This is a genomic window from Microbacterium sp. ARD31 (assembly GCF_031844425.1).
Map to the genome: position 1 here is coordinate 1 of NZ_JAUZVE010000011.1, position 114,518 is coordinate 114,518.

The window sequence follows — 114,518 nt, forward strand, 5'->3', positions numbered from 1 at the left end:
CGCGAACCTAAGGGTGCGCGCCCTTCTCAACGGATGACCGTCACGGGCACGAGAACGTCGTCCCGTTGTCGAGGGTGTGGACGCCCGAGCCGAGCTCGGAGCACAGCCGCGCGATCTCCTCGTTCGCGGCCGGAACCACGATCGAGAGCACGACGATGGCGACGATGATGCCGATGACCATCAGAACCGAGCTGATGATGATGGCGGCCACCGCCCAGCCGTTCTTGACGCCGGCCTTCTTGCTCTGCACGAGCGCCACGATGCCGAGGATCAGCGCGATCAGCTGCGCGAAGAACGACAGCACGAATGCGACGATGCCGAGGGTCTTGCCGGGAACGGGGCCTCCGGCGGGCGCGTCGTAGGCGGCCGGCGGGGCGGGGTTGTAGGCGGGCGGCGGCGTCGGCGGCCCGGCGGGGGTGTTGGGGTCTGTCATGTCGGCCTCTCCTGTGGTCGATCGTGGGACGGCTCGAACCTATCGAGCGCCGCCCGTCGCCACCCGCAGCGACGCGCAGGCAACTGAGCCGTCCGCCCGGTCAGTCGCGGGTCGCCGCGACGACGTCTTCCGCCGCCTGGACGATCGGGATCGCCGCGGTCGCCGTCTCGAGCCCCGACAGCCGCGCCGGCGAGAGCTGCTTGGTCACCTCTTCGCGCGACATCAGCCCGGCCTCGACCACGAGGTCGGCCACGTTCTTATTCGTCAGCAGCGCGGTCTTGGCCAGCGCGGCCGACGCGGCATAGCCGATGAAGGGGGTCAGGGCGGTGACGACGCCCACCGACGAACCCACCATCGCGCCGAGCCGCTCACGATTGGCGGTGATCCCCTCGACGCAGTTCACTCGCAGCGTGTGCATTCCGCGGCGCATCCACGTGATGGACTGGAAGATCGAGTGCGCGATCACGGGTTCGAAGGCGTTCAGCTGCAATTGACCGCCTTCGACCGCCATCGTGACGGTCGTGTCGGCTCCCGCCACGGCGAACGCGATCTGGTTCACGACCTCGGGGATCACCGGGTTCACCTTGCCCGGCATGATGCTCGAGCCGGCCTGCCGTGCGGGCAGGTTGATCTCGCCGAATCCCGCCTGCGGACCAGATGACAGCAGACGCAGATCGTTGCAGATCTTCGACAGCTTGACGGCGTTGCGCTTGAGCGACGACGAGAACGACATGAACGATCCGGTGTCGCTCGTGGACTCCACCAGGTCGCTGGCCAGCGCCAGGTCGAGGCCGGTGATCTCGCGAAGGTGCCGGACGACGGCTTCGGAGTAGGCGGGATGGGTGGTGATCCCGGTGCCGATCGCGGTGGCGCCCATGTTGACCTCGAACAGGAGGTAGGCGTTCTCGGTCAGGCGCTCGTGGTCGTAGCCGAGGGTCGAGGCGAACCCGTGGAACTCCTGCCCGAGGGTCATCGGCACGGCGTCCTGAAGCTGGGTGCGCCCCACCTTCAGGATGTCGTGGAACTCGACGGCCTTGGCGAGGAACGCCTGGCGCAGCAGATCCAGCTCTTCGAGGAGCGTCTGCAGGTCGAGGCTCAGCCCCACCTTGATGGCGGTCGGATACACGTCGTTGGTGGACTGGCTGCGGTTGGTGTGGTCGATCGGCGAGAGGAAGGCGTAGTCGCCTTTCTCACGGCCGGCGAGCTCGAGTGCGACGTTGGTGATGACCTCGTTCGCGTTCATGTTGGTGGACGTCCCCGCACCGCCCTGGATCACGCCGACGACGAACTGATCGTGGAAGCGTCCGTCGATCACCAGCTGCGACGCGCGATCGATCAGGTCGGCGCGCTCGGCGTCCAGCACCCCGATCTCGGCGTTGGCCCGTGCGGCGGCCTGTTTGACCATCGCGAGCGCCCGCACGAGATCGCGGTACACCGAGATCGGTCGTTTGGAGATGGGGAAGTTCTCCAGCGCGCGGGCGGTGTGGATGCCCCAATAGGCATCTGCGGGGATCTCGAGCGAGCCGAGGGAGTCGGTCTCGGTGCGGGTGCGCTTCGTTGCGTCCGGAGCCATGGTGGTGTGTCCTCGTGGGTCGTTCACGGCGGTGGGGGTGTGTCCTGAGCCTATCCCCGGCGGACGCGGCTTCCACGTGTACGACGCGTACGGTCGACGGTCGGGGTTGTACCCGCTGTCGATGGGATGCCGCGCGTCAGCGCTTGCGGGAGAACTCCTCCAGCCGCTCCTGCGGCGTGAGGGCAGCCATGCGGGCCACCCACTCCGCCGAGAAGTAATCCCCCGTCGCGGCGTCGACGACCGGCACCGTGGAGTGGGTGATCGTGTCGTCGTACACGTGCACCAACTGGAACGCCTGCCCGGCATCCATCCCGTTGACCTCCTGCGCCGGACGCGCGAGGTTCATCGCATAGCAGGTCGCGGACGCGACGCTCACCGGCACCCCCGCGAAGCTGCCCGAGGTCGAGTAATGCAGGTGCCCGGCGAGGATCGCACGCACATCGGTGCCGGCGATGACGGCGGCGAAACGGTGCTGGTCGCGCAGTTCGAGGATGTCGAAGAGCGGGATGTGGCTCGGCAGCGGCGGGTGGTGCATCGCCAGGATCGTCCCGAGCGGCGCGGGCTCGGCGAGGATCTGCCGCAGCCAGTCCAGCTGAGCCTCGTCGAGTTCGCCGTGGTGCCACCCCGGCACCGTCGTGTCGAGCGCGATGAGACGCAGACCCGCGAGGTCCCACACGCCGGTGACCGGCGCGAGGGTGGCGTCGCCGTCCAGGAGCGCCGACCGCAGGGCGGGCCGCTCGTCGTGATTCCCCGCCACCCACGCCACCGGCGCGCCCATGCGCTCGGCGAGGGGTTCGACGGCGCGCCGCAGCGCGCGATAGGCCTCGGGTTCGCCGAGATCCGTCAGGTCGCCCGTCACCACGAGGGCATCCGCCCGCAGCTCCAGCGCGTCGACCGCCTCCAGCGTGCGTCGGAGGTTCTCCGTCGTGTCGTACCGTCCACCCAGACGGCGACCGCCTGCCAGCAGATGGGTGTCGCTCAGATGGACGAGGGTGCGACGAGCGGGCTCGTACTGCCCGAAACGCGGGGATGCGGCATCCATACCGCCCAGCCTAGGACGCACCCGCGACCGCACTCGCGCGGGAAGGAGCGGCTCAGTGGTTGAAGACGATGAGCAGGATGCCGCCCACCACGGCCGCCGCGCACACCGCGAAGCACGCATACGCCGCGGCGAGCGCGAGACGCTTCTGCCCGGGCGTGAGCGGGTTCTTCCGCGCCGCCTTCGCCGCGGCCTTCTCGGCCCGGCGCGCCTGCTTCTCGGTGATGACGGTGATGGCATCGGTGAACTCCGCCGGGGCCACCACGGGGGCGCGCCCCGACGCGACGAGCAGGCGGAGTCCGAGCGCATAGAAGACGACCACCACACCCGCGCCGATCAGCGCGGCGAGGAAGACCTGCAGGAAGGCGAGCCAGTCGATCGACATCACTTCTGCTCCTCGTTACGCGCCATCGCACGCTGCCGTCGGGTCGGAGGCGGGTTGTCCTCGACGTGCACGGCGGCTCCCGAGTCGGCGACCTCGCTCATGGCGTTGGCCGCGTTCACGGCGTTGCGGCGCGAACGGAGGAAGATCGCCAGGATGATGATGACCGCCAGCACGGCGTCGATCAGGACACCCCACGAGCCGAGCCACACCACGACCAGCGCGGCGAGCCCGCCCACCGCACCCGCGGCGGGAAGGGTGAGCACCCAGCCCACCACGATGCGCCCCGCGGTGCGCCACCGCACCTGCGAGCCGCGGCGCCCCAGCCCCGAGCCGATCACCGATCCCGAGGCGACCTGCGTCGTCGACAGCGCGAACCCGAGTGCGCTGGAGGCGAGGATCGTCGCCGCCGTCGACGACTCCGCCGAGAAGCCCTGCGCGGGCTTGACGTCGGTGAGGCCCTTGCCCAGAGTCCGGATGATGCGCCACCCGCCCATGTAGGTGCCGAGCGCGATCGTCACCGCGCACGCGACGATGACCCACAGCTGCGGGTCGGGATTCGCCGAGGACTGCCAGCCGACCGTGATGAGGGCGAGGGTGATGACACCCATCGTCTTCTGTGCGTCGTTGGTGCCGTGAGCCAGCGCCACCAGCGACGAGGTGAAGATCTGCCCCCACCGGAAGCCGTCTCGCCCGTCGGGCTTGCCGTCGTAGCGACGGGTGATCGCATACGCGAGCTTGGTGGCGGCGAAGGCGATGAGCCCCGCGGTGAGCGGAGCCATGAGGGCGGGGAGGACCACCTTGCTCATCACGATTCCGCCGTCGATCGCCGTCGCGCCGACACCCACGAGCGTGGCGCCGATCAGGCCGCCGAAGAGCGCGTGCGACGACGAGGACGGCAGCCCCAGGAGCCAGGTCAGCATGTTCCACGTGATCGCGCCGATGAGCCCGGCGAAGATGATCGAGGGGAAGACCGTCGCCGAGATCTCGTCCTCGCGGATCATCCCCCCGGAGATGGTCTTGGCGACCTCGGTCGACAGGAACGCCCCCACGAGGTTCAGGATCGCGGCGAGGAGAACGGCCGTCCGCGGCTTCAGCGCGCCTGTGGCGATGGGCGTGGCCATCGCGTTCGCGGTGTCGTGGAAGCCGTTGGTGAAGTCGAAGAAGAGTGCCAGCGCGATGACGAGCACGATGATGAGGGCTGCGGTTTCCACCGTTCGCTTTCCAGGAGTGAGGGAAGGGAAGGTGCCGACGGGATCGGCGCGACGAACGAAGAGTTCACCTGGGGTTCATGAACCGGCAACCGGCCAGAGAGAATCCTGTCACCGCCCGGCCACCTGGTCAACCTGGCCGCGGCCCAATCCGATCGGGGCTCGGGGCCGAATGCCCCCTGTACGCAGACAGCGGCAGGAGGTCGCCCCGATGGCTCGACAGCGCAGTGTGCGCTTCATCGCACTCGCCGCCCTCGCGGGGGCCGTGGCCGCGGCATCCGTCCTGGCGGTCGCCGAGCTCGTGGCGCTCGTCGTGGCACGCGGCGCGGGCCCGCTCGAAGCCGTGGGGGCGTTCGTCATCGACATCGTGCCGCAGCCGGTGAAGGAGTTCGCGATCGCGACATTCGGCGAGTACGACAAGATCGTGCTCCTGGCCAGTGTCGCGCTCGGCGCCGTCGTCGCGGCGGCCGCCGCGGGCATCCTGCAGCTGTGGCGCGCTCCCGCCGGGGTCGTCGTGCTCGCCGTCGGCGCAGCCGCCGGGACGGCGGCGGCGCTCACGCGTGCCGGATCGACCCCGTTGTGGGCGCTGCCGTCCGTGCTCGGCGGCATCGCCGGCTGCGTGCTGCTGGCTCTGCTGATCCGGCGCCTTCGCCTCTGGCGCGACGCCGCCCGGGGCCGCACCCCCCCCGCCGGTCCCGACGAGGCCTCGGAGCCCCCGCAGGCGGCTCCCAGCCGACGCGCGTTCCTCACGATGACGCTGGTGTCCGCCGCCGCTGCGGTCGTCGTCGGCGCGGGCTCGCGCGCGCTGTCGGCCGTCACCAACTCGATCGACGCGATCCGCGAGGCGCTGCGCATCCCGGCACCGCGATCACGCGTGCAGATCCCCGCGGACGCGGAGTTCGACGTTCCGGGTCTCAGCCCCCTCATCACCCCCAACGAGGACTTCTACCGGGTGGACACCGCGCTCACCGTGCCCTCGATCGACCCGGCGACGTGGCGGCTGACCATCGACGGCATGGTGGATCAGCCGGTCGACATCGGCTTCGACCAGTTGATGGAGATGGGACTCGACGAATACGCGATCACCCTGACCTGCGTGTCGAACGAGGTCGGCGGCGGACTGGTCGGCAACGCGGTCTGGACCGGCGTACCGGTGCGCGACCTGCTGAAGCTCGCCGTGCCGAGCGCCGACGCCGACATGGTCCTCTCCCGGAGCGTCGACGGGTACACCGCCAGCACTCCCCTGGACGCTCTCGTCGACCCCGAGCGGGACGCCATCCTCGCCGTGACGATGAACGGCGAGCCCCTCCCCCTCGAGCACGGGTTCCCGGTGCGCATGGTCGTGCCGGGGCTGTACGGCTATGTCTCCGCGACCAAGTGGCTCACTCAGCTCACCGTGACCCGCTTCGATCGGGACGAGGCGTACTGGACCCCGCGCGGATACAGCGCGCGCGCCCCGATCAAGATGTCGTCGCGGCTGGACACTCCGCGTGCCGGCACACCCGTCGACGCCGGCGAGGTCATGCTGGCCGGTGTGGCGTGGGCCCAGACCGTCGGGATCGAGCGCGTCGAGGTGTCGATCGACAACGGCCCGTGGGAGGCCGCGGAGCTGTCCGCACCCATCAACGACGACACGTGGGTGCAGTGGCGGATGCCGTGGCAGGCCGAATCGGGGACCCACTACATCGGGGTGCGGGCCGTCGACCGCGACGGCGACCTGCAGATCGAGGAGCGCGCCCCCATCGCGCCGGACGGCTCCAGCGGCTGGCAGCGCGTTCTGCTGACCGTCCGCTGAGCCGGCCGCCGCCGGCCTGGGCTAGCGTGGCTGGCGTGACCGCCGACTTCGCAGAGGACACCGTCGCCTCGCCCGCCCCCACCGTCCCCGCCCCGCCCGTGGCCGTCCCGCCCGTCGCCGCAGCCCGTCCGCACGTGCGACGGCACCACGGCCACGACGTCGAGGACCGCTACGAGTGGCTGCGCGCGAAGGAGGACGCGGACGTCGTGGCTCACCTCGAGGCCGAGAACGCCTACACCGAAGGGCGGACCGCGCATCTCGAGGCACTCCGCTCGCGGATCTTCGACGAGATCAAGGGGCGCACGCTCGAGACCGATCTGTCGGTGCCCGTCCGGCGCGGCGACTGGTGGTATTACGGCCGCACCGTCGAGGGCAAGCAGTACGGCATCCAGTGCCGGGCTCCCCTGGCCTCGCCCGACGACTGGACCCCGCCGGAGCTGTCCGCCGACGTCGAGGTGCCCGGAGAGCAGATCCTGCTGGACGGCAACGTCGAAGCCGAAGGGCACGAGTTCTTCTCGCTGGGCAGCTTCGAGGTCAGCCTCGACGGCACGCGGATGCTCTACGGAGTCGACGTCGCCGGCGACGAGAGGTACACGATCCGCGTCCGCGACCTCACGACCGGCGCACCGCTCCCCGACGAGATCCCCGACACGTTCGCCGGTGCGAGCTTCTCGCCCGACGGACGCTTCATCGTCTACACCACCGTCGACGACGCGTGGCGACCCGACACCGTGTGGCTGCACGAGCTGGGTACCGCGGTCTCCGACGACGCGAAGCTCTTCCACGAGCCCGACGAGCGGTACTGGGTCGGCGCGGGCTTCACCCGCAGCGACCGGTACCTGGTCATCGGGCTCGGCTCGTCCATCACCTCGGAGGAGTGGATCCTCGACGCCGACGACCTCCGCGCGCAGCCGCGGGTGGTCTGGCCGCGGCGCGAGGGCGTGGAGTACGAGTCGGAGCACGCCGTCATCGACGGGCAGGACGTCCTCCTGATCCTCCACAACGACGGCGCCCTCGACTTCGAACTGGTGCAGGTGGCCGCGGACGACCCGCAGGGCGAGCGTCGCGTCGTGATCCCCCACCGCGCCGGTGAGCGGCTGCTCGGGGTCTCGACGTTCCGCGACTGGGGCGTCGTCGGCTACCGGCGCGGCGGCCTCCCCCGCCTCGGGATGCTGGACTACGCCTCCGGACGCGTCGACGAGATCTCGTTCGACGAACCGCTGTACACCGTGGGCAGCGGAGGAAACGCCGAGTGGGCGCCCCCGGTGCTCCGACTGTCGTACGGCTCCTTCATCACGCCCGGCACCGTCTACGACTACGAGGTCGCCACCGGCGAACTCCACCTGCGCAAGCGCCAGCCCGTGCTCGGCGGCTACGACCCCGAGGAGTACGCGCAGGCGCGGGTGTGGGCGCCCGCGGCGGACGGCACCGGCATCCCGGTCTCTCTGGTCTGGAAGCGCTCGTTCGGCGAGGCCGGCTCGGCACCGCGCCCGGTGCACCTGTACGGCTACGGGTCGTACGAGCACTCGATCGAGCCGGGATTCTCGGTCGCACGGCTGTCCGAGCTCGACCGCGGCGTGATCTTCGCCGTCGCCCACGTCCGCGGCGGGGGCGAGATGGGCCGGCAGTGGTACGAGGAGGGCAAGCTGCTGCGCAAGCGCAACACCTTCACGGACTTCGTCGACTGCGCGCGGCACCTGGTCGCCGAGGGGTACACGACCCCCGACCGTCTCGTCGCCGAGGGCGGCTCGGCCGGTGGTCTGCTCATGGGCGCGGTGGCCAACCTCGCCCCCGAGCTGTTCGCCGGCATCCTCGCCGACGTGCCGTTCGTCGACGCGCTCACCACGATCCTCGACCCCTCGCTGCCGCTGACGGTGATCGAGTGGGACGAGTGGGGCGATCCGCTCCACAACCCCGAGGTGTACGAGTACATGCGCTCCTACACGCCGTACGAGAACGTGCGGGACGGCGTGGCCTACCCCCGCATCCTGGCCGTGACGTCGCTCAACGACACCCGGGTGCTGTACGTCGAGCCCGCGAAGTGGGTGGCGCGCCTGCGTGAAGCGGGAGTCGACGCGCTCCTGAAGTGCGAGATGGTCGCCGGGCACGGCGGCGTGAGCGGGCGCTACAACGCGTGGCGCGAGCGCGCGTTCGAGCTCGCCTGGCTGCTGGATGTCCTGGGTCTCGCCGACGCCTGATCCGGCCGCCAGCCCAGCCCCCGCTCGGCGAGACCGGGACCCGGTGCCAGTCGGCGAGACCGGGGATCTGCACTGAGACACAGGGCTTCGCCCCCGGTTTGGCCGTGGACCCCCGGTTTGGCCGTGGACCCCCGGTTTGGCCGTGGGCCCGCGGTTTCCCGGCGGCGCCGTACCCGCCGGCGGTGCGCGGCTCCTCCCCAGGGGGCCGGCATCGGTCGGTTGTCCACCGTCCGGCGCGGGCGGCCGCTCACAGAAACCCGAGGGGATGAGGCTGGCGGGCATGAGCATGTCCGTCCTGCCTCCGCTGCTGCTGTCGAGGGATCGTCCGTCGGATGTCGCGAGACTCGATCGCAACGGAGCGCTGCATCGCGTGCGTGCCGGCGTCTACGTGCAGGCCGCGGCGTGGTCCGCTCTCGCACCCTGGCAGCGCTACCGCGTTCGCGTGCAGGCGGTGACGGCCACGTGGAGCGACCCCGTGCTCTGCCTGGAGTCGGCAGCGGCCGAGATCGGGCTGCCGGTCTTCGGCGAGCCGCGTGAGATCCACCTGCTCAGCAGCAACGGACGGTCGTGGCGTGAGGGCGACGTCGTCGTCCACGGCACGCGCGACGAGCGCTCCGTCCTCGCCCGGGACGGTATCCGCATGACCTCGGTCGCCGACACCGCCGTGGACCTGTGCCGCGTGCTGCCGCCCGCGTTCGCGCTGGCGGTCGCCGACGCCGCCTTGCGCATGCCCGCCGGCGAGGACGCTCCCGCGGGCTCGCTGGATGTGGCCGCGCTCGGACGAGGACGCTCCGATCGGCGCGGCCGGCGGCAGCTCGATTGGGTGGGGCGTCGTGCAACGGCCGCCGCCGAGTCGACCGGCGAGTCGGTCAGTCGCGCCGTGATCGAGTGGCTCGGATTCGAGGAGCCGGAGCTGCAGCGCGAGCACCGCCATGAGGGCGCGCTCGACCGCACCGACTTCTTCTGGGCACGGACGCGCACCATCGGCGAGTCCGACGGATACGGCAAGTACGACGCCGCCGACGCCGACGCCAGCAAGGCGCACTTCATCGAGGAGAAGAAGCGCGAAGACCGTCTTCGCAGGCACGAGGGCGGCTTCGCCCGCTGGGATTGGGCCGACGCCATGCGAGCGGAGCCGCTCGGGGGCAAGCTCAACGCGGCCGGACTGAGTCCGGTGCACCGGCGCCGATCGGCCTTCCTCGCCACGCTCGCAGCCAACCCGCGGTCGTTCGCTCCCCGAACCCGCGGATCTCGCGCGAGACCGGGGGCGGGGCCTCGTGTCTCGGCGTGAACCCCCGGGCTCGGCGTGAATCCCCGGCCCGGGCCCGCGCGCGGGCGGCGGCGGTCAGCCGAAGAGGGCGGCGGCCTCTTCGTAGCGGTAGTGCGGCACGGTGTTGAGCTCTCCCAGAGCGTCGGCGAACGGCACGCGCACGATGTCGGTGCCGCGCAGGGCGACCATCTGACCCCACGCGCCTTCGACGATGGCGTCGGCGGTGTGCAGCCCCAGACGTGTGGCGAGGACGCGGTCGAAGCCGGACGGCGACCCGCCGCGCTGAATGTGCCCGAGCACGGTGGCGCGGGTCTCGATGCCCGTGATCCGCTCGATCTCGGGCGCGAGCACCTCGCTGATCCCGCCGAGGCGCGGCCGGTTGAAGGCGTCGAGGCCCTTGTCGCTGTAGGCCTCATCCATCCCGGTGAGCGTGAAGCCCTCGGAGACCACGATGAGCGGAGCGCGCCCGCGATCGTGCGCCTTGGTCACCTGTGCGCACACCTCGTCGATCGACATCGGCACCTCGGGGATGCAGATCACGTGCGCACCCGCGGCGATCCCCGCGTGCAGGGCGATCCATCCCACGTGACGGCCCATGACCTCAGCCACCATGCAGCGCTGGTGGGAGTCGCCCGTGGTGCGAAGGCGGTCCATCGCGTCGGTGGCGATGTTGACGGCGGTGTCGAAACCGAACGAGTAGTCGGTCGCACGCAGGTCGTTGTCGATCGTCTTGGGCACGCCGATGACGTTGATCCCGTCGCCGGCGAGGCGGTTGGCAGCGGCCAGCGTGCCCTCGCCGCCGATGGCGATGATGCCGTCGATGCGGTGCCCGTACATCGTCTTGGCGATGTTCTCCGCGCCGCCCCGGGGTCCCTCGTAGGGGTTGGTGCGGCTCGTGCCGAGGATGGTGCCGCCGACCTTCGACAGGCCCTTCACCTCGTGTCGCGTCAACGGGAAGAAGTCACCGTCGACGACGCCGCGCCAGCCGTCGCGGATGCCGACGAACTCGAGGTCGTACGTCGTCGTGCCCTTGAGCACGACGCCGCGGATGACCGCGTTCAGGCCGGGGCAGTCGCCCCCGCTGGTGAGGATGCCGATCTTCATGGGGGTCCTTGCTTCGGGTGGTGCGGGCTGTGGAACGAATCGGCGACGCTGCCTCACCCGAGATTAGCGTCGGATGCCGCCCCCTGCCACACGGCCGGTTGCGGCATCCGATCGCCTACTGCTCGGCGCCCAGAGCCCGTCGGAGCAGGTGCATGAGTGCCGACAGCTGCACCGAGTCGCTCGAAAGCGGATCCACGGCCTCACCGTCGAGCGCGCGCTGCGCGAGACCCTGCTTGGAGTCGATCAGCTCGGCGATCTTCGTGTCGATGGTGTGGGCGGCGATGATCCGCCACGCCGTCACCGGCTCGTCCTGCCCGATGCGGTGCACCCGGTCGATCGCCTGGGTCTGCTCCGCGGCCGTCCACGACAGTTCGGCGAGCACGACGTTGGACGACGCCTGCATGTTCACGCCGACCCCCGCCGCCGTGAGCGAGCAGACGGCGATGCCGACATCGGGATCGCTGTTGAAGGCGTCGATCGCCTGCTGGCGGACGGGCGTCGTCTGATCGCCGCGGATCGACACCGTGCGCAGGCCCGCCGATGCGAAGTGCGCCTCGGCCGCGTCCATGACGTCGATGTGCTTGGCGAAGAACACCACCTTGCCCACCGAGCGCTGCAGCTGGACGGCGTAGTCGGCCGCGAGGAGCGCCTTCGCCTGGCCGATGCGCCGCACCATGGTGAAGACGTTCTCGGATCCGCTGCCGGCGGCCTTGGACTCGTCGAGCTCGTGCTGCGAGACGAGGCGGACGATGTCGGCGTCGACCTCGCCGGGAGCGAGCCCGCGGTCGCCGCGCGCGTCGATGATCCGGCGGTACCGGGCGGCGAGCCGATCGGCCAGATCCCGCTCGGCCTGGCGGATCGAGCGACCGAACTCGTCGTCGAGCTCGACCGGCAGGTCGGCGATGAGCTTGTCGGGCAGATCGGCGGCGACGTCCTTCTTCTTGCGGCGGACGATGCCCATCGAGATCACCGCGTCGCGCGCAGCCGGATAGAACGCCTTGTCGGCGGGGGTGAACCCGGTCTCGTCCAGCTTCTCCATGAGCGCCGGACCGGGCTTCTCGCCGTTGGTCCACCCGAGGAAGCGCCAGATGGCGTCGAAGTCCTCGACGTCGTTGATGAGCGGCGTCCCGGTCAGCGCGAGCATGAGCGGATCCCGGACCTGCTCGCGGATGCGACCGGCGAGCGCCAGGACGTTGCGCGAGCGCTGCGACGTGAGGTTCTTGATGAAGTGCGCCTCGTCGACCACCATGCCCCGCAGGCCGATCGAGCCGAGCCAGGACAGGTGACGGTCGAGGATCTCGTAGTTGACGATGAAGACATCCGCGAACGCGTCGATGTCTTCGCCGTCGCCCTGCACGACCGTCGCGCGCCGGTGCGGCGTCCAGCGCTGGACCTCGCGTGCCCAGTTCATCTTCACCACGTTGGGAACCACGGCCAGCAGCGGGTAGGCGCCGGCCACGGATGCCGCGAGCACGGATTCCGCGGTCTTGCCGAGTCCGGGCTCGTCTGCCAGGAGGAACGAGCGGTGGCCGTCGCGGACGGCCTCGACGAACCGCGACTGGTGCGGCATGATCTCGAGCCCCTTGGGCGAGACGTGGTCGAACTCCGGCACCTGCGGAAGGTCCATCGTCGCCGCGCCGCCGCCGGCGCCGGTCTCGAACGCCTTGTACAGGGGCCCCATGAGCTCCCAGCCGTCCAGCCGTCGGCGCGGAGTGTCCTTCGGGGCGCGCAGCGACAGGTCGGGGGCGAGGAACGGGTTCGCCAGCTGCCGCGACTCGATGGCGGCGGGCACGACCTGACGCTCGGCCAGGGCGGGCGGAACCACGGTGGCGGGCGCGGGAGCGACGTCGGTGATGATGAGCTCGTCCGGCGGCAGGTCGGCTCCGGACTCGAGCAGCCAGTCGCGTCGCATGCGCCGCGCCACCGGCGACGCGGCCTGGTCGACCTCGAGAAGCTGGATCAGCGACGTGTCGCGGGCAGCGGTCTTGGCGAGGATGGTCGCGACTCCGTCCAGCCGCTTGAGCAGCTCGGGCCGCGCGGAGTCGGGGATCGCCGTGTCGACCTTGACGCGGGCGCGCTCCTCGCGGACGAGGAAGGCGATCACCTGGAACTTCACGCGGTTGGTGGGCCCGAGCTTGCCGCGCTGGGCCTTGGCCTCGACCTCGCGCACCTTGCGGGCGAGGATCGGGATGATGGGGGCCTCGTCGTCGCGGCGAGCCGATGAGGGCTTGCGGCGCTGACGGGTGTTGCCGTTCTGAGCGGCAGGTGCCGTGGTCGGCATGCTCCTCCTGAGCGTATGTGCCGGATCGTCCGTCAGGACGGCCGATCGGTGCGTGCAGCGTGCTCCCGCGGGCGGCGCGTGCGCCGTCACGAACGCGGGGTTCGGATGCCGCCGACTCCTGCCGCTGGCACTCGCTTCTGCGAGCCGCGACGTCGGGGAGGGCGTCTCCGCGGGCCAGTCTAGCGCGAAAGGGCGCTCGTCACGGCCAGAGCTGTGCGGCGATGTCGGTCGAGTAGCCGTCGGGATGGAAATTGATCCACGCCGTCGCCACCCATGCGCCGTCGCCGACGACGTGGGTCTCGCCGCGGACGTACTCGACGTCGTCGAACGTCACGCCGCGCTGCTCGATCTCGCACGACTCTCCCGCCGCGACATCCTCGCAGCCGAAACCGGCGGCACGCAGCGACTCCAGCACGCCGGCCCCCTGCTCCTCGTCGACGAGGGTGACGTTGGTGGCGAGGCCGAACTCGCTCGGCTGCCCCCACGTGCAGCGCAGCGTCGGAGCGCCCGACTCGAGGATCTCGAGCAGGTCGGCGTTCTCGGTCGGCAGCATCGTCACACCCGGGTCGTTCAGGGGCGGGTTCTGCTCCTGGAGCGCCGCGAGCATCTGATCGGAGTAGATGTCCTCGCAGCTGCTCGGCAGCTCGATCGACTGCGGGAGGTTCGTCTCGATCGGAGACGGCGACGGTCCCGTCGTCGGCTGCGTGATGCTCGGGGTGGGTTCGGGCGTCCCGGGGGATGCCGTCGGCGCCGGTTCGGCGCGGCATCCGGTCATGGCGACGCAGACCAGAGCGGCCGCCGTCGACAGCAGGACGAGTCGTGGTGCGGCGCGCATGGATCCCCCCGGTCGGTGTCGCTGTCGACGCTATCGGACGATGCCGCACGAGTCGCGCGCGTCGAGGCGGCGTGTCAGCGACCCTCTGCGTTCGCCTGCTGCCAATCGGCCAGCGTTCCGGGATCGTCGGTGACGATGCCGTCCACACCGAGGTCGGTCACCTCGCCCCACTGCGCGTCGTCGTTGAGCGTGTACACGACGATCCGGATGCCGGCCGCGTGCAGCTCGTCGACGACGGATGGACGGTCGAGGACGGCACGACGCTCGGCGATCAGCCCGCGCACTCCCGCCTCCTGCGCGGCGCGGACGACGTCGTCGGGCAGGTGTCGCAGGATGAGCAGGCGGGCCACCACGTCTGACTCGGCGGCAGCCAGAGCGAGTACGGCGGCGTCGAAGCTCCCCAGGGTGATGCGACGTTCGAGGCCGCGATCGGCGATGAGCTCGACGAGCGCGGCGATCGACGATTCGTCCCACGCCCTCTTCAGCTCGATGATGGCGCGACCGTCCTCGGCCGCGAGGAGATCGAGGAACTCGCCGGCCGTGGGCACGAGCGTGCCGGCGAACTCGGGCGCGAACCAGCCTCCGGCGTCGAGGCCTCGCACCTCATCGAGTGTGAGGTCCGACAGCGGCCCGCTCCCATCGGTGGTGCGGTCGACCCGCGCATCGTGCATGAGCACGGGGTGGCCGTCGGCGGTGAGCGCGACGTCGACCTCGACGTAGTCGAAGCCGTGCGAGAGCGCGTACGACACGGCGGCGAGCGTGTTCTCGGGCGCCGCCGTCGCGCCGCCGCGATGACCGGCGATGAACGCGGCGTCCCCGGGTGTGCGCTCGTCTCCCAGCGCCTCGGTCGCGCTCACTCGCGCCGGGCTCACGCCCAGCACGGCGATCACGGCACTGGCGACGGCGAGGACGCACACGACGGCGAGCGCGTGGATCCTCTGTCGGGTGCGGGCGGTGTCCGGGGCGTCGGGCATCGGGCGTGTCCTCCGGGTGGGCGCGTCCTCGTCGACGCGTGGCCACCCACCCTACACACGTCGTTACCTTTCCGTTACTTTCGCGTGCGGTGTCGTTCTCCGTGTCGTCGGAAGCGTGTCGTCGGCTTGGTGCGGGGGCTACGGTGGAGCCATGGCGCAGATGACGCGCGACCAGCGGCTCGTGCTGGCGATCGCGATCCTGGCGTCCTTCGTCGCCTTCCTCGACGGCACGGTGGTGAACGTCGCCCTCCCCGCCATCCGGGACGAGCTCGGCGGCGGGCTCGCCACCCAGCAGTGGGTCGTCGACGCGTACCTGATCACGCTCGGAGCCCTCATCCTGGTCGCGGGCTCGCTCAGCGACGTGTTCGGCCGCATCCGCATCCTGCGCATCGGCCTGCTGGGTTTCGGCGCGGCGTCCCTGGCGATCGCCGCGGCGCCGACCCCCGAGATCCTCATCGTCGCCCGAGGGGTCCAGGGTTTCGCCGGCGCCCTCCTGGTGCCGAGCTCGCTCGCCCTCATAACCTCGACCTTCCGCGACGCCGCGCAGGCGCGCGCGATCGGCATCTGGACGGCGATGACGACGGCGGCGATGCTGATCGGCCCGGTGCTCGGCGGGGCGTTCGTCGACCTCGCCTCGTGGCGCCTGGCATTCCTCATCAACGTGCTGCCCATCGCCGCGACGCTGTGGCTGCTCGCGGCGCTGGGCCGAACCGACGTGCGGCGTCCCGGTGCGCGCATCGACTGGGCCGGGGCGGCGCTGTGCACGGTGGGTCTCGGCGGCATGGTGTTCGCCCTGATCGAGGAGCCCGATCTCGGCTGGTCCTCCCCCGTCATCTGGGCGCCGTTCGTCGGGGGGATGCTGGCCTTCGCGGGATTCCTGGTGCGGCAGCACCTGGCGTCGGACCCGATGATGCCCCTGTCGCTGTTCCGCGCCCGGAACTTCTGGACGGGCAACGTCGCCACCGCCTTCATCTACGCGGCGCTGGCGCTGAACGGCTTCGTCCTCGGGGTGTACCTGCAGCAGGGGGCGGGGCTGTCGGCGACACTGGCGGGGCTGGCGTCGCTGCCGGCGACGGTCCTCCTGGTGCTTCTGAGCGAACGGGTCGGCACACTCGCCGGTCGTCGCGGCCCGCGACTGTTCATGACCGTCGGGCCTCTCGTGATGGCGGTCGGCGCGCTGATGCTCCTGGCGGTGTCGCCGGACTTCTCGTACTGGACGCAGGTCCTGCCCGGCACGGTGGTGTTCGGGCTGGGTCTGAGCCTGACCGTCTCGCCGCTGACGTCCGCCATCCTGGGCGCGATCGAGCCGGAGCGCTCGGGGATCGCCTCGGCCGTCAACAACGCCGTCAGCCGGATCGCCGGGCTCATCGTGATCGCCGCCCTCGCGACCATCGTCGGGGGCGAGCTCGACCTCGAGGGCTTCCACCGTGCCGCGATCGCGACCGCGGTCCTCATGGCGCTCGGCGGCATCGCCTCCTTCCTCGGGATCCGGGGCGCGACGTCGACGGCGCCGGCCCGCTGACCGCAGACCGGCGACCGCGACCGGTCAGACGAGGCTCTTGGGGTGCCACACCGTCTTGGTCTCGGTGAAGGCGGTGATGCGATCGAGTCGCGGCGCCGCGGCATCCTTCCCGTTCTCGGGCGGGAGCACCCGGGTGAGGGTCTGGGCGGCGGCGATCTGCAGGTCGACCCAGTCGAGGTCGCCGGCTCCGACGAGGTCCAGCCCGTGCACGTCGGGATGAGAGGCCAGCCACGGAGCGATCTCTGCGGGCGATCCGGTGAGGACGTTGACGACACCGGCCGGAACATCGCTGGTCGCCAGCACCTCGGCGAGACTGACCGCCGAGAGCGGGTAGCGCTCCGATGCGATGACCACGACGGTGTTGCCTGCCACGAGCGCGGGTGCCACGGCCGAGACGAGGCCGAGCAGTGCCGTGTCCTGCGGTGCGATGACGCCGACCACGCCGGTCGGCTCGGGCACCGAGATGTTGAAGTACGGGCCCGCCACCGGGTTGCCGTTGCCGGCGACCTGCGCGAACTTGTCGCACCAGCCGGCGTACCAGACCCATCGGTCGATCGCCTCGTCGACCTCGGCTGAGGCGGCACCGGCGCCGGCTCCGGTCAGCACGCGGATCTCGTCGACGAACTGCGCGCGTCGACCCTCGAGCAGCTCGGCCACCCGGTACAGCACCTGCCCGCGGTTGTAGGCGGTGGCCGCCGACCACCCCTTCACCGCGCCCGCCGCCGCCGCGACGGCATCCCTGGCGTCCTTCCGGGACGCGCGCGAGGCGTTCGCCAGGAAATCGCCCTTCGCGGCGGTCACCGGGTAGGTCCGGCCGGATTCACTGCGCGGAAAGGCACCGCCGATGAACAGCTTGTACGTCTTGGGGACGCTCAATCGGGCGCTCATGCCGCCCCTCCCTTCAGGTAGGCCGCGAGACCGTGCCGGCCGCCTTCGCGCCCGTAGCCGGACTCCTTGTAGCCGCCGAACGGGCTCGACGGATCGAAGCGGTTGAAGGTGTTGGCCCACACCACTCCCGCCCGCAGACGGTCGGCGACCGCCAGGATGCGGGACCCCTTCTCGGTCCAGATCCCCGCTGAGAGTCCATAGGGGGTGTTGTTCGCCTTCTCGATGGCTTCGGCGGGGGTCCGGAAGGTGAGCACCGACAGAACCGGACCGAAGATCTCGTCCCGCGCGATCCGATGACTGGTCTGCACGTTGGTGAACACCGTGGGCGCGAACCAGAAGCCGCGGTCGGGGATCGCGCAGTCCGCAGTCCACCGTTCGGCTCCCTCCTCGTCGCCGATGCGGCTGAGCTCGCGCACGCGCGCCAGCTGCTCGGCGGAGTTGATCGCGCCGATATCGGTGTTCTTGTCCAGCGGGTCACCCAGCCGGAGCGTCGACAGGCGTGCCTTCAGGCGGTCGACCACCTCGTCGTGGATGGCCTCCTGCACGAGCAGACGGCTGCCGGCGCAGCACACCTGACCCTGGTTGAAGAAGATGCCCGTGACGATGCCGTCGACCGCCTGCTCGATCGGGGCGTCCTCGAAGATGATGTTGGCGGCCTTGCCGCCGAGCTCGAGCGTCACCTTCTTCTCGGTGCCCGCGACCGCCTTGGCGATCTCGCGTCCCACAGCGGTCGACCCGGTGAAGGCCACCTTGTCGATGTCGGGGTGGCGCACCAGCGCCGCGCCCGTGGCGCCCGCTCCGGTGATGATGTTGACCACGCCGGGGGGCAGGTCGGCCTGCTGCAGGATCTCTGCGAACAGCAGCGCCGTCAGCGGCGTCGTCTCGGCGGGCTTGATGACCACGGTGTTGCCCGCCGCCAGCGCCGGCGCGATCTTCCAGGCCAGCATCAGCAGCGGGAAGTTCCACGGGATGACCTGTCCGGCCACGCCCAGCGCTTGCGGCGCCGGCCCGAGCCCGGCGTGGTCGAGCTTGTCGGCCCATCCCGCGTAGTAGAAGAACCACGCCGCCACGAGCGGGACATCCACGTCTCGGCTCTCTTTGATCGGCTTGCCGTTGTCGAGGCTCTCGGCGACCGCGAGCTCGCGGGCGCGCTCCTGCACCAGCCGCGCGATGCGGAAGAGATACTTGCCCCGATCGCGGCCGCTCATCCTCGACCAGACCTTGGCGTAGGCGCGACGAGCGGCGGCGACGGCGGTGTCGACGTCGGCTTCGGACGCCGAGGCGATGGTCGCGATGCGCGATTCGTCGGCGGGCGAGATCGTGTCGAACGTCGCGCCGGTGCCCGGGTGGAACTCGCCGTCGATGAACAGCCCGTACTCGTCGCGGAGGTTCAGGATCGCGCGGGACTCGGGCGCGGGGGCGTACTCGAGAAAACTCATCGGTGGCTCCTTGGTCGGTGTCGGTGCGACGGTGGGGCCGACATCAGTCGACGGTGACGTAGTCGGTTCCGGTGTAGTGGCCCGACCCGATCTTCTGACGCTGGCGGAGGACGTCGTTGAGCAGGCTCGAGGCGCCGAAGCGGAACAGATGCGGCTGCAGCCACTCCTCCCCCGCGATCTCGGCGACCGTCACGACGTACTTGATCGCGTCCTTCGCCGTGCGGATGCCCCCCGCGGGTTTGACCCCGACACGTTCACCCGTGGCCCGGTACCAGTCGCGCACCACCTCGAGCATCAGGAGGGTCGTGGGGAGGGTCGCGGCGGGCTGCACCTTGCCCGTGGAGGTCTTGATGAAGTCCGCGCCGGCGAGGATCGCCAGCCACGAGGCGCGCTTGATGTTGTCGTGGGTGGCGAGCTCACCGGTCTCGAGGATCACCTTCAGCGACGCCGAGGACCCGTCCTCGCGGCGGCATGCCCGCTTGACCCGCGCGATCTGATCGAAGACCGTCCCGTATCGCCCCGAGAGGAAGGCACCGCGGTCGATGACCATGTCGATCTCGTCGGCGCCCGCAGCCACCGCCTCGGCGGTGTCGGCGAGCTTGATCGCCAAGGACGCCCGACCGCTGGGGAAGGCTGTGGCGACGGCGGCGACGCTCACGAGGCCGTCGTCAGGGTCGCCGTGCGCCTCGCCGAGCGCGTCCACGGCGTACGGCACCATGTCTCCGTACACGCACACCGCCGCCACGCGCGGGCATGTGGGGTCTGCGGCATCCGGCGTCAGCGCCTTGGCGACGAGGGAGCGAACCTTCCCGGGCGTATCGGCCCCCTCGAGTGTCGTGAGGTCGATGAGGCGGATGACGGTGTCGAGCGCCCACGCCTTGGACGTGGTCTTGATCGAGCGGGTGCCGAGGTCCCCGGCACGCTGTTCGAGCCCGACCGCGTCCACCCCGGGAAGTCCGTGCAGGTAGCGGCGCAGCGTCGTGTCGTCGGGCTCGCCGCCCAGCAGCTGGACGGCGCGCTCGGGAAGCGTCTGCAGATCGGTGCGCGTCATGAACTCCCTCGTTCCACAGCCGTCGGATGCCGCCGGCCGCACGCTCGATCGTAAGCCGACCGGTGGCCGGGGTCTACGCCGACACGGCCTCGCTCAGCCCAGGGCGGCGCGCACGCGAACGACGTCGTCGGTCATCTGCGCGATGAGCGGGTCGATGCCCTCGAACGCCACCATGCCGCGGATACGCGCGGCGAACTGGACTTCGACGCGGTGCCCGTAGAGGTCGAGGTCGGTTTCGTCGAGCACGTAGGCCTCGACCTGCCGCGCGGCGACGTCGCCGAAGGTGGGATTGTTCCCGATGCTGATCGCGGCCGGGTAGCGGATGCTGCGACGCGCGGTCGCGGCCGGATCGGGAGCGCCGTGACCCTCGTCCACCAGCCAGCCCGCGTAGACACCCTCGGCGGGCACGAAGCCCTCGAGATCGGTCGAGAGGTTGGCCGTCGGAAAGCCCAGCTCCCGTCCGCGCTTGAGACCGTGGACGACCTCCCCCCACACCGACGGCAGCCGGCCGAGGAGCTTGGACGCGGTCTCCACGTCGCCGGCCGACAGCAGCTCGCGTATCCAGGTCGACGACACGCGTCTGTCGCCGTCGATGGCCCGCACGTCGCCGACCACCTGCACGTCGAAGCCGAACTCGGCACCCAGCTCCGCCAGCGTGGCGGGGGTGCCGGCCCCACCCCGGCCGAAGCGGAAGTCGGCACCCACGAGCACGACCTGCGCGCCGAGGCGATCGGCGAGCACGTGCTCGACGAATGCGCGCGGGGACAGCGCCGCGAGCTCTTCGTCGAACCGCAGGACGAGTGCGGCGTCGACGCCGGCGTCGGCCAGCAGGGCGATCTTCTGGTGGACGCCGATGAGGCTGTCGGGACAGATCTCCGGGCGCAGCAGGGCCAGCGGGTTGCGATCGAAGGTGACGGCGACGACCGCGGCCCCGCCGGTGGCGGCATCCACCCTCGCCCGGTCGATGACCGCGCGGTGGCCGGCGTGGACACCGTCGAACTTGCCGATCGCGACGACCGATGGACCGAACCCGTCGGGGATCGCGGCCGGATCGTGGAAGACGATCATGCGGCCACCGTCGCCGGAACCGCCTGGGCGGGCGCGGGGCGGTGGACGATGAGCCACCACAGCCCGAAGAACGGCAGCACGAGCGGAACGAACAGGTAGCCCAGCCCGAACCACGACCACACCGTGGGGTGGGCGAACAGGTCGGGCAGCACGAACGACAGCGTGCCGATCACCAGGACGCCTACGAGCTCGAAGCCGACGGCCACCCACGCCACGGCGTACCACGCCGGCCGACCGGCCAGGATGAGCGCGAGGGTGGCCAGCAGGTAGACCACCGCGGACACCGCAGACAGCGAGTACGCCAGCGGCGCCTCGTCGAAGCGCTCGGCGATCTGGACGAACGAACGGCCGCTGGCGGCGAGCGCCATGATCGCGTAGACGATCACGAGAACGCGGCCGATTCCGGTCATGCGACGGCGAGGGCGATCGGGGGGTGTCATGGCGTTTCCATCCTAGTTCCGCGTTCGCGGGGCAACAGAAGCGCCAGTCACATAGATCACATGCACCCCAGGAGTAGACAGACACACCGCGAAGTGCCAATATTCACAGACGGCTCCCGACCGCATCCCTGTCCGTTCCTCTCCGCGAAGTGCTCCTCATGCGATCGATCCGCTCCCTGCTCATCTCCGGCGCCACCGCCGCAGCCCTCATCGCGGGCGGGCTCTCTCCGGCCGCCGCTCTGGCGGCCTCCACGCCCACGACCGTCGCGGGAGCCGCGCCGTCCGCCGTCGCGCCGATGGCCACCCCTCCGCTGGCGACGTCGTTCCGCCACCCCGTGAGCGCCAAGACGTACACGATCAGCTCGCACTTCGGGCCACGGTGCATTCCGCTGCCCGGCGCATCCACCTACCACCTCGGCACCGATCTGGCGGCGAAGGGCGGCGCGCCGATCTACGCCATCGCCGACGGCATCGTCACCGCCACCGTCAGCGGCACGACGTCCCGGGTCGGCTACATCGCGGTCCGGCACAACATCGCCGGAGCCGAGTACACGTCGATGTACATGCACGTATGGTCGGCCACCACCCAGGTGAAGGTCGGGCAGACGGTCAAAGCGGGTCAGCGGATCAGCGAGGTCGGCACCAGCGGCGGCTCGACGGGCAACCACCTGCATCTGGAGCTGTGGAAGGCCGTCGCCGGGGGCGGGGCCGTGGCACAGAACCCGGCGAGCTTCCTCTCGGCTCGCGGCGTCGACGTGTACGCCTCGGCATCGTCGATCACGGCGCGCCCGACCCCGTCGACGTGCACGTACTACGCGACCGCGAACGTCAACTTCCGCACCGCCCCGTCTCTGTCGTCGACGGTGAAGCGACTGCTTCCCAAGGCGACGGCCATGGTGCACGTTCCCGGCCAGATCACCTCGGGGTTCATCCCGGTGAAGATCGGTGCGGAGTCGGGCTGGGTCTCTTCGGGCTACGTCTCGCCGAACAAGCCGTATGTGCCGCCGACTCCGGCGCCCACTCCGACACCCACGCCGACCCCGACGCCCACTCCGACCCCGACGCCCACTCCGACCCCGACGCCGGTGCCTGCGGGATCCGCGACGTACAAGACGACCGCCGGCCTCAACCTCCGCGCCACGGCGTCGATGACAGGCACCGTCCTGACCCTCATCCCCCAGCACGCGAACGTCGGCAGCATCCAGGCCACCAGCGGCGAGTGGCGAAAGGTCGCCTACCAGGACAAGACCGGCTGGGTCCACTCCGCCTATCTCGCACCGACGGACGGCGGGGCGATCACCCCCACGCCGACACCCACTCCGACCCCGACACCCACTCCGACTCCGACGCCGACGCCGACGCCCAAGCCGACACCCACCCCGACGCCCAAGCCCACGCCGACACCGACGCCCGCTCCGGCACCCGCGCCCGCGCCGACCACGTACCAGACGACCGCCGGCCTCAACCTGCGCGCCACGGCATCCATGACCGGCAGGATCGTCGCGCTCATCCCGAGGAGCGCAAGCGTCGGCAGCGTCCTGGCGACGAACGGCCTCTGGCGGAAGATCACCTACCAGGGCAAGACCGGCTGGGTCCACTCCGCCTACCTGGCACCCGCAGGCACCACGCCGCCCGCGTCGGCTCCGGCCCCGAAGCCGACATACAAGACGACCGCAGGCCTGAACCTCCGCGCCACGGCATCGTCGACCGGCAGAATCGTCGCTCTGATCCCCAGGAGCGCAAGTGTCGGCAGCGTCCTGGCCAGCAGCGGCGTCTGGCGGAAGGTCTCCTACCAGGGCAAGACCGGCTGGGTCCACTCCGCCTACCTCACGCCCTCATCCACCTCATCCGCTGCGCCGGTGGCGAGCCCGACCACGTACAAGACGTCCGCCGGCCTCAACCTGCGAGCGACGGCATCCATGACCGGCAGGATCGTCACGCTGATCCCCAGGGGCGCCAACGTCGGCGGGATCCAGGCCAGCAACGGCGTCTGGCGGAAGATCACCTACCAGGGCAAGACCGGCTGGGTCCACTCCGCCTATCTCGTGAAGCGCTGATCCCTAGGCGATCTGCACGGTCCAGATGACGTGCATGCGCCACACCATGACCGCCACCGCGAGCGCGGCGATCCCCATGATCACCGTGCTCCAGCGGCTGCGTTCGAGGAGCGCCCACAGGACCGCGCCCGGAGGCAGGAGCGCTGCAGAGACCAGGTAGACCCAGAACTCCAGCGCACTGCCCGACGGCGGGTTCCCCACGAGCGGTGCGATGATCGCCACCACGATCTGGACGACCAGCAGCACCTCGACGAGTGCCAGACCGCCCACGCTCAGGTCGCTCGGGCGGCGTCCGGCCAGTCCCGCGACGATCGCGAACAGGCCCGCGGCGACGGCGACCGCGACCTGCGCCAGGCTGAACCACAGGATCATCGGGCCTCCTCGGGCATGTTCATCGCACTCTTGACGTCGTCCCCCCGGCGCTCGACGACGCCGACGAGCGAGCCGTCGGGCGCGACGGCGGCGCTGGGGCTCGCCACCAGCCGTGCCGCGGCGCCGACGAGGCGCTTGCCGTGCCGCAGGTCACGGGCCTCGGAGGCGGTCACCTCCAACCGTCCGAGCACGGCGGCCGCGACCTCGGCGGGGCTCAGCCGCTCCGCTGCGTCGAGCTCATCGACGGCCGCTGCCGCGGCGACCGAGAACGGGCCGATTCGCGTACGCCGCAGGGCCGTCAGGTGCCCGCCCACGCCGAGCGAGGCCCCCAGGTCCCGCGCCAGCGACCGGATGTACGTGCCGCTCGTGCAGTCGATGACGACGTCCAGGTCGACATGCCGATCGCCACGCCGCTCGTCGCGCACGTCGAACCGCGAGACCGTCACCTCGCGTGCCTTCAGTTCGACCTGCTCCCCCGCTCGGGCCAGGTCGTAGGCGCGCCGCCCATCGACCTTGATGGCCGAGTAGGAGCTGGGCACCTGCGAGATGCGGCCGGTCAGTGCCGCGATGCCCGTCCCGATGGCTGCGGAGGGCACCGTCTCGGCGTCCGCGGAGCTCACGACCTGCCCGTCCGCATCGTCGGTGTCGGTGGCGACACCCAGCCGGATGGTCGCCTCGTACGTCTTGTCGAGCCCGACGATGTAGGTCAGCAGCCTCGTGGCGCCCTCGACGCCCAGCACGAGCAGACCGGTCGCCATCGGATCGAGGGTTCCCGCATGGCCGATCTTGCGCGTCCCCAGCGCCCGGCGCGCCCGCGCCACGACGTCGTGGGAGGTGACGCCTCCGGGCTTGTCTACGAGGAGGATGCCGGACAACACCGAACCAGCCTACGGCTCCTCCCGGGCCGATCTCCGCCTGCCCGGCCGTACGCTGGACGGATGCCCGACCTCGCCGCGCCGATCGCCGAGTGGTACCGCGCGAACGCCCGCGACCTGCCGTGGCGGCATCCGGATTTCGGGGCGTGGGGCGTCCTGGTGAGCGAGTTCATGCTGCAGCAGACCCCGGTCGCCCGGGTGATCCCCCATCTCGAGTCGTGGCTCCGAGAATGGCCCACTCCGACGGCGTTGGCCGGCGCCTCGCCCGCCGACGCGGTCCGCCGGTGGGCCAACCTCGGCTACCCCCGTCGTGCCCTGTGGCTCCATCGCGCAGCGGGAGAGATCCGAGACCGGCACGCCGGGATCGTCCCCCGCGACATCGACGACCTGCTGGCGCTCACGGGCATCGGCGACTACACCGCGCGCGCCGTGGCCGTCTTCGCGTACGGCGAGCGGCACCCGGTGGTCGACACCAACACCCGGCGGGTGCTGGCCCGCGCCGTCGAGGGTCGCAGCCAGCCCGGTCCCCCGGCCAAGCGCGACCTCTCGGCCATGGCGGCGATCCTCCCCCACAGCGTGGCCGAGTCCGCCGTCGTCAATGCCGGCGCCATGGAGCTCGGGGCGGTGGTGTGCGTCTCGCGGGCACCCAGATGCGGCGCCTGCCCGATCGCCGACGCATGTGCGTGGCGAACCGCGGGGTACCCCGACACCGGGGATGAGCGGCGCCGGCAGGCGCGCTACGAGGGGAGCGACCGGCAGGCGCGGGGTGCGGTACTCCGGCAGCTTCGCGACGCCCCGGGCCACACGGTCCCGATCGCCGACGTGGCCCGTCCCTGGCCGGACCCGCTGCAGCGCGATCGGGCGATCGACTCGCTCATCGCCGACGGACTCGCGGAGACGTTCGAGGGGATGCTGCGACTCCCCGTGTGACCTTGGACCCTGCCCCTCGTCACCGCACCGCCGTACTCTCGGGCCATGAGAGCTCTCGTGGTCTTCGAGTCGATGTTCGGGAACACCCGCGCAGTCGCCGACGCGATCGCGTCAGGGCTGGCCGAAACGATGGAGGTCGACGTCCGCAGCGTCGACGACGCGCCGGACGGCATCGCGGCCGACCTCGGACTGGTCGTGGCGGGAGGCCCCACGCACGCGTTCTCGATGTCGCGCGAGACCACCCGACGTGACGCGGTCGCGCGGGGCGCCGATCACCCGACGACGAGCGGTCTGCGGGACTGGCTCGAACGCCTCCCCGAGTCGCGGTCGAGCGCCGCCGTCGCCACGTTCGACACCCACGCCGCCCAGAAGTGGATCCCCGGGTCGGCCGCGAAGGCCGCCGCACACGAAGCGCGTCGTCACCACCTGCGCGTGCTGTCGAGCCGCAGCTTCTACGTCGCCGACATGGAGGGTCCGCTCGTCGACGGCGAGACCGACCGTGCGCGGGCGTGGGGACGAGACCTCGCCCGGCGCGTGCAGGAGGAGTGACCGGAGGTCAGTCCTGCTCGTCGTCCTTCGGCTTGATGTACGGGTCGGCGTCCCCGGCGTACGCCGCCGACGCGGCGAGACCCGCCACCTCGGCATCGCGCTCTCGCGCCTCGCGCAGGAGATCGGCGATGTGCCCCGCGTTCTCGGGGATACCGTCGGGGATGAACTCCAGAGTCGGGGTGAGCCGCACGTTGAGATGACGACCGACTTCGGAGCGCAGCATCCCGGTCGCCGATCTCAGCGCCTCGCCCGAGGCGATGCGCTCCTCCTCGGAGCCGAGCACGGTGTAGAAGACGGAGGCGTGCTGGAGGTCGCCCGTCACGCGCACATCCGTGATCGTGACGAAGCCCAGACGGGGGTCGCGAAGACCCTTCTCGAGCCGCTCGGCGAGGATGACGCGGATGCGGTCACCCAGACGGGCCTGACGTTCGCTGGCCATGACAGTTCCTTTCGACAGGTGAGGGACGCCCGCAGGCGTCCCTCACCGTGGGCGATCAGCCGCGAGGCTTCTCGATCATCTCGGTCGTCTCGATCTCGTCACCGATCTGGATGTCGTTGAACTTGCCCAGACCGATACCGCACTCGAAGTCCGTCCGGACCTCGGTGACGTCGTCCTTGAAGCGACGCAGCGATTCGATGGCCAGGCCGTCGGCGAGCACGACACCGTCGCGGATGACCCGCGCCTTGGCGTTGCGCGTGATCGTGCCCGAGCGGACGATGACACCGGCGATGTTGCCGAACTTCGAGGAGCGGAACACCTCGCGGATCTCGGCGACACCCGACTGGACCTCTTCGAACTCCGGCTTGAGCAGACCCTTCAGGGACTGCTCGACGTCGTCGATCGCGTTGTAGATGACCGAATAGAACCGGACGTCCACGCCCTCGCGGGAGGCGCGTTCGCGCGCCTTCGTGTCGGGCCGGACGTTGAATCCGATCACGATCGCGTTGTCGATCGTCGCCAGGTTGATGTCGGACTCCGTCACCGCACCCACACCGCGATGGATGATGCGCAGCTGCACCGAATCGTCCACCTCGATCTTGAGCAGCGACTCCTCGAGCGCCTCGACGGCACCCGACACGTCACCCTTGATGATGAGGTTGAGCGACTCGACCTTGCCCTCTTCGAGAGCCCGGGTGAAGTCTTCGAGCGAGATGCGCTTGCGGGCCTTGGCCAGCTGGGCGTTGCGCTCGGCGGCCTCGCGCTTCTCGGCGATCTGACGGGCGGTGCGATCCTCTTCGGTGACGATGAAGACGTCACCGGCGCGGGGCACCGAGTTCAGACCCTGAACCTGGACCGGACGCGAGGGGTAGGCCTCGTCGACGGCATCGCCGTTCTCGTCGACCATCGCACGGACGCGGCCGTAGGCCGTTCCCGCCACGATCGCGTCGCCGACGCGGAGCGTGCCGGACTGGATGAGGACCGTCGCCACCGAGCCGCGGCCCTTGTCGAGCTTCGCCTCGATCGCGACACCGCGAGCCGCCTTGTTGGGGTTGGCCGTCAGGTCGAGTCCCGCGTCGGCGGTGAGCAGCACGGCGTCCAGGAGCTCCTGGATGCCGGTTCCCTGCCGGGCCGACACATCCACGAACATCACGTCGCCGCCGTACTCCTCGGCGACCAGTCCGTACTCGGTGAGCTGCTGGCGCACCTTGCCGGGGTTGGCGTCGGGCTTGTCGACCTTGTTCACCGCGACCACGATCGGCACGTTGGCCGCCTGGGCGTGGTTGAGCGCCTCCACCGTCTGGGGCATGATGCCGTCGTCGGCGGCGACCACGAGGATCGCCAGGTCGGTGACCTGCGCACCACGGGCACGCATGGCGGTGAACGCCTCGTGACCGGGGGTGTCGATGAAGGTGATGGCGCGCTCGATCTCCTCGTGCTCGGTCCACACCTGGTAGGCACCGATGTGCTGGGTGATCCCGCCGGCCTCGCCCGCGACCACGTTGGTCTGACGGATCGCATCCAGCAGTCGCGTCTTACCGTGGTCGACGTGACCCATGACGGTGACCACGGGAGGACGGATCTCGAGGTCGTCTTCGCTCTCGGCCTCCAGCTCGGCCTCGAGGTCGAGTCCGAAGCCCTCGAGGAGCTCCTTGTCCTCGTCCTCGGGCGAGACCATCTGGATCTTGTAGCCGAGCTCGGCGCCGAGGACCTCGAAGGTGGCCTCGTCCAGCGACTCGGTCGCCGTCGCCATCTCGCCCAGGTTGAACAGGATGGTCACGAGCGTGCCCGGCTGGACCGTGTAGCCGCGGATCGCCTCGAGCTTGTCGGCGAAGTCCGAGATCGACGCGCCGCGGCGAAGGCGGATGATCTCGCCGTTGCCCTTCTGGACGCTGACGCCACCGACCTGCGGGGCATCCCGCATCTCGAATTCCTGCCGCTTCGCCCTGCGCGACTTGCGCTGCTTGGACTTGCCGCCACCCTTGCCGAAGGCGCCTGCGGTGCCACCGCCGGGACCGCGGCCACGGCCGCCGCCACCACCGGGGCGACCGGCGAAGCCGCCGCCCGGACGCTGGAAGCCGCCGGGCGCGCCTGCGCCGCCACCGGCACCGCCGGGACGACCGGGACCGCCGGGACGCTGCTGGAACGGCGCGCCGGGACGACCGCCGCCACCGGGACGACCGGCACCGCCGGGACGCGGGGCGCCCGGGCGCGGAGCGCCGGGGCGCGGGGCCTGCGGACGGGGGATGTTGCCGGGGTTGGGGCGCTGCCCCATGCCCTGGGCGGAGGCGAACGGGTTGTTGCCCGGTCGCGGGCCGGCGGGGCGCTGGCCCATGCCCTGAGCCGAGGCGAAGGGGTTGTTGCCGGGACGCGGTGCGCCGCCGGGACGGGGCGGCTGGGGTCCGGGAGCGGCCGGTCCGGGCTTGGGCGCGCCTTCTGCCGGCGCATCGCCGGAGGCTGCCTGAGCGGCCGGAGCAGCCGGCTCGGCCGGAGCGGCCGGCTCGGGCGCAGCGGGGGTCGCCGCGGGCTCAGCGGCCGGCGCCGGCTTGGGAGCTGCGGGGCCGGGCTTGGCCGCGGGGCGAGCGGGGCCGGGGCGCGCGCCGGAGCGTGCGGGGGCCGCGGCCTTCTTCTCGGCCGGTGCCGCGGCACCAGCCGTGCCATCGGCTTCGAGGGCCGCGCGAAGCTTGCGGGCCACCGGGGGCTCGATGGTCGATGACGGGCTCTTGACGAACTCGCCGAGTTCCTTCAGCTTGGCCAGAGCGACCTTGCTGTCGACGCCGAGCTCGGAAGCGATCTCGTGTACGCGTGGTTTTGCCACAATTCTCCTGTCTTGGGGGCCTACCCCGGACAGGGCAGACCGTCAGTCGCGGACGGGTCTCATTTCGAGCCGTTCACTTCTTGTCCATAGCCGTTCAGCCGTTTCTCGATGGTCTGCGTGTTCAGCGGGCCCGATACACGCAATGCCCGCACGAACGCGCGGCGCCGCACAGCGGCGTTCACGCATTCGGACGTCTCGTGCACCCACGCGCCCCGCCCCGGCATCGATGCCCGCTCGTCGGGAATGACGGCGGAATCCACGCAGACCACCCTGAGGAGGGCGGATCGGGGGGCACGCGTGCGGCAACCGACGCACGTTCGTACGGGCTCCATGTTACACCCCGGACCCGCGTGGCCGGTCAGCCCTCGTCGAGGATGCTGTCGGGCTGGATGTCGATCTTCGCGCCCGTGAGCTTCGCCGCCAGGCGGGCGTTCTGCCCCTCCTTGCCGATCGCGAGCGAGAGCTGGTAGTCCGGCACGAGCGCGCGGACGGCCTTGGTGCCGGCATCCAGGACGAAGCTGGACGTCACCTTCGCCGGGGAGAGCGCGTTCGCGACGAACTTGGGCAGTTCGGGGTCGTAGTCGACGATGTCGATCTTCTCGCCGCCGAGCTCCTCGGTGACCGCGCGGACGCGTCGTCCCAGCTCGCCGATGCACGCGCCCTTGGCGTTGATGGCGGGATCGTTGGCCTTGACGGCGATCTTGGTGCGGTGGCCGGCCTCCCGCGCGAGCGAGACGATCTCGACCAGGCCCGCCGGGATCTCGGGCACCTCGAGGGCGAAGAGCTTGCGGACGAGTCCGGGGTGGGTGCGCGACACGGTGATCTGCGGGCCCTTGGTCCCCTTGGAGACACTCGTGACGTAGACACGCAGGCGCGAGCCGTGCGCGTAGTCCTCGCCGGGCACCTGCTCTTCGGGCGGCAGGATCGCCTCGACGGAGCCGAGGTCGACGTGGACCATGCGCGGGTTCGGGCCCTGCTGCACGACCCCCGCGACGATGTCGCCCTCCTTGCCGCGGAACTCGCCCAGCACCGCGTCGTCGGCGATGTCTCGCAGCCGCTGGCTGATGACCTGCTTGGCGGCGAATGCGGCGATCCGCCCGAAGTCGTCGGGAGTGGTCTCCTCTTCGCCGATGACCGCACCGGTGTCGTCGACCAGGGGGACGAAGATCGCGACGTGCCCGGTCTTGCGATCGACGGAGGCACGGGCGCCGTCGGCGAGTTCTCCGTCGGCGGAGCTGTGCTTCGCGTAGGCGGTCAGGATCGCCTGCTCGATGATCCGCACCAGTTCGTCGAGGGGAATCTCCTTCTCGCGCTCGATGGTCCTGAGAAGTCCGAGATCGATGTCCACGCTTGCCTCCGTATTCAGCTCTCACCGGCACGCCGAGCGCACCGGAACCCTACAACGTTACCCGATGCACGAGCGCCTCACGGCGTGATCCCGTAGCGCCCGCAGTCGTCGATCGGGGCTCCGCCGCCCTCGAGCCGGTCCTCGGTCCAGCGCACCAGGAAGGGCAGGAAGCGCGAGCCCGGCAGCAGGATCCCCTGATGATCGGTGTCGCGGTAGATGCCCCATGACACCTCCGCGCCGTCCGTGCACGCCCGGTCGACGAAGTCCTGCTGGAGCTGGGGAGGGATGACCTCGTCAGCGGCCCCCCACGCCACCAGGAGCGGTTCGTCGAACGGGCCCGTCACGGCGTTCTGCGCGAGCCGCGCTCCCAGCGGCCCTCCCGTCAGATCGCCGACGTAGAGCGGCCGATCCTCGGACACGCCGAGCGCGGCCAGCACCGACACGATGACGCCGGGCTCGCTCGGGCAACGCGTGGTCATCTCGCGGACGATGGATCGCGCCCCGGGAGCGACGTAGTCCGTCAGTTCGACGTCGGGATACGTGTCGGCGTAGGGGACGAGCACCCACGATATGAGCACGGTCAGCAGCGGCGAGGCATCGCCGTCGGTGAGCTCGCCGGCCAGGGCGAGGGGGTCGGTCACCGGGGCCAGCGCCGCGGTGCCGACGATGTCGAGCTCCGGGGTGTACTCGGCGGCGAGCTGCGCCGACCACAGCGCGGCATGGCCGCCCTGCGAATGACCCCACAGCGCGACCCGATCGCTGAGCCAGACCCCGAAGGCCTCGTCTGCCGCCCTCACGGCATCCAGTGCCGACTGCGCCTCCCCCACCCCGATCAGGTACGGGAAGACGCCCGGTGCCCCCTGGCCTGTGTAGTCCGGGGCCACCACCACCCAGCCGCGCTCGATCGCCTCGTCGAGCGCCGGGATGGCCCAGCGCGTCGCCGAGGCCTCACGCAGACTCGGCGCGCAGCCGCGCGCGACACCCGTCGTGCCGTGGTTCCACAGCACCACGTCCCGCGGCTGCCACGAGACACCGTCGGGGATGATCACCAGCGCACTGCCGACAGCCGGCTGACTGCGTGCGTCGATCGTCGTGTACAGGATGCGGGTCACCGTCGCCCCCGGAGGCTGTCGCCCGTCGAAGCCGTCCTCTCGGATGAGCGCTCCGTGCTCTCTGGGGACCTCGGCCGGCGGATCGTAGAAGGAGCCCACGACGGGCGCGCCGTCGGAGAGCCACTCGTTGACCCACCATGCGCCCGACGCGGTCAGGACCAGCACCAGCGAGAGAGCGAAGCGCCCGGCATCCGCCCATCCGGTCGCGGCGCGCGTCGGACGCCGTGGTCGTCCCGCGCTGTCGCGCCGGGCGACCAGGCGCCGGCCACCGCGCACGGCGAGCGAGACGCCGAAGACGAACGTGCGGACACCGAAGACGGCGGCGACGACGAGGACCGTCACATCGGGCCAGGTGAGGGCCAGAACACCGAAGACCAGCTGGGCCGCCCCCCACGTGGCGGCCAGCACGCGCACGCTCGCACGACCGCGCGTGGTCGCGTCGCCGAGCGATGCCAGACCGCCCAGCACCAGGAGCACCGCCAGCGCGGCGGGTGCCAGATCCAGGCTGCGGCCGAACCAGACGATGACGGCGAGACCGACCAGCACCCAGGCCGAGGCGAGGGCTCGGTGCCACCATGCTCGACCGGTGGGTGCGGCGAACTCCCAGATGCCCGAGACGATGGCGCTGACCCCGACGTACAGCGCGAGCACGAAGAGGGACGTCAGGGGGCGCAGGGCGATGAGCGCCCCGAGTGTGGCGAGGGCGATGCCCACGAGCAGCACCACGCGGGGATGCGCGCCTTCGACCAGGCGCGGCAGCACGCTCCACCGCATCGGGCGCGAGCGTGGGCTGCGATGTGCCATCCCGCCCATGGTATGTCTCCGACGACGGTGGCCCGCCGACGCGGCCGCCGCCATACTGGGGCGATGGACGCGGCTAACGACTGGCTTCTGCTGTGGGGCGACAACCTGTGGACCTGGGCGGTGCTGCCGGTGGTGGTGCTGCTGGGGCTCTACTTCACGATCCGATCCGGAGTGGTGCAGTTCCGGCTGCTGCCCGAGATGTTCCGGACGCTCACAGACAAGACCCCGCGGACGACCGACGGCAAACCGCAATCGGTGTCGTCGTTCCAGGCCTTCACGATCTCCGCCGCCTCGCGGGTGGGCGTCGGCAACATCGCGGGCGTGGGCACCGCCATCGCCATCGGCGGACCCGGAGCGGTGTTCTGGATGTGGCTCATGGCCTTCATCGGCGGCGCGTCCGCCTTCATCGAGTCCACGCTCGCGCAGCTCTACAAGACCCGAGACAAGGACGGCTTCCGCGGCGGTCCGGCGTACTACATGCAGCGAGGGCTGGGTGCTCGGTGGATGGGCATCCTCTTCGCGATCATCCTCATCATCTGCTTCCCGATCGCGTTCAGCTCGCTGCAGGCCAACACCATCCAGGCGACGATCTCGGGAAGCTTCGGCGATGACGCCGTCGGCTGGCTCCCGTGGGTCATCGGCATCTCGCTCGCGGTGCTCATGGCGCTGGTCATATTCGGCGGCGTCCGCCGCATCGCCTCGGTCACCCAGACGCTCGTCCCGGCGATGGCGCTGCTCTACCTGCTCCTCGGCCTGGTCATCGTGGCGATCCACATCGAGCGGCTCCCGGAGGTCTTCGCGACGATCTTCACGCAGGCCTTCGGCCCCAACGAGGTGGTCGGCGCGACCCTCGGATACATCATCCTGACCGGCGTCAAGCGGGGCATGTTCTCGAACGAGGCCGGCCTCGGCTCCGCGCCGAACGCCGGAGCCACCGCCGCGGTCACCCACCCGGTGAAGCAGGGGCTCGTCCAGACGCTCGGCGTGTACTTCGACACGTTCCTGGTGTGCTCGATCACCGCGTTCATCGTGCTGGTGTCGGTGCCCGACCTCGCCGGGGCCGAACGGGGCATCTCGCTGACCCAGGGGGCGATCGTCGGCGCGCTCGGCGAATGGTCGAACGTGCTGCTGAGCATCATCATCTTCCTGCTGGCCTTCAGCTCGATCCTCGGCAACTACTACTACGGCGAGTCGAACGTCGAGTTCATCACCCCGCGACCGGGCGTGCTGCTGGGATACCGGATCCTCGCCGTGGTGGCGGTGCTCGTGGGCTCGATCGTCTCGGCCGACCTGGTGTGGAACTTCGCGGACGGGGCGATGGGCTTCATGGCGCTCGTCAACCTGGTCGCGATCGCCCTGCTTTCGGGTGTCGCCTTCCGCCTGCTGAAGGACTACACCCAGCAGCGCCGCGAGGGCCGCGACCCCGTGTTCACGCGCGACCGGCTGTCCGATGTCCGCAACATCGAGGTGTGGGAGGACGAGCTTTCGGTCACCGGCCCCATCGACCTGCCGGTCAAGCGCCGTCAGTCGGAGAAGCACCGCGACCACCTGCACCACGCGCCCCACCAGGAGTGACGGCGCGCACATCGAGCCGGCACCCGACCCCGGCTAAGCATGCGGCGCGACTCGCGGTCAAGCCCTGTTCCTGTGAACGCCCTGTGCTTCTATCCTGAGCCCATGAACCAGACACACAAGCAGGTGGCCAGATCGGCCTCCTCCTCCCCCGCCCTGCGTGTCCTCGCCCGAACCGGCTACGCCGCCAACGGCGTCGTCCACATCCTGATCGGCGCGATCGCGCTCACCATCGCCCTCGGCGGCGGCGGGTCGAGCGATCAGTCCGGCGCGATGAAGGCGATCGCCGGCGCACCCGCCGGCTTCGTCCTGCTGTGGATCCTGGCTCTCGGCCTCTTCGCCCTGGCGCTCTGGTACATCATCGAAGGCATCCTCGAGCCCGGCCAGGGCAAGGACAAGTGGACCGACCGTCTCGCCAGCTTCGGACGCGCGGCCGCGTACCTGTTCCTCGGCGTGATCGCCGTCACCTTCGCCCTCGGCGGCAGCGCCAACAGCGAGCAGAGCACCGAGGACGCCACCGCCGGCATCCTCCGCATGCCCGGGGGTGCGTTCATCGTGGGCCTCGGTGGACTCATCGTCCTCGGCATCGGCGGATACTTCGTCTACAAGGGCGTGAAGAAGAAGTTCCTCGAGAACCTCTCGCTCCCCGGCGGCCAGGTCTCGAACGGCATCACCAAGCTCGGCGTGGTCGGCTACATCGCCAAGGGGATCGCGCTCGGCATCATCGGCATCCTGCTCATCGCCGCGGGGGTGACCTCCGACCCCGAGAAGGCGGCCGGCTTCGACGGTGCGCTCAAGAGCCTCCTCGACCTGCCGTACGGACCGTGGCTGCTCGGCGCGGTCGGAGTCGGACTCATCGCCTACGGCGTCTTCCAGTTCGCCCGGGCACGCTACACCCGGCTCTGATCGATCCCGACCTGCGGCGAACGGGGGCCTGCGGCGCGATGCCGCAGGCCCCCGTTCGGTCACACCCGGTGAACCTGCACGACCGAAGGCCGGGGCGCGTTGGGCGCGTCCCCCGGTCCGTTCGCGCCGTAGTCGGGGAACCGCGACCGCGGCTCGGCGAAGGTGCCGTCCTCACCGGGATGCTGGACCGCCACGAGCACAATCCCCTCGGCGTCGTGGATGACCGGACCGCACGTCTCGGCATCCCGGGGAACGGCGAGGAACTGCTGGACGCGTCCCCGCTCGGGGCCCTCGAGCGGGACCTTGAACAGCCCGTCGTTGCGGCCGATGGTGCTCGGCGCGCCGTCGGTCGAGATCCACAGGTTGCCCTCGGAGTCGAATGCGACGTTGTCGGGGCACGAGATCGGTGACACCTGGTCCTTCGGGAAGCCCGCGAAGTAGGCGTTGTCGAACGTGGCCGGGTCGCCGCACAGCAGCAGGATGCTCCAGCCGAACGTGTCGCCGGACTGTCCCGCCGTCTCGGTGAGTTCGATCACGTGGCCGTAGCGGTTGCCGGTGACGGGATTCGCCTCGTCCAGCGGCGCCGCGGAACCGCGCTGGGTGTTGTTCGTGAGGGCGACGTACACCTTGCCGGTGAGGGGGTTCGGCTCGACGTCCTCGGGTCGATCCATCTTCGTCGCGCCGACGCGGTCGGCGGCCAGGCGGGTGAAGACCAGCACCTCCTCGATCGTCATCCCCGGCACGGCGCTCGCCCCGTCGCGGGTGAGCGGGATCCACTGGCCGCTGCCGTCGAACGCACCGTCTGAGGGCAGAGCTCCCGAGCCGGTGATCTCGGCTGCGGGCGAGTCGCCGAAGAACTTCGCGACGTACAGGTCCCCCTCGGCGAGGAGATCGAGGTTCTTCTTCCGCGAGCCCGAGATGCGGTTCTTCGAGACGAACTTGTAGAGGTAGTCGTTGCGCTCGTCATCGCCCATGTAGGCGACGACGCGCTTGTCCTCGGCGACGATGACGTTTGCGCCCTCGTGCTTCATCCGGCCCATCGCGGTGTGCTTGCGCGGCGTGGACGTCGGGTCCTCGGGGTCGACCTCGACGATCCAGCCGAAACGGTTGGGCTCGTTGACGTACCCGGGGTCGTGGCTGTTGAAGCGCGGGTCCCACGACTCCCACCGGGTCGAGGTCGAGAAGCTCGACGACCCCTGGTAGCGCCGCTGGCCCTCGGTGGCGGCGTTCCAGGCGAAGTAGCCGTTGAAGTTCTCCTCACCCGAGAGAACGGTGCCCCACGGCGTCGTGCCTCCCGCGCAGTTGCCGAGGGTGCCCTTGACCCGGCGGCCGGTGGGGTCGCCCGCCGTCGTCATGAGGGCGCTCCCGGCAGCGGGTCCGGTGATCTCGAAGGGCGTCTCGACGGTGATGCGCCGATTGCGGCGTCCGTCGATCTCGTACGTCCACGGGTCGCCCACGCGCGTGCGCCTGACCTCGACCACCGACAGGCCCTGCGCAGCCTTGAAGATCTCGCTGCGGCGGCGGATCTCCGCGGGGTCGGACGCGGGAGGGAACATGATGCCGGGGTTGACGTACTCGTGGTTGACCACCAGCGTCCCGCGCTTGCCGCTCGGGTCGGCGACGATGTCGAGGTAGTCGCAGTTGTAGCCGAACTGCCCGGCCTGGGCCTCGGGGCTCTGGGCGTCGATGTCGAACAGCGGCGCCGACGAGAAGAGCGGGTCGCCCCATCGGATGATCGGACGCCAGGTGTAGCCCTGGGGGACGGTGAACGCATCCACCGAGCTCGCGACCGACTCGATCGGGTCGAAGGCGAGCGAGCCGGTGCCCGGCCGCGCGAACGCGACGCCGGCGCCGCCGGCTCCCGCCGCCACCGGACTCGACGCGGGCGCACCGGCGCGGAGGCCCGACACGGCGACGGCGACGGCGGCCGCGGCACCCATGCCCAGCAGCGCCCGACGGGACAGGGCCGCCGAGGCGACGTCGCGGAAGTGCTCGTTGGCGGAGGTGTTGCACTCGGGGCCGAGGCACGCGTTCGCGCACTTGTACTGGCACGTGACGGCGGATCGCTTGCCGCGGACGTGGTCGAGCATGGGAAGCGATCGACGACGGTTCTCGATGGAAGACACCGGTCATCCTCTCTCTAGGGGTCGGCTCGACCCTTTCGAGAGAGGGCGACGACGACCCCACGCGCAGATGAACGGCGTCCGTCAGCCAGCCGAACGGGTGGCGACGGCGTCAGCGCACGGCGAGCGCCGCCACAGCCGCGTCCACCGACAGGACCTCGCGCTCGCCCGTGCGACGGTTCCACAGCTCCACCTGGCCGTCGGCGGCGCCGCGACCGACGATCAGGATCCGTGGGACGCCGATCAGCTCGGCGTCGCCGAACTTCACCCCGGGCGACACCTTGGGCCGGTCGTCGTAGAGCACGTCCAGGCCCGCCGTCTGGAGGGCGTCGGACACCTCGGCGGCGAGCTCGAACGCCACCGTGTCGCGTCCGGTCGCCACCACGTGCACATCGAACGGCGCGACCGATTCCGGCCATACGAGCCCGCGCTCGTCGTTGTTGAGCTCGGCGAGGATCGCCAGGATGCGGGTGACGCCGATCCCGTACGACCCCATGGTGACGGTCACCAGCTTGCCGTTCTCATCAAGGACCTTCAGCCCGAGCCTCTCGGCGAAGAACCGGCCGAGCTGGAAGACGTGACCGATCTCCATTCCGCGCGCGAGCTCGACGGGTCCGGACCCGTCGGGCGCCGGGTCTCCGGCGATCACATCGGCGACCTCGACCACGCCGTCGGCGACGAAGTCACGTCCGGCGACGAGGCCGTGCACGTGCTTCTGGTCGATGTTCGCTCCGGTCACCCAGGCCGTCCCGTCCACGACCCGAGGGTCGACGAGGTAACGGATGCCGGTGGCCGACTCCTCGCCGAGGACAGCACCGTCGGGCGCCCACGGGCCGATGTAGCCCTTCACCAGCGCCGGGTGGCGCGCGAAGTCGGCTTCGGTGGCGGGTTCGACGGCCGCCGGCGCGAAGGCCACCTCGGCCCGCTTGTCGTCGACGTCGCGGTCCCCGGGCAGGCCCACCACCACCAGCTCGCGCGTGGCGTCGGGGTGGGTCAGGGCGAGGACGACGTTCTTGAGGGTGTGCGCGGCGCTCCATGTGGTCGCGTCGGCCGTCGCCGGACCGGCCACACCGGGCTCCGGCGCGGGAAGGTGGGCCGCGCAGTGGGCCACGAGAGTCTGGATGGTCGGGGTGTCGGGCGAATCGAAGACCACGGGTGCCGGAAGCCCGTCGAACGGGATGGGAGCGGGAGCGATCGTGGTGAAGGCCTCGACATTGGCGGCGTAGCCTCCCGCCGAGCGGACGAAGGTGTCTTCGCCGACCGTGGTCGGGTGCAGGAACTCCTCGCTGCGGGCGCCTCCCATGAGCCCGTTGTCGGCGGCGACGATCACGTACTCGAGTCCGAGGCGGGTGAAGATGCGCTCGTAGGCGTCGCGCTGGGCCTGGTACGAGGCTTCGAGTCCGGCGTCGGTGTAGTCGAAGGAGTAGGCGTCCTTCATCGTGAACTCGCGCCCGCGCAGGAGCCCCGCGCGGGGACGCGCTTCATCACGGTACTTGTCCTGGATCTGGTAGATCGCCAGCGGCAGATCCTTGTACGAGCCGTAGAGGTCCTTCACCAGGAGCGTGAAAAGCTCCTCGTGGGTCGGCGCGAGCAGATAGTCGGCCTCCTTGCGGTCCTTGAGCCGGAAGATGCCGTTGCCGTAGGCCTCCCAGCGCCCCGACTCGCGGTACGGCTCGGCCGGAACCAGGGCCGGGAAGTGCACCTCATAGGCTCCGGCGTCGGCCATCTCGTCGCGGATGATCGCCTCGATGCGCGCCTTCACCCGCAACCCGAGCGGGAGCCACGTGAAGATTCCGGGCGCGGTGCGGCGGATGTAGCCGGCGCGCACGAGCAGCCGATGACTGGTGACTTCCGCGTCGGCGGGGTCTTCGCGGAGCGTGCGGACGAAGTAATGCGAGAGACGTGTGACCACGAGGCACAAGTCTAGGGCGGGCGGATGCCGCGTCCGGCCGTAGCCTGAACCGATGACGACTGCGCTTCTGACCGGGTTCGAGCCCTTCGGGGGCGACTCCTTCAATCCGTCGGGCGCGGCCGTGCGGCAGGTGGCGTCGTCGTGGACGGGATCCGCCGAGCTGGTCGTGGACGTGCTGCCGGTCGCGTTCGCGGGGGCGGCGAACCGGATGCGCGAGCTCATCGCCCGCCACTCCCCCGACGTCGTCCTCGCCACCGGCCTGGCCGGAGGCCGCACCGCGGTCGGCGTGGAACGCATCGCGGTGAACCTTATCGACGCCCGCATTCCCGACAACGAAGGCGAGCAGCCGGTGGACGAGCCGAGCATCCCGGGCGCCCCTGCTGCCCGGTTCGCGTCCCTCCCGGTCAAGCGCATCGTGCGGGAACTCGGTGGTGCGGGAATCCCCGCGGAGCTGTCCCACTCGGCCGGCACCTACGTGTGCAACCACGTCTTCTTCACGGCGCTGGACGCCGCACCGGCCCCTTCCCGGTCAGGGTTCGTGCACGTGCCCTGGTCCCGGGAGCACGCCCCGACCGCTGACGCGGCATCCCTGCCCTTCGCGGACATCGTCCAGGCGATCGCGATCGTCATCGATGCCAGCCTCGCGGACGAGGACGATCTGCGTCTGCCGGGCGGTGCGGCGCACTGAGGTCAGCGCGGCGCCGCGCCCAGACGGAGCACTCCGCGGACGAGAAGTCCCGCCGCGAGCGCCCAGAACGCCGCCCCGATGCCGGCGGCCTGCACTCCGGACGCCGCGACGACCAGCGTCACCACCGCCGGAAGACGTTCACCGGGCTCGTCGACGGCCTGCTGCACCGCCGAGCCGAAGGCGGCCAGGAGCGCCACGCCTGCGACCGCCGGAACGACGCCGGCGGGGGCCACGAGGACGAGCGCCGTGAGAACGGCGGACAGGCCGCCGAGGGCGATCGCCGTGACCCCGGTCGATACGCCCGCCACCCACCGTCGACGTGGGTCGGGGTCGGCGTCGGGCGCGGCGGCGAGGGCGGCGCTGATCGCCGCCAGGTTGATCGCGTGCCCACCGGCGGGCGCCCCCAGGGCGGTTCCGAGGCCGGTGACGAGCATCGCCGGCCGCCACGGCACGTGGTAGCCGTAGCTGCGCATGATGGCCACGCCCGGCACGTTCTGGGACGCCATCGTGACGAGGAAGAGCGGCAACGCCAGTCCGAGCACCGAGCCGACCGTCAGAGACGGCGCGATGAACTCGACGCGGGGCACCAGCGAGGACGACGCCACCGCCGCATCGGAGAGGGCTATGTCGATGCCGATGACCGATGCCGCAGCGACGAAGGCGAGCGGCACCGCCCACCGCGGGGCGAAGCGGACCGCGAGAAGCCAAGTCGCCAGCACCGGCGCGACCGCCCACGGTGTCTGCATGAGCCCGCCGATCGGCGCAAGGCACAGCGGCAGCAGGACTCCCGCGAGCATCGCCTGCGCGATCGATGGCGGGATGCGGGCGATGAGCCGGCCCAGCTGCGGCCACAGGGCGGTGAGCAGGATGAGGGCCGCCGTCACGAGGAAAGCCCCGACCGCCGCCGACCATCCGCCGTCGACGCCGCCGCTCGCCGCGAGGACCGCCGCTCCCGGTGTCGACCACGCGACGGTGACCGGCATCCGGGTCCGCCACGCCAGGATGATCGAGGCGACCCCCATCGTGACGCACAGCACGAGCAGCCCGCTCGCAGCCTGGGCGGACGACGCTCCCACCGCCGCCAGCCCGGTCAGGACCACGGCGAAGGAGCTGGTCACCCCGACGAGCGCTGTGACGATGCCGGCGATGATGGGCCGGGAGAGGGGGGCATTCGCCGGCGCGGGATCGGGCAGGGTCACCCGGTCACGGTAGCGCGTCGCCGCCGGGGCGGTGGACCGTCAGCTGGTGACGACCTGGGCCGTTCCGATGCCGGCTTCAGGACCCATCTCGGCGGCGAGGCGGTTCGCCTCTTCGATGAGCGTCTGGACGATGTCGGCCTCGGGCACGGTCTTGATGACCTGCCCCTTGACGAAGATCTGGCCCTTGCCGTTGCCCGATGCCACGCCGAGGTCGGCTTCCCGCGCCTCCCCGGGACCGTTCACGACGCAGCCCATGACGGCGACCCGCAGCGGGACGGTCATGTCCTTCAGACCCTCGGTCACATCATCGGCCAGCGTGTACACATCGACCTGCGCGCGCCCGCACGAGGGGCACGAGACGATCTCGAGCTTGCGCTCGCGCAGGTTGAGAGACTGCAGGATCTGGTGCCCGACCTTGACCTCCTCGGCCGGGGGCGCCGACAGCGATACCCGGATCGTGTCGCCGATCCCCTCGCCGAGCAGGATCCCGAAGGCGGTCGCGCTCTTGATCGTGCCCTGGAACGCGGGGCCGGCCTCGGTCACACCGAGATGCAGCGGCCAATCGCCCATCGCCGCGAGCAGACGGTAGGCCTGCACCATGATCACCGGGTCGTTGTGCTTGACCGAGATCTTGAAGTCGTGGAAGTCGTGCTCCTCGAACAGCGACGCCTCCCAGCGAGCGCTCTCGGCGAGCGCCTCGGGGGTCGCCTTGCCGTACTTCTGCAGCAGCCTCGGGTCGAGCGACCCTGCGTTCACGCCGATGCGCAGCGACACACCGGCATCCGATGCGGCCTTGGCGATCGCGCCGACCTGATCGTCGAACTTCCGGATGTTCCCCGGGTTGACCCGGACAGCGGCGCATCCGGCGTCGATGGCCTGGAAAACGTACTTGGGCTGGAAGTGGATGTCGGCGATGACCGGGATCTGGCTCTTCTTGGCGATGATGTGGAGCACATCGGCGTCGTCCTGCGACGGCACGGCGACGCGCACGATCTCGCAGCCGGAGGCGGTGAGCTCGGCGATCTGCTGCAGCGTCGCGTTGATGTTGGTCGTCGGAGTGGTCGTCATCGACTGGACGCTGACCGGGGCGTCTCCGCCCACCAGGACCTTGCCGACCTTGATCTGTCGACTCTTGCGGCGCGGAGCGAGGGTGTGAGGGACGTTCGGCATTCCGAGGTTCACGGCGGGCACGTCTCCCAGCCTACGCCGCGGCCCGGCGGACGGCGCCGTCATCCGTCGCCAGCGCGCCCCGGCCCCCGACGGGGGCTTCCCCGCGCTGTGGTAGTTTCGGCGCGACATGACCCGGCCCGATCCCCCTTCCTCCGCCGACCGCGCCGACCTCGCCGCGCTGATCGCCGACGGAGCTCCGTTCGCGCTCATCGCGCGCACCCCCGACACCGTCGAGCTTCTGACCGGCGACGTCGTCGACGTGGAGCTGTTGGCCGACATCCCCCTCCATGACGCGACCGGGCGTGCGCGCGAGGTGCTCGCCCTCGTTCCCTACCGCCAGGTGCGCGAACGCGGTTTCGCGTGCCACGACGACGGTGCGCCGCTGCGATGCCTCGTCGTGGCCGATCACCGCGAGCTCCCGCGCGCGGAGGTGATGGCGAGACTCCCCGCGCATCCGGTGCCGCTCATCGAGCCCGGGTTCGACATCTCGGACGAGGACTACGCGCAGATCGTGCGGACCGTCATCGCGGACGAGATCGGCCGCGGCGAAGGGGCGAACTTCGTCATCCGACGCGACTTCACCGCCGGGGTCGACGGCGACCCCGTCACGACGGCCCTCACCTGGTTCCGTGCGCTGCTCGAGCACGAACGGGGCGCCTATTGGACCTTCGCCGTGGTGACCGACGGGCACATCGCCGTCGGCGCGAGCCCGGAGGCGCACGTCAGCGCCCAGGACGGTGTGGTGACGATGAACCCCATCTCCGGGACCTTCCGCCACCCGGCCGGCGGCGCGACGGTCGAGACGCTCACCGAGTTCCTCGAGTCGACCAAGGAGACCGAGGAGCTCTTCATGGTCGTCGACGAAGAGCTCAAGATGATGAGCGCGGTGTGCTCGGACGGGGGGCGCATCACCGGGCCGCACCTGAAGGAGATGTCACGGCTCACGCACACCGAGTACGTGCTCCGGGGTCGCAGCCGGCTCGATCCGCGCGACATCCTCCGAGAGACCATGTTCGCCCCGACCGTGACGGGGTCCCCGATGCAGAACGCCTGCACCGTCATCGCCCGACACGAGGCGACACCGCGCGGCTACTATTCGGGCGTCGCCGCGCTGTTCACGCCGCGGCCGGGGGCCACCGACACCGACGGCGGCGCGTCTCACGACCTCGACGCCCCCATCCTCATCCGAACGGCCTATCTGCAGGACGGTCGTCTGAGGGTCCCCGTCGGCGCCACGCTCGTGCGGCACTCCGACCCCTACGGCGAGGTCGGCGAGACCCACGGCAAGGCGGCGGGAGTCCTCGGCGCGATCGGCGCGATCCCGCGCGAGCTGGTCGCGACCACCGCGTCCGATGCCATCGACGAGGATGCCCCGGCGCCGGAGCCCCGTGCCCTCGCGGACGACGCCGGTATCGCCGCACTGCTGGCCTCTCGCAACGGGCGCCTGGCGGCCTTCTGGCTGAATCCGCAGGACCCCGGCGAGGTCGGACCCTTCGCCGGCCGGTCGGCGATCGTGATCGACGCCGAGGACCGCTTCACCACGATGCTCGCCCATCAGCTCCGTCACCTCGGCCTGGACGTCGAGATCCTGCCCTGGCAGGACGTCGACGACCGGCGCGTGGACACCGCAGAGCTCGTGGTGGCCGGCCCCGGCCCGGGCGATCCGCGTGACGTCTCCAGCGAACGGATTCGCCGCATGCGCGACATCGTCCGGCGCCGCACCGCGTCCGGGCGGCCGCTTCTGGCGGTCTGCCTCAGCCACCAGATCCTGGCCGACGCGGTGGGGGTCGGGCTCGCGCCGCTGGCGGCCCCCCATCAGGGCCTGCAGAAGACCGTCGACCTGTTCGGCGTCGATGCGTCGATCGGGTTCTACAACACCTTCACCGCGCGGGTTGCGCCCGGTGTCACCCGGATCGGCGACACCGAGATCGCGGCGGGGCCCGACGGCGACGTCTTCGCTCTGCGCGGCCCCTCGTACGCGTCGGTCCAGGGACACCTCGAGTCGATCCTGTCGCGCGACGGCATGACGACGCTCGAACGCCTCGTCGGCCACGCGCTGGGATACAGCGCAGCCTGAGCCGCCCCGAAAGATCAGCCGAAGATCGAGATCGGGTTGATCACGTCCGAGACGATCAGCACCGCACCCATCGCGATCAGGGCGATGACGACCACGAAGGTCACGGGGACGAGCTTGGTGGCGTCGACGGGTGCCGGAGCGTCCCTGCCGCGGAGCTTGGCCCACGCACGCTTGATGCCGTCCCACAGCGCGACGGCGACGTGCCCGCCGTCCAAGGGCAGCAGCGGCACGAGGTTGAACACGAAGAGCGCGATGTTCAGCGACGCCAGAAGCGAGAGGAAGCCGGCGACGCGGTTGAGCACGGGCGCATCCGCCGCGGCGACCTCACCGGCGATGACGCCCGCGCCGACCACGCTGAGCGGGCCGTCAGGGTCGCGCTCCTGACCCGTGACGGTGGCGACCGCGGTCTCCCACACCAGCACCGGGAGCCGCCAGATCACCTGGGTCACCGCGCCGACGTTCTCGATGGCTGCCGCGGGTCCGGCCCAGAGAGGCTCACGGAGATAGTCGACTTCCTGACGGATGCCGGCGAAGCCCACCTCGACGATCTGCGGCTCCCCGTCTGCGCCCACGACGGGCCGGCCGCGGTCGTCGACCTCGGTCTGACTCACCGCCACCGGGGTCAGCTCCACGGTCTGCGCGGCTCCATCGCGCTCGAGGACGATCGCCAACTCCCGTCCGGGTGAGCTGCGGATGATCTCGGATGCTTCGGCGAAGGTCTCGACACGCTCGCCGTCGACGCTCACCAGCACGTCCCCGGGCTGCATCCCGGCGGCCGCGGCCGGGGCGACCGGGTCGTCCGCGGTGCACTCGGTGCGGTCGGCATCCGCCGCGATCACGCACTCGCTGACGCTCTGCACCGTGGTGGTGGCGGTCTGGACGCCGATGCCACTGAGGAGGACGGCGAAGAGGACCATCGCGAAGAGCAGGTTCATGATGGGACCGCCCAGCATCACCACGACCCGCTTCCACACCGGAAGCCGGTAGAACACGCGGCGATCCTCGACGCCGTCGACGGTCTCGTCGTTGGCGGAACGGGCGTCCTGGACCATCGTGGCGAAGAATCCGCCTCCCGCCCGACCGCCGCGGTGGGCGTCTCGGTCGGCGGGACTTGGCGGGTACATTCCCGCCATCGAGATGTAGCCACCCAGGGGGACGGCCTTCACGCCGTACTCGGTCTCGCCGTAGCGCCGAGACCAGAGGGTCGGGCCGAAGCCGATCATGTACTGCCCCACCCGGACGCCGAAACGCTTGGCGGGGACGAGGTGGCCGATCTCGTGGAGCGCGATCGACAGGGCGAGCCCCACGACCATGAGGGCGATGCCGATGATGAACGCGATCACTTCCACACGCCCACGCTACCCGCGCGTCGCTTCGAGTTGGCCGCGAAGCGCGTCACCGCCCGGCGACGTCCCACGCACGGTCCTCGTGCGCCGGGTGAGAGGATGGACACGCTATGCCGACTGACGCCGCCTCGAATCTGCCTCCCGTGCTCCGCCCGGAGGCGCCCCCCGTCCATTCGCTCGGGGATCTCGCCGCCCGCTTCGGCGGTGAGGTGCGCGGTGACGCCGCCGATGTCCGGCTGACCGGCCTGACCCTCGCCACGGCGGACCTGCGCGCCGGCGAAGCGTTCGTGGCCATCCGCGGTGTGAACCGCCACGGCGCCGAGTTCGCGGCGGCTGCAGCAGAGAAGGGCGCCGTCGCCGTCATCACGGATGCCGCCGGAGCGGACATCGCGGCCCGCGCCGGACTGCCGATCGTCGTCGTGGACGACCCTCGCGCCGCGCTCGGCGATCTGTCGGCCTGGGTGTACGGCACCGGACCGGGCGACGACATCCCGCTGCTGTTCGGCACCACGGGCACGAACGGCAAGACGAGCGTGTCGCACCTGCTCGAGGGCATCCTGAATCAGCTCGGCGTCGTGACCGGACTGTCGTCGACGGCGGAGCGCCACATCGCCGGTGAGGTCATCGTCTCGCGACTCACGACCCCCGAAGCCTCCGAGTTCCACGCCCTGCTGGCGCTGATGCGGGAACGGGGGGTCGAGGCGGTCGCGGTCGAGGTCAGTGCACAGGCACTCAGCCGTCACCGCGTGGACGGACTGCTGTTCGATGTCGCCGGATTCACCAACCTGTCGCACGACCACCTCGACGACTACGCCGACATGGACGAGTACTTCGAGGCGAAGCTGGCCCTGTTCCGCCCCGATCGCGCCCGCCGTGCCGTCATCTCACTGGACTCCGCCCCCGGCGCCGACGTCGCCGCGCGCAGCGAGATCCCGTTCGTGACCGTCGTGACCCCGGCCATCGCCGCGGATCCGGATGCGGACGCGGACTGGACCGTGGTGATCGACGACGAACGACAGGACGGCACCGCCTTCACCCTCACCGCCCGCGACGGGCGCTCCCTCACCACCGTCGTCCCCGTCATCGGACGGCACATGGCCGCCAATGCGGGATTGGCCATCGTCATGCTCCTCGAGGGCGGATACGCGTGGGACGACCTGTCTGCGGCGCTGGGCGGCGGCCGAATCGACGCGTACCTTCCGGGGCGCACGCAGCGCGTCTCCGGCGACCGCGGGCCGGCCGTGTACGTCGACTTCGGGCACTCCCCCGACGCGTTCGAGAAGACCCTCGCCGCCGTCCGCCATGTCACCCCCGGTCGTGTCCTCATGCTCGTCGGCGCTGACGGCGACCGTGACGCCACCAAGCGTCATGACATGGGCAGGACCGCTGTCGAGGGCAGCGACGTGCTCGTGATCACGGACCACCACCCTCGCTTCGAGGACCCGGACAGCATCCGCGCGACTCTCATCGACGGGGCTCGACGCGCACGCCCCGACGCCGAGATCCACGAGTACTCCCCTCCGGAGCGCGCCATCGTCGAGGCGGTGAAGCTCGTCGGCGACGGCGACGCGATCCTGTGGGCCGGCCCCGGACATCAGGACTATCGCGACGTCCGCGGGACCCGCGCCCCCTACTCCGCGCGAGAGCTGGCACGCCGCGCCCTGGCCGAAGCCGGATGGCCGGTGCCGGAGCCGACGTGGCCGGTGCCCTACCCGCCGGACCGCATCATCGCGTCCGACCCCCTGCGCCCGGTCGACTGATCAGGCGGATGCCGCGATCGCGCGGTCCGCGGATTCCCGAGCCCAGCGCTCAGCCTCGATGAGGCTGTCGCGCGTGAGCGCGGCCGGCGCTTCGTGCGCGTCGACGACCCTCTCCACGGTCTCGAGGATCGAGAGGAAGCCGATGCGCCCCTCGTGGAAGGCGTCCACGGCCTGCTCGTTGGCGGCGTTGAACACGGCGGGGTAGGTGGCTCCGGCCCGCCCGACGCGCTTGGCCAGTCGTACGGCAGGGAAGGCCGCCTCATCGAGTGGCTCGAACGTCCACGACGCCGCAGCGGTCCAGTCCAGCGGCCGGCCGACGCCGGCGACGCGGTGCGGCCAGTCCAGACCCAGCGAGATGGGCAGGCGCATGTCGGGTGGGGACGCCTGCGCGATGGTGGAGCCGTCGACGAACTCCACCATGGAGTGCACGATCGACTGCGGGTGCACGACGACGTCGATGTCGGCATAGGCGACCCCGAAGAGCAGGTGCGCCTCGATGACCTCGAGACCCTTGTTCACCAGAGTGGCGGAGTTCGTCGTGACCACGCGACCCATGTCCCACGTGGGATGGGCGAGCGCTTCGGCGGGCGTGACCCCGGCGAGCGACGCCCGGCTCCGGCCGCGGAACGGGCCGCCGGACGCCGTCAGCACGAGCCGCCGCACTTCGGACCGGTCACCGGAGCGCAGCGCCTGAGCGATGGCGGAGTGCTCGGAGTCCACGGGAACGATCTGGCCCGGCGCCGCGATAGCCGTCACCAGTTCCCCGCCCACGATGAGCGATTCCTTGTTGGCCAGCGCGAGGGTGCGACCCGACTCCAGCGCCGCGAGCGTCGGGCCGAGCCCCACGGAACCGGTGATGCCGTTGAGCACCACGTCGGCCTCGACGTCGCGCACGAGCTGCTCGGCCTCGGCGGCGCCGAGGGCGGTGTGCTCCACCCCGAACTCCGCCGCCTGGGCGTCGAGACCCGAACGGTCGCTGCCCGCCGCGAGCCCGACCACCTCGAACCGGCGCGGATTGGCGCGGATGACGTCGAGCGCCTGCGTGCCGATCGAGCCGGTCGAGCCGAGGACGAGGATGCGGCGCATCCCGTCAGCCTAGTCCGCGCTATGCGGCGGGCTGGGTGCCGAGGATGTCGATGACGAACACCAGCGTCTGCCCGGTGAGGTCGCTGTCGTTGATCTCGCCCTCACCGTACGCGACATCCGGGGGGAGGACGGCGATGACCTGCGAGCCGACGGTCTCTCCGATCACTGCGTCAGAGAAGCCCTGCACGACGCCGCCGCCGGTCGAGAAGGTGAAGGGGGTCTTGCCCCAGCTCTCGTCGAAGACCTCGCCGGTGTCCCACGAGACGCCGTGGTACTGCACCATCACGCCGTCGCCTGCTTCGACGACCTCGCCGTCGCCCTTCTTCAGGGTGGCCTTGTCGAACTCGGTCGGCGCGTCCCCGTCGGGGAGCGTCACCGTGGGCGCGCCGTCTTCGGCCAGATCGACGGCGGGAAGCCCTTCCGCGGGATCCTGCGGCTCACCCCAGGCGGCGTTGGGAACGATGTCGAGCATGTCGACGACGTAGACCTCGCCCGGGGCGTCGGCCGTCGCAGGGAAGGCCCCGACGACGCGCGTGCCGGGTGCGGCGCAGCCGAGCAGCTGACCCAGAGGGTTGTCGGCCGAGATCTGCTGCGGAAGCACCGTGTTCTCGCCGTAGCCGAACGAACCGAGCAGCTCGCCGGTCTCGGCACTGTAGGCGCTCAGCGCGTAGGTCACCAGGTCGCCGGCCTCGGCGGCCTCGCCGGACCCCTCGGTGAGCACCGTGCTCTGCAGGTCTTCGATCTCGAGGGGCGCCTCGAAGGTGGCGGTGGATTCCTCCCCCACCTCGCCGTCCACCGTGACGGCCTCGGTCGCGGCGCCTGATTCGGCCCCCGCGGCGCACAGGTCGACCGTGGCCGAGCTCGACGGCGTGGGAGCGGCTTCGGTCCCGGAGCCTGCACAGCCGGCGAGAAGGAACGCCGACACGGCGACGGTGGACAGGGCGACGAGCGGTCGAGAGCGCAAGAGGAATCCTCAGATCGACGAACGGGAGTCTCCCATCCTCCCCCATGTTTGCTCCACCCTCGCTGGGAACCGGCTATGCCATGAGTGGTATGGAAACGGGGGTAGCCTCGACGGGTGACTTCCGAGGAGACGACCGAACCCCGCGAAGATGACTCCGCCGTCCCCGCCGTCGACACGCAGGAGCAGGTCACGCGCATGGGCGCGACGTACGTCCTGGGTCGCATGGTCATCACGGCGCTGGCCCGGGTGGTGTACCGACCGCACGTCGAAGGCCGCCACCTCGTCCCCCGGACCGGCCCGGTGATCTTCGCGAGCAACCATCTGTCGTTCATCGACTCGATCGCGATCCCGGTTGCGGCGCCCCGTCCCGTGCACTTCCTTGCCAAGTCGAGCTACTTCGAGGGCGCAGGCGCGTCGGGATGGATCTCACGGGAGTTCTTCACCGCCATCGGAGCGATCCCGGTCAAGCGCGGCGCCGGGCAGGCGGCTCTCGACGCCCTGGAGCAGCAGCGGATGCTCCTGGACCAGGACCGCGCAGTGGCGCTGTATCCGGAGGGCACGCGCTCTCTGGACGGGCGGCTCTACAAGGGACGCACCGGGGTCGCCTTCCTCGCGCTGCAGACGGGGGCGCCGGTCGTGCCGGTGGGATTGATCGGCACGGACAAGGTCATGCCGGTCGGTGCCCGGATGCCGTCCACCAAGCACCGCATCACCGTGAAGTTCGGCGAGCCGCTCGAGCTGTCGCACCACGGACCGGCCACCTCGGGCCGTGCGCGGCGACTGGCGACCGACGACATCATGGCCGCCATCCACGCCCTCTCGGGCCAGGAGCTGGCGCACGCCTACAACGAGGCCCCCGCACACAACCCCCTCGATCGCATCAAGCAGGTCCTCCCTCACGAGCGCCGCTGATGACGATCACCGGTTCGTGGCGGACCGGGAAGTTGACGGAATTGGCGATGAAGCACCAGGCGTGAGCCTGCTCGTGCGCCGCGATCGCGGCATCCCGCATCGACTCCTCGGCGACGGTGACACGCGGGCGCAGCACGACCTCGCGGAAGGCGCCGGCGCCCCGGCCGTCCTCGACCATGAGCCCGCTCGCATCGTCCTCATAGCCGGTGACGACGATGCCCGCCTGCACGCACGCGTGGAGGTACGACAGCAGGTGGCACTCGCTCAGCGCCGCGACCAGCAGATCTTCGGGGTTCCACCGCGCCGCGTCGCCACGGAAGGGCTTGTCGGCCGACGCGAGCAGATCGGGCTTGCCGTCGATCTGGATCAGGACGGCCCGGTCGTAGTCCCGGTATCCGGTCGTTCCCGAGCCTCGGTTGCCGGTCCAGACCGACCGGACGGAGTATCGATGCTCGCCGAACATGAGCACAGTCTGTCATGGGGGTCGGCGGCGGCCTCCCCGGTAGGCTGACGTGGTGCCCCACACCTTCTCGGTCTCGGACGCCGTCGAACTCGCGGTCGTCGAGCGCAGCGGGTTCGTCGAATCCCGGCACGCGGGCGCGGCGATCGTGCTCGCCCCGGACGGCGCGGTCTCCGCCTCGCTGGGCGACACGTCGGCGCTCATCCTTCCGCGCTCGACGCTGAAGCCGCTGCAGGCACTGGCGATGCTGTCGGCGGGCGCACCTCTGGAGGGCGAGCGTCTGGGGCTCGCGACCGCCAGCCACTCGGGCACCGACAGACACGTCGAGGTGGTCCGGCAGATCCTGCACTCCGCGGGCGTGACCGAGGACGCCCTCGGCTGTCCGCCCGCCTGGCCGGGCGACGCGGCGACTCGCGACGCCCTCATCCGCGAGCACGGCGCGCCGGCGCGCGTGCGAATGAACTGCTCCGGCAAGCACGCCGCGATGCTCCTGACGTGCGTCGTCAACGGGTGGCCTACGGACGGCTACCTGGATCCCGCACACCCCCTCCAGGTGCACATCCGCGACGTGGTGGAGCGACTCGTCGGCGAGAAGTCCCCCACCGTCGCGGTCGACGGGTGCGGAGCCCCGGTCCTCGCGGTGACCCTCTTCGGCCTGGCCAAGGCGATCCACCGCATCGGAACCGCATCGTCGACGTCCCCGTTCGCGCTCCACCGCAGCGCCGGCGCTCTCGTTCAGGCGGTGCGCGCTCACCCGTGGACCATCGACGGACCCGGCCGTCCCGACACAGTCGCGATCGAGCATCTCGGCGTCTTCGCCAAGACCGGCGCCGAGGGCGTGCTGGTGATGGTCGCGCCCGACGGCACCACGGTGGTGCTGAAGATGCTCGACGGCAGCACTCGCGCCACCACCGCCGTCGCGTTGCGGCTGCTCGAACGCGCAGGCGCGCTCGATGCCGCGGGCGTCGGCGAGGTGATGACATGTCTTCCGCTGACCGTCACCGGCGGCGGACGGGACGTCGGGGCCATCCGCCCCGCCTTCTGAGGCGCTCCCACGAGGAGCACGAACGCTCCAACGGCGGAGCGGAAAGGATCTGACGATGAGGATCAGCGTCCCCACCGAGGTCAAGAACAACGAGTACCGGGTGGCTCTCACACCCGCCGGCGTGCATGATCTCGTCGCCGCAGGTCACGAGGTGTTCGTGCAGCGCGGTGCCGGCATCGGTTCCTCGATGCCCGACAGCGAGTACGACGACGCAGGGGCCGTCCTGTTGGACGATGCCGGCGACGTGTGGTCCCGGGCCGAGCTGCTCTTGAAGGTCAAAGAGCCGATCGCCGGCGAGTACGCGAACTTCCGCGACGACCTGGTGGTCTTCACCTACCTCCACCTGGCGGCCGACCGCGCGCTCACCGAACAGCTGGTGTCGGATCGGGTCACCGCGATCGCGTACGAGACGGTTCAGCTCGCCGGCGGCGGCCTGCCCCTTCTCGCGCCCATGAGCGAAGTGGCCGGCCGCCTGGCCCCGATGGTCGGCGCCTCCACGCTGATGAGGTCGGCGGGAGGCCTCGGGCTTCTGATGTCGGGCGTGCCGGGCACCAGGCCGGCGAAGGTCACGGTGATCGGCGGCGGCGTGGCCGGCGCGAATGCGGCGGTGATCGCCGTCGGCATGGGTGCCGACGTCACCGTCTTCGACACGAACGTGCAGCGCCTTCGGTACCTCGACGACCACTTCCAGGGGCGGGTGAAGACCGCCGCATCCAACCCCTTCGACCTCGATCGCGCGGTCGTCGACTCGGATCTCGTGATCGGTTCGGTGCTCATCCCCGGAGCGAAGGCACCCAAACTCGTCACCAACGAGATGGTCGGGCGAATGCGCCCGGGCTCCGTCCTGGTCGACATCGCCGTGGATCAGGGCGGCTGCTTCGAGGACACGCACCCGACCACCCACGCCGAACCCACCTTCCCCGTGCACGGGAGCGTGTTCTACTGCGTCGCCAACATGCCCGGCGCGGTGCCGCACACGTCCACCTCCGCTCTGACGAACGCGACGCTGCCCTACATCCGGCAGATCGCACGTCGGGGATGGAAGGACGCGCTGCGGGCCGACGCCGCTCTGGCTGCGGGCCTCAACACGGTTGCGGGCTCCGTGGTGAACCCCGGGGTCGCCACCGCCCACGGACTCGAGGAGACACCGCTCGCGGACGCGCTGGCCTGACGGGACGCTTTCGCCGAGGGGCGGCGGTCAGGACAGCGCCTTCTCCTGGATCCCCCAGGGACTGCCGTAACCGGCCGGTGCGGGGGCGGCGAGCAGGTCGAGGAACGGGCGCGCGTGGAACGCCTCGGGCCCGAGCACGCCGCTCCCCTGCCAGGTGCCGCCGGCGAGGAGCTCGAGGGCGATGACGGGATTGATCGCCGTCTGCCACACCACGGCCTGCGAGTTGTACTCGGCCATCGTGTGCTCGTTGTCGGCGACGTGGTAGAGGTATGTCGAACGGGGGGCACCGTCCTTGCCGCGACCTCTCACCCACACCCCCGCGCAGGTCTTCCCCGACATGCGGTCGCCGAGGGTCGCCGGATCGGGCAGGCACGCGGCGACGACATCGCGGGGCGAGACCTGGACCCCCTTGACCGAGACCTTGTCGGTGCGGTCGAGGCCCAGCTTGTGCAGCACCTTGAGCACCTCGATGAACTCGTCACCGAGTCCGTACTTGAAGGTGACCCGGTCGGCGCCGGTCCATCGCGGCATGAGGACGACCTCCTCATGCTCGACGTTGACGCACTCGACCGGTCCGATCCCCTCCGGGAAGTCGAAGATCTCGGGCTCGCTGAAGGGAGCCGTGGTGAACCAGCCCCGGTCCCGCTCGAAGATCACGGGTGGGTTGAGGCACTCCTCGATCGTGGTCCAGATCGAGAACGACGGTGCGAAGTCGTATCCGGCGACGACGAGGTTCGCCCCGTCCCTCACACCCAGTTCGTCGATCTCGCTGAACAGCTCGTCCTCGGCATACCGCGCGAACACATCCGACAGACCGGGTTCGACGCCGATTCCCACGAGTGCCAGGCGTCCGGCCCGGCGCCAGGCTTCGTCCTGGGCGAACTGCTCGTCGCCGAGCTTCACTCCGGGGAGCTCGAAGGGACGCTCCGGGTGCGGTCGCGACAGGCTCATCGCCATATCGAGATAGGTGGCGTCGGCTGCGGCGCAGCCGTCGAAGATCGGCATCACGAAACGCGGATCGACGGCATTCAGCACATGCGTGACCCCGTGCTCACGGATGAGCGCAGCGACCGACTCCGCATCGGACGCGTCGATGCGGGCAGCCGAGAACCGGGCGTCGGCGAGTTCGGCGACGAGCCCCTCGGGCCGAGACGGGTCGTAATCGGCGATCACCACGTGCTCGAAGAAGTCGCGACGCGCGGCGATGCGCGCGGCGGCCGAGCCGACACCGCCGGCTCCGACGATGAGGATGCGCATGGGTTCTCCTGCCGATCGGGTGTTCCTGCGACGGTATGAGGACCACCCGGGCGGGTCAAGAACCGGTGCCGGTACGGATCGACCTGAACTGCACCGCCGGAAGGACTATGCGGACGGGGTCATCGCCGCTCGAGAAGAGCCACGCTCTCCCCCGCCCGGGCTCGGCGTAGGGCGGCAGGATGCGGCTTCCGGTGAGCAGGCGAAGGTCGGCGGCGCACGAGGCGTCGATCACGAGGTCGTGCTCGGAGCGCACCTGCGAGAGCACCCGCCAGTGCCGCTGCCATTCCTCCGGGTCGCCGACCACCACCGTCGGGGTCCCCGGATGCACGCCCTCGGCGTACTCGGCGACGGACCACACGTGCATCCCGCACTGCTGCCAGGTGCGCTGCGCCTCCCGCGCTGCCGGCGACCGCCGGGCGACGAACCCCGTGAGCATCGTGCTCGGCATCCATGCCGCCTCGTCCTCGCGCGGCAGGCGGCGGACCTCCGGTACGCGCGCGATCTGGATCGGCACGCCGTCCAGGGTGCCGCGTCCCGGGGGCGCGTCGCCACGGAAGGCGACCGGGTCCCCGCCCAAGGCGATGTGCTCGAGGCGCGTGGTCGTGCGGAGAACGAGGCGGCGCGGGAGCAGATCCGCGATACGGACGACGGGACCGCTGAGGCGCTGCACGGACGCAGCCACGAGGTAGCCCTGCTGGCCCGCACCCCGGCAGAGTGCATCGAGCAGCTCGAAGAACTCCTGCGCGTACTCGGGCGGGAACCTGCCCACCAGAACGTCGAGATCGTCCGCGACGACGAGGCTGCCTGCTTCCGGCAGCGTCCGCTGCAGCTCCATCGCGGCATCCCATGCGCCCTCGGCGTCGTCGGGGATGCGGACGACGTGGCGGGCCTGGGTGGCGAGGGTGTCCAGCGCCGTCGTGCGCCCCGACCCCGGCCCGCCGGCCACGAGCAGCCCGCGTTCGGCGACGGCGATGCACGCGGGCGCCTGGCGCTGCCACTCGGGCTCGTCGAGAAGTCCGAGCACCAGGGCACCGGGTGCCGCTTCGACCGCGGGGAGCTCTGCCAGATCGATGCACGCGGGAAGCTCGGGAAGCCAGGGCCGCCGCGGCTGGGGGCCGGTCGACGCCTCGATGACCGCGGCGACATCGGCAGCAGCGGACAACGCCACGCGGACGCGCAGCGGGAGGGCGTCGGCCGCGCGGCGCACCATGGCGATCCCCCGTCCGTCGTCGCCGCCGGGGATGTCGGCGGCGTCCTCGCTGCCGATGACCGCTCGGCTGTCCGCGCGATCGGTCACCCGCAGGCTCAGCCGGAGCGGACAGTTGGCCAGCAGGGCCTCGCGGACGACCCCGGCGATGCGCTGTGTGCCGAGGATGAGGTGCATCCCCAGTGCACGCCCACGGGCGGCGACGTCGGCGAAGACCGCATGCAGCTCGGGCTGCTCCGAGAGCAGGGCGGCGAACTCGTCGACGACGATGACCAGTCGCGGCAGCTGCACCCGCGGATCCGCAACGTCTCGGGCTCCCGCCGCGGCCAGGGCGCCCTCGCGCCACCTCATCTCGGCGCGCAGGCTCTCGATGGCGCGCCGGGCGCCCGATCCGTCGAGATCGGTGAGCACGCCTGTCACGTGCGCGAGTCCGGTGAGGGCGTCGAAGGCGGTGCCGCCCTTGAAGTCGGCGAGCAGAAAGCTGAGCTCCCGCGTGGAGTGCGTGGCGCACAGGGAGACAATCCAGGTGATGAGCAGTTCGCTCTTGCCGGCACCGGTGACCCCGGCCACGACGGCGTGCGGACCGTCGGCGACGAGATCGACTGTGAGAGGACCGGTGTCGGCCACACCGATGACGGCCGGCAGCCGTCCGGGAGCGCGGACCGGTCGGTGATCGGCCAGCAGCCGTCCCAGGGGAAGCGGTTCGATACCCTCGCTGCGTCCGAAGGCGGTTCCCGCGCGGCGATCGAGCTGCGCGGCCAGCTCGAGCGCCTGGGCCTCGCCGACGGCCTCGAGCCGAAGGTCACGCTCGTCCGCGTCCGAGGGCTCGTCCAGCCGTCCGGCGGTCAGTCCTCGCACGTGGATCGTGACGCCGCAGCGCGGCGAGGCGGGCAGGCCCGGCTGCCCGAGTGCCAGCACGAACTCCGCGTCGGCGGGAACCGGATCTCCGGCGTCGATGAGCGCCAGCGCCCGACCGGAGGCGGCGCGGCGATGCGGGAGCTCCTCGGCCCACGCGTGCACGCCGCGCAGCGGGCCGGTGATCCGCAGCTCGCCCGGAGGAAGAGCGAGGCACAGTTGGAGCGCGAGTCCTCGCAACACGGCGGCGCACGCCACCTCTCCGGAGCCGACGACCGTGACGCCCAGCGCGGCGGACACCACCACCGGCGCATCGGCGAGGTGGGCGGCGGTGCGGCGGAGGCGGGCGGCCGCGGGATCGCCGTGGCCGCCGTTCACCCGCACCTCGCTGACCACATCGCCCGAGCCCACGACGATCACTCCGGCACGGCCCGGAACGCTGCGCCACACCTCGGCGTCGGCCTGGATGAAACCCGCGACGTCCGGATGCCGCCCCCGGCGCTCTGCTCGCTCGATACCGTGCCTGCGGACGATCTCGTCGTACGCCGCCTCGTGGGCCTCGCGCGCAGCCCGCTCTGCGCGTCGACGATCCCGTCGCGTCGTGCGCCCCGCGTCGAGGATGGACGCGCCGGCTAGCAGCGGGCCGAGCACCGCGAGCCACAGCGCGAGGACCGAACCGGTGACCAGCCATATGGCGACGGCGCCGACGACGGGCACGATCGCGGCGAGGACGGGGACGGGCGGCCGCGGCGGCGGCACCCACGCATCCGGCAGGTTCAGCGGCTCGTCATGGTGGAGTCGATGCGCTGAAGGAGCGCGAAGGGCTGCGGCGACGGAATCGGACACCCCGCCACTGAACCGCACCTCGCCGAGACCCTCCTTCGCGCGCGGCCACCTGTGGAGGGATCGAGCTCAGTTCGCCGCTGGGGAGGAGTCGGCGTCGGCGTCCGGCGCGTGGGATGCCCCGGCGTCGACGGGGCCGACGTTGAGCACGATGATCGAGATGTTGTCGCGCCCGCCGTTCTCGAGGGCGGCATCCAGCATCGCGTCCACGGCGGCGGCGGGATCGGCGTGCTCGGCCAGGAAGTGCTTGATGCCGTAGTCGGTCAATTCCTTGGTGAGACCGTCGGAGCAGATCACGAAACGGTCGCCGGCCGCCAGCTCGATGCGCACGTAGTCCGGTGTCACGCTCTCGCTCGGTCCGACCGCCCGGGTGATCACGTTTCCGTAGGGGTGGCTCTCGGCCTCCTCCGGGCTCAGCCGCCCGGCGGCTACGAGCTCCTGCACGACGGAGTGATCCGTCGTGATCTGGACGATGGTGCTCTCGCGCAGCAGGTACACCCGCGAGTCGCCGATGTTGAGGGTGACCCAGTGAGGCTCGTCGCCCGCGGTCTCGAGGTACACACCGGTGAGCGTCGTCCCGGTGCCCTCGTCGGTCGCCTCGGGGTGGGAGGCGATGTCCTTGACCGCTCGGCCGAGCGCCTTCTCGATGGTCTCCGGGGTGACGGATCCGGCATCCACCACCTCGCGCAGCCGTGTGATCGTGCTCGCACTGGCGATCTCGCCGCCGATGTGCCCGCCCATGCCGTCGGCGACGACGAAGAGCGGGTAGCCCGCGAACACCGCGTCCTGATTGACATCGCGTCGTCTGCCGGTGTGCGTGACAGCGGCCCATTCCAGCGACAGCGCGCCGTCGGGCATCTCGACGTCGCGCGCCTGCGTGGTTACCTCGGGCACGCCCTGTCCTCCTGTGAGCCGGCGATCGGGGCCGTCCGGCTCGGACCGGTCGGCGTCATCACATCCTAGTGCGTCAAGACCGACCGCCTTCGGACATCGGCGGTGCGCCTGGCACCGCGGCCTCGGCGGTCTCATCCATCGGAGCCTCGAACTGGGCGTTGTACAGCCTCTCGTAGGCGCCGCCCGTCGCGAGGAGCTCTTCATGGCGGCCCTGTTCGACGATCGCGCCGTCCGCCATGACGAGGATGAGATCGGCATCCCGGATGGTCGACAGCCGATGCGCGATGACGAAAGCGGTCCTGTCGCGACGGAGCTTCGACATGGCGCGCTGGATCAGGAGCTCGGTGCGCGTGTCCACCGAGCTCGTGGCCTCGTCGAGGATGAGGATGCGCGGATCTGCGAGGAACGCCCGCGCGATCGTGATCAGCTGACGCTCCCCGACACTGAGGTTGGTGGCGTCGTCGTCGAGGAGCGTCTCGTACCCGTCGGGGAGGGCGTGGACGAAGCGGTCGACGTAGGCGGCGGTGGCGGCGGCGATGATCTCCTCCTCGGATGCCGCGGGTCGGCCGTACGCGATGTTCTCGCGGATCGTCCCCGCGAACAGCCAGGTGTCCTGCAGCACCATCCCGGTGCGGCTGCGCAGATCGTCCCGTGTGATGCGGCGGGTGTCGACGCCGTCGAGGGTGATGGACCCGTCGTCGACGTCGTGAAACCGCATCACGAGGTTGACCAGCGTGGTCTTCCCCGCACCGGTGGGCCCGACGATGGCGACGGTGCTGCCCGGTGCCGCGGCCAAGGACAGTCCCTCGATGAGCGGGACATCCGGCGCGTAGCGGAAGGAGACGTCGTGGAACTCGAGGTGACCGGCGTCCGCCGGCGGCGACTGCGCGGGGTCCTCATCGGGTTCCTGCTCGGATTCGTCGAGCAGCTCGAACACCCGCTCCGCGCTGGCGACCCCCGACTGCAGCAGAGCGGCCATGGAACCCAGCTGGCTGAGCGGCTGGGTGAACTGTCGCGAGTACTGGATGAACGCCTGCACATCGCCGATCGACATCGCCATCGCCGCGACCTGCAGACCGCCGACCACGGCGATGGCGACGTAGACGAGGTTGCCGATGAACATCATCGCCGGCATGATCAGGCCGGAGACGAACTGTGCCCCGAAGCTCGCCCGATACAGTTCCTCATTCTCGGACCGGAAGTCGGCCTCGACCTCGGCCTGGTGCCCGAAGGTCTTCACGAGCGCGTGTCCCGAGAACGTCTCCTCGACCCTCGCGTTGAGGACGCCCGTGGCCTTCCACTGCGCTGCGAAGAGCGTCTGGGACCGCCGAGCGACGAGCACGGTGATGGCGACCGTGAGCGGGATCGTCACCAGCGCAATGACGGCCAGCAGCGGGGAGAGGACGAACATCATCGCCAGCACGCCGATGACCGTCAGCAGCGAGACGACGACCTGCGACAGCGTCTGCTGCATCGTCTGGCCGATGTTGTCGACGTCGTTCGTCACCCGGCTGAGCAGCTCTCCTCGCTGCACACGGTCGAAGTAGGCCAGCGGCAGGCGGTGGATCTTGTCCTCGACCTGCATGCGCAGACGATGCACGGCCCGTTGGACGACGCCGTTCAGGATGCGCCCCTGCAACCAGCCGAAAGCGCTCGCCAGGACGTAGACCGTGAGGACGACAAGCAGAATGCCGCCCAGTCGGGGGAAGTCGATACCGACCTCGGGCGCGAGGAACCCGGCGAAGACGACGTTGGTGCCTTCGCCGAGCAGCTTCGGTCCTGCGACGCTGAGGGCGACCGAGAGGATCCCGAAGAGGAGCACCGCGACGAGTCTCCCCCGCTCGCTGCGGAGAGTCCCCAGCAGACGTCGGGCGCTCGGGCCGAACGAGCGGGCCTTCTCCGCGGGCGCCTGGCCCGGTCCCCGACCCATCGGCCCCCGCCCCATCGGTCCTCCGAGCGGGCGTCCACCGCTCATGCCGCCTCCTCCGCCGCCAGCTGCGACTCGACGATCTCGCGGTAGGTTCCGCAGGATTGAAGCAACGTCTCGTGCGTGCCGAGTCCCACGATGCGGCCGTGCTCGAGTACGACTATCTGATCCGCCCCGCGGATGGTCGACACGCGCTGGGCGACGACCAGCCGCGTCGTGTTCGGGAGTTCGCGGTCGAGAGCACGCCGCAGCGCGGCATCCGTGGCCAGATCCAGGGCGGAGAACGAATCGTCGAAGATGTGGATGGCCGGACGCTTGACCAGGGCGCGAGCGATGGCGAGCCGCTGGCGCTGACCGCCCGAGACGTTGGTGCCGCCCTGCGCGATCGGCATCTCGAGTCCTTCGGCGGACGCGTCGACGAAGTCCCGGCCCTGGGCGATGGCGAGGGCGTGCCAGAGCTGCTCGTCGGTGGCCTCGGCGTCGCCGTAGCGCAGGTTGGTGGCGATGGTCCCCGAGAACAGGAAGGCGCGCTGGGGAACGAGCCCGATCCGCCGCCACAGTTCGTCGGGGTCGTATTCGCGCACGTCGATCCCGTCGACCCGGACGACACCCGCGGTCGCGTCGAAGAGCCGCGGGACCAGGCCCACGAGGGTGGTCTTGCCCGACCCTGTCGAACCGATGATCGCGGTGGTGGTGCCGGGCTCGATCGCGAAGGTGATGTCGCGCAGCACCGGCTCATCCGCACCGGGGTAGGAGAATTCGACGCCGTCGAACTCGATGCGACCTGCCGCCCCGGGCGCGGCGACGGGGACGGCCGGAGGGACGACCGATGGCGCGATGTCGAGGACCTCGCCGATGCGGTCGGCGCACACGGCGGCGCGCGGGATCACGACGAACATGAACGTGGCCATCATGACGCCCATGAGGATCTGCATGAGGTAGGTGAGGAAGGCGAAGAGGGTACCGATCTGGACATCGCCCGACTGCACCTGGAAAGCTCCGAACCAGATGACCGCGACGCTCGACAGATTGAGCACCAGCATGACCGCCGGGAACATGAGTGCCATGAGGTTCCCGGCACGCAGTGCCGTCGCCATGACGTCCTGGCTGGCTCGGCCGAACCTCTCGCGCTCCTCGCGCTCCCGGACGAACGCCCGCACCACCCGGATCCCCGTGAGCTGCTCGCGGAGGATCTGGTTGACGCGGTCGATGCTCTTCTGCATGAGGGTGAACGCCGGCACCATGCGCCACACGATGAGACCCACCACGACGAGCAGCACGGGGATCGCGACGCCCATGAGCCACGACAGCCCCGCGTCCTGGCGAATCGCCATGACGACACCGCCGATGGCGAGCATCGGCGCCGAGACCATGAGGGTCGCCGACACCTGCACGAGCATCTGCACCTGCTGGACGTCGTTCGTGTTGCGGGTGATCAGGGATGCCGGACCGAACACCCCCACCTCGCGCTGCGAGAAGGCGACGACACGGTGGAAGAGGTCGGCGCGGAGATCGCGTCCCAGGCCCATCGCGAGGCGCGAGCCGAAGTAGACCGCGATGATCGCGCAGACGATCTGCACCAGACTGATCCCCAGCATCACCGCGCCGGTGGACCAGATGAACGGGATGTCGCCGGTCACCACCCCGCGGTCGATGATGTCGGCGTTGAGCGTGGGCAGCAGCAGCGCCGCGACGGACTGCGCCAGCTGGAACACCACGACTGCCGCGACCAGCGGCCATGCGGGGCGCAGGTAGCGTGCGAGAAGCGTGCCCAGCACCGGGTCAGACCTGCGCGCCGGGGTCCGCCGGGAGCGGGAAGATCTCGTCGATACGCGCGAGGTCGGCGGTGCTCGGCACCCACGCCGTCGCCGCGGCTGCGTTCGCGCGCACCTGGTCGGCGCTGGTGGCGCCGGCGATGACGCTCGACAGAGCCGGCTGGGCGAGAAGCCAGCCGAACGTCGCTTCGAGCATCGTGAGGCCGCGCTCGTCGCAGAAGGCACGGTACTCCTCCAGTGCGTCCCACGGAGCATCCCGCCACACGTGCTGCCGCTGCCGCATGATGCGGGTGTCGGCGGGCGCGTTGTCGCGGCTGAACTTGCCGGTCAGGAGGCCGTTGTGCAGCGGGAAGTACGGCAGGAAGCCGAGGCCGAATCGCCGCACCGCGGGCAGGACCTCCCGTTCGGCCGAACGGGCCAGCAGGCTGTAATGATTCTGCGCCGAGATGAACGGGATGCCCGCCCGGGCCGCTGCCACGAAATGGGCCTCGGCGATCTGCCATCCCGCGAGGTTCGAGTGACCCACATAGCGGACCTTGCCCTCGCGGACGAGGTCGCCGAGCACGTCGAGGGTCTCCTCTATCGGGGTGCCGGGATCGGGGGTGTGCAGCTGGTAGAGGTCGATCCAGTCGGTTCGCAGGCGCTGGAGGGAGCCTTCCACCGCCCGCCGGACGTACGAGCGCGATGCCTTCGCGCCCACCGCGCCGTAGCCGATGTCGCGTCCCGAGTGCCCGAACTTGGTGGCCAGCACGACGCGGTCCCGCCGCCCCTCGAGGGCCTGACCCATGAGCGTCTCGGACTGACCCGGATCGGCGCCGTACATGTCCGCGGTGTCGAGGAAGGTGACCCCGGCGTCGAGGGCGGCATCGAGGACCTCCCGGGTCCCCTCGAGCGATTCGCTGCGCGTGCCGGCCCGGCCGAAATTGTTGCAGCCGAGGCCGACGGCGGATACGAGGAGGCCGGAGTCGCCGAGTCGGCGGAGCGGAACAGTCGTCGTCGTCATGGGACAACGCTAGCCCCCGCGACGTGCTCCCGGACGCACGACGACCCCCTCCGAGGAGGGGGTCGTCGTGGTCGGGCTCAGGGCCGCGGCGGCTCGGGCGAGGCCGGCGGTTCGGTCGGCGGCTGCGTGGCCGCAGGCGGAGTCGTCGGCGGTGTCGCAGGCGGGGTGGCCGGAGGCGCCGCGGGCGGCGTCACCGGGGGCGCCGGCTGCGCGGCCGGCTGCGTCGTCCCGGCGGGCGGCGCGGGCGGCGGGGCGTACCCGGCCGGAGCCTGGTAGCCGGCGGGCGGGTACGCGGCGGGGGCCGCGCCGGCCGCACCGACGGATCCCGCGGCTTCCGGCTGCACCGGGATGCCCTGCCACACCGTGGTGTCCTTCAGGAAGGTGTTCCGCCAGGGGGACGGCGCGATCGCGGGGTTCCACGTCGTGTTGCCGAAGGCGAGGACGCCGAGCCAGATGAGACCGCCGACGCCGGGGATCAGCCACAGCAGCAGCAGCGGCCAGTCGCGCCCGAGCTTCAGCCCGACACGCCAGCCGGCCATGACGGCAGCGGCGATCGATACGAGCGACAGCAGCCAGCCGATGACGGGGATCTGTCCGAGGAAGGCCGACACCGCGATGGCGCCGAGCATCACCCACGGCGACAGATCACCGAGCTTCGCGAACACGAGCATGTTGTAGACGGGCACCCAGGCGCGCCACTTGCCCTCCACACCTGCCTTCTCGAAGATCTTCATCAGCAGGAAGGAGCCGATGATGTAGCCCGCCAGCGCGAGGATGAGCAGAATCGGCAGGAGCACCAGCCAGAAGGCCAGCAGAGCTCCGTAGCCGTCGTAGTCGTTGTTCATGAAGCGACCTCCAGAGTGGTGGACGCGGGGACCGCGCCCGCGAGGACCACCCCCCGCTGCGATCATGCTAGCGATGCCGCGTGCGGCATGTCAGTATCCGCGCCGCCGCATCGTCGTCTGGTCCGCGTCGGCGTCAGGCGAAGAGGATGACCTCGCGACCGTTCTCCTCGGCGCGCAGTCCCGCCGTCGCCGCCCACGCGACGAAGCCCCGGGCGGAGGCGATACGGGGCCGGGTGACGGCGAGGCGTCGCACGAGGTCGCCCTTGGCGTGCTTGTTGAAGTGGTTGAGCGCGCGCACTGCTCCGCCGGGCCCTTCGGTCACCACGCGCACGTAGGCCGACGCCACTCCCCCGTCGAGCGGGCCCAGCGCGACATACGCCTCCGAGCGCAGATCCAGGACGAAGCGCTCATCGGCGGCGGCGAGGGCGGCGGCGACCGGTGCCGCCCACACCCGGCGCAGCGGCGCGAGCCCCGGGAGCGAGGCGGTGGCGCCGAGCCGGTAGGCGGGGATCGCATCCAGCGCCCCGACGGGACCGAACGGCGCGGAGTGGATGAGGACGTGCCGACCGAGCCAGCGCCGGGCGGCACTGTCGAGGGATGCCGCGTCCACAGCGTCATACAGCACACCCGTGTACCGGTCGACAGCCGGAAGCGTCGGCGCCGTGCGGACGGCGGCGTTCACCGCGATCTCGCCCAGCTGCGTGGCCCCGAGCTTGAGCACGCGGGCAGCCGTCGCGGGATCGACGGAGAGCGACACGAGCGCGGCTACCACCGCTTCGCGCTGTGGTCGCAGTTCCGGCAGTGCCAGCTCGTCCAGTCGGACCGCCGCGCCGAGGCCACCGGGACGCTTGCTCTCGGACGGGGGCAGCAGGATGAGCATCGCGAGGACTTTCCAGGGGTGGGGAACGCGAATGCGCCGCCCGGCGGACCGGACGGCGCATGTCGCGACGGGGTGTCAGGAGATGAGCGCGGCGTTTCCGGCCACGATCGTCAGGTCGTCGCCCTCCATCGAGAGGAACCCGTCCTGCGCGTTGGCGATGATCTTCGATCCCGAGGTCTGCGTGATCCGCACCTGCCCCTCGGCGAGGATCGCCAGCACGGGTTCGTGACCCGTCATGAAGCCGATCTCGCCCTCGACGGTCTTCGCGACGACGAGCGATGCTTCACCCGACCACACCTCGGCGTCGGCAGAGACCAGACTCACCTTCAGCGGCACTTCGACTCCCTACGGTCGCTCAGTACGAGCATGATCAGCCGTTCTCCTTCTGGATCTGCGCCCAGCGCTCTTCGACGTCCGAGATGCCGCCGACGTTGAAGAACGCCTGCTCGGCGACGTGGTCGTAGTCGCCCTTGACGATCGCGTCGAACGACTCGATGGTCTCCTTGATCGGAACGGTCGAGCCCTCGACACCGGTGAACTTCTTCGCCATGTAGGTGTTCTGCGACAGGAACTGCTGGATGCGGCGCGCACGCGACACGACGACCTTGTCCTCTTCGGAGAGCTCGTCGACGCCGAGGATCGCGATGATCTCCTGCAGCTCCTTGTTCTTCTGCAGGATCTGCTTCACGGCCGTGGCCACGCGGTAGTGGTCCTCACCGATGTAGCGCGGGTCGAGGATGCGGCTCGTCGAAGCGAGCGGGTCGACGGCCGGGTACAGGCCCTTCGACGCGATCTCCCGGGAGAGCTCGGTGGTGGCGTCGAGGTGGGCGAAGGTGGTCGCCGGCGCCGGGTCGGTGTAGTCGTCGGCGGGCACGTAGATCGCCTGCAGGGAGGTGATCGAGTGGCCACGGGTCGAGGTGATGCGCTCCTGGAGGACACCCATCTCGTCGGCGAGGTTCGGCTGGTAGCCGACGGCCGAAGGCATGCGGCCCAGCAGCGTCGAGACCTCGGAACCGGCCTGCGTGAAGCGGAAGATGTTGTCGATGAACAGCAGCACGTCCTGCTTCTGAACGTCGCGGAAGTACTCCGCCATCGTCAGCGCCGACAGCGCCACGCGCAGACGGGTCCCCGGCGGCTCGTCCATCTGGCCGAACACCAGCGCCGTCTTGTCGAAGACTCCGGCCTCCTCCATCTCGTGGATGAGGTCGTTGCCCTCACGGGTGCGCTCTCCGACACCGGCGAACACCGACACACCGCCGTGGTCCTGCGCGACGCGCTGGATCATCTCCTGGATGAGGACGGTCTTGCCGACGCCGGCGCCGCCGAACAGGCCGATCTTCCCACCCTGGACGTACGGGGTCAGCAGGTCGATGACCTTGATGCCGGTCTCGAACATCTGGGTCTTGGACTCCAGCTGATCGAAGTTCGGCGCCTTGCGGTGGATGGGCCAGCGCTCGGTGATCTCGATCTGCTCGCCGGGCTCGGCGTTGAGGATCTCGCCCGTGACGTTGAACACCTTGCCCTTGGTGACATCGCCCACCGGCACGGTGATCTGAGCACCGGTGTCGCGGACTTCCTGACCGCGCACGACGCCGTCCGTCGGCTTGAGCGCAATGGCCCGGACGAGATCGTCACCGAGGTGCTGTGCGACCTCAAGGGTGATCTCGGTCGACTCGCCGTCGATCGTGATCGTCGTCTTGAGCGCGTTGTAGATGTCGGGGATCGAGTCGTGCGGGAACTCGATGTCGACGACCGGGCCCGTGACGCGGGCGACGCGCCCGACGGTCGCGGCTTCCGTCTTCTCAGCGGTGAGGCTCATGGCTTCTTCTCTTTCGTGTGGTCTATTTGCCCGACGCGAGAGCGTCGGCGCCGCCGACGATCTCGGCGATCTGCTGCGTGATCTCGGCCTGGCGCGCGTTGTTGCGCAAGCGGGTGTAGTCGGTGATGAGCTTGTCTGCGTTGTCGCTGGCCGACTTCATCGCCTTCTGGGTCGCGGCGTGCTTGGCCGCCGACGACTGCAGAAGAGCGTTGAAGACACGGCTCTGGATGTACACCGGAAGGAGCGCATCCAGCACGGTCTCGGCGTCCGGCTCGAATTCGTACAGGGGGTAGACCTGCGCGCTCGAGGACTCCTCGGCCTCGACGACCTCGAGCGGAAGCAGGCGGACCCGCTCCGGCGACTGGGTCATCATGCTGACGAAGCGGTTGTAGACGAGGTGGATCTCGTCGACGCCACCGTCCTCGCCGCCGCGGTCGTACGCATCGAGCAGCGCCGCCGCGATCTCCTCGGCCGTGTGGAAGTGCGGCGTGTCGGTGTCACCCGTCCACTCCGCCGCGCTCTGCATGCGGCGGAACTGGAAGTACCCGACGGCCTTGCGACCGACGAGGTAGTACACCGGCTCCTTGCCCTGACGTCGCAGCAGTTCGCCCACCTCGAGGCCCTCGCGGAGGATCTGCGAGTTGAACGCGCCGGCGAGGCCGCGGTCCGACGAGAAGATCACGACGGCGGAGCGGCGGATCGTCTCTCGTTCGACGGTCAGCGGGTGATCCACGTTGGAGTGCGTCGCCACAGCGGAGACGGCCCGCGTCACGGCACGCGCGAAGGGAGACGACGCGCGCACGCGCGCCATCGCCTTCTGGATGCGCGAAGCCGCGATGAGCTCCATCGCCTTCGTGATCTTCTTGGTCGTCTGAGCAGAAGAGATCTTCTGCTTGTAGACCCGCAGTTGTGCGCCCATGGTCCCTGTCCGACCGCGCCGTTAGCGGCGGCCCTTGACGATCTTCTCCTGGTTGACGTCCTCGGCCTCGGCCGCGGCGACCTCCTCGTGCCCGGGCTTGCCGATGGCCTGCCCCTTTCCGGCACGGAATTCCAGGATGAAGTCATCCGTCTTCTTGCTGAGCTCGGCCGCCGTGTCGTCGTCCAGCACGTTGGTCTCGCGCAGCGTGTCGAGGATCGAGGTGTTGCGACGCAGGTAGTCGATGAGCTCGCGCTCGAACGACAGGACGTCCTCCACCTCGATGCTGTCGAGCTTGCCGTTGGTGCCCGCCCAGATCGACACGACCTGCTCCTCCACCGGGTACGGCGAGTACTGCGGCTGCTTGAGCAGCTCGGTCAGCCGCGCTCCACGAGCCAGCTGGCGGCGGGATGCGGCATCCAGGTCGCTGGCGAACATCGCGAACGCCTCGAGCGAGCGGTACTGGGCCAGCTCGAGCTTGAGCGTTCCCGACACCTTCTTGATGGACTTCACCTGGGCGTCACCACCCACGCGCGACACCGAGATGCCGACGTCGACGGCGGGGCGCTGGTTGGCGTTGAACAGATCGGACTGCAGGAAGATCTGGCCGTCCGTGATCGAGATCACGTTCGTGGGGATGTAGGCCGAGACGTCGTTGGCCTTCGTCTCGATGATCGGCAGACCCGTCATCGACCCTGCGCCCAGCTCGTCCGACAGCTTCGCGCAACGCTCGAGCAGACGCGAGTGCAGGTAGAAGACGTCACCCGGGTAGGCCTCGCGGCCCGGCGGGCGGCGCAGCAGGAGCGACACGGCGCGGTAGGCCTCAGCCTGCTTCGACAGGTCGTCGAAGATGATGAGGACGTGCTTGCCGCCGTACATCCAGTGCTGGCCGATGGCCGAACCGGTGTACGGGGCGAGGTACTTGAAGCCCGCGGGGTCGGATGCCGGCGCCGCGACGATCGTGGTGTACTCCATCGCGCCGGCGTCCTCGAGCGCGCCCTTGACGGCGGCGATCGTGGAGCCCTTCTGGCCGATGGCGACGTAGATGCAGCGAACCTGCTTCTCGACGTCGCCGGACTCCCAGTTGGACTTCTGGTTGATGATCGTGTCGATCGCGATCGCGGTCTTGCCGGTCTGACGGTCGCCGATGATGAGCTGACGCTGACCACGGCCGACGGGGATCATGGCGTCGATGGCCTTGATGCCGGTCTGCAGGGGCTCGTGCACGCTCTTGCGCTGCATGACACCGGGCGCCTGGAGCTCCAGGGCGCGGCGGCCCTCGGTCGCGATCTCACCGAGGCCGTCGATCGGGTTCCCGAGCGGGTCGACCACGCGGCCGAGGTACCCGTCGCCGACGGCGACCGAGAGCACCTCACCCGTGCGGGTGACCTGCTGGCCGGCCTCGACACCAGAGAACTCGCCGAGGACGACGACGCCGATCTCGTGCTCGTCGAGGTTCAGCGCGAGTCCTTCGGTTCCGTCCTGGAACCGCACGAGCTCGTTCGCCATGACGCCGGGCAGACCCTCGACGTGTGCGATGCCGTCCGCGGTGTCGATGACGGTGCCGGTCTCGGTGGCCGCTGCGCCCGTGGGCTCGTAGGCGGCGACGAAGTCCTTCAGCGCGTCACGGATGACGTCGGGGCTGATAGAGAGTTCTGCCATTGTCTTCCCTTTGTATTCAATGCTTCTGGGTGGGGCTTCGGGCCCCGAGATCTCCGCCGTCGGCGGCACGTCTGCTGTCAACCGGCCAGGCGCTGCCGCAGGTCGGCCAGACGCGAGGACACACTCGCGTCGATCACGTCGTCGCCGATCTGCACCCGCAGTCCGCCGACCACGTCCGGGTCGATGACGGTGTTGAGCGAGACGCCGGTGCCGTACCGCTTGGCCAGTGCGCCGACCAGACGGTCGGTCTGCGCGGCGCTGAGCGGCGTGGCCGTGAAGACCGTCGCCACGGTGCGACCGCGCTGGTCGGCGACGATGCCCATCGCACGCGTGAGCAGCTGGCGCACGCGACGCTCGCGCGGCTGCTGCACGAACGAGGACGCGATGAGCGCGGTCGCCGAGCTGGTCCGCGAGCCCAGCAGCGACTGGACGAGCTCGGCCTTGATGGCCGGGTCGCCCTGCCGGCTGCCGAGGGCGAGCTCCAGCTCCGGGTTCTGCGAGACGGTGCGCGAGAAGCCGAACAGCTCCCCCTCGACGTCGGCATGCGGCTCGGCGATGGCGGCGGCGCGGACCGCGAGCTCTTCGACGCCGTCGACGAGGTCGGACGACGATGACCAGCGATGCGCGACCACGTCGGTCAGCAGCGCGCGGGTGACCGGGCGGACGGCGCCGCCGAACACGTCGGCCACGACCTTCGCCCGGGCCTCGCCCGGCGCGGCCGAGTCCGCCAGCGCGCCGCTCAGCTGCGGCGAGCCGCCGATGGCGCGCGCCGCGGCGAACAGCTCGCGGGCGACATCGAGGTCGACCCCGGACGCCGCAGACAGCGCCGCGGTGGACGCGGCCTGCGCCTGGGTGGTCGCGCTGCCCATCAGTTGGAGGCCTTCTGCGCTTCGGCGGACTCGAGGTCGGCGAGGAAGCGATCCACGACCGCCTGAGCCTTCGCGTCGTCCGAGAGCGTCTCGCCGATCACATTGCCCGCGAGATCCAGGGCCAGTGTGCCGACCTCGCTGCGCAGCGAGACCAGCGCCGACTGACGCTCGGCCTCGATCTGCGCGTGGGCGGACGCGGTGAGACGTGCTGCCTCGGCGGATGCGGCATCCTTCGCCTCGGCGACGATCTTGCGGCCGTCCTCACGGGCGGCGTCGCGGATCTCACCGGCTTCCTTGCGGGCGTCGGCGAGCTGGGCGGTGTACTCCTCGAGAGCAGCCTCCGCCTTGCGCTGAGCCTCGTCGGCCTTGGCGATGTTGCCCTCGATGGCGGCCGAGCGCTCGTCGAGCATCTTCTTCATCCGCGGAAGGGCGACCTTCCAGAAGACGAAGAGGATGACGACGAAGCAGACCGCCGACCAGATGATGTCGTACCACGCGGGGATGAGGGGATTGTAGGTCTCCCCCTCTTCCGCGGCGTACGCGACAAGAGCGTTCAGCATCCTGTCTCCTTAGGGCTGGATGAGGCGATCAGACGAAGATGAAGTAGGTCGCGATGCCGATGAAGGCGAGCGCCTCGGTGAAGGCGATACCGATCCACATGAGCACCTGCAGGCGACCGGCGAGCTCGGGCTGGCGGGCGACGCCCTCGATCGTCTTGCCGACGACGATGCCGACGCCGATGGCCGGGCCGATCGCGGCGAGGCCGTAGCCCATCGTCGCGACGTTTCCGCTGAGCTCGGCGAGAACCGTAGTTGCGTCCACGGGGTGTTTTCCTTTCGGTTGGTGGGCGGCTGGCAGCCGACCCGCTTAGTGCTCTTCCGCCACCGCGAGCTGGATGTAGACCGCGGTGAGGAGGGCGAAGACATAGGCCTGGAGGACGGCCACCAGGATCTCGAACAGGGTGAAGACGAAGCCGAAGGCGAGGCTGCCGGCGGCCAGCGCCGACCACCATCCGCCCAGGTCGAGCAGGAAGAACTGCGTCGCGGCGAAGAAGAGCACGAGCAGCAGGTGACCGACCATCATGTTCATGAGGAGTCGCAGGGTCAGCGTCACCGGGCGGATCACGAAGGTCGAGATGAGCTCGATCGGGGTGACGATGATGTAGATCGGCCACGGCACGCCCGAGGGGAAGAGCGCGTTCTTGAAGAAGTTCTTGGGGCTCTTCTTGAGGCCGGCGTAGATGAAGGTCACGTAGCTGATCACCGCGAGCATGAGCGGGACGGCGACGATCGAGGTGCCGGCGATGTTCATGAACGGGATGATGCCCGTGATGTTCATGAACAGGACCATGAAGAAGATGGTCGTGAGGATCGGCAGGAAGCGGTCGCCGTCCTTCTTGCCGAGCAGGTCGTGCGCGATGTTGACGCGGACGAAGTCCAGGCCCATCTCGACCAGGCTCTGGAACCGACCCGGGACGACCGTCATGCGGCGCGTGCCGAGCCAGAAGATCAGCACGATCGCGAGCGTCGCGATGAACTGGATCAGGTGGATGCGGTTGATGACCAGATCGCCGATCTGGAAGACCGCGGCGGGGAAGAACTCACTGATCGAGGGGCCGTGGAACTCCGGCGGCGCGTCGGCGGCGAGGGGGGCGATCAGGGTCGCAGCTTGAGTAAACAGCGCTGACTCCAGCTTCGGGGCATCGGTGCAGGACCGTTGCGACGATGGTCGGTGAGCGTCACTCCGCAGTGCTCAGGATGCAAGCTGGCGGGCGCTCGGTAAGCCTATCAAACCTGGCGGGGCCCCAAGTCCCCGGCGTCGGGATCGGTCGGCAGCGTCACGTCGCTCGCGTGGGGGATGCGCATGCGCAGCATGACGATGACGTCCACGGCGAGCGAGGCCAGCACGCTCACCACGAGGGCGACGAAGAACACCGTCGGATTCACCCACGGCTGGTCGCGCAGGATCAGCAGCGCGATGATGAAGATCACGAACTTCAGGATCCAGCCGCCCAGCACGATGCCGAAGAACAGCGGCACGTACAGCGGGTCGCCGTACCAGCGGTTCGCGACCAGGATGCTCGCTCCCGTGATCGCCAGGAACACCGCCGCCACGAGCACTCCGACGAGCGCCGACCACATGCCCTCCGTCCCGCCGACGAGGAAGCCGATCACTCCCCCGAGCACGACGAGCCCGGCCGTGACCGCCCCCGACCAGACGAGCGTGGTGCGCAGCACCGGGTTGCTCGAAACGGGACTCGTGGTCATGGCGTTACCTCCAGGTGGGGCGCAGCGACGGCGGTGCGGCGCGAGGGCATGAGCGTGACGATCAGGCATGCGGCGACGCCGACGACGCCGAAGACGACGCCGGCGACGTACTGTCCGGGCCAGTCCTCCTGCGTGCCGACGTACATCAGCAGCACGGCGAGTCCGACCACCGCCGTCCAGGCGTAGAAGATCAGGACGGCGTCGCGGTCGCTGTGCCCCATGTCGAGCATCCGGTGATGCAGATGCTTGCGATCGGGCGAGAACGGCGACTTCCCCGCCCGCATGCGCCGGATGACGGCGAGCCCGAAGTCCAGCAGCGGCAGGAACACGATGACGACGGGCAGCAGGATCGGGATGAACGCACCGAGCAGCTGCGAGCGCCCGAACTCGTCGTTGTCGCCGATGATCGCGGGATCGAGCTGACCGGTGATGGCGATGGCCGAGCAGGCCATGAGCAGCCCCAGCATGAGCGCGCCGGAGTCGCCCATGAAGAGCTTCGCCGGACTCCAGTTCATCGGGAGGAATCCCACGCATGCGCCGATGAGCATCGCGGCGATGAACGAGGCGAGGTTGAAGTAGGTGCTGGCGCCGGTGTCGCGCACGAGCAGGTAGGAGTACGCGAAGAAGATGCCGTTGGCGATCAGGGCGACCCCGGCGACGAGGCCGTCCAGCCCGTCGATGAAGTTCACCGCGTTCATCACGACGACGATGGCGAAGACCGTGAGGATGAAGCTGACCCAGCCCGACCACACCGTCATGCCGCCGATGGGCAGCGCGTAGATCTGCAGCTCGCCGAACCACGCGATGATGCCGGCGGCGAGGAATTGCGCGCCGAGCTTGATCATCCAGTCCAGATCCCACAGGTCATCGGCGACGCCGACCAGCACGATCAGGGACGTGGCGCCCAACAGCGCCAGCGGCTGCTGCGGATTGGTCCAGATGATCGAGAAGAACGGATGCTGCGCCGACACCGCGAACGCCGCGCACACCCCGAGGAACATCGCGATGCCGCCCAGGCGGGGGGTCGGGGTCGTGTGGACGTCCCTCTCGCGGATGCCGGGATAGAGCTTGAAGCGCATGCTGAGCCGCCAGATCGCCCAGGCCAGCGCGAGGGTGATCGTCGCGGTGAACAGGACGATGAAGACGTACTGCTTCACGCGCTTCCGCCGGACGCCGCCCGGTCCTCGAGTCCCGGCTCGACCTGGGGCTGCGGCGCACGCTCGGTCTGAGCATCCGGCGCGGGGGTCTGGGGATCCGATTCGGCCGCGGCGGCACTGTCGTCCTCGAGGAGGTCGCCGAGAACGCGCGCGAGCTCCTCGCGGCTGACCGCTCCGTCCCTCAGGATCCGGACGCGTCCGGCCGCGTCGCCGACGAGTCCGGTGGCATCCACGATCGTGGACGAGACCCCGGTCAGCGACGGGCCCCCGTCGAGGTACACCGCGACGCTGTCACCCAGCATCCCCTCGGCGTCGGGGGCAGTGACGGCGGGCGACTGCCCGGTGAGGTTCGCGCTCGACACGGCGAGCGGACCGGTGTCTTCGAGCAGCTCGAGGGCGATGCGATCGGCCGGCATGCGCACGGCGACGGTGCCGTGCGTCTCGCCCAGGTCCCACGACAGCGACGGCTGCGACGGGAGGATGATGGTGAGCCCCCCGGGCCAGAACTCCTCGACCAGGCGCTCCACGGCATCGGGCACTTCGGCCACGAGAGCCCGGAGGGTGGTCGCGCCGGCGACGAGCACGGGCGGCGGCGACTGGCGGCCCCGCCCCTTGGCGTCGAGAAGACGCTGCACGGCCTTGGGGTCGAAGGCGTCGGCGGCCACACCGTAGACGGTGTCGGTGGGCAGCACGACCAGCTCGCCGCGCCCGATCGCATGGCGAGCCGCGCGCATGGCGGGAAGCAGCTGGGCCTCGTCACGGCAGTCGAAGAGGGATGACATGTCGCCGACAGTCTAGTCGCGGCGCGTGTGCGCATCCGCTTCGGACGGCGGCCTCACGGCGGTGGTGACCCGATCCCGCGTGGTCAGGTCGGCATGCGTCGCCGCGGCGAGCCACCCGTCGGCCGCGAGCAGGTCGCGGATGGGCTCGCCCTGCCACTCGCCGTGCTCGATGGCGATGATCCCCCCGGGATGCGCGAGCCGCATTCCCACACCGCTGAGGACGCGCACGACGTCCAGGCCGTCCTCTCCGCCGTAGAGGGCGGCGGGCGGGTCGAAGAACCGCACCTCGGGGTCGCGCGGGATCGCGGCGTCGGGCACGTACGGGGGGTTCGACGCCACCACCGACACCGTCCCGTCGAGCTCGGGGAACGCCCGCTCGAGGTCGATGAACGCCAGTCGTGCGTTGTCGGCCCCCACCGCGGCGAAGTTCTCCTTCGCCCACACGAAGGCGTCGACCGAGTTCTCGGCCGCGTACACGCGGGCGTGCGGGACCTCGGTGGCCATCGCGAGGGCGATCGCCCCGCTTCCGGTGCCGAGGTCGACCGCCACGGGCGAGGGTGCGGCCGCCGCGGTGAGCGCGTCGATGGCGATCTGCGCGAGGATCTCCGTCTCGGGCCGGGGCACGAAGACGCCCGGACCGACGAGCAGATCCAGGTGGCGGAAGGGCGCGGTGCCGGTGATGTGCTGCAACGGCTCGCGGCTCGCTCGTCGCCGGACGAGGGCGTCCAGCTGGGCCACCGTCTGCTCGTCTGCGGCATCGCCGCGCACCGCCGCGGCTTGGACGGCGCCCCGACCGGTGCCCAGGACGTGGGCGGCCAGCAGCTCGGCGTCGACGGCGGCGTCGGCGATGCCGGCGTGCGACAGCTGCGCGGCGGCACGGCGGAGCACGTCGCCGAGACGCGGAGAGGATGGGGAAGGAGCCATGAGCGGGCACCAGCATAGAGGTATGCACCGCGCACTCCCGTGCCGCACAGCGTCACAATGAGCCCTGGGAATACGCTCTCGCATAGGCTGGTTGGCCGTCAGCACACCCTTTTCGAAAGGCCCGACATGCCCGGTATCTACTCCGACATCACCGCCGCTTTCGGCAACACCCCGCTCGTCCGGCTCAACCGCGTCACCGAAGGCCTGGGCGGCAACGTGCTGGCCAAGCTCGAGTTCTACAACCCCGCGTCGAGCGTCAAGGACCGTCTGGGCATCGCGATCGTCGACGCGGCCGAGGCCTCGGGCGAACTCAAGCCCGGCGGCACGATCGTCGAGGCCACCAGCGGGAACACCGGAATCGCTTTGGCGATGGTCGGCGCCGCACGCGGGTACCGCGTCGTGCTGGCCATGCCCTCCTCGATGAGCGTCGAGCGCCGCTTGCTCCTCAAGGCCTACGGCGCGGAGCTGGTGCTCACCGACCCCGCGGGCGGCATGAAGGGCGCTGTGGCCAAGGCTCAGGAGCTCGTCGCCGACATCCCGGGAGCCGTTCTCGCCCGTCAGTTCGAGAACGAGGCCAACCCCGCGATCCACCGCAAGACCACCGCGGAGGAGATCCTCCGCGACACCGACGGCAAGGTCGACTACTTCGTCGCCGGCATCGGCACCGGCGGCACCATCACCGGTGTCGGGCAGGTCCTGAAGGAGCGCGTGCCCGGCGCCAAGGTCGTCGCGGTCGAGCCCGCCGACTCGCCCCTGCTGACCAAGGGCACCCCCGGCCCGCACAAGATCCAGGGCATCGGCCCGAACTTCATCCCCGAGATCCTCGACCAGGGGGTCATCGACGAGGTCATCGACGTCGAGTTCTCGGACTCGATCACCACCGCCCGCGCGGTCGGCGCGAAGGACGGCATCCTCGTCGGCATCTCGTCCGGTGCGGCGGTGTGGGCTGCGCTGCAGATCGCCGCGCGTCCCGAGGCTGCGGGCAAGAACATCGTCGTGATCATCCCGTCCTTCGGTGAGCGCTACCTCTCGACCGCGCTCTTCGAGGATCTCCGCGAGGACTGATCCGACGGGAAGCTCCGCCGTGCCCGGCATCCACTCCGACATCACCTCCGCGTTCGGCGGCACTCCTCTGGTGCGCCTGAACGCGCTCACCCGCGGGCTGAACGCGGAGGTGCTGGCGAAGCTGGAGTTCTACAACCCTGGCGCGAGCGTGAAGTGCCGTCTCGGCATCGCGCTCGTCGATGCCGCAGAGGCGTCCGGCGCGCTCCAGCCCGGCGGGACGATCGTCGAGAGCACCAGCGGCAACACCGGGATCGCGCTCGCCCTGGTCGGCGCGGCCCGAGGATACCGCGTCGTGCTCACCATGCCGGCGTCGATGTCGAAGGAGCGGCGGACCCTGCTGAAGGCCTATGGCGCGGAGGTCGTCCTGACCGACCCCCGCAAGGGCATGACCGAAGCGGTCGCCACGGCCGAGCGGATCGTCGCCGAGACCCCCGGAGCGGTTCTGGCCCACCAGTTCGACAGCGAGGCCAACCCGCAGATCCACCGCCGCACCACCGCGGAGGAGATCTGGGCCGACACCGACGGTCGGGTCGACTACTTCGTCGCCGGCTCGGGAACGGGGGGCACGATCACCGGTGTCGGGCAGGTGCTCAAGGAGCGGAACCCCGACGTCAGGATCGTCGTGGTGGAGCCCAAGGACTCCCCCATGCTGAGCGAGGGCCGCGCCGGCGGGCACCGCATCCAGGGGATCGGCCCGAACTTCGTCCCGGCCGTTCTGGACAGATCAGTCCTGGACGAGATCATCGACGTCGAGTTCGACGACGCCATCCGCGTCGCACGGGCCCTCGCAACCGATGAAGGGATCCTCGCGGGGATGAGCGCGGGCGCCGCCGTCTGGGCAGCACTCGAGATCGCCCGCCGCCCCGAGGCTGCGGGCACGCGCATCGTCGTCATCGTCCCCGACGCCGGTGAGCGTTATCTCTCCACAGCGCTGTACGCTCATCTGCGCGACCCCCAGGAGGCCTGACCCCGTGACCGAGCTCCACCCGATAGCCCGCATCCGCGAAGACCTCGCGGCGGCGAAGCTGTGCGACCCCGCGGCGAGGTCCTCCCTCGAGATCGCCGTCCTCTACCCGGGCCTGCACGCCATCTGGGCGCACCGAGTATGGCACGCGCTGTGGGTGCGTCGCATCCGTTTCCTCGCCCGTGCCGGGTCGCAGGTGACCCGCTGGCTGACCGGCATCGAGATCCACCCCGGCGCCACCATCGGGCGGCGCTTCTTCATCGACCACGGCATGGGCGTCGTCATCGGCGAGACCGCCGAGATCGGTGACGACGTCATGCTGTACCACAGCGTGACGCTCGGTGGTCGGCAGCGCGAGGGCGGCAAGCGCCACCCCACCCTCGGTGACGGCGTGGCCGTCGGCGCGGGTGCGAAGGTCCTCGGGCCGATCACGATCGGCGCCGGATCGGTCGTCGGCGCCAATGCCGTCGTGACACGCGACGCGCCGCCGGACAGTGTGCTGGTCGGCGTGCCCGCGAAACCGCGGACGCGCCGAGCCGGCGAGGACACCCGCGCCCTGCTCACCGCACCGGAGTACGTGATCTGACCCGGGTGCGGGTGCTCAGGCTGCGTCGCGGCGCGCGTCGGCGCGCCTGCGGATGAGGAGCAGGGGCAGCAGAAGCGTCGCCAGCGCCCGGTCGGAAGATGAGCGCGCGAAGCAGCAGCAGGACCATGCGCTGACCCTACTGCCGCGGCATCCGCTCTGTCGCTCACCGCTGGCGGGGCGGGCCGCCGGGCCGGTCGCGGATCAGGCGTCGGGACCGGCGAGGGCGGACAGACGCGCCTCTTCGTCGGCGGCGATCGCCGACTCGACGATCGGTCCGAGCGCGCCGTCCATGACCTGGTCGAGGTTGTACGCCTTGTACCCCGTCCGATGATCGGCGATGCGGTTCTCGGGGAAGTTGTAGGTGCGGATCCGCTCCGAGCGGTCCATGCCGCGGATCTGCGACTTGCGAGCATCGGATGCCGCGGCATCCAGCTCTTCCTGCTGGCGCGCCAGCAGGCGGGCGCGCAGGACGCGCATGCCGGCTTCGCGGTTCTGCAGCTGCGACTTCTCGTTCTGCATCGACACGACGATGCCGGTCGGGAGGTGCGTGATGCGCACGGCGGAATCGGTGGTGTTCACCGACTGCCCCCCGGGACCGGACGAGCGGAACACGTCGATCTTCAGGTCGTTGGGGTTGATCTCGATCTCGTCGGGCTCGTCCACCTCGGGGAAGACCAGCACACCGGTGGTGGAGGTGTGGATGCGACCCTGCGACTCGGTGGCCGGGACGCGCTGGACACGGTGCACGCCGCCCTCGTACTTCAGGTGCGCCCACACGCCCTGCGCGGGGTCGGTGGAGGATCCCTTGATGGCGACCTGGACGTCCTTGTACCCGCCGAGGTCGGACTCGTTGCGCTCGAGCAGCTCTGTCTTCCACCCCTTCGAGGCGGCGTACTGCAGATACATGCGCAGCAGATCGGCGGCGAAGAGGGCGCTTTCGGCGCCACCCTCCCCCGCCTTGATCTCCATGATCACGTCTCTGGCGTCGTCGGGGTCTCGCGGTATCAGCAGCCTCCGGAGGCGCTCCTGCGTGTCCGAGAGCCGCTCTTCCAGAGCCGGCACCTCGTCTGCGAAGGCCTCATCCTCTTTGGCGAGCTCGCGCGCCGCGACGAGGTCGTCGGATGCCGCCGCCCACGCGTCGTGGGCGGCGACGATCCGCGACAGCTCGGCGTACCGACGGTTCACGCGCTTCGCGCGCGCCGCGTCGGCATGCACCGCCGGGTCGGAGAGCTCTTCCTGGACGGCTCGGTGCTCGTCGATCAGGGTCCTGACCGACTCGAACATCGCAGGCTCGGACACGCGATCCCCGCCGATCAGCGGATGCTGTTGTCGTGCGCGTGTCCGCTGCCGCCGCCGTGCCCGTCGCGCGAGGGCGCCGGGATCGACTTCTGCATCTGCACGAGGAACTCGACGTTGGACTGCGTCTCTTTGAGCTTGCCGAGGACGACTTCGAGCGCCTGCTGCGGATCGAGGCCGGCGAGGGCGCGACGAAGCTTCCAGGTGATCTTCACCTCGTCGGGCGAGAGCAGCATCTCTTCGCGACGCGTGCTCGAGGCGTTGACGTCGACGGCGGGGAAGATGCGCTTGTCGGCGAGCTGGCGCGACAGTCGCAGCTCGCTGTTGCCGGTGCCCTTGAACTCCTCGAAGATGACGTCGTCCATCTTGGACCCGGTCTCGACGAGGGCCGTGGCGAGGATCGTGAGGGATCCGCCGTTCTCGATGTTGCGGGCGGCGCCGAAGAAGCGCTTGGGCGGGTACAGCGCCGAGGCGTCCACCCCACCGGTGAGCACGCGACCGGAGGTGGGTGCCGAGATGTTGTACGCACGCCCCAGGCGGGTGATCGAGTCGAGCAGCACGACGACGTCGCGGCCGAGCTCGACCAGACGCTTCGCCCGCTCGATGGCGAGCTCCGCGACCGTGGTGTGGTCTTCGGCGGGACGGTCGAAGGTCGACGCGATGACCTCGCCCTTGACGGTGCGCTGCATGTCGGTGACCTCTTCGGGCCGCTCATCCACCAGCACCACCATGAGGTGGACCTCGGGGTTGTTCTGCGCGATGGCGTTCGCGATCTGCTGCAGGACGATCGTCTTGCCGGCCTTGGGGGGCGCGACGATGAGACCGCGCTGACCCTTGCCGATGGGAGCGACCAGATCGATGATGCGCTGGGTCAGCTTCTCGGGCGCCGTCTCGAGCCGCAGGCGCTCCTGCGGGTAGAGCGGGGTGAGCTTGCCGAACTCGACGCGGGTGGCGGCATCCTCGACGGACAGGCCGTTGATGGCGTCGACCTTCACCAGCGCGTTGTACTTCTGGCGGCTGGACTGCTCGCCCTCGCGCGGCTGCTTGATCGCGCCGACGACGGCGTCGCCCTTTCGCAGGTTGTACTTCTTCACCTGGCCGAGCGAGACGTAGACGTCGCTCTGGCCGGGGAGGTAGCCGGTGGTGCGCACGAACGCGTAGTTGTCGAGCACGTCCAGGATGCCGGCGATCGGAATCAGGACGTCGTCCTCGCCGATCTCGGTGTCGAACTCGTCGCCCGGGGTCGTGGTGCGGCGCTTGTTGCGGCCGCGCCCGCGTGCACCCTGGCCTTCGTCATCGTCGGATGCCGCAGCGGCCGCCGGCTGCGGGGCGCCGTTCTGCGCGGTCTGACCCTGGCCGTTCTGACCCTGGCCGTTCTGCCCGCCCTGGCCGTTCTGGGCGGTGCCCTGGCCGGAGCGGCTGCGGTTGCGGTTGCGGTTGCGGCCACGGCCACGGCCGGTGCCGCCCTCGCCGTCGGCGTTCTGACCGTCGGTGTTCTGGCCGTCGGCGCCCGTCGTCTCGCCGGACGAGCCTTCGGCGCTCCGACCCTCGGCGGCGTCACCCGCCGCCGCGTCGGCGGAGGCCGGGGCGTCCTCGACGGCCGGCGCTGCGTCGGCGTTCGGGGCGTCTGCGGAGGCCTGCTCGGCGGGAGCGTCCGCGGGAGGGGCGTCGGCAGCCTTCGCGCCCCGCTTGCTCGTGCGCTTCGGACGCGTCCGTGCGGGCGCCTCCGAAGCGGGAGCGTCGGTCGAGGCGGGCTCGGCGTCCACCGCAGGCGCGTCGGGCGCAGCGGTCTCGGCGCTCTCCACGGCAGGCGCGGTGGTCTCGGCGTTCTCCGCGGCAGCCTCGGGAGCCGGTACGTCGGTGCTCTTGGCCCGGCGGGGCGCGCGCTTGCGCGGCGCCTTGGCGGGCGCCTCCGCGACGGGCGCCTCTGCCGGAGCGGCGTCCTCAGCGGGCGCCGGCTGATCGGCGACCGGCGCCTCGGCAGCCGGCGCCTCGTCGGCGGGCTGCTCGGGGGCGGGCGCCTGCTCAACCGAGGCGTCCTCGGCGGCGGGGTCGGTGGTCGGAACGCCTTCAGCCTGATCGAGCGCGTCCACGCGCTCTTCGGTCTGGGCGTCGCTGTGGATCTCGGAGATGGACTCCACGAGTTCTCCCTTGTGAAACGAAATGGTTATGCACGATCGCACGGGCGCTGCACGGCAGACGCCTTCCCGGGCTCGCTGCCGATTGAGGAGCGCTGGGCGGCTCGAAGACCGCCTGGATGCTCGAAGTCCCTCAGCAGGAGGGGGCTGTGCGGTGGATTCGCAGAATTGCGACGGAGGCCAGATTCACGGTTTACGTGGAACCCTCCGCGTACTCCCTCACTGTACCACCCTTGACATCGACGGCGAGCATGAGGGATTCCCACGGGGTGTCGACGGCGTCCGACACCAGCGCGGCCGCCTCGAGGCGACGCCCGGGCCCGTCGGCGAGGACCAGCACGCTCGGTCCGGCGCCCGAGACGACCGCCGCGAACCCGCGAGCGCGGAGGGCCTGCACGAGGCGATCGGTGTCGGGCATCGCCTGCGCGCGGTAGCTCTGGTGGAGCTTGTCCTCGGTCGCCGCCAGGAGCAGCTCCGGGCTCTGCGTGAGAGCGGCGATCAGCAGCGCCGAGCGCGAGACGTTGAAGACCGCGTCCTCGCGGGGGACCTGCAGGGGCTGCAGACTGCGGGCGACGCTGGTGGACATCGTGGACTCGGGGACGAACACCAGCGGCGACACGCCGCGGTGGACGGTGAGCTTCTTGTGCTGCGGCCCGGTCTCGTCCACCCACGCGATCGTGAGCCCGCCGAACAGCGCCGGCGCGACGTTGTCGGGATGGCCCTCCAGCTCGGTGGCCAGGCGCAGGAGCGTCTCGGGTCCCAACTCGACGTCACCGGCCAGCAGACCCTTGGCGGCGAGCAGCCCCGAGACCACGGCGGCACCGGAGGAGCCCATGCCGCGCCCGTGGGGGATGACGTTGTGCGCCTGCAGCCGGAGACCCGGCATCCGTCGACCCGCCGACTCGAACGCGTAGGCGATCGAGCGGACCACGAGGTTGGATCCGTCCCGCGGGACGTCGCCCATCCCCTCGCCGTCCACGTCGACCTCGAGCTGCCCAGGGGGAAGAGCCGTGACCACGAGTTCGTCGTAGACGCTGAGCGCCAGGCCGAGCGTGTCGAAGCCGGGACCGAGGTTCGCGCTGGTGGCGGGTACCCGAACCTGGACACTTCGCCCGGGCTCGGGAAGGGGGGCTGCGGTCACGTGGTCGCCTCCACCGGAGCGAGGTCGAGCACGGACGCCACTTCGGACGTGGTGGCGTCGACCACGGTGGGCTCGACCTGCGAGCCGTCCGCATTGCGAAGCGCCCACTGCGGGTCCTTGAGGCCGTGACCCGTCACGGTCAGGACCACGCGCGACCCGCGCGGGACCACCCCGGCCTCGACGCGATCGAGCAGACCCGCGACGCTGATGGCCGAGGCCGGCTCGACGAAGATGCCGACCGACCCGGCGAGGAGCTTCTGCGCCGCGAGGATGCGCTCGTCGTCGATGGCGCCGAAGTACCCGTCGGTCGCGGCGCGGGCCTCGAGGGCGAGCTCCCACGACGCGGGGTTGCCGATGCGGATCGCGCTGGCGACGGTCTCGGGGTTCTTCACGACCTCGCCGCGCACGAGCGGTGCCGAGCCCTCGGCCTGGAACCCGAACATGCGGGGCACGCGCGTGGAGACGCCGCGATCGGCCTCTTCACGGTAGCCGCGGGAGTAGGCGGTGTAGTTGCCCGCGTTGCCGACGGGGATGAAGTGGAAGTCCGGCGCGTCGCCGAGGACCTCGACGATCTCGTAGGCGGCGGTCTTCTGCCCCTCGATGCGGTCGGGATTGACGGAGTTGACGAGGTGCACCGGATAGTGGTCGGCGAGTTCGCGGGCGATCTCGAGGCAGTCGTCGAAGTTCCCGCGGATCTGGATCAGCCGGCCGTTGTGGGCGACCGCCTGGCTGAGCTTGCCCATCGCGATCTTGCCCTCGGGCACGAGCACCGCGGCGGTGATGCCCGCGTGCGCCGCGTACGCCGCGGCCGAGGCGGAGGTGTTGCCCGTCGACGCGCAGATGACCGCCTTCGCACCGTGCTCGACGGCGCGCGAGAGTGCGACGGTCATGCCGCGGTCCTTGAAGGACCCGGTCGGGTTCATGCCCTCGAACTTGACCCAGACGTCGCAGCCCGTCTGCTGCGACAGCGCGGGCGCCGGCAGCAAGGGCGTCCCGCCCTCACCCAGCGTGACGACCGTGGAGGCGTCGGTGACACCCAGCCGATCGGCGTATTCGCGGAGGACTCCGCGCCAGACATGTGCCATTTCAGTCTCCTTCCACGCGCAGGACGGACACGACGCGTTCGACGACGCCGCTCGCCGCGAGACGCTCGACGGTCTCGCTCAGGTCCTGCTCTCGTGCTTTGTGCGTTCCGATGACCAGACGCGCGATGTCGGCGTCCTCACCGGCGACGGTCTGCTCGACGGTCGCGATCGACACGCGCCCGTCGCTGAGGATGCCGGCGACCGTGGCCAGCACACCGGCCTGGTCGTCCACCTCGAGGGTGATCTGGTAGCGCGTGGTGACGCGCCCGATGTCGACGACCGGCAGGTTCGCACGGGTCGACTCCCCCACTCCGACGCCGCCGGCGATGTGACGGCGGGCGGCCGAGACGACGTCTCCGAGGACCGCCGAAGCGGTCTGCACGCCACCGGCTCCGGCTCCGTAGAACATGAGGTTCCCGGCGGCTTCGGCCTGGACGAACACGGCGTTGTTGGCACCGTGGACGGTGGCGAGGGGATGCTCGCGGTCCACCAGGGCGGGGTACACCCGCACCGAGATCGCCTCTCCCGTCGCGCCGCCGTCGTCCGCGATGCGTTCGCACACGGCGAGCAGTTTGACGACGTAGCCGGCGTGGCGCGCGGCATCCATCATCGCCTTGTCGATCCGGGTGATGCCCTCGCGGTGGACGGCATCCAGCGGAACGGCGGTGTGGAAGGCGAGGCTGGCGAGGATCGCGGCCTTCTGCGCGGCGTCGTAGCCCTCGACGTCCGCGGTCGAGTCGGCCTCGGCGTAGCCGAGCGCCTGCGCGTCGGCGAGGACGTCGGCGAACTCGGCTCCCTCCTTGTCCATGCGGTCGAGGATGTAGTTGGTCGTGCCGTTGACGATGCCCATGATGCGCTGCACGCGGTCTCCGGCCAGGGAATCGCGCAGCGGGCGGATGATGGGGATCGCACCCGCCGCCGCGGCCTCGTAGTAGACCTGGGCGCCGACCTGGTCCGCGGCGTCGAAGATCTCGGGGCCGTGGGTGGCCAGCAGCGCCTTGTTCGCGGTCACGACGTCCGCACCGGAGTTGATCGCCTGGAGCAGGTAGGTGCGCGCGGGCTCGATGCCGCCCATGAGCTCGATCACGATGTCGGCGCCCACGATGAGCGACTCCGCATCGGTGGTGAACAGCTCTTTGGGCAGGTCGGTCTCGCGCGGTGCGTCGAGATCGCGCACCGCGATGCCGACGAGCTCGAGGGTGGCACCCGCCCGGTCCGCGAGCTCGTCGCCGTGCCGCCGCAGCAGCGAGGCGACCTGCGAGCCGACGGCTCCGGCGCCCAGGAGGGCGACCCGTAGGCGGCGGTAGTCGGTCACGTCGTCTGTCCTTCCGTCGGGGGTGTGGCAAGACCCGCGTCGCGGGCGAGGAGATCGTCGATCGTCTCGCCCCGCACGATGACGCGGGCCTGTCCCCCGCGCACGGCCACGACGGCCGGACGCGGGAGGAAGTTGTAATTGCTCGAAAGCGAGAAGCAGTACGCCCCGGTCGCCGGGACGGCGAGCAGGTCGCCGGGGACGACGTCGGCGGGCAGGTACTCGTGGTCGACGACGATGTCGCCGGACTCGCAGTGCTTGCCCACCACGCGGACGAGCGCTGGACGAGCGGTGCTCGTGCGCGACGCGATCCGCGCCGAGTACTGCGCGCCGTACAGGGCGGGGCGGGCGTTGTCGCTCATGCCTCCGTCGACGCTCACGTACAGCCGGGTGGCGCCGCCGTCGAGGCGGACCGGCTTGGTGGTGCCGACCTCGTACAGCGTGACCCCCGCGGGTCCGACGACGGATCGTCCCGGCTCGAAGGCGAGGATCGGCAGGCGGATGCCGCGCTCACGGCACTCGCGGGCAACGGCGTCGACGATTCCGGCGGCCAGCTCTTCGATCGGGGTGGGGTCATCGGCCGCGGTGTAGGCGATCCCGAAGCCTCCCCCGAGGTTGAGGACCGGGATGTCGCCGCCGGCGAGCAGTTCCGCGTGAAGCGCGACGACGCGCGCTGCCGACTTGGCGAAGCCTGCGGTGCCGAAGATCTGCGAGCCGATATGGCAGTGCAGCCCCGCGAAGACGAGACCGGGAAGCTCGCGGATGCGCGCCACCGCGGCAGCGGCGGCGCTGAGCGCGAAGCCGAACTTCTGGTCCTCGTGGGCGGTGGCCAGGAAGTCGTGCGTCTCGGCGTGGACGCCGCTGTTGACCCTCACGAGCACCGACTGGGTGCCGCCGCGACGCGCGACGATCCCGGCGAGACGCTCGATCTCGATCAGGCTGTCGACGACGATCGACCCGACGCCCGCGGCGACGGCGCGCTCGAGCTCGCCGACGCTCTTGTTGTTGCCGTGGAACCCCAGACGTGCAGGGTCGGCCCCCGCGGCGAGGGCGACGGCGAGCTCGCCGCCGGACGCGACGTCGACCGACAGGCCCTCGGCGGTCACCCATCTCACGATCTCGGTGCTGAGGAAGGCCTTGCCCGCGTAGTAGACGCGTGCGGTCGTTCCATGGCGCTCCGCGGCGACGGCGAAGGCGTCGCGCGCCCGACGGGCCCGCGTGCGGACCTCGTCCTCGTCGAGGATGTAGAGCGGTGTGCCGAACTGCTCGCGCAGCGTCGTGACCGGGACTCCCGCGAGCGCCAGCACGCCGGCCGCGTCGCGAGCGGCATCCGTCGGCCACACGCCGCCGACGAGGGCGTTGGCGTCCTCGGGCTCGACGAGCCAGGCCGGGGCCGGCGGGCGGGACTGCGAGGCGGCGGACACGGGTGGGACCAATCGGTGGGGATCAAGACGCGTGGCCGGCCGGACGACGCCGGGCGGCTCATGCCGCGGCCGGTGCACTCACGTGCCGGGCAGTGATTGCAGTCTAGGGCACCGGGCCTCAGCGCCCCGTCGACATGTCACGCGAGGACGCGGATCACTCGCACGTGCCGTTCTCGAGCAGTGCGGGATCCACCGCGATCGCTCCGTCGACGTCGACGTCGGCGACGAGGGTGTCGCCGTCGATGGCCACATCGGCGAGGGTCAGCCCCGCCGGAAGGTACTGCGCGATGCAGACCGGCCAGTCGCGGGCCACGCTGTCTGCGAGCCCGCCGAAGCGCGCGCGCAGTTCGTCGGCACCCACCTCGGCCCCGGCGATCTGCAGCGCGGAAGGAGTCAGGACGAGGTCGCCGTCCACCGCCGAAGGAGTGAGCGCCACCCCCACCGGAACCGCCGCGCCGAACACCGAAAGCTCCACGGTCATGGTGACGTCGGGAGCATCGAAGGCGAGGCTGTCGACCGGGAAGTCCTCGACTGCGGCCAGCAGGCCGCGTACCTGCTCCACGTCCATACGGACGGTCCCCTCCGCCGCCTCGAGGGGCGCCTCGCCACGCAGGGGGATCCCCCGGGCCTGCACGGTGACGTCACCGGCGAACACATCGACGACGACGTCCTCGGACGAGATGGTCACGTCGTCCAGGCGCCCTGCGACGAGCTGCGGGAGGACGAGACCCTCGACCTGGACGTCGACGGGCTGGTCGGCGGGCAGATCGAGGCTGCTCACGACGCGATCACGGATGCCCGAGACGACCAGATCACGCGAGACGGCCTCGGCGACGACCACGGCGCCCGCCAGAAGTCCTCCGACCGCGACCATCGCGATGATCCACGGCCAGACCCGGCGGCGCGAACCGGCCACGCTACATCCGCTCCGGAGCGTCGACACCCAGCAGGTCCAGACCGTTGCGCAGCACCTGGCCGGTGGCGTCGTTGAGCCACAGACGCGTGCGGTGCACGGACTCGACCGGGTCGTCGCCCTGCGGGATGACGCGGCAGTTGTCGTACCACCGGTGGTAGAGCGCTGCGAGCTCTTCGAGGTAACGGGCCACACGGTGGGGCTCGCGCACTTCGGCGGCGAAGGCGACCGTGCGGGGGAACTCCTGCAGCGCGCCGAGAAGCGCCGACTCGGTGTCGTGCTGCAGCAACGCCGGCTCGAACTCCGACCGGTCCACTCCGCTGTCCGCGGCGTTGCGCGCGACGTTGTGGGTTCGGGCGTGGGCGTACTGCACGTAGAACACGGGGTTGTCGTTGGTGCGCTTGCGCAGCAGCTCGGGGTCCAGCGTGAGCGGCGAGTCCGCGGGGTACCGGGCGAGCGAGTACCGCAGCGCGTCGGTGCCGAGCCACTCGCGCAGGTCGTCCATCTCGATGATGTTGCCGGCGCGCTTGCTCAGCCGGGCGCCGTTGATCGAGACGAGCTGTCCGATGAGCACCTCGATGTCCTTGTCCGGGTCGTCGCCGGCCGCGCCCGCGAGCGCCTTGAGACGGTGGACGTAGCCGTGATGGTCGGCGCCCAGAAGGTAGATCTTGTGGGCGAATCCGCGATCGCCCTTGTTGAGGTAGTAGGCGGCGTCGGCGGCGAAGTAGGTGTACTCCCCGTTGGAGCGCCGGATGACCCGGTCCTTGTCGTCACCGAAGTCGGTCGTGCGCACCCACACCGCGTCGTCCTCGTCGAACACGTGGCCCTGGGCGCGCAGGCGCTCGACGGCCTCGTCGACCAGGCTCGGCTCGCCGTCGGATCCGGGGGCGTGCAGCGCCCGCTCCGAGAACCACACGTCGAACGCGACGTTGAACTTCGCCAGCGACGCCTGGATCTCGCCGAGCTGGAAGCCGTAGGCGAGGTCGCGCGTGACGATCACCTGCTCGTCGGGGTCGAGCTCGACGATGTCCGGCCGGGCGTCGCGCACGCGGCGGGCGAGCTCGTCGATGTAGGAGCCGACGTAGCCGTCCTCGGGGGTGGGCTCGTTCTTCACCGCCGCGAGCACCGAGCGGCCGAAGCGCTCCATCTGGGCGCCGGCGTCGTTGATGTAGAACTCGCGCGCGACGGTGGCGCCGCTGGCCTGCAGGAGGCGCGCGATCGAGTCGCCGAGCGCGGCCCACCGGGTGTGGCCGATGTGCAGCGGCCCGGTGGGGTTGGCGCTGACGAACTCCACGTTGATCGTCCGGCCCTGCTGCGACTCGTTCGACCCGAACGCGGCGCCCGCCTCGACGATGGCCCGCGCCAGTGCCCCGGCGGCGGCGGCTTCGAGACGGATGTTGATGAAGCCGGGCCCGGCCACCTCGACGGCGGCGATCCCGTCGACCGCTTCCAGACCGGCGGCGATCTCACCGGCGAACTCTCGCGGATTCGCTCCGACCGCCTTCGCGAGCTTGAGGGCCGCGTTGGAGGCCCAGTCGCCGTGGTCGCGGTTGCGCGGGCGCTCCAGCGGCAGGTCCGCGGGGGTGAGGCCCTCGGCGGCGCCGGCGCGTCGCGCCTCGGCGAGCGGGGCGATGACGGCGAGCAGGGCGGCGGAAAGGGCGTCGGGGTTCATAACCCGTCGATTCTAGTTGTCCGTCGTCAGCGCCTCACGCCGTCGACGAGGGACCGATCAGGCGATCTGCACCAGCTCGGTGAAATCGTCCGCCGCCGGGTGAGCGGCAGCATCCGCGGATGCCGCGCTCCCGGCATCCGTCGATGTGAACTCCTGCGCCTCGGGCATGAGCCATGCGTCCACCCGCATGCGCTGCAGCCCGACATAGCCGCCGTGGTAGCTGAGGAATGCGCAGTCGGCCGCATCGCGACCGGTCGCGATGCGCACGAGCGACCGGCGGTTGGCGAGCCGGGTGGCGTCGATGACGTACCACGCGCCGTCGTGGTACGCCTCGGCGACGGCGTGGAAGTCCATCGGCTGCAGACCCGGCGCGTAGCACGCGGCGTAGCGGGCGGGCATGTCCATGGCCCGCAGGAGGGCGATCACGACGTGGGCGTAGTCGCGACAGACGCCCTGCCCGGTCATGAGGGTCGTCACGGCGCTGTCGGTGCCGTGGCTGAGGCCCGGCGTATAGGTGGTGCTGGTGGCGACGAAGTCCGAGACGGCCGCGATGAGCTCGGTGCCGTGAAGGCCCTTGAACTGCCGGCGCGCCTGCTGGAAGACCTCGTCGGACTGGCAGTAGCGGCTCGGGCGCAGGTAGGTGATGGCCTCGAGGTCGCTGGTGCGTCCCATCGGAGTGGGACCGTCGATGCGGGCCTCGTAGCGGATCTCGAGGACGCCCGCCTCGCCCGTGAAGCGGTGAAGACGACTGCCGGACTGGTCGATGATCTCGGTCGGCGTGTAGACGCGGTCGCCCTGCGTGAAGGTCAGCTGCTCGTCCGCGACCGGCACCTGCTGGGCGGCGGCGACCTGCAGGATGAGGTCGACGGAGGACCCCAGTTCGAGGTCGAGTTCGGCGGTCACGAGGCGTTGCACCGAAGTATCCTCGCACGCCCGGACGCCCCCTCGGCTCGGCCGGGCGGGCAGAGGAAGCGGCGTCCCCCCGCGCATGTGCGGCATGCGGCATCCGGCCCGTGCAGGCGCAGCCGGGATGATGACGTACCCTCTATCCATGCCCGCGTCAGGACGCCGTCGTCCACGGCGTTCGTGGGCGGCCCTGGGGGCCGTCGCACTCGCCGTGGCGCTCGTGTGCGCCCTCGCCGCATGGCGACCCTGGATCACCCCGACGGTGGATGCCGCCTCGCCCACCCAGGCCCCGATCGCCGCCGTGGCTCCTGCCACTCTGGCGCTGCCCGAGAACCCCCGCGTACTGGTCTTCGGCGACTCGTGGGTGTACGGATCGGCGGCGATCGTGCCCACCCTGGGCTTCGCGTACCGGCTGGGCCCGATGCTGGACGCCGACGTCGTCGTCGACGGCGTGCGCGGCAGCGGTTACCTCAAGCCGGGGATCGACGGTCCCGCCTACGGCGAGCGCGTCGCGGCGCTGGACCCCGCGCTGGATCCCGACCTCGTGATCATCGAGGGCACGATCAACGACCGACGACTGCCCGCAGAGGGGTACCGCGACGCGGTCACGGCGGTGTGGGATGCCCTGGTAGCGCTGTACCCCGAGGCGACGATCGTGGTGATGGGCCCTGCGCCGCACGTCCTGCCCGTCGAGGACGCGATCGCCCGCATCGACGCCAACCTCGCCGAACTCGCCGCCGCGCGCGGCTGGTGGTACATCTCCCCCGTCGCCGAGAACTGGATCGTGGCGGAGAACTACCTGTCGGTGATCGACACGGGTCTCGGACGCAATCACCCCTCCACCGAGGGTCACCGCTACCTCGCCGCGCGGGTCGCGGAGTCGCTCGCCGCGATGAGCCAGGGCACGGACGTCGCCGCAGACGCACCGGTGGGCACCGAGGTCGGCGTCGAGCGCTGACCGCCCGGCACGGCACGGGGAGCCCTGCCGGCAGTGGTAATCTCGACCGGTACGCCTCCGTAGCTCAGGGGATAGAGCGTTGGTTTCCGGTACCAAAGGTCGCAGGTTCGATTCCTGTCGGGGGCACCTAGAAAAAACTGGGAAGTAGGGGGATCGGAGCCGAACCGGTCCCCCCGATACTCCCCCCGATCCCAAAACTGTAGCCACAACTTGAGCCAACGGTCCCCCCGAACCGTATAAGGGGTTTGCTGGTTTCTGCGGGTTATAAGCGGGCACGACAAAACGCCCCCCGACATCCATCCCAGTGAAGGGACGGACGCCGAGGGGCGTTTGTCATGGGTAATGCGTTCCTATGTTGGACGAGGCCGTCGTTTGGGATGAGGGCCGCGAGGAGGCAACAGTGCGTGCTCGACAGAGGTCACGTCGGCGTTGGAGCCGATCTTCATCAGATGACTCGAACGGTTGGCGACGTCACCTCGGATTGCGCGAACAGCCATCGACCACCGGTCCACCCCATCGCAGACGTCGACGCAGAACGCGTCGACCTGGAGGATGAGCATCGACTCAATAGTCATCGCATGCACACCCGACCCACCTCTGGGGTCTACGAACCGAAACCGGCTGACGGCCTCACGAGCGCGCTGATCGAGAATCTCGTCTCGGCCCTCATGCAGCACAGCGCAACGGAGCGCATAGGCATCTCCGCCACTCAGCAGCGACTCGCTTGAGTCGAGCTGGTACCGGTCAGCGACCCAGCTGTTCCACCAAGCTTCGTATCGCGCCTGACTCGCATTCTCTGGAGACTCCAGTCTCCCGCAGATGTCAGGGAGCGTCAGCGCAAGCGAGAGTGCCGCGTACCAATTCTGGTCGCGGACCGCGACCCGGGTCGCGGCGGCAAGATGAAGCACCATAGAGGCCACCGTACGTCGAAGCCGGCGGCGGATCGTTACGGTCCGGTCACGTGACCGAAGCGTGGAACTGGGATACTTGCCGCTTGTGACCAACCACCCGAGCCGTTCGAGCGAGCGGACGCAGGCGTTCTATCTTCTCTGGTATTCGGTGGGCACTCTCTCGGGAGTGGCCGGTCTGATCGCCTTCTTCTTCGGGCTCGCGCAGGGAATGTCGTACCTGACAACACTCGGCTTCACTCTGGTTGCTGTACCGTTCGTGGCCCCGCTGCTCTACCGTGGCATTCAGCTTCGCAGACCGATCGCACTGGTATTGCCGGTGTTCGCCGGCTACAACATCGCCTCTGCGCTCTTAGCTAATACCGCCACAGCATCGCTTCAGCTGGCACTCATCGTCGGCGCCAGCATCGCGTTCGCGGTGGGAGTGGGAATCACGCTGCCGAAGGTCGTCGCGATCGACGTTTCCGCTTCCGCTGGCCCGTTGCGTGTGCGCACAAGACTGTTGGCGCTCGTGGTCGCAGCCGGCGTCCTCCTATCGCTGGCTTCGTTCGCGACAGGCGGCATTCCGGTCTTGAGCTCGCAGGTCGCGGAGGCGCGCCTCGAGGCGTTCTCCAACGGAGTTGAGGGGACCCTGATCACGACTTCACTCACGGTAGCGATCATCATCGGGGGTGTCGGAGTCTTTAATCGTCGCGGCAAAGAACGGCTGCCCTGGTTGCTATTACTACTCCTGGGTTTCGTCGTGATGTACGGGTTTGGGAACCGCGGGCTCTACTTCATTCCCCTACTCACGGTTCTGGCTTACGCGGTGATTCAACGGCCGTCGCGGCTCCCCGCCATCCTGGTCCTGGGGGCGGTTCTGATCGCCGGCATCTCGGCCGCCGGGTTCTCCAGAGACCTGCAAGCATTCGGTCCAACTCACCTCGCGAACCTCCGCGCGACTGGCCTCCCGGAGGAACTCTTGTATCTGGGCCCCGTTGTTACGTACTTCACGGGCACCAGCACTGCGCTCGACCACATCATCAGGATCTTCCCGAACACCGTGCCGCATCCGAACGGAGCAACGTTCTTCGCCGCGATGCTCAGCCCCCTGCCTGGGAACCAGCCCACGCCTGGCCAGTTCCTCAAAGACTCTCTGGGGCTGCAGTTCACTGGGGGCGGCCTAGCAACAGGCGCGATCGGTGGCTTCTATATGGACTTCGGAATCCTCGGACTGTTGATCGGCATGGTCCTTCTGGGCGTTCTCGCCAAGTTCGCTGCGGCTTGGTCGTGGAAGGGTCCGCGTGCTCTCACGGTCTTCTCGTATCTGATAACGCACCTGTGGTTCATGAACTACTCGCACCCGCTGACGTACATGACCGTGTTGACGATCCCGCTCATCCTGTTTTTGGTTCAGAAACCCGACGAGCGGGCAGAGGAGGGTGGGACATATGGAAGAAACGTCCGTGCACTACCGTCTGCGACGAACGTTCGATAAGTGAGGGGCGCCAAGATGACGAAGAACGCGGAACAGGTTGTCGAATCAGCGCGTCAGAGCAAGGGGCGACTGGAGTACATCGACGCCATCCGAGGTGTCGGGGCTCTCTTGGTGGCGGTCCAGCACCCGCTCGAGTACGCCTTCCCCGCCTACGCGCAGTGGTCGCTCCAGTATATTAATCTCGGGCGGGTCGGCATCGTCGCATTCTTCCTCGTGAGCGGCTACGTCGTTGGCCTTACGCTATCTCGCCAGACCGTGCGCACATTCGCGATCCGCCGATTCTGGCGCCTCTACCCGATCTACTGGGTGGCGACGGTCGCGTACGTCGCCGTCGTGGTCCTAACTGGCCAAGCCCCGTTCGACTACTCGCTGGTTGTCATCCTCATGAACGTGACGATGCTGCAAGGGTTCTTCGGCGTCTACAGTATCCTCGGCGTGGCATGGACTCTGGGCATCGAGATTGCGTTCTATGCCCAGTCCATCCTCGGCAAGCTCAGCCGCTTCCTCGAAAAGTCAGTCTGGCTCGGGATCGGCTGGCTCCTGGTGTTCGCCGGGATGGCTCTCGCCAATTTCGCTTTCGGCGCTGAGTTCACCGCTGTCATGCCGCTGATGATGTTCACCGCGAGCGTCGGGTTCGCGGTCTACTTATGGGAGAACGGACAGTCCAAGGCGCTGCTGCTGTTCATCCCGCTCGCCGTAGTGCTGGTGCCGACGCTCGGATGGTTCCTCGTCTCGCAACACGCCGGAGTTCGCGACGCATGGACTCCGCTCGGTTTTGACCTTTCTTACGCGGGTGGCCTCGCCATCTTCGCTGCGCTATACGCGGTGCGCTCTCGAAAGATGCACGCTTCGCTGTTGTGGCTCGGAGGAATCAGCTACTCGCTTTACCTGGTCCACACCATCGTGATGGCGGCGCTGAAGCCTCTCGGACTAGCCCCCGCCGTGTTCGTGCTCGTCGCGATCGTTGGTGGCATCCTTGTTGCGTGGGGCGCTCGAATTCTCGTCGAGCGCCCCACCACCGACTATGGCCGTCGCATCACGTCGGCTCGCCAGTCCTGACCACCGAGATGCCTGAGACAGCCCCGTAGTAGTCACTCGACGAGCCGTTCTTCGTCGCCATCACCAGACTCAACGTTCGACGACCGCCCGAGCGGACGTTGAAGCCCGTGAGGACCGCGCGTTCAGGAGTCGTCGACGCGGCATAGCCATCAATCGTTCCGACGACGACTCCGTCCACGCGCACGCTGTAGATACCTCGGTTCACGTCCTTCGTGTGCCAGACAGCGATCGAGTACGTACCCGGCTTGAGGTTGACGGTGTAGTTCCGGTAAGCATCCTGAGCCCCGCTAGACAAGGCGTGCTGCCCGAAAAAAGCCCCGCTGACCTGCGGGTGACTGTTCCAATTGACCTGGGCGATCGGCGGTTCGGTGCCCGGTATGAAGAGCCGATCGGCGATCCCTACCCCGGAGTCGCTCTGGCTCCCTCGGAGAATGATTCTTGGGTTGGTCCCGGTCTTCGCTACGAGTGCCTGGCCAGGCGCCACATTCACCCGCGTCGTACCTGCTTCCGTGCTGATGTAATCAGCAGTCGGCGCGGCGCCAGAGCCGTAGAAGAACTCCAGATCTCCCGGCTGATGGATCGTGTTCGGCTCGACTATCACCCCGCCTGATGGCCCTTCGATACTGATGGCGTGTCGGGTCGGGCGCTCGATCGTGTTTCCACCGATCTCTCCCTTTCCGAACTCCGCACCAGACGTGTCACCGTTAGTGATGCGCACGGCGTCGCTGTACTGCCTCTGACCCGGGTTCGTGATCGAGTTGTCCTTGATCTTGTAATCCAGGACGCGAGACAGAAGAACCGCCTCAAGCCCCGCTTCGAACAGTTGGCATCCCAGGATCTTGATGTGCGATCCGCCATCGACAAAGACGTTGTAACGCTTGGAGTTGTGCGCGGTTCGATACCCGGGCATGAAGAATGTGGCCCCTTGGATAACCAGTCCGTCGATACCCTCGGCGTAGACATGGCCATCTAGTACGGCCCACTCAGTCGCACCGCTGATCTCGAAGTCCGCGGCGGTGAGGAGGCCTCCTCCGCCCGCGTAGGGGAAAACGCGCAACCCGAACTGCACATCCTTGGTGCGCATCCTATGTAGCCCAACACGCGCGACGTGATGGGTGCCACCTCCTGAGAAGGTCTGTGGGCGAACGGCGAAAGCGCACCTGTAGTTCTCGAACTCGCTGTCGATCACGTCGATGCCGTAGGCGCGGGCCGCAGTGATCGCGTCAACCGTCGTGCTCAGGGCGGTGCGCGTGAACCGCAACCCTTCGACCTTGGTGTGCAGCCGATCGTACGGCGGTGCTGTCCCGTCCACGCCTATCTTGATCGTTCCGTCGATGATCGACCCAGGCCCAACGAGTCGAATGTATGGATCTACAATCGGAACTTCGGTGATCTTGTGGTCGCCCGTCAGCTCTACCGCGGCTGACTTCCACCCGCCCAATCGAATCGCGTCGATCGCCTGCGTCCCGACGCGGACGGGCTCGTCCGGGTGCGCGGGTTCGCTGGAGATTATCGCGTGACGACATCCCAGGGCTCCGCGCACTTCGCGGTGCCGGGCGCGGCCGACGGCTCCCCCGCGGAGACTCGCCTGCGCGGCTGACACGTCACGAGATCCGGTAGACCGCGAGCCGTCACGTATGTCCGACCGGATGCCGCCACGCGGACATCCGTGACGTCTCGGCGCCCGCGTGGCACCATCGAGGCATGAGCGAGAACACCGACGGATTCAGCGACGCCGAGCGCGCAGCCATGAAGCAGCGCGCGACCGAGCTTCGGGCGCAGAAGGGCGTCAAGGGCGCCGCGAAGAAGGAGAAGGAGCTCGCGGCTTGCCTGGAGGCCATCCAGGAGCTCACCGGGACGGATCGCACCATCGCCGAGCGGTTCCACGTCGTGGTGAGCGAGGAGGCGCCGCAGCTGGACCCGAAGACCTGGTACGGCTTCCCTTCCTACGCCCGCGACGGCAAGGTCGTGACCTTCGTGCAGCCGGCCGCGAAGTTCGACACCCGCTACGCCTCGATCGGCTTCAACGAGGATGCCCTCCTCGACGACGGGGCGATGTGGCCGACCGCGTTCGCCGTCGTGGAGTGGACGGATGCTGTCGAGGCGACCCTCCGCGACGTCGTGCGCCGCGCCGCCGGCTGACCCTCCCCGCGCACCCGCGGCGTCACACCAGGAACAGCCCGTCCAGCACGCCGGGGTTGTGGGCGTGGACGAGAACCAGGAAGACCACGGCATCGAACAGCAGGTGCACCGTCACGACGTAGGTGAGCGAACGGGTGCGCATGAAGATGAAGCCCTGCAGCAGCGCGAACGGGATCGTCAGCAGCGGGCCCCAGGCCTGATAGCCCAGCTCCCACAGGAACGACACGAACACGATCGCCTGCAGCAGATTGGCCTGCCAGAAGGGGAAGTGGCGGCGCAGCAGCGCCAGGCAGGTGCAGATGAAGAACAGCTCGTCCCAGATGCCCACGGCGCCGACGCCGACGAAGAGCCGTGCGATGAGGTCGGGGGTGTCCACGACCGGCCAGTTCTGATAGACCCCCGACGTGATGAAGTAGAACGGCAGGATCAGCCACCCGAGCACCAGGACGGCGACCAGCCACGTCCACTGGAAGGTCGTCCAGCGCCCTCCCCCGCGCCACGGGAACCGGATGGCGTGGTCGCGGTACACCCAGCGCGAGATCGCGTAGGGCACGACGACCGCGCCGCCGAGGGCGAGTGCGAAGCGGAGGATGGCGAGGTTGTCGAGCTCGGCCTTCAGCGGGATGACGCTGACGATCAGCAGGCCGATCGCGATGAGCGAGAGGTCGCGCACGAGCGACGGGGCACGCCGCCCTGACTCATCGGGGCCGGATGCCGGACGACCGCGCTCGATCAGCCACGCGGTGACGAGGCCGGCCGCCAGCAGGGCCCAGCCGAGCCACGGCAGCAGCAGGACGAAGAACGCGGGCGCGGCCAGGCACACCAGGAGCGCGGGAGCGAGGTCCCACGACCACGCCGGGACGGTGCGGGCGGGAGCGAGGGCGGGGTGAGCGGGCATGTCAGGCCACCCGTCGGTAGGCGAGGTCGCGGATGACACGGCCGGCGCGGGAGCCCTTGCGCTCGAAGGCCGTGAGCACGCGGCCGTCGAACCGCGGTGCCCACGCCCATTCGAACGCGCGCTCGAACCCGTCCGCCTCGTCGAGCACGTCGCGCATCTGCAGCGCGTAGTCCTCCCAGTCGGTCGCCAGGCGCAGCATCCCGCGCTCGCGCAGTGCCGTTCGGGCGGTTTCGGCGAACTCCGCCGTGACCAGACGGCGCTTGGTGTGCTTCTTCTTGTGCCACGGGTCGGGGAAGAAGACCCAGAGCTCGTCGAGGGATGCCGCCGGCAGAAGATGCTGCAAGACTTCGGGCGCGTTGGCCTCGACCAGCCGCAGGTTGCCGACCCCCGCGCGCTCGGCATCGAGCATCGTCCGTGCCAGTCCCGCACGGAAGACCTCGATGGCGAGGAAGTCGGTGTCGGGGGCGCCGGACGCGGCGTGCACGATGGCATGCCCCTGTCCCGATCCGATCTCGGCGATCAGCGGCGCGTGCCGACCCCACACCTGGTGCGGGTCGATGGCTGCGCCCGGGCGGATGCTGGTGGCGGCGGCATCCCTCGGCGCAGCGATCACGAAGCGCGGGGCCAGTTCGCTCCACGCGCGCTCCTGCGCCTCGGACATGCGGCCGCTTCTGCGGACGAACGAGACGGGCCGCTCGCGAAAGCGGGGATGGGCCTCGCGGGCGGGAGTGTCGGTCACTCCCCCAGGCTACCCAGCCGCCGTCTTCCGCCGGTCCGATCGAGGCCGTTCGGCCCGGCGTTCGCCTCGGTTCACGGCTCGGTGACGAAGTCGATGAGCTCTTCCACCCGGCCCAGGAGAGCAGGCTCCAGGTCGCGGTAGCTCTTCACGGACGCCAGGATCCGCTGCCATGCTCGTGCGAGGTCGGCCTGGTCGCGGGCCGGCCACCCCAGGGCGCGGCACACTCCGGTCTTGTAGTCGATTCCCCGCGGCACGTCCGGCCACCGCGGGATCCCGACCGCGCGCGGCGTGACGCACTGCCAGACGTCCACCCACGGGTGCCCCACGATCCGCACATGCGCGCCGTGGGGACCCCGGGCGACGGCGTCGGCGATGCGCGACTCCTTGGACCCGGCGACGAGGTGGTCGACCAGCACACCGTAGCGACGCTCCCGCGACGGGGGCTCGGCGTCCAGGGTCTCCGCGAGCAGGTCGATCCCCTGCAGGTACTCCACGACGACGCCTTCTGCCCGCAGATCGTCTCCCCACACCTTCTCGACGAGCTCGGCGTCGTGCCGCCCCTCGACCAGGATGCGACTGGCGCGCGCCACCCGTGCGCGCGCGTCGGGCACGGCGAACGAGCCCGAGGCGGTGCGTCTGGGGGCGGCGGGCGCGGCCCGCTTCTCGGGGGGATCGAGGATCACGTCGCGCCCGTCGATCAGGAAGCCGGGTCCGAGGGGGAACAATCGCCGCCTGCCGCGCCGGTCCTCGAGTTCGACCAGGCCCGCTGCGACGCCCACGACGGCGCCGCAGAAGCCGTCGTCGGCGACCTCTATGACCAGGTCTTCGGATGCCGCAACCCGCGCCACCTTCTTCGCCGACCGCTCGCGCCACCCTGCTGCCAGCACGTCCGTTCCGTACCGATCGTCCATGTGTGCCTCCGGGTCGGAAAGGCTACCTTCCCGGCCCGGCCCCCCGGCGCAGACCCGCCGCCCCTACCCGTGGGCGACCGTGGCTGAATAGACTCGCCAGGGGCGGGAACGCCGCGAAGGGGGAGACGGATGCGCAAAGGGTGGACGACCGCGTTGACCCTGAGCGCGTGCGCGCTCATCGCGGGCGTCGGTGCGAGCGCGGCGGCGGCGACCGCACCCGTCCAGCTCGGCGCCGGGTACATCCTCGATGACGCCGGCGTCATGGACTCCTCGGGCGCGGCCGAGGCGCAGGAGCGCCTCGAGCAGCTGTACACCGACACCGGCGTCGACCTCTACGCCGTGTTCGTCGACGAGTTCACCGACCCGGCCGACAGCGAGTCGTGGGCGAACACCGTGGCCGAGCAGAACGGGCTGGGTCCTTCCCAGTACCTGCTCGCGGTCGCCGTCGACTCCCGCCAGTACTACCTCTCGGCTGACAGCGCCGGTCCCCTCGCTGAGGACCAGGTCGTCCGCATCGAGGCGGACATCCGACCCGAGCTGAGTGCGGAGGACTATTCGGGCGCCGTGATCGCGGCCGCCGACAGCATGTCGGCGGCGCTCGGAGACGACGCCGGAGCGCCCGGCGCTGCGCCGGGCGGCGGGTCCGGTTTCGGGACCGTCCTCATTCTCGCCGTGGTGCTCGGCGGCATCGCCCTCGTGGCGTGGCTGTTCATCCGCCGTCGCCGGGCGAAGGCGGCTCCGCCCCCCGGCGGGCCCGGACAGGCTCCTGTCGAGCAGGTGCCGACCGAGGAGCTGCGTCGCCGCGCCGCGTCCGCCCTCGTCGAGACCGACGACGCCATCAAGACCAGCGAGCAGGAGCTCGGCTTCGCCCGCGCCCAGTTCGGCGACGAAGCCACCGCGGCCTTCGTGGAGGCCCTGGCAGCCGCGCGGACCGACCTTGACGAGGCGTTCTCGCTGCAGCAGAAGCTCGATGACGGCGAGCCCGACACCGAGGAGCAGGTGCGGGCGTGGAACAGCCGCATCGTCGAGCTGTGCGAGCGCGCCAATACCCGCCTCGACGAGCGGGCCGCGGAGTTCGACGAGCTGCGCAAGCTCGAGCAGAACGCTCCCGAGGCCCTCGCGCGGGTCCAGGAGGCGCGGCAGCGAGCCGCAGCGACGGTCGATCCGGCGCGCGAGCGCCTGGCGGGCCTGACGGAGCAGTACGCCCCGGAGGCGCTCGTCACCGTCGCCGACAACCCCGACCAGGCCGCTGAGAGGCTGGAGTTCGCCGCCGCCGAACTCGCCGAGGCACAGCAGGCGCTCGGCGGTGGGGATGGCGGGGAGGCCGCCGTCAGCATCCGCGCGGCCGAGGATGCCGTCGCGCAGGCGGAGCAGCTGAGCGCTGCCGTCGACACGCTGGCGGTCGACCTCGCGCTGGCCGAGAAGAACGCCACGGCGCTCATCGCCGAACTCGAGCAGGACGTCGCCGCCGCGAACGCGCTCCCCGACGCCGACGGGCGGCTCGCCGCCGCGGTGACCGCCGCCCGCCAGCAGATCGACACCGCGCGCGGACAGCTCACCGGTGCCAAGCGGCCGCTCGCCGCACTCCAAGGTCTGGAAGCCGTCGACGATCAGATCGACGCCCTCATCCGCGCCGTGCGCGATGAGCAGTCCCAGGCTCAGCGAGCACGCCAGCTGCTCGCTCAGGTCATGACCCAGGCCCACGCCCAGGTGCGCGCGGCGGAGGACTTCATCACCGCGCGCCGCGGTGCCGTCGGCGCCGAGGCCCGCACTCGCCTGGCCGAGGCCGGCGCGAGCCTGGTGCGCGCACGACAGCTCGAGGCCTCCGACCCGCAGCAGGCGCTCGCACAGGCGCAGCGCGCCGAGCAGCTGGCCGCACAGGCGATCCAGTCCGCACAGAACGACGTCGGCGCCTTCGGAGGCATGGGAGGCGGGGGGATGTCCGGAGGAGGATCAGGCGGCATGCTGGGCGCGGTCCTCGGAGGCATCGTCTTGAACTCCGTCCTCGGCGGCGGCCGATCCTCCGGCGGGCTCGGCGGGCTCGGCGGGCTCGCGGGAGGCATGGGCGGGTTCGGCGGCACCGGCGGCGGTCGAAGCCGCGGCCGCATCAGCCCCGGCTCGTTCGGCGGCGGCGGTACGCGTGGCCGCCGCGGCGGCGGCAGGTTCTGAAACGGTCACAATCACTTCTCGGAAAGGAAGGGAAACCCGATGGCAAAACAGTCCATCTTCGGTCGCATCTCCACACTCATCAAGGCGAACGTCAACGCCCTGATCGACCAAGCCGAAGACCCGCAGAAGATGCTCGACCAACTGGTTCGGGACTACACCAACAGCATCGCCGACGCCGAGGCGGCGATCGCCGAGACGATCGGCAACCTTCGCCTGCTCGAGCGGGACCACCAGGAGGACGTGCGTGCGGCCGCCGAGTGGGGCAACAAGGCGCTCGCCGCCAGCCGTCGCGCCGATCAGCTGCGCGCGTCCGGCGACGCCGTCGACGCCGACAAGTTCGACAATCTCGCCAAGATCGCGCTGCAGCGTCAGATCAGCGAGGAGAACGAGGCCCGTGCGATCGCCCCGACGATCGCCACGCAGACCGAGGTCGTCGAGAAGCTCAAGGACGGCCTCAACGGCATGAAGCAGAAGCTCGAGCAGCTTCGATCCAAGCGCAGCGAACTGCTCGCGCGCGCCAAGACGGCCGAAGCGCAGGTCAAGGTCCACGACGCGGTCAAGTCGATCGACGTCCTCGACCCCACGAGCGAACTCGGCCGTTTCGAAGACAAGGTCCGTCGCCAGGAGGCACTGGCCGCGGGCAAGCAGGAATTGGCCGCCTCCTCGCTGGATGCCCAGTTCAATCAGCTCGAGGACATGGGTGAGCTCACCGAGGTGGAGGCGCGCCTGGCCGCGCTGAAGTCCGGCGGCACCGGCTCCGCCGGACAGCTGACGTCCTGACCCTGTCGACCTCCCGCGCCACGCTCGACGGGCGCGGGAGGTCGCCGTCTGCCGAGAGGTGTCGCGAATGACCCGGTTCATCGTCGTTCCGCAGTGGCAGGGGTCGCCCTCCTCCCGTGCGATGCAGCTGGTCGACGGCGCCGAGGCGATCGCAGGCGATCTGCCGCGATCCGCCTGCACTCGGGTCGCGGTTCCGCTCGAAGCCGGGGAATCCCTCGACACGCGCGTGAACCGATACAGCGCACTTCGACGCACCAGCGAGCTGCTCGCGCTCGAACTGGCTCCCCCCGGCGAGCCGGCCCTCGTGGTGGGCGGCGACTGCGGTGTCGGCGTGGCCGCGGTCGCGCACTCCCTCGCCCGTGAACCCGACCTCGCGGTGGTGTGGCTCGACGCCCACCCCGACCTGCACACGCCGGACTCGAGCGAGTCCGGGGCGTTCGCGGGAATGGCCCTGCGCGCCGTGCTCGGCGAAGGTGCGCCTGGCCTGTCGCTGGCCCCCGACGCCGTGCCGGCCGCACGCGTGGTCCTCGCCGGGGCGCGATCCTTCGACCCCGCCGAAGAGGGCGTCGTCGAGCAGCTGGGGATCACGTGGCTCACCATCGACGCGCTCGCAGACGTCGACGCCCTGGCCGACGCGGTCGTCGCCACGGGCGCGGCGGGGGTGCACATCCACGTCGACCTCGACGTGCTCGACCCCAGCGCCCTCACGCACGTCACCTCGGCGGAGCCGTTCGGCGTCGACGTGGCGTCACTGGTCTCCCTCATCGGGGCCGTGCGCGCACGGGTGCCTCTCGCCGGCTCGAGCCTCGCGGGCTTCGCCCCGTCATCCCCCGACGCCGCCGTGGACGACCTGGGCGCCATCCTGCGCATCATCGGCGCCCTCGCATGAGGTCCGGCTCCTCAGGGCACCGCGAGACGGTTCCCGCCATCGGGGCGGCCGATCGGCTCGACCGTTTCATCCCCGGCATCCTCCTCGACTCCCCCGTGAGCCATGCGGGCTACCTGTACGGCACTGCCGTGGGCTGGGTATGGGGCGCGCTGTGGAGCACCGGCCGCATCGAACGACGACAGGGTCTGTGGGTCTTCCGCGGCATGCCGTCCTGGACGTATCCGCGGGGAGGCGTGTGCGCCGGCGGCTGCTTCCTCACCGGCGACGGCGAGATCGACGACCGCCTGCTGCGCCATGAGGCCATCCATCGCCGGCAGTGGCGACGGTACGGCCTGCTCATGCCGATCCTCTACTGGGCGGCCGGACGCGACCCGCTCCGCAACCGCTTCGAGATCGAGGCTGGACTCGAAGACGGCAACTACCTGCCGCGCCGGAGGTCGCGCGCCCCGCGATGAGGACGGCGTCAGCGGGCGGAGGTGATGCCGAACCGCGTCGGGGCCTGGATGCGATCGGTCGCGACTCCGAGTCGCGATGCGAGGTGATCGACGATGTCTGCGGTCCCGAGGTAGCCGCCCAGCAGGTGGATCCGCGTCTCGTCGTCGTCGGCGCACAGCATCTCGTCCGCCCAGGCGGTCACCGCGCGCGACAGCGCCTGGCCCGGGGCGCACGCGCGTCCGGTGCCCGGATCGCCCGAGCGTGAAGCGCGGTCGAGCCAGGTCAGCACCATGCGCGCCGGAATGCCGAGCTCGACGACCCACGTCGCGTCGGGAACTTCGATGAACACACGGCCGGTCGAGCAGATCGGAAGCGTCGCCAGCAGCGCCTCGAGGTCGGCGAGAGACGTCTCGTCGGCCGTGATCAGGTGCTGCACCCGCGTATGCCGCGAAGCGCGGCAGGCCGCCGCGTTGTGCTCGGTGGGAGTGCTCATGACGATCCCACTATACCCCGCACCAAGGGTTGCCTAACCTCACTCCCCTCATTCGGGGGCGGTGAGGAGCACCCGCCGCAGCTCGGTGACCTCGTCGTCGGTCATGCCGTGCGCGCGGAGGTAGTCCGCAGCAGAGCCGTAACGGGCGTCGACGTCGTCGAGCAGCTCCCGCATGACCGACGCGGGCGATCGGGTCGCGAGGTCCTCCAGATGCCGGGCCTCGGGGTGAAGCGAGCGCAAGTAGGCGACGACCTGTCGATTCCGCTCGACCGGAAGAAGGCTCTCGGTGCGCGCGTAGTCGGCGACGACGGCATCGCGCTCCACACCCGCCGCGGCGAGCGCGACCGCGATCGTCACCCCCGTGCGGTCCTTGCCGACGGTGCAGTGGACGAGGACCGGCTGATCCGTGATCACGCCCCGCACCACGTCGACGAGACCGGCGGCAGAGTGCTCGATGATCCTGCGGTACATCTCGGCGAGACCGATGTCCTCGGCGAAGAACGAGGCGACGGACCCGAGGAAGAGCGGCACCCTCGTGGTCTGCACCTGCGACGGAACCCGACTGGGCTCGTGCATCACCTCGTCGTCGGCGCGCAGATCGATGATCCGCCGGATGCCGAGGGAGCCCAGTGCCGCCACGCCCGTGTCATCGAGCCGGGCCAGATTCCCGGATCGGTACAGCATGCCCGGCCGCGTCCGCGCCGCCCCGGCGAGAAGACCACCGGTATCGCGGAAGTTCATCGCGCCCGGGACGAGCGGCGACCCGGTCACGCGCCGTCGCCCGCGTCCTCACCGGTGCGCGGCGGGACCGGGTAGCGCCCCGCGATGGCGACGCGGTTGAACGCGTTGATGGACACGAGCACCCAGCTGAGTGCGACGTACTCCGCCTCGCTGAGGATGGCCCCCACGCGGTCGTACACGTCGTCGGGTATGCCGTCCTCGTGGATGAAGGTGAAGCACTCCGCCAGTTCCAGGCCCGCGCGCTCGCGCTCGCTGAAGACGCCGGAGTCGCGCCACGTCGCCAGCTGCGCGATGGTGTCGGCGTCGACGCCCGCGGTGACCGCGCGGTCGACGTGGACGCGGACGCAGTAGGCGCAGCCGTTGAGCTGTGAGACGTGGATCTGCACCAGCTCCTTGAGCCGGTCGTCGATTCCGGCCCCGTCGGAGATGCCGCCGACCGTCTTCGAGAACGCGGCGAGCGCCTGATACGCCGGCGGCGCCGACCGCGAGAGGTGGACGCGTCGTTCTTCGGTCATGCGCTTCAGCGTATCGAGTCGCCGGGCGCGCTCGAGCGGATGCGTGAGAATGGGCGCGTGAGCGACATCACCGACGAATTCTCGTTCCTGCCCGACCAGGCGGCCGACATCGGCGTCGACGGCCCCCTCCCCCCGGTCGAACGTCTGCGGCTGCCGCTGGAGGACGGTCGGACCGTGAGCGCGCTGCGCTACGGCGAGGGCGCGCCGCGGGTGACGTTCCTGCACGGAGCCGGGCTCAACGCCCACACGTGGGACACCACCGTGCTCGCTCTGGGTCTGGATGCGCTCGCCGTCGACCTTCCCGGTCACGGCGAATCGTCCTGGCGGGACGACGCCGCCTACGTCGCACGGACCCTCGCCCCCGACATCCATGCGGCCATGGCCGCATGGACCGATCGCCCGCAGCTTCTCGTGGGGCAGTCTCTGGGCGGCCTGACGGCAGCGGCCGTCGCTGCCCGCGATCCGGACCTGGTGCACGCGCTCATCGTCATCGACATCACGCCGGGGATCGACCCCGCGGCCGGGCCCTCGCAGATCCGGGAGTTCTTCGCCGGACCCACGCACTGGGCCAGCCGTGACGAGATGGTCGATCGCGCCCTCGCCTTCGGTCTCGGCGGATCTCGGTCTGCCGCCGAGCGGGGGGTCTTCCTGAATTCGCGCGAGCGGCCCGACGGACGCTTCGAATGGCGTCATCACTTCGCCCACCTCGCCGCCCGCGCCGCGGCCGCGCCGCCCGGGTCGGGCGACGGCGACCGGGACGCGGTCTCGAGCGTGCTGGCCGCATCCGGCTGGGAGGACCTCGCAGCCGTGCGCGTCCCGGTCACCCTGGTGCGCGGCACGCGGGGCTATGTCACCCCCGCGGATGCCGCAGATTTCACCCGCCGTCTGCCGGCGGCATCCGTGATCGAACTCGACAGCGGCCACAATGTGCACGAGGAGCAGCCCCGCGGGCTCGCCGAGCTCATCCGCGCCCGCGCCGGGAACGATTGACCACGCGACGACGTTGCAGACGGAGAGTTCGTCGCCGACCGCCCCGAATCTCTAGAGTTGACTGCGCACCGGCCGATCGCATCCCCCCGCTTCCGGCCCGCGCGCGTGACGCGCCTCCCGCCGAAAGGACCCCCATGCCCCGCCGCACCGCCCTCGCCGCGACCGCGCTGCTCGCCGCCGGCGTCCTCGCGCTGACGTCGTGCACCGCCGCTGATGCCCCTGCGCCGACGGTCACCGGCGAACCGGACCCCGACGCCTCGGTGGGGATCCGGCTGGTGCTCGAGCCGGGCAACCTCGACATCCGCGAGACGGCGGGCGCCGCGCTGGATCAGATCCTCGTCGACAACGTCTATCAGGGGCTGATCTCGCGAACGGCCGAGCAGGACATCGAGCCGGCGCTCGCGAGCGACTACGACGTGTCACCCGACGGGCTCACCTACACCTTCACCCTGCGGGAGGGCGTCGTCTTCCATGACGGCCAGGAGCTCACCCCGGAAGACGTCGTGTGGTCGCTGCAGACCCGCAAGGACACCCCCGCGTGGCGCGATTCGGCCCGCCTCGCCGCCGTCGAGACGATCGAGGCGGACGGCCAGACGATCACGCTCGGCCTGAGCCGGCCCGACTCCAGCCTGCTGTGGAATCTCACCGGCCGCGCCGGGATCATCCTCAAAGAGGACGACGGCGTGGACTACGCCACCGCGGCCAACGGCACAGGGCCGTTCGTGCTGTCCGACTGGCGTCAGGGCGACAGCATCCTCTTCACGCGTTTCGACGACTACTGGGGCGATCCCGCCCAGGTCGCCGAGGTGGTCTTCTCGTACATCCCCGACAACCAGGCCGCACTCGGCGCGGCCCTCGCCGGCGAAGTCGACGTGCTGACGGGATTCGACGCGAACCTGCAGGAGCAGGTCGAGGCCAACGGCGACTTCGCCCTCGTCCTCGGCGAATCGACCGACAAGGGCACTCTGGCGTTCAACCAGAACGAGGGAAGCCCCCTTGCCGACGAGCGCGTGCGACAGGCGATCCGGCAGGCGATCGATCACCAGGCCTTCATCGACGCCGCCTCCTCGGGCCGAACCCAGTACGGCCCGATCCCCTCGCTCGACCCCGGCTACGAGGACCTGTCCGATGTGGCCCCGTACGACCCCGAAGCGGCGCGGGCGCTCCTGGAGGAGGCCGGCGCGGACGACCTCGAGCTGACCCTCACCATTCCGAGCTTCTACTCCACCACGATCCCGCAGATCCTGGTGTCGGACCTCAACGAGGTCGGCATCTCGCTCGAGGTCGAGTCCGTGGACTTCTCGACCTGGCTGAACGACGTCTACGTCAACCAGGACTACGAGCTGAGCTTCGTGCTGCACACCGAGGCGCGGGACTTCGAGAACTGGGCTGATCCGGAGTACTACTTCACCTACGACAACCCCGAGGTGCAGGAGCTCCACCAGCAGGCTCTCGCCGCCACCGACGAGGATGCCGCCGCCGAACTGCTGGCCGAGGCCGCGCGCATCGTCTCCGAAGACCACGCCGCGGACTGGCTCTACAACGGCGCTTCCGTGCTGGCGGTCGCCACGAGCGTCACGGGGATGCCGTCGATCAACGTCAACGAACGTCTCGACCTCGCCGAGCTGGCCAAGAGCGACGGGTGATCCGGTACGCGCTGACGCGACTGGCCCTGCTGCTGCTCGGCCTGTTCGTCGCCAGCGCGCTCATCTTCGTCACACTCCGGGTGCTCCCCGGCGACGTCGCGCAGCTGATCGCGGGAGTCAACTCCACCCCCGCACAGGTCGCCGCCATCCGGGAGCGCCTCGGCTTGGACCAGCCTCTGCCGGCGCAGTACGCCGACTGGATCGGGGGCGTCCTCCGCGGCGATCTCGGAACCTCGCTGCTGACCGGATCCACGGTCGCCTCGGAACTTGCGGAGAAGGCCGAGGTCACGATCCCGCTCGGGCTGATGTCGCTCACGATCGCCATCGTGCTGAGCGTTCCGCTCGGTGTGCTGTCGGCCCTGCGCCGCGGCCGCGCGGACGGCACCGCCCTGAATGTGGGCGCGCAGGCGCTCGCCGCCGTCCCGGTGGTCTGGGCGGGCATGATGCTCGTCGTCGTGTTCGCCGTGTGGCTGGGCTGGCTGCCCGCGCAGGGTTTCCCGCGAGCGGGCTGGGGCGATCCCGGGGCCGCCTTCCGCGCCCTCCTCCTCCCCGCTCTCACGATCGGCGTCGTGGAGGGCGCGATGCTGCTGCGGTTCGTCCGCAGCGCGACCCTGCAGGCGGTGGGTCAGGACTACGTCCGCACCGCGGCGGCGAAGGGCCTCACCCGCACCGCCGCCCTCATCCGCCACGGTCTCCCCAACGTCGGGCTGTCCGTCATCACCGTGCTGGGGCTCCAGGTCGCGGGCATCATCGTCGGCGCGGTCGTGATCGAGCAGCTGTTCACCCTGCCGGGCATCGGCCGGATGCTGGTGGCCGACGTGGGCGCCCGGGATCTGCCGAAGGTGCAGGGCGAACTCCTGGTGCTGACCGGCTTCGTCCTCATCGTCGGATTCGTCGTCGACCTCGTCCACCGGGTCATCGATCCGCGGCAGCGGGAGGCGTCGTGAGCCGGCGGGGAACGTGGCTGCGACGCCTGTGGCAGCTGTCGACGGGACGCTTCGGGGTCATCGTGGTGATCGTCGTGCTCACGACCGCCCTGGTGTCGATCGTGTGGACGCCGTTCGACCCCCGACAGGTCGAGATCTCGCAGCGCTGGGCACCTCCGGGCTGGCCGCACGTCCTCGGCACCGACGGCTCGGGCCGCGACATCCTCTCTCTCGTCATGGCGGGGGCGCGCACCACCGTGCTCGTCGCCGTCGGGGCCGGTGTCGTGGCGACCGCGGTCGGCATCCTCCTGGCGTCCCTCGGCGCCCTGACGGCGCGCTGGGTGCGTGAGTCGGTCGCGGTGCTGGTGGACATCCTCATCGCCTTCCCCGTGCTCATCATCGCCATGATGATCTCGGCGGTGTGGGGCGGTTCGCTGTGGGTGGTGATCTGGTCGGTGGGCATCGGCTTCGGCGTCAACATCGCCCGGGTCACGCGGCCGGAGCTCAGGCGGGTGCTGCACAGCGACTTCGTGCTGGCCGGCCGCGCGTACGGACTCACCCCCTCGCAGAACCTGTGGCGCCACCTGCTCCCCAACGTCGCCCCCGTGTTCATCGTGCAGCTGTCGTGGGGCATGGCGGTGGCGGTCCTCGCCGAAGCGGGTCTGTCGTATCTCGGGTTCGGGGCACCGGTGACCGAGCCGTCGTGGGGGCTGCTCCTGGACGAGCTGCAGCAGTTCATCACAGTGCATCCGCTGTCGGTGCTGTGGCCCGGGCTGGCCATCACCCTCACCGTCCTCGGCCTGAACCTCCTCGGCGACGCGTTGCGCGAGGCGACCGATCCGACACTCGGCCGTCGTGCCCGCAGCACCCCGGCCCGCACGCACGTGCCCGAGGTCGTCGCATGAGCCTGGTGGTGCGCGACCTCGTCGTCGAGATCGCCGGGCGCCGGGTGGTGGACGGCGTGTCGTTCGACGTGCCGGACGGCGCCCGCGTCGGACTCATCGGCGAGTCCGGATCGGGAAAGTCGCTCACGGCCCTGGCGGTCCTCGGACTCCTCCCGGACGGCGCCACGGCGACCGGCAGCATCCGCTGGGACGACCGCGAACTCGTCGGTATGGACGACCGCGAGCTGGCTCGACTGCGCGGCGACGAGATCGGCATCGTCTTCCAGGAGCCCCGCACCGCGCTCAACCCCATCCGCACCGTCGGCCGGCAGATCGCCGAATCGATCCGCATCCACCAGACCGCGACCAGGAAGGATGCCGCTCACCGCGCCGTCGAAGAGGCGCGCCGCGTCTCGCTTCCCGACCCCGAGCGGATCGTCGATCGGTACCCGCACCAGCTCTCCGGCGGCCAGCGTCAGCGCGTCGCCATCGCGATGGCGCTGGCCTGCCGCCCCCGCCTGCTGATCGCCGATGAGCCCACGACCGCCCTGGACGTCACGATCCAGGCGGAGATCCTGGCGCTGCTGCGCGCGCTGGTGCAGGACGCCGGCATGAGCCTGGTCTTCATCACCCACGACCTGGCGGTGCTCTCGCAGATCGCCACCCACGGGATCGTGCTCGAAGGCGGTCGCGTCGTCGAGCAGGCACCCGTCCCCACGCTGCTGACATCGCCGACGTCGCCCGTGACGCGGGGACTGCTGCGCGACGCGACGGCGACCCTCTGGCGGCCGGGTGGTGACGAGTGAGCGACGTGCTGCTGAGTGGTCGCGGTCTCGGACGCCGCTTCCCGATGCCCCGACGGACCCTCTTCGAGCGAGCGGGCCACACCGTGGCGCTCGACGACGTCGACGTCGACGTGCGCGAGGGCAGCGCGCTGGGCATCATCGGCGAGTCCGGTTCGGGCAAGTCGACCCTCGTGCGCCTGCTGCTGGCGCTGGATGCCCCGACGTCGGGGACGGTCGAGTTCGCGGGCCGCGGGGTGGACGCGCGGGCGTCCGCCCGCGACCTGCACTGGCTGCGCCGCGAGACGGGCATCGTCTTCCAGGACCCGTATGCATCGCTGGACCCCCGCATGAGCGTGGGGCGCATCGTGGGCGAGCCGCTGTGGGCGCTGGGGGTCGATGGGGATCGCCGCGCGCGGGTGCGGGAGGTGCTCGCCGAGGTCGGGCTCGAGCCGGACATGGCCGAGCGCTTCCCGCACGAGTTCTCGGGCGGTCAGCGCCAGCGGATCGCCCTGGCACGGGCGATCGTGCATCGTCCGCGGCTGCTGGTCGGCGACGAGCCGCTGTCGGCGCTCGATGTGACCGTCCGTTCCCAGATCCTCGAACTGCTGACCACCCTGCGCGCACGCGACGGTCTCACGCTCGTGATGGTCTCGCATGACATCGGCGTGGTGCAGAACCTGTGCGACGAGGTCGTGGTGATGAAGGACGGCCGCATCGTCGAGGAGGGGCCCACGGAGAAGGTGCTGCAGCAGCCGCAGGTGGCCTACACCCGCCGGCTGCTCGCCTCGATCCCGGCGATCGACCCCGACACGAGCCGATGACGCCCCGGCCGTGACCTCCCCCCGGGTGTCCCGGGTGGGCGTTAGCCTCGGAGTCCGACCGAGGAGACCCATGGCCCACGCGATCATCCCCCCGTACCTGCTGGCACGCATCGCCTCCGTGCAGGAGCCCGCGTGGGCGCGCGCGGCGCACGCGGCCCGCGCCACCCTCGCCGCACCACGCGACTACCGCCCGGGGCGGACCCGCATCCGCCTGTCCGTGGAGGAGTCCGGCACCCTCGTGGCCGAGTCGGCCCCCGGTCCCGAACGGATCGTGTGGGACGCCCAGCAGCGCGAGGAGCTGCCGGGGGTGCGCGTCCGCGGCGAAGACGACGCGGTGACCGGCGACGCCGCCGTGGACGAGGCGTTCGACGGGCTGGGGGTGACGTTCGACTTCCTGTGGGACGCCTTCGGCCGGACGTCGCTGGACGGCGCCGGCGGCGAGCTCCGGGCGACGGTGCATTACGGGCTGGACTACGACAACGCCTTCTGGAACGGCGAGCGCATGGTCTTCGGCGATGGCGACGGCGAGATCTTCACCGGTTTCACGCGCTCGCTCAGTGTCATCGCCCATGAGCTCGCCCACGGGGTCATCGAAGACGAGGGCGGCTTGGTCTACCGCGACCAGTCCGGGGCCCTGAACGAGTCGATCGCCGACGTGCTGGGCGCGCTGGCCGAGCAGCACCACCTCGGACAGCGCGCCGACGAAGCGTCATGGCTCATCGGCGAGGGCATCTTCACCGATCAGGTGCAGGGCTCGGCGCTGCGGTCGCTCGAGGCTCCCGGCACTGCCTACGACGACGACGTGCTCGGCCGCGACCCGCAACCCGCGCACATGCGCGACTTCGTGCGCACGATCGACGACAACGGCGGAGTGCACATCAACTCCGGCATCCCCAATCACGCGTTCTACCTGGTCGCGACCGCCCTGGGCGGCCGCGCCTGGGAGCGCGCGGGCCTCATCTGGTACCGCACCCTCACCGCCGGGACGCTGTCGCCCACCGCGGATTTCGCCGCGTTCGCACGGGCGACGCGCCTCGCTGCCGAGTCGGAGTACGGTGAGGGATCGGAGGAGGTCGCCGCGGTCCGCTCCGCATGGGAGGGCGTCGGCGTGCACGAGGATGGACGCGAACGACCCGGGGCCTGACGTCCCCGTCTCACCCCCGTCCGCTGCGCCCCCGCGGGTGGAAGTGGCGGTCATCCGCTCCGGCGGGTTCGCCGGCCTGCAGCGCGAGTGGCGGGTCGAACCGGATCCCGTCGACGTCCCGCACTGGACCGAACTCATCGAGAAGTGCCCGTGGGATGAGCCGGTCGACGGACGGGCACCGGAGGCGGACCGCTTCACCTGGCGCATCCGCGCCCGCTGCGAGCCGGGACCGACCCGCCGCGCGGAGCTGCCCGAGAGCAGTCTCATCGGCGCCTGGCGCCGGCTGGTCGACGAGGCCCGCGCGTGGAGCCCGCCGGCATCCGACGACGTCAGCGGGTGAAGAGCCCGCGCTTCGCCTTCTTGGCCGGTTTCAACGACTTCTGCAGGTAGATCGTCCCGAGCCAGCGTCCGAACTTGAACCCGACCCGCCCCATGCGTCCGACCTCGGTGAAGCCGAGCTTCTCGTGGAGGGCGACCGACGACTCGGCGCCCTTGTCGCTGATCACCGCGACGATCTCGCGGATGCCCTTCTCCTCGCACGCGGCGATGAGCGCTTCGAGCAGAGCACGCCCCAGCCCCTTGCCGGCGGCTGCTTGCCCGAGGTAGATGGAGTTCTCGACGGTGTAGCGGTAGCTGGACTTGCCCGACCAGGGCGACACGTACGCGTAGCCGAGCACCTGCCCGCTCGGAGACTCCGCGACCAGGAACGGCAGGTCGAGCTTCCGCAGGTGGGCGAGCTTGTCACGCCACTGCGCGACGGTCCACTTCTTCTCGTCGAAGGTCACCACCGAGTTGGTGACGTAGTAGTTGTAGATCTCGCGGATGTCGGGGACGTCCCGATCCTCGACCGGGCGGATGGAGTACGAGAACGGGCGCTCCGGCTCGGGACGCCGCCGCAGATGACGCGGCAGACGCCGGCGGTCGCGGTCGTACTCCTCCTCCAGCATGCGCCCAGCCTAAAGGCTGACGATCATCCCGCTTCCGGCACGCGCCAGTCCACGGGCGCGGCACCCTGCGCGCGCAGCAGGTCGTTCGTGCGCGAAAAGGGGCGGGACCCGAAGAACCCCCTGGCGGCCGACAACGGTGACGGATGCGGCGACGCCACGACGGGCGTGTCGCCGAGCAGCGGCGCAAGGCCCGCGGCATCCTTGCCCCACAGCACGGCGACCAGCGGCCGGCCGCGGGCGGCCAGCACGCGGATCGCGTGCTCGGTGACCGCTTCCCAGCCCCAGCGCCGATGCGAGCCGGGCACGCCGGGCGCCACGGTGAGGACGCGGTTGAGCAGCATCACGCCCTGTGCGGCCCACGCCGACAGATCGCCGTGAGCGGCGGGCTCGAAGCCGAGGTCGGTCTCGAGCTCGCGGTAGATGTTCGCCAGGCTTCGGGGCAGCGGTCGCACATGAGCGTCCACGGCGAAGGACAGTCCGATCGGATGCCCCGGGGTCGGGTAGGGGTCCTGTCCCACGATCAGCACGCGCACCTCATCGAGAGGGCGTGCGAAGGCGCGGAGGACCAGCTCGCCGGCGGGGAGGTAGCCCCGACCGGCGGCCGTCTCCTGACGGAGGCGCTCCCCCAGTCGGGCGATGTCGTCGGCCACGGGTTCCAGCGCCACGGCCCACCCCGGGTCCAGGCGGCCGGTGGCGGCGAGCTCGGGCAGCGACAGCGGGCTCATGCGCTCGGTGCCAGCCCCGAGTCCTGCTCGATGACCGAGCCCTGCGCCGACCACGGGAAATCGATCCACAGGTCGGTGTCCTTGAACGCGTAGTCCGGCTGGATGATGGTCGTCGGCTTGGTGTAGATGGTTGCCGAGCGGACGTCCGCGCCCCGGTCCCGCAGCAGTGTGACGGCCAGCGCGAGCGTGCGGCCGCTGTCGGCGACGTCGTCGACCAGCAGCACACGGCGGCCGTCGAGGTAGGTCATGTCGAGCTCGGGAGGAAGCACGGCCGGAGCGTCCAGGACCGTGCCGACTCCGGTGTAGAACTCGACGTTGATCGCGCCGCAGTTCTTCACGCCCAGACCGTATGCGATGGCCCCCGCGGGCAGCAGCCCGCCGCGCGCGATCGCCACGACCACCTCGGGGACGAACCCGTCCGCCAGGACGGCGCGGGCTATCTCGCGCGATGCCTCACCGAACCCGTCCCATGTGAGAGTCTCCCGCCGACCGCCCGCATCGCCCACGGCGCCTCCTTCTGCTCGGAGATCCACCCTACGGGCGCGAGCGTCCGCCTGTAGTCTCACCACGTGTCACGCCTCTCCTCCGGCCGTCGGCGCCTGAGCGGCTCCGCGATGGGAATCACCGCCGGCCTCATCGGGTGGTTCGTCCTGGTCGAGGTCGCCAGCGGCATCCTGCAGGGGTACTACGTCCCCCTGTTCAGCGACATCGTCGAGCACCTCGGCATCCGCGACGCCGACGTCAACTGGTTCGAGGCGGCCCAGCTGCTGCTGTCGTCCCTCGTGGTGCCGGTCCTCGCGAAGCTCGGCGACATGTACGGCCACAAGCGCATCCTGCTGATCGCCGCCGTCCTCACCGCGGGCGCCAGCTGGTGGCTGGCTTTCGCGGGATCGTTCTGGACCTTCCTGCTGGCATGGGCGCTGCAGGGCTTCTATGCGGTGTGGCTCCCCCTCG

103 protein-coding genes and 1 tRNA gene (1 of these 104 running past the window's edge) are annotated in these 114,518 nt (G+C 70.2%); 36 read left to right on the top strand and 68 right to left on the bottom strand.

Annotation, left to right across the window (positions count from 1 at the left end; translation table 11 throughout):
• Positions 1–40: 40 nt before the first annotated feature.
• The 5 genes from Q9S36_RS23480 to Q9S36_RS23500 all read right to left on the bottom strand — a co-directional run bounded on the left by Q9S36_RS23480 (position 41) and on the right by Q9S36_RS23500 (position 4,641).
• On the bottom strand, positions 41–433 hold the full coding sequence (locus tag Q9S36_RS23480) for a DUF4190 domain-containing protein (RefSeq protein ID WP_311287262.1): 393 nt from the start codon (positions 431–433) through the stop codon (positions 41–43).
• Between the two features lie 100 nt (positions 434–533).
• A complete protein-coding gene (locus Q9S36_RS23485) occupies positions 534–2,006 on the bottom strand; it encodes an aspartate ammonia-lyase (protein WP_251449197.1) in 1,473 nt (490 codons plus the stop codon).
• Positions 2,007–2,142: 136 nt separating this feature from the next.
• Complete coding sequence (locus Q9S36_RS23490; RefSeq protein ID WP_311287263.1) at positions 2,143–3,048, bottom strand: phosphodiesterase; 906 nt, start codon at positions 3,046–3,048, stop codon at positions 2,143–2,145.
• A gap of 52 nt (positions 3,049–3,100) precedes the next feature.
• The gene (locus Q9S36_RS23495) at positions 3,101–3,430 is read right to left on the bottom strand and encodes a peptidase (protein WP_251449195.1); all 330 of its coding nucleotides are present in this window, start codon (positions 3,428–3,430) and stop codon (positions 3,101–3,103) included.
• Positions 3,430–4,641, bottom strand: a complete 1,212-nt coding sequence (locus Q9S36_RS23500; RefSeq protein ID WP_311287264.1) for an inorganic phosphate transporter — start codon at positions 4,639–4,641, stop codon at positions 3,430–3,432. The genes Q9S36_RS23495 and Q9S36_RS23500 overlap by 1 nt, the downstream gene beginning before the upstream one ends.
• Positions 4,642–4,849: 208 nt before the next feature.
• On the opposite strand from Q9S36_RS23500, the gene Q9S36_RS23505 reads away from it, so the two are divergent.
• From Q9S36_RS23505 to Q9S36_RS23515, 3 genes are all read left to right on the top strand, one after another.
• Positions 4,850–6,433 carry a molybdopterin-dependent oxidoreductase gene (locus Q9S36_RS23505; RefSeq protein ID WP_311287265.1) on the top strand — a complete coding sequence of 528 codons (1,584 nt, stop codon included), beginning with the start codon at positions 4,850–4,852 and terminating at the stop codon, positions 6,431–6,433.
• 98 nt (positions 6,434–6,531) lie between these two features.
• Positions 6,532–8,631 (top strand): S9 family peptidase, encoded by a 2,100-nt coding sequence (locus Q9S36_RS23510; protein WP_311287408.1) that lies wholly within the window; start codon positions 6,532–6,534, stop codon positions 8,629–8,631.
• Positions 8,632–8,911: 280 nt separating this feature from the next.
• Positions 8,912–9,922, top strand: coding sequence for a hypothetical protein (locus Q9S36_RS23515; RefSeq protein WP_311287266.1), 1,011 nt, complete (start codon positions 8,912–8,914; stop codon positions 9,920–9,922).
• A gap of 54 nt (positions 9,923–9,976) precedes the next feature.
• Here Q9S36_RS23515 and Q9S36_RS23520 read toward each other — a convergent pair whose 3' ends face one another.
• From Q9S36_RS23520 to Q9S36_RS23535, 4 genes are all read right to left on the bottom strand, one after another.
• Positions 9,977–11,005: a 6-phosphofructokinase gene (locus Q9S36_RS23520; protein ID WP_251449185.1), complete on the bottom strand. Its 1,029-nt coding sequence runs from the start codon at positions 11,003–11,005 to the stop codon at positions 9,977–9,979.
• Positions 11,006–11,120: 115 nt separating this feature from the next.
• Complete coding sequence (locus tag Q9S36_RS23525; protein WP_251449183.1) at positions 11,121–13,286, bottom strand: DEAD/DEAH box helicase; 2,166 nt, start codon at positions 13,284–13,286, stop codon at positions 11,121–11,123.
• A 199-nt stretch (positions 13,287–13,485) separates the two neighbouring features.
• Complete coding sequence (locus Q9S36_RS23530) at positions 13,486–14,121, bottom strand: hypothetical protein (protein WP_311287267.1); 636 nt, start codon at positions 14,119–14,121, stop codon at positions 13,486–13,488.
• 74 nt (positions 14,122–14,195) lie between these two features.
• Positions 14,196–15,095 carry a glycerophosphodiester phosphodiesterase family protein gene (locus Q9S36_RS23535; RefSeq protein WP_311287268.1) on the bottom strand — a complete coding sequence of 300 codons (900 nt, stop codon included), beginning with the start codon at positions 15,093–15,095 and terminating at the stop codon, positions 14,196–14,198.
• Positions 15,096–15,246: 151 nt separating this feature from the next.
• Between Q9S36_RS23535 and Q9S36_RS23540 the strand changes: the two genes are divergently transcribed.
• Entirely contained in the window at positions 15,247–16,617 is a 1,371-nt protein-coding gene (locus tag Q9S36_RS23540) for an MFS transporter (RefSeq protein WP_311287269.1), read from the top strand.
• A 24-nt stretch (positions 16,618–16,641) separates the two neighbouring features.
• Here Q9S36_RS23540 and Q9S36_RS23545 read toward each other — a convergent pair whose 3' ends face one another.
• The 5 genes from Q9S36_RS23545 to Q9S36_RS23565 form a co-directional block, all read right to left on the bottom strand.
• A complete protein-coding gene (locus tag Q9S36_RS23545; protein ID WP_311287270.1) occupies positions 16,642–17,505 on the bottom strand; it encodes an aldehyde dehydrogenase family protein in 864 nt (287 codons plus the stop codon).
• On the bottom strand, positions 17,502–18,944 hold the full coding sequence (locus Q9S36_RS23550) for an aldehyde dehydrogenase family protein (RefSeq protein ID WP_311287271.1): 1,443 nt from the start codon (positions 18,942–18,944) through the stop codon (positions 17,502–17,504). The genes Q9S36_RS23545 and Q9S36_RS23550 overlap by 4 nt, the downstream gene beginning before the upstream one ends.
• A 43-nt stretch (positions 18,945–18,987) precedes the next feature.
• The gene (gene deoC / locus Q9S36_RS23555; protein WP_311287272.1) at positions 18,988–19,995 is read right to left on the bottom strand and encodes a deoxyribose-phosphate aldolase; all 1,008 of its coding nucleotides are present in this window, start codon (positions 19,993–19,995) and stop codon (positions 18,988–18,990) included.
• Between the two features lie 93 nt (positions 19,996–20,088).
• Entirely contained in the window at positions 20,089–21,063 is a 975-nt protein-coding gene (locus tag Q9S36_RS23560) for a bifunctional riboflavin kinase/FAD synthetase (RefSeq protein ID WP_311287273.1), read from the bottom strand.
• Complete coding sequence (locus Q9S36_RS23565; protein WP_311287274.1) at positions 21,060–21,503, bottom strand: hypothetical protein; 444 nt, start codon at positions 21,501–21,503, stop codon at positions 21,060–21,062. The genes Q9S36_RS23560 and Q9S36_RS23565 overlap by 4 nt, the downstream gene beginning before the upstream one ends.
• A gap of 158 nt (positions 21,504–21,661) precedes the next feature.
• Between Q9S36_RS23565 and Q9S36_RS23570 the strand changes: the two genes are divergently transcribed.
• The gene (locus Q9S36_RS23570; RefSeq protein WP_311287275.1) at positions 21,662–23,560 is read left to right on the top strand and encodes an SH3 domain-containing protein; all 1,899 of its coding nucleotides are present in this window, start codon (positions 21,662–21,664) and stop codon (positions 23,558–23,560) included.
• Between the two features lie 3 nt (positions 23,561–23,563).
• On the opposite strand, the gene Q9S36_RS23575 is transcribed toward Q9S36_RS23570, so the two are convergent.
• Complete coding sequence (locus Q9S36_RS23575; protein WP_311287276.1) at positions 23,564–23,932, bottom strand: hypothetical protein; 369 nt, start codon at positions 23,930–23,932, stop codon at positions 23,564–23,566.
• The gene (gene truB / locus Q9S36_RS23580) at positions 23,929–24,810 is read right to left on the bottom strand and encodes a tRNA pseudouridine(55) synthase TruB (protein WP_311287277.1); all 882 of its coding nucleotides are present in this window, start codon (positions 24,808–24,810) and stop codon (positions 23,929–23,931) included. The genes Q9S36_RS23575 and truB overlap by 4 nt, the downstream gene beginning before the upstream one ends.
• Before the next feature lie 60 nt (positions 24,811–24,870).
• Here truB and Q9S36_RS23585 point away from each other — a divergent pair, with 60 nt between their 5' ends.
• Both Q9S36_RS23585 and Q9S36_RS23590 read left to right on the top strand, forming a co-directional pair.
• A complete protein-coding gene (locus tag Q9S36_RS23585; RefSeq protein WP_311287278.1) occupies positions 24,871–25,737 on the top strand; it encodes an A/G-specific adenine glycosylase in 867 nt (288 codons plus the stop codon).
• Between the two features lie 45 nt (positions 25,738–25,782).
• Positions 25,783–26,286 carry a flavodoxin/nitric oxide synthase gene (locus Q9S36_RS23590; protein WP_311287279.1) on the top strand — a complete coding sequence of 168 codons (504 nt, stop codon included), beginning with the start codon at positions 25,783–25,785 and terminating at the stop codon, positions 26,284–26,286.
• Positions 26,287–26,293: 7 nt separating this feature from the next.
• Here the strand turns inward: Q9S36_RS23590 and rbfA are convergent, their stop codons facing one another.
• The 5 genes from rbfA to Q9S36_RS23615 form a co-directional block, all read right to left on the bottom strand.
• On the bottom strand, positions 26,294–26,725 hold the full coding sequence (rbfA, locus tag Q9S36_RS23595) for a 30S ribosome-binding factor RbfA (protein WP_311287280.1): 432 nt from the start codon (positions 26,723–26,725) through the stop codon (positions 26,294–26,296).
• Between the two features lie 55 nt (positions 26,726–26,780).
• Positions 26,781–29,543: a translation initiation factor IF-2 gene (gene infB / locus Q9S36_RS23600; protein WP_311287281.1), complete on the bottom strand. Its 2,763-nt coding sequence runs from the start codon at positions 29,541–29,543 to the stop codon at positions 26,781–26,783.
• Positions 29,544–29,602: 59 nt separating this feature from the next.
• A complete protein-coding gene (locus Q9S36_RS23605) occupies positions 29,603–29,803 on the bottom strand; it encodes a YlxR family protein (RefSeq protein ID WP_251453063.1) in 201 nt (66 codons plus the stop codon).
• A gap of 98 nt (positions 29,804–29,901) precedes the next feature.
• On the bottom strand, positions 29,902–30,891 hold the full coding sequence (gene nusA, locus Q9S36_RS23610; protein WP_251453074.1) for a transcription termination factor NusA: 990 nt from the start codon (positions 30,889–30,891) through the stop codon (positions 29,902–29,904).
• A gap of 77 nt (positions 30,892–30,968) precedes the next feature.
• Positions 30,969–32,807 carry a lipase family protein gene (locus Q9S36_RS23615; RefSeq protein WP_311287282.1) on the bottom strand — a complete coding sequence of 613 codons (1,839 nt, stop codon included), beginning with the start codon at positions 32,805–32,807 and terminating at the stop codon, positions 30,969–30,971.
• Positions 32,808–32,870: 63 nt separating this feature from the next.
• Between Q9S36_RS23615 and Q9S36_RS23620 the strand changes: the two genes are divergently transcribed.
• Both Q9S36_RS23620 and Q9S36_RS23625 read left to right on the top strand, forming a co-directional pair.
• Positions 32,871–34,382 carry an alanine/glycine:cation symporter family protein gene (locus Q9S36_RS23620; protein ID WP_311287283.1) on the top strand — a complete coding sequence of 504 codons (1,512 nt, stop codon included), beginning with the start codon at positions 32,871–32,873 and terminating at the stop codon, positions 34,380–34,382.
• Between the two features lie 102 nt (positions 34,383–34,484).
• Positions 34,485–35,285, top strand: coding sequence for a DUF1206 domain-containing protein (locus Q9S36_RS23625; protein WP_311287284.1), 801 nt, complete (start codon positions 34,485–34,487; stop codon positions 35,283–35,285).
• A 59-nt stretch (positions 35,286–35,344) separates the two neighbouring features.
• On the opposite strand, the gene Q9S36_RS23630 is transcribed toward Q9S36_RS23625, so the two are convergent.
• Entirely contained in the window at positions 35,345–37,375 is a 2,031-nt protein-coding gene (locus Q9S36_RS23630) for a PhoX family phosphatase (RefSeq protein ID WP_311287409.1), read from the bottom strand.
• Between the two features lie 145 nt (positions 37,376–37,520).
• Positions 37,521–39,320 (bottom strand): proline--tRNA ligase, encoded by a 1,800-nt coding sequence (locus Q9S36_RS23635; RefSeq protein WP_311287285.1) that lies wholly within the window; start codon positions 39,318–39,320, stop codon positions 37,521–37,523.
• 52 nt (positions 39,321–39,372) lie between these two features.
• On the opposite strand from Q9S36_RS23635, the gene pcp reads away from it, so the two are divergent.
• Positions 39,373–40,008, top strand: a complete 636-nt coding sequence (gene pcp / locus Q9S36_RS23640) for a pyroglutamyl-peptidase I (RefSeq protein ID WP_311287286.1) — start codon at positions 39,373–39,375, stop codon at positions 40,006–40,008.
• Between the two features lie 2 nt (positions 40,009–40,010).
• Here pcp and Q9S36_RS23645 read toward each other — a convergent pair whose 3' ends face one another.
• Both Q9S36_RS23645 and ispG read right to left on the bottom strand, forming a co-directional pair.
• Entirely contained in the window at positions 40,011–41,201 is a 1,191-nt protein-coding gene (locus Q9S36_RS23645) for a benzoate/H(+) symporter BenE family transporter (protein WP_396653838.1), read from the bottom strand.
• A gap of 45 nt (positions 41,202–41,246) precedes the next feature.
• Positions 41,247–42,398 carry a flavodoxin-dependent (E)-4-hydroxy-3-methylbut-2-enyl-diphosphate synthase gene (ispG, locus tag Q9S36_RS23650; protein WP_251453097.1) on the bottom strand — a complete coding sequence of 384 codons (1,152 nt, stop codon included), beginning with the start codon at positions 42,396–42,398 and terminating at the stop codon, positions 41,247–41,249.
• A gap of 106 nt (positions 42,399–42,504) precedes the next feature.
• Here ispG and Q9S36_RS23655 point away from each other — a divergent pair, with 106 nt between their 5' ends.
• Entirely contained in the window at positions 42,505–44,454 is a 1,950-nt protein-coding gene (locus tag Q9S36_RS23655; RefSeq protein ID WP_311287288.1) for a chorismate-binding protein, read from the top strand.
• A 14-nt stretch (positions 44,455–44,468) separates the two neighbouring features.
• Here the strand turns inward: Q9S36_RS23655 and Q9S36_RS23660 are convergent, their stop codons facing one another.
• Positions 44,469–45,803: a site-2 protease family protein gene (locus Q9S36_RS23660; protein ID WP_311287289.1), complete on the bottom strand. Its 1,335-nt coding sequence runs from the start codon at positions 45,801–45,803 to the stop codon at positions 44,469–44,471.
• 107 nt (positions 45,804–45,910) lie between these two features.
• Here Q9S36_RS23660 and murE point away from each other — a divergent pair, with 107 nt between their 5' ends.
• On the top strand, positions 45,911–47,560 hold the full coding sequence (gene murE / locus Q9S36_RS23665) for a UDP-N-acetylmuramoyl-L-alanyl-D-glutamate--2,6-diaminopimelate ligase (protein WP_311287290.1): 1,650 nt from the start codon (positions 45,911–45,913) through the stop codon (positions 47,558–47,560).
• On the opposite strand, the gene dxr is transcribed toward murE, so the two are convergent.
• Together dxr and Q9S36_RS23675 are read right to left on the bottom strand one after the other, a co-directional pair.
• A complete protein-coding gene (dxr, locus tag Q9S36_RS23670; protein WP_311287291.1) occupies positions 47,561–48,646 on the bottom strand; it encodes a 1-deoxy-D-xylulose-5-phosphate reductoisomerase in 1,086 nt (361 codons plus the stop codon). It abuts the gene before it with no gap.
• 19 nt (positions 48,647–48,665) lie between these two features.
• Complete coding sequence (locus Q9S36_RS23675; protein ID WP_311287292.1) at positions 48,666–49,610, bottom strand: FKBP-type peptidyl-prolyl cis-trans isomerase; 945 nt, start codon at positions 49,608–49,610, stop codon at positions 48,666–48,668.
• A 114-nt stretch (positions 49,611–49,724) separates the two neighbouring features.
• Between Q9S36_RS23675 and Q9S36_RS23680 the strand changes: the two genes are divergently transcribed.
• A complete protein-coding gene (locus Q9S36_RS23680; protein ID WP_396653834.1) occupies positions 49,725–50,522 on the top strand; it encodes a lysophospholipid acyltransferase family protein in 798 nt (265 codons plus the stop codon).
• On the opposite strand, the gene Q9S36_RS23685 is transcribed toward Q9S36_RS23680, so the two are convergent.
• The gene (locus Q9S36_RS23685) at positions 50,491–50,985 is read right to left on the bottom strand and encodes an OsmC family protein (protein ID WP_311287293.1); all 495 of its coding nucleotides are present in this window, start codon (positions 50,983–50,985) and stop codon (positions 50,491–50,493) included. The two genes, Q9S36_RS23680 and Q9S36_RS23685, sit on opposite strands and share 32 nt — an antisense overlap.
• A gap of 52 nt (positions 50,986–51,037) precedes the next feature.
• On the opposite strand from Q9S36_RS23685, the gene Q9S36_RS23690 reads away from it, so the two are divergent.
• A complete protein-coding gene (locus tag Q9S36_RS23690) occupies positions 51,038–52,027 on the top strand; it encodes an asparaginase (protein WP_311287294.1) in 990 nt (329 codons plus the stop codon).
• Between the two features lie 55 nt (positions 52,028–52,082).
• Entirely contained in the window at positions 52,083–53,198 is a 1,116-nt protein-coding gene (ald, locus tag Q9S36_RS23695) for an alanine dehydrogenase (RefSeq protein WP_311287295.1), read from the top strand.
• Between the two features lie 27 nt (positions 53,199–53,225).
• Here the strand turns inward: ald and Q9S36_RS23700 are convergent, their stop codons facing one another.
• The 20 genes from Q9S36_RS23700 to prmC form a co-directional block, all read right to left on the bottom strand.
• Complete coding sequence (locus tag Q9S36_RS23700; protein WP_311287296.1) at positions 53,226–54,455, bottom strand: saccharopine dehydrogenase C-terminal domain-containing protein; 1,230 nt, start codon at positions 54,453–54,455, stop codon at positions 53,226–53,228.
• A gap of 55 nt (positions 54,456–54,510) precedes the next feature.
• The gene (locus Q9S36_RS23705) at positions 54,511–57,363 is read right to left on the bottom strand and encodes an FtsK/SpoIIIE domain-containing protein (protein ID WP_311287297.1); all 2,853 of its coding nucleotides are present in this window, start codon (positions 57,361–57,363) and stop codon (positions 54,511–54,513) included.
• A gap of 66 nt (positions 57,364–57,429) precedes the next feature.
• Complete coding sequence (locus Q9S36_RS23710) at positions 57,430–58,254, bottom strand: protein phosphatase 2C domain-containing protein (protein ID WP_311287298.1); 825 nt, start codon at positions 58,252–58,254, stop codon at positions 57,430–57,432.
• Between the two features lie 73 nt (positions 58,255–58,327).
• Positions 58,328–60,229 carry an ABC transporter ATP-binding protein gene (locus tag Q9S36_RS23715; protein ID WP_396653835.1) on the bottom strand — a complete coding sequence of 634 codons (1,902 nt, stop codon included), beginning with the start codon at positions 60,227–60,229 and terminating at the stop codon, positions 58,328–58,330.
• On the bottom strand, positions 60,226–61,959 hold the full coding sequence (locus Q9S36_RS23720) for an ABC transporter ATP-binding protein (protein WP_311287299.1): 1,734 nt from the start codon (positions 61,957–61,959) through the stop codon (positions 60,226–60,228). Before Q9S36_RS23720 ends, Q9S36_RS23715 begins: the two co-directional genes overlap by 4 nt.
• A 4-nt stretch (positions 61,960–61,963) precedes the next feature.
• A complete protein-coding gene (locus Q9S36_RS23725) occupies positions 61,964–62,959 on the bottom strand; it encodes an aldo/keto reductase (protein WP_251453143.1) in 996 nt (331 codons plus the stop codon).
• Between the two features lie 77 nt (positions 62,960–63,036).
• On the bottom strand, positions 63,037–63,804 hold the full coding sequence (locus Q9S36_RS23730; protein WP_311287300.1) for a large exoprotein: 768 nt from the start codon (positions 63,802–63,804) through the stop codon (positions 63,037–63,039).
• Positions 63,805–63,937: 133 nt separating this feature from the next.
• Positions 63,938–64,684 (bottom strand): peroxide stress protein YaaA, encoded by a 747-nt coding sequence (locus Q9S36_RS23735; protein ID WP_311287301.1) that lies wholly within the window; start codon positions 64,682–64,684, stop codon positions 63,938–63,940.
• 75 nt (positions 64,685–64,759) lie between these two features.
• Complete coding sequence (locus Q9S36_RS23740; RefSeq protein ID WP_251453146.1) at positions 64,760–65,020, bottom strand: F0F1 ATP synthase subunit epsilon; 261 nt, start codon at positions 65,018–65,020, stop codon at positions 64,760–64,762.
• Between the two features lie 34 nt (positions 65,021–65,054).
• The gene (gene atpD / locus Q9S36_RS23745) at positions 65,055–66,503 is read right to left on the bottom strand and encodes a F0F1 ATP synthase subunit beta (protein ID WP_251453151.1); all 1,449 of its coding nucleotides are present in this window, start codon (positions 66,501–66,503) and stop codon (positions 65,055–65,057) included.
• Between the two features lie 22 nt (positions 66,504–66,525).
• On the bottom strand, positions 66,526–67,422 hold the full coding sequence (locus Q9S36_RS23750) for a F0F1 ATP synthase subunit gamma (protein WP_251453152.1): 897 nt from the start codon (positions 67,420–67,422) through the stop codon (positions 66,526–66,528).
• Between the two features lie 21 nt (positions 67,423–67,443).
• A complete protein-coding gene (gene atpA, locus Q9S36_RS23755) occupies positions 67,444–69,081 on the bottom strand; it encodes a F0F1 ATP synthase subunit alpha (RefSeq protein WP_251453155.1) in 1,638 nt (545 codons plus the stop codon).
• 77 nt (positions 69,082–69,158) lie between these two features.
• Positions 69,159–69,950, bottom strand: a complete 792-nt coding sequence (locus Q9S36_RS23760) for a F0F1 ATP synthase subunit delta (protein ID WP_311287302.1) — start codon at positions 69,948–69,950, stop codon at positions 69,159–69,161.
• Positions 69,950–70,510: a F0F1 ATP synthase subunit B gene (locus Q9S36_RS23765; RefSeq protein WP_251453158.1), complete on the bottom strand. Its 561-nt coding sequence runs from the start codon at positions 70,508–70,510 to the stop codon at positions 69,950–69,952. Before Q9S36_RS23765 ends, Q9S36_RS23760 begins: the two co-directional genes overlap by 1 nt.
• 28 nt (positions 70,511–70,538) lie before the next feature.
• Positions 70,539–70,772: an ATP synthase F0 subunit C gene (gene atpE / locus Q9S36_RS23770; protein WP_045274135.1), complete on the bottom strand. Its 234-nt coding sequence runs from the start codon at positions 70,770–70,772 to the stop codon at positions 70,539–70,541.
• A 45-nt stretch (positions 70,773–70,817) separates the two neighbouring features.
• On the bottom strand, positions 70,818–71,609 hold the full coding sequence (gene atpB / locus Q9S36_RS23775) for a F0F1 ATP synthase subunit A (protein ID WP_251453582.1): 792 nt from the start codon (positions 71,607–71,609) through the stop codon (positions 70,818–70,820).
• Between the two features lie 128 nt (positions 71,610–71,737).
• Positions 71,738–72,217, bottom strand: coding sequence for a hypothetical protein (locus Q9S36_RS23780; RefSeq protein WP_251453160.1), 480 nt, complete (start codon positions 72,215–72,217; stop codon positions 71,738–71,740).
• Positions 72,214–73,374, bottom strand: coding sequence for an MraY family glycosyltransferase (locus Q9S36_RS23785; protein WP_311287303.1), 1,161 nt, complete (start codon positions 73,372–73,374; stop codon positions 72,214–72,216). Before Q9S36_RS23785 ends, Q9S36_RS23780 begins: the two co-directional genes overlap by 4 nt.
• Positions 73,371–74,156, bottom strand: coding sequence for an L-threonylcarbamoyladenylate synthase (locus Q9S36_RS23790; protein ID WP_311287304.1), 786 nt, complete (start codon positions 74,154–74,156; stop codon positions 73,371–73,373). The genes Q9S36_RS23785 and Q9S36_RS23790 overlap by 4 nt, the downstream gene beginning before the upstream one ends.
• A 12-nt stretch (positions 74,157–74,168) precedes the next feature.
• Positions 74,169–75,080 (bottom strand): peptide chain release factor N(5)-glutamine methyltransferase, encoded by a 912-nt coding sequence (gene prmC / locus Q9S36_RS23795; RefSeq protein WP_311287305.1) that lies wholly within the window; start codon positions 75,078–75,080, stop codon positions 74,169–74,171.
• Between the two features lie 126 nt (positions 75,081–75,206).
• On the opposite strand from prmC, the gene cysK (Q9S36_RS23800) reads away from it, so the two are divergent.
• Genes cysK (Q9S36_RS23800) through epsC form a run of 3 tightly spaced genes read left to right on the top strand, consistent with a single transcriptional unit; the run spans position 75,207 to position 77,695 of the window.
• The gene (gene cysK / locus Q9S36_RS23800) at positions 75,207–76,145 is read left to right on the top strand and encodes a cysteine synthase A (RefSeq protein ID WP_251453165.1); all 939 of its coding nucleotides are present in this window, start codon (positions 75,207–75,209) and stop codon (positions 76,143–76,145) included.
• A gap of 19 nt (positions 76,146–76,164) precedes the next feature.
• A complete protein-coding gene (cysK, locus tag Q9S36_RS23805) occupies positions 76,165–77,112 on the top strand; it encodes a cysteine synthase A (protein WP_311287306.1) in 948 nt (315 codons plus the stop codon).
• Positions 77,113–77,116: 4 nt separating this feature from the next.
• Positions 77,117–77,695, top strand: coding sequence for a serine O-acetyltransferase EpsC (epsC, locus tag Q9S36_RS23810; protein WP_311287307.1), 579 nt, complete (start codon positions 77,117–77,119; stop codon positions 77,693–77,695).
• 201 nt (positions 77,696–77,896) lie between these two features.
• Here the strand turns inward: epsC and prfA are convergent, their stop codons facing one another.
• The 9 genes from prfA to Q9S36_RS23855 form a co-directional block, all read right to left on the bottom strand.
• Positions 77,897–78,979 (bottom strand): peptide chain release factor 1, encoded by a 1,083-nt coding sequence (gene prfA, locus Q9S36_RS23815; protein WP_311287412.1) that lies wholly within the window; start codon positions 78,977–78,979, stop codon positions 77,897–77,899.
• Between the two features lie 29 nt (positions 78,980–79,008).
• A complete protein-coding gene (rho, locus tag Q9S36_RS23820; protein ID WP_311287308.1) occupies positions 79,009–81,132 on the bottom strand; it encodes a transcription termination factor Rho in 2,124 nt (707 codons plus the stop codon).
• A gap of 190 nt (positions 81,133–81,322) precedes the next feature.
• Positions 81,323–82,270, bottom strand: a complete 948-nt coding sequence (thrB, locus tag Q9S36_RS23825) for a homoserine kinase (protein WP_311287309.1) — start codon at positions 82,268–82,270, stop codon at positions 81,323–81,325.
• A complete protein-coding gene (thrC, locus tag Q9S36_RS23830; RefSeq protein WP_311287310.1) occupies positions 82,267–83,355 on the bottom strand; it encodes a threonine synthase in 1,089 nt (362 codons plus the stop codon). Before thrC ends, thrB begins: the two co-directional genes overlap by 4 nt.
• Before the next feature lies 1 nt (position 83,356).
• Positions 83,357–84,670: a homoserine dehydrogenase gene (locus Q9S36_RS23835; RefSeq protein WP_311287311.1), complete on the bottom strand. Its 1,314-nt coding sequence runs from the start codon at positions 84,668–84,670 to the stop codon at positions 83,357–83,359.
• Positions 84,667–86,091: a diaminopimelate decarboxylase gene (gene lysA, locus Q9S36_RS23840; RefSeq protein WP_311287312.1), complete on the bottom strand. Its 1,425-nt coding sequence runs from the start codon at positions 86,089–86,091 to the stop codon at positions 84,667–84,669. Before lysA ends, Q9S36_RS23835 begins: the two co-directional genes overlap by 4 nt.
• A 154-nt stretch (positions 86,092–86,245) precedes the next feature.
• Positions 86,246–87,007, bottom strand: coding sequence for an LmeA family phospholipid-binding protein (locus Q9S36_RS23845; protein WP_311287313.1), 762 nt, complete (start codon positions 87,005–87,007; stop codon positions 86,246–86,248).
• Position 87,008: 1 nt separating this feature from the next.
• Positions 87,009–88,676 carry an arginine--tRNA ligase gene (gene argS / locus Q9S36_RS23850; protein ID WP_311287314.1) on the bottom strand — a complete coding sequence of 556 codons (1,668 nt, stop codon included), beginning with the start codon at positions 88,674–88,676 and terminating at the stop codon, positions 87,009–87,011.
• Positions 88,677–88,733: 57 nt separating this feature from the next.
• Complete coding sequence (locus tag Q9S36_RS23855) at positions 88,734–89,591, bottom strand: transglutaminase family protein (RefSeq protein ID WP_311287315.1); 858 nt, start codon at positions 89,589–89,591, stop codon at positions 88,734–88,736.
• A gap of 136 nt (positions 89,592–89,727) precedes the next feature.
• Between Q9S36_RS23855 and Q9S36_RS23860 the strand changes: the two genes are divergently transcribed.
• The 4 genes from Q9S36_RS23860 (at position 89,728) to Q9S36_RS23875 (ending at position 93,984) form a co-directional block, all read left to right on the top strand.
• Positions 89,728–90,540 carry an SGNH/GDSL hydrolase family protein gene (locus Q9S36_RS23860; RefSeq protein ID WP_311287316.1) on the top strand — a complete coding sequence of 271 codons (813 nt, stop codon included), beginning with the start codon at positions 89,728–89,730 and terminating at the stop codon, positions 90,538–90,540.
• Positions 90,541–90,593: 53 nt separating this feature from the next.
• A tRNA-Arg gene (locus Q9S36_RS23865) sits at positions 90,594–90,666 on the top strand.
• Between the two features lie 870 nt (positions 90,667–91,536).
• Positions 91,537–92,925 (top strand): O-antigen polymerase, encoded by a 1,389-nt coding sequence (locus Q9S36_RS23870; protein ID WP_311287317.1) that lies wholly within the window; start codon positions 91,537–91,539, stop codon positions 92,923–92,925.
• A gap of 15 nt (positions 92,926–92,940) precedes the next feature.
• Positions 92,941–93,984: an acyltransferase gene (locus tag Q9S36_RS23875; protein WP_311287318.1), complete on the top strand. Its 1,044-nt coding sequence runs from the start codon at positions 92,941–92,943 to the stop codon at positions 93,982–93,984.
• Here Q9S36_RS23875 and Q9S36_RS23880 read toward each other — a convergent pair.
• Positions 93,962–95,587, bottom strand: coding sequence for a right-handed parallel beta-helix repeat-containing protein (locus tag Q9S36_RS23880; RefSeq protein WP_311287319.1), 1,626 nt, complete (start codon positions 95,585–95,587; stop codon positions 93,962–93,964). The genes Q9S36_RS23875 and Q9S36_RS23880 overlap by 23 nt on opposite strands.
• 101 nt (positions 95,588–95,688) lie before the next feature.
• Between Q9S36_RS23880 and Q9S36_RS23885 the strand changes: the two genes are divergently transcribed.
• Entirely contained in the window at positions 95,689–96,126 is a 438-nt protein-coding gene (locus Q9S36_RS23885; RefSeq protein WP_311287320.1) for a hypothetical protein, read from the top strand.
• 22 nt (positions 96,127–96,148) lie between these two features.
• On the opposite strand, the gene Q9S36_RS23890 is transcribed toward Q9S36_RS23885, so the two are convergent.
• The 3 genes from Q9S36_RS23890 to Q9S36_RS23900 all read right to left on the bottom strand — a co-directional run bounded on the left by Q9S36_RS23890 (position 96,149) and on the right by Q9S36_RS23900 (position 98,674).
• A complete protein-coding gene (locus Q9S36_RS23890) occupies positions 96,149–97,024 on the bottom strand; it encodes a CPBP family intramembrane glutamic endopeptidase (RefSeq protein ID WP_311287321.1) in 876 nt (291 codons plus the stop codon).
• Between the two features lies 1 nt (position 97,025).
• Positions 97,026–97,763 carry a tRNA (guanosine(46)-N7)-methyltransferase TrmB gene (trmB, locus tag Q9S36_RS23895; protein ID WP_396653836.1) on the bottom strand — a complete coding sequence of 246 codons (738 nt, stop codon included), beginning with the start codon at positions 97,761–97,763 and terminating at the stop codon, positions 97,026–97,028.
• A 71-nt stretch (positions 97,764–97,834) separates the two neighbouring features.
• A complete protein-coding gene (locus tag Q9S36_RS23900; protein WP_311287322.1) occupies positions 97,835–98,674 on the bottom strand; it encodes a DUF3097 family protein in 840 nt (279 codons plus the stop codon).
• Between the two features lie 129 nt (positions 98,675–98,803).
• Between Q9S36_RS23900 and Q9S36_RS23905 the strand changes: the two genes are divergently transcribed.
• From Q9S36_RS23905 to Q9S36_RS23920, 4 genes are all read left to right on the top strand, one after another.
• The gene (locus Q9S36_RS23905; RefSeq protein WP_311287323.1) at positions 98,804–100,843 is read left to right on the top strand and encodes a TPM domain-containing protein; all 2,040 of its coding nucleotides are present in this window, start codon (positions 98,804–98,806) and stop codon (positions 100,841–100,843) included.
• A 39-nt stretch (positions 100,844–100,882) separates the two neighbouring features.
• A complete protein-coding gene (locus tag Q9S36_RS23910) occupies positions 100,883–101,623 on the top strand; it encodes a PspA/IM30 family protein (RefSeq protein WP_251453181.1) in 741 nt (246 codons plus the stop codon).
• Positions 101,624–101,690: 67 nt separating this feature from the next.
• Positions 101,691–102,512, top strand: a complete 822-nt coding sequence (locus Q9S36_RS23915) for an arginase family protein (protein WP_311287324.1) — start codon at positions 101,691–101,693, stop codon at positions 102,510–102,512.
• A complete protein-coding gene (locus Q9S36_RS23920) occupies positions 102,509–102,967 on the top strand; it encodes a Fe-S oxidoreductase (RefSeq protein WP_311287325.1) in 459 nt (152 codons plus the stop codon). Before Q9S36_RS23915 ends, Q9S36_RS23920 begins: the two co-directional genes overlap by 4 nt.
• 8 nt (positions 102,968–102,975) lie before the next feature.
• On the opposite strand, the gene Q9S36_RS23925 is transcribed toward Q9S36_RS23920, so the two are convergent.
• From Q9S36_RS23925 to Q9S36_RS23935, 3 genes are read right to left on the bottom strand one after another with little or no spacing between them, the layout of a single operon-like run.
• Positions 102,976–103,440, bottom strand: a complete 465-nt coding sequence (locus tag Q9S36_RS23925; RefSeq protein WP_311287326.1) for an SIP domain-containing protein — start codon at positions 103,438–103,440, stop codon at positions 102,976–102,978.
• 48 nt (positions 103,441–103,488) lie between these two features.
• Positions 103,489–104,211, bottom strand: a complete 723-nt coding sequence (locus Q9S36_RS23930) for a tyrosine-protein phosphatase (protein ID WP_311287327.1) — start codon at positions 104,209–104,211, stop codon at positions 103,489–103,491.
• Complete coding sequence (locus Q9S36_RS23935; protein WP_311287328.1) at positions 104,208–104,696, bottom strand: carboxymuconolactone decarboxylase family protein; 489 nt, start codon at positions 104,694–104,696, stop codon at positions 104,208–104,210. The genes Q9S36_RS23930 and Q9S36_RS23935 overlap by 4 nt, the downstream gene beginning before the upstream one ends.
• 57 nt (positions 104,697–104,753) lie before the next feature.
• On the opposite strand from Q9S36_RS23935, the gene Q9S36_RS23940 reads away from it, so the two are divergent.
• The 8 genes from Q9S36_RS23940 to Q9S36_RS23975 all read left to right on the top strand — a co-directional run bounded on the left by Q9S36_RS23940 (position 104,754) and on the right by Q9S36_RS23975 (position 112,232).
• Positions 104,754–105,686: an alpha/beta hydrolase gene (locus Q9S36_RS23940; RefSeq protein ID WP_311287329.1), complete on the top strand. Its 933-nt coding sequence runs from the start codon at positions 104,754–104,756 to the stop codon at positions 105,684–105,686.
• A 134-nt stretch (positions 105,687–105,820) separates the two neighbouring features.
• Positions 105,821–107,332 carry an ABC transporter substrate-binding protein gene (locus Q9S36_RS23945; protein WP_311287330.1) on the top strand — a complete coding sequence of 504 codons (1,512 nt, stop codon included), beginning with the start codon at positions 105,821–105,823 and terminating at the stop codon, positions 107,330–107,332.
• Positions 107,329–108,279: an ABC transporter permease gene (locus Q9S36_RS23950; protein WP_311287331.1), complete on the top strand. Its 951-nt coding sequence runs from the start codon at positions 107,329–107,331 to the stop codon at positions 108,277–108,279. The genes Q9S36_RS23945 and Q9S36_RS23950 overlap by 4 nt, the downstream gene beginning before the upstream one ends.
• Positions 108,276–109,163: an ABC transporter permease gene (locus Q9S36_RS23955; RefSeq protein WP_311287332.1), complete on the top strand. Its 888-nt coding sequence runs from the start codon at positions 108,276–108,278 to the stop codon at positions 109,161–109,163. Before Q9S36_RS23950 ends, Q9S36_RS23955 begins: the two co-directional genes overlap by 4 nt.
• Positions 109,160–109,948 (top strand): ABC transporter ATP-binding protein, encoded by a 789-nt coding sequence (locus tag Q9S36_RS23960; protein WP_311287333.1) that lies wholly within the window; start codon positions 109,160–109,162, stop codon positions 109,946–109,948. Before Q9S36_RS23955 ends, Q9S36_RS23960 begins: the two co-directional genes overlap by 4 nt.
• A 44-nt stretch (positions 109,949–109,992) precedes the next feature.
• Positions 109,993–110,748, top strand: a complete 756-nt coding sequence (locus Q9S36_RS23965) for an ABC transporter ATP-binding protein (RefSeq protein WP_251453586.1) — start codon at positions 109,993–109,995, stop codon at positions 110,746–110,748.
• Between the two features lie 70 nt (positions 110,749–110,818).
• Entirely contained in the window at positions 110,819–111,892 is a 1,074-nt protein-coding gene (locus Q9S36_RS23970) for a M4 family metallopeptidase (RefSeq protein ID WP_311287334.1), read from the top strand.
• Positions 111,893–111,935: 43 nt separating this feature from the next.
• Entirely contained in the window at positions 111,936–112,232 is a 297-nt protein-coding gene (locus Q9S36_RS23975) for a protealysin inhibitor emfourin (protein WP_311287335.1), read from the top strand.
• Here Q9S36_RS23975 and Q9S36_RS23980 read toward each other — a convergent pair.
• From Q9S36_RS23980 to Q9S36_RS23990, 3 genes are read right to left on the bottom strand one after another with little or no spacing between them, the layout of a single operon-like run.
• Positions 112,222–112,839 carry an N-acetyltransferase family protein gene (locus tag Q9S36_RS23980; RefSeq protein ID WP_311287336.1) on the bottom strand — a complete coding sequence of 206 codons (618 nt, stop codon included), beginning with the start codon at positions 112,837–112,839 and terminating at the stop codon, positions 112,222–112,224. The genes Q9S36_RS23975 and Q9S36_RS23980 overlap by 11 nt on opposite strands.
• Before the next feature lie 23 nt (positions 112,840–112,862).
• On the bottom strand, positions 112,863–113,564 hold the full coding sequence (locus Q9S36_RS23985) for a uracil-DNA glycosylase (RefSeq protein WP_311287337.1): 702 nt from the start codon (positions 113,562–113,564) through the stop codon (positions 112,863–112,865).
• Positions 113,561–114,070, bottom strand: a complete 510-nt coding sequence (locus Q9S36_RS23990; protein ID WP_311287338.1) for a phosphoribosyltransferase — start codon at positions 114,068–114,070, stop codon at positions 113,561–113,563. The genes Q9S36_RS23985 and Q9S36_RS23990 overlap by 4 nt, the downstream gene beginning before the upstream one ends.
• Before the next feature lie 108 nt (positions 114,071–114,178).
• Between Q9S36_RS23990 and Q9S36_RS23995 the strand changes: the two genes are divergently transcribed.
• Positions 114,179–114,518, top strand: the 5' end (the start) of a protein-coding gene (locus Q9S36_RS23995) for an MFS transporter (RefSeq protein ID WP_311287414.1). Its footprint extends 1,109 nt past the window's final position; 340 of the gene's 1,449 nt are visible here — the first part of the coding sequence; the start codon lies at positions 114,179–114,181; the stop codon falls past the right edge of the window.

What these genes read in the sequence shown, in the direction of transcription:
- Q9S36_RS23480 (WP_311287262.1), bottom strand. Translation starts at nt 433, where the DNA reads ATGACAGACCCCAACACCCCCGCCGGGCCGCCGACGCCGCCGCCCGCC.
- Q9S36_RS23485 (WP_251449197.1), bottom strand. Translation starts at nt 2,006, where the DNA reads ATGGCTCCGGACGCAACGAAGCGCACCCGCACCGAGACCGACTCCCTC.
- Q9S36_RS23490 (WP_311287263.1), bottom strand. Translation starts at nt 3,048, where the DNA reads ATGGATGCCGCATCCCCGCGTTTCGGGCAGTACGAGCCCGCTCGTCGC.
- Q9S36_RS23495 (WP_251449195.1), bottom strand. Translation starts at nt 3,430, where the DNA reads ATGTCGATCGACTGGCTCGCCTTCCTGCAGGTCTTCCTCGCCGCGCTG.
- Q9S36_RS23505 (WP_311287265.1), top strand. Translation starts at nt 4,850, where the DNA reads ATGGCTCGACAGCGCAGTGTGCGCTTCATCGCACTCGCCGCCCTCGCG.
- Q9S36_RS23515 (WP_311287266.1), top strand. Translation starts at nt 8,912, where the DNA reads ATGAGCATGTCCGTCCTGCCTCCGCTGCTGCTGTCGAGGGATCGTCCG.
- Q9S36_RS23520 (WP_251449185.1), bottom strand. Translation starts at nt 11,005, where the DNA reads ATGAAGATCGGCATCCTCACCAGCGGGGGCGACTGCCCCGGCCTGAAC.
- Q9S36_RS23525 (WP_251449183.1), bottom strand. Translation starts at nt 13,286, where the DNA reads ATGCCGACCACGGCACCTGCCGCTCAGAACGGCAACACCCGTCAGCGC.
- Q9S36_RS23530 (WP_311287267.1), bottom strand. Translation starts at nt 14,121, where the DNA reads ATGCGCGCCGCACCACGACTCGTCCTGCTGTCGACGGCGGCCGCTCTG.
- Q9S36_RS23535 (WP_311287268.1), bottom strand. Translation starts at nt 15,095, where the DNA reads ATGCCCGACGCCCCGGACACCGCCCGCACCCGACAGAGGATCCACGCG.
- Q9S36_RS23540 (WP_311287269.1), top strand. Translation starts at nt 15,247, where the DNA reads ATGGCGCAGATGACGCGCGACCAGCGGCTCGTGCTGGCGATCGCGATC.
- Q9S36_RS23545 (WP_311287270.1), bottom strand. Translation starts at nt 17,505, where the DNA reads ATGAGCGCCCGATTGAGCGTCCCCAAGACGTACAAGCTGTTCATCGGC.
- Q9S36_RS23550 (WP_311287271.1), bottom strand. Translation starts at nt 18,944, where the DNA reads ATGAGTTTTCTCGAGTACGCCCCCGCGCCCGAGTCCCGCGCGATCCTG.
- deoC (WP_311287272.1), bottom strand. Translation starts at nt 19,995, where the DNA reads ATGACGCGCACCGATCTGCAGACGCTTCCCGAGCGCGCCGTCCAGCTG.
- Q9S36_RS23560 (WP_311287273.1), bottom strand. Translation starts at nt 21,063, where the DNA reads ATGATCGTCTTCCACGATCCGGCCGCGATCCCCGACGGGTTCGGTCCA.
- Q9S36_RS23565 (WP_311287274.1), bottom strand. Translation starts at nt 21,503, where the DNA reads ATGACACCCCCCGATCGCCCTCGCCGTCGCATGACCGGAATCGGCCGC.
- Q9S36_RS23570 (WP_311287275.1), top strand. Translation starts at nt 21,662, where the DNA reads ATGCGATCGATCCGCTCCCTGCTCATCTCCGGCGCCACCGCCGCAGCC.
- Q9S36_RS23575 (WP_311287276.1), bottom strand. Translation starts at nt 23,932, where the DNA reads ATGATCCTGTGGTTCAGCCTGGCGCAGGTCGCGGTCGCCGTCGCCGCG.
- Q9S36_RS23585 (WP_311287278.1), top strand. Translation starts at nt 24,871, where the DNA reads ATGCCCGACCTCGCCGCGCCGATCGCCGAGTGGTACCGCGCGAACGCC.
- Q9S36_RS23590 (WP_311287279.1), top strand. Translation starts at nt 25,783, where the DNA reads ATGAGAGCTCTCGTGGTCTTCGAGTCGATGTTCGGGAACACCCGCGCA.
- rbfA (WP_311287280.1), bottom strand. Translation starts at nt 26,725, where the DNA reads ATGGCCAGCGAACGTCAGGCCCGTCTGGGTGACCGCATCCGCGTCATC.
- Q9S36_RS23615 (WP_311287282.1), bottom strand. Translation starts at nt 32,807, where the DNA reads ATGGCACATCGCAGCCCACGCTCGCGCCCGATGCGGTGGAGCGTGCTG.
- Q9S36_RS23620 (WP_311287283.1), top strand. Translation starts at nt 32,871, where the DNA reads ATGGACGCGGCTAACGACTGGCTTCTGCTGTGGGGCGACAACCTGTGG.
- Q9S36_RS23625 (WP_311287284.1), top strand. Translation starts at nt 34,485, where the DNA reads ATGAACCAGACACACAAGCAGGTGGCCAGATCGGCCTCCTCCTCCCCC.
- Q9S36_RS23630 (WP_311287409.1), bottom strand. Translation starts at nt 37,375, where the DNA reads ATGCTCGACCACGTCCGCGGCAAGCGATCCGCCGTCACGTGCCAGTAC.
- pcp (WP_311287286.1), top strand. Translation starts at nt 39,373, where the DNA reads ATGACGACTGCGCTTCTGACCGGGTTCGAGCCCTTCGGGGGCGACTCC.
- Q9S36_RS23655 (WP_311287288.1), top strand. Translation starts at nt 42,505, where the DNA reads ATGACCCGGCCCGATCCCCCTTCCTCCGCCGACCGCGCCGACCTCGCC.
- murE (WP_311287290.1), top strand. Translation starts at nt 45,911, where the DNA reads ATGCCGACTGACGCCGCCTCGAATCTGCCTCCCGTGCTCCGCCCGGAG.
- dxr (WP_311287291.1), bottom strand. Translation starts at nt 48,646, where the DNA reads ATGCGCCGCATCCTCGTCCTCGGCTCGACCGGCTCGATCGGCACGCAG.
- Q9S36_RS23685 (WP_311287293.1), bottom strand. Translation starts at nt 50,985, where the DNA reads ATGTTCGGCGAGCATCGATACTCCGTCCGGTCGGTCTGGACCGGCAAC.
- ald (WP_311287295.1), top strand. Translation starts at nt 52,083, where the DNA reads ATGAGGATCAGCGTCCCCACCGAGGTCAAGAACAACGAGTACCGGGTG.
- Q9S36_RS23700 (WP_311287296.1), bottom strand. Translation starts at nt 54,455, where the DNA reads ATGCGCATCCTCATCGTCGGAGCCGGCGGTGTCGGCTCGGCCGCCGCG.
- Q9S36_RS23715 (WP_396653835.1), bottom strand. Translation starts at nt 60,229, where the DNA reads ATGAGCGGTGGACGCCCGCTCGGAGGACCGATGGGGCGGGGGCCGATG.
- Q9S36_RS23725 (WP_251453143.1), bottom strand. Translation starts at nt 62,959, where the DNA reads ATGACGACGACGACTGTTCCGCTCCGCCGACTCGGCGACTCCGGCCTC.
- Q9S36_RS23730 (WP_311287300.1), bottom strand. Translation starts at nt 63,804, where the DNA reads ATGAACAACGACTACGACGGCTACGGAGCTCTGCTGGCCTTCTGGCTG.
- Q9S36_RS23735 (WP_311287301.1), bottom strand. Translation starts at nt 64,684, where the DNA reads ATGCTCATCCTGCTGCCCCCGTCCGAGAGCAAGCGTCCCGGTGGCCTC.
- atpD (WP_251453151.1), bottom strand. Translation starts at nt 66,503, where the DNA reads ATGAGCCTCACCGCTGAGAAGACGGAAGCCGCGACCGTCGGGCGCGTC.
- Q9S36_RS23750 (WP_251453152.1), bottom strand. Translation starts at nt 67,422, where the DNA reads ATGGGCGCACAACTGCGGGTCTACAAGCAGAAGATCTCTTCTGCTCAG.
- atpA (WP_251453155.1), bottom strand. Translation starts at nt 69,081, where the DNA reads ATGGCAGAACTCTCTATCAGCCCCGACGTCATCCGTGACGCGCTGAAG.
- Q9S36_RS23760 (WP_311287302.1), bottom strand. Translation starts at nt 69,950, where the DNA reads ATGGGCAGCGCGACCACCCAGGCGCAGGCCGCGTCCACCGCGGCGCTG.
- Q9S36_RS23765 (WP_251453158.1), bottom strand. Translation starts at nt 70,510, where the DNA reads ATGCTGAACGCTCTTGTCGCGTACGCCGCGGAAGAGGGGGAGACCTAC.
- Q9S36_RS23780 (WP_251453160.1), bottom strand. Translation starts at nt 72,217, where the DNA reads ATGACCACGAGTCCCGTTTCGAGCAACCCGGTGCTGCGCACCACGCTC.
- Q9S36_RS23790 (WP_311287304.1), bottom strand. Translation starts at nt 74,156, where the DNA reads ATGTCATCCCTCTTCGACTGCCGTGACGAGGCCCAGCTGCTTCCCGCC.
- prmC (WP_311287305.1), bottom strand. Translation starts at nt 75,080, where the DNA reads ATGGCTCCTTCCCCATCCTCTCCGCGTCTCGGCGACGTGCTCCGCCGT.
- cysK (WP_251453165.1), top strand. Translation starts at nt 75,207, where the DNA reads ATGCCCGGTATCTACTCCGACATCACCGCCGCTTTCGGCAACACCCCG.
- prfA (WP_311287412.1), bottom strand. Translation starts at nt 78,979, where the DNA reads ATGTTCGAGTCGGTCAGGACCCTGATCGACGAGCACCGAGCCGTCCAG.
- thrC (WP_311287310.1), bottom strand. Translation starts at nt 83,355, where the DNA reads ATGGCACATGTCTGGCGCGGAGTCCTCCGCGAATACGCCGATCGGCTG.
- argS (WP_311287314.1), bottom strand. Translation starts at nt 88,676, where the DNA reads ATGAACCCCGACGCCCTTTCCGCCGCCCTGCTCGCCGTCATCGCCCCG.
- Q9S36_RS23860 (WP_311287316.1), top strand. Translation starts at nt 89,728, where the DNA reads ATGCCCGCGTCAGGACGCCGTCGTCCACGGCGTTCGTGGGCGGCCCTG.
- Q9S36_RS23875 (WP_311287318.1), top strand. Translation starts at nt 92,941, where the DNA reads ATGACGAAGAACGCGGAACAGGTTGTCGAATCAGCGCGTCAGAGCAAG.
- Q9S36_RS23885 (WP_311287320.1), top strand. Translation starts at nt 95,689, where the DNA reads ATGAGCGAGAACACCGACGGATTCAGCGACGCCGAGCGCGCAGCCATG.
- Q9S36_RS23890 (WP_311287321.1), bottom strand. Translation starts at nt 97,024, where the DNA reads ATGCCCGCTCACCCCGCCCTCGCTCCCGCCCGCACCGTCCCGGCGTGG.
- Q9S36_RS23900 (WP_311287322.1), bottom strand. Translation starts at nt 98,674, where the DNA reads ATGGACGATCGGTACGGAACGGACGTGCTGGCAGCAGGGTGGCGCGAG.
- Q9S36_RS23905 (WP_311287323.1), top strand. Translation starts at nt 98,804, where the DNA reads ATGCGCAAAGGGTGGACGACCGCGTTGACCCTGAGCGCGTGCGCGCTC.
- Q9S36_RS23910 (WP_251453181.1), top strand. Translation starts at nt 100,883, where the DNA reads ATGGCAAAACAGTCCATCTTCGGTCGCATCTCCACACTCATCAAGGCG.
- Q9S36_RS23915 (WP_311287324.1), top strand. Translation starts at nt 101,691, where the DNA reads ATGACCCGGTTCATCGTCGTTCCGCAGTGGCAGGGGTCGCCCTCCTCC.
- Q9S36_RS23920 (WP_311287325.1), top strand. Translation starts at nt 102,509, where the DNA reads ATGAGGTCCGGCTCCTCAGGGCACCGCGAGACGGTTCCCGCCATCGGG.
- Q9S36_RS23925 (WP_311287326.1), bottom strand. Translation starts at nt 103,440, where the DNA reads ATGAGCACTCCCACCGAGCACAACGCGGCGGCCTGCCGCGCTTCGCGG.
- Q9S36_RS23935 (WP_311287328.1), bottom strand. Translation starts at nt 104,696, where the DNA reads ATGACCGAAGAACGACGCGTCCACCTCTCGCGGTCGGCGCCGCCGGCG.
- Q9S36_RS23945 (WP_311287330.1), top strand. Translation starts at nt 105,821, where the DNA reads ATGCCCCGCCGCACCGCCCTCGCCGCGACCGCGCTGCTCGCCGCCGGC.
- Q9S36_RS23960 (WP_311287333.1), top strand. Translation starts at nt 109,160, where the DNA reads ATGAGCCTGGTGGTGCGCGACCTCGTCGTCGAGATCGCCGGGCGCCGG.
- Q9S36_RS23965 (WP_251453586.1), top strand. Translation starts at nt 109,993, where the DNA reads ATGCCCCGACGGACCCTCTTCGAGCGAGCGGGCCACACCGTGGCGCTC.
- Q9S36_RS23970 (WP_311287334.1), top strand. Translation starts at nt 110,819, where the DNA reads ATGGCCCACGCGATCATCCCCCCGTACCTGCTGGCACGCATCGCCTCC.
- Q9S36_RS23980 (WP_311287336.1), bottom strand. Translation starts at nt 112,839, where the DNA reads ATGCTGGAGGAGGAGTACGACCGCGACCGCCGGCGTCTGCCGCGTCAT.
- Q9S36_RS23985 (WP_311287337.1), bottom strand. Translation starts at nt 113,564, where the DNA reads ATGAGCCCGCTGTCGCTGCCCGAGCTCGCCGCCACCGGCCGCCTGGAC.